Genomic DNA, 81,331 nt, shown 5'->3' with positions numbered 1-81,331 from the left:
CTCAGGAGAACCTTTCTTTAAATTTATTTATCTCAGTATGTTAAGATATTATGTATTGTTAGCTAGCAAAAGTTAGTTACCCTTGCAAAACCCTTTAAGGTGGTTATTGCGTCGGGGCTCACCTCTTCCCATACCGAACAGAGAAGTTAAGCCCGATTGCGCAGATGGTACTGCATTTATGTGGGAGAGTATGTCGCCGCCTTTCTTTTGAAAAGCCCTATCAGTAATGATAGGGCTTTTTTGTTATATATATATACCATCCAAAACGGACTAATACAACATAAAAACCACAAAAACCTAGCAGAAAGCGCTGGGTTTTGTCGTTTAATGTACTTATTGAGATAATATTTCTTATGAAAACTAGAATTGTGTGAGAGATAGTAGTGGAAAACCTTTTTATTTTTAGGCATACGGTTGCCTGTGAGTTGAAAAATAATAATTATTTACACTGGCTCATTTTACATCGTATTTAATGTCTTATATAAAACTTTTAAATCTGATTTAGCGCTTTAGCAAGTTGCATATTAGAACCAAACTTTACTATTATTTTGGTAAGTTGTCAAAAATTAGACATTTGCGCGTTGATGATAGACCATTCATTTACAATAACAGAAAACTTAATTACCAATTCTTAAATAGATAGAAGACTTTTCAAGATTTGAGTTTTGGTGTTTTGAGTTATTTAAGTAATTGTGATTAAATAGGAAAAACCTAACTTAAAAGTTGGTGTTTCTTGCATAGAAGTCGGGAATCACCAAGGTGAAAAAAAATTAGACCCCTTAAATGCATTAAAAAAGAAAAGCATAAGCTTTGCGTCTATCCTTTTTGTAATGTAAATTTATTTTAAATTGATGCTCTTTATTTATCTGTTTTTTAAAAAATTGCTCATCAACTAATCTATATAATTGCTTGTTGACTTATTTACTGTGTGGCTTTACTTTGTGGGCACGGAATGCAATTCCGTGCTATCGGGGTCAAAAGGAAATTAGACCGCTTAAATGAATTAATCACAATAAGGATAAACTTTTCGTTTATCCTTATTGTGATTAATATTTATTTTAGATTGATGTTCTATATGTTTTGATTTTTTTTAAAAACATTCATCAACTAATATTTTCAATTGCTAATTAACTGTGTGGCTGTGCTTTGGGGGCAGGGAATACAATTCCGCGGTATCGTAGTGGGTTGATCTCTGCGCCACCGGGTTATTATTTAGGTTTAAAGAAAAGACAAACCGTTAAGCTCTCCTTTTGTTGTTTATTTAACTAACTATTACACATTATCTGAATAAGCTGACATAACTCTTTAAAAAAAGCATTTCATCTTTTGATAAATCAGTGCTTATATCTTCAATTTTACTATTAGAGTTAAATGTGAATATAAGATTATTATTAGATTTATATAAAAATTCAACCTTTACAGATTTACTACTTTTTTCAGGACAATTAATAAATAAGTTCTTCTTATTAGAATTATTAAACTTTATTATTTCTCCTAAATCTGCCATGGAAAGCTCTTTTTCTAAATAATTTATTGTTGAGATAAACGCTGTACTGTTTTTAGAAAAAAGTCTAAAGTATTCCTGTTTAATATCATATCCATAACTAGTTTGAACTAGTATTATATCTACGTTGTTATCAGATTTCAGAAAATCACTATAACTTTTTTCTACTCTGTCATCATAAAAATTACTTATTGAATCAAATTGCTTTTGATTGTATAACTTAAAGCAATCCTGTTTTGTAATTTTGTTTTCTGACAAATCAGTTTTAATTGTTTTACAACTAAAGAAAAGAAAAGTCAAAAAAAAGTAACTAGTTATTGTTTTTATAGTAATCATAAATCTTTTTAATTACGTTTATAGTTTTATTTTTTCAAACTACCTGCTTAAATCTAATTGACCTGAAGCATAAGTATATTTTTGTCTTAAAGGAATCTTAACTCCCCTAGAATTACTAACTTTCCCTCTAACAATATTTTCAACGTTGTTTGCAGATTTTTCATTTTGTAATAATTTTTGCTGTGTTTCTTCTGTAGTATCTTTAAAACTAACATCCAATTCTAAATGCGAATTGGTCTCATTATCATATCAATAGCGTGTCCAAATTCATTACCTATAACAAACTCATTATCAGTATCCCTTGAGATAATTCAATTTGTATACTTGTGCCATTTCCATTTTCTCTATCAGCAACATTTGTTTTTTTCCATTTCTTTGTAATGTAGTTACCTCAGAGCCATTTTTAGTAAATGAAATTGTATGGTTTTTTTTTGAGTTCTTTAGCTGATTAAAATTATTTTTATGAGTTTTTGAATCTTTCATCAGAGCTATGTTTTTCTCTTTAAACTCTCTTTTAGCTTGTATAAATTCTTTTCCTGATTGACCTTCTTCCCTTGCGTATTTTACCCGCAGTCCATCAGGATCTAATAATTCGATAGGATTATTAAACAAATAAGCATATTGATTAACAACATTATATCTTTCCGCCAAAATAGTCAATATTCATACACCTTCCATTTGCGGGGTCGTAATTCCTTGCGCCATAATCATACATATTAAGCCCCAACTCATCTTGGAGCTCTTTACCGTTGTATTTATACTTGTAATTGCTACATCATAAAGCTAATTTATAACATTTTTTTATTTTTACTACTTTCAAGGTAAAAAGTTCTTATGAAAACTAGGCTTGCGTGAGGGATAGCAGTGGAAATCCTTTATATTTTGTAATCAAAAACAAAATATAAAGATTGCAACGAAGAGCCCGACCTGAAAGGACACGCCCAAAAAAATCGAATTAGTTGATTTTCTCAGTATAATATTTACAAATACGATTAACAGGACATTCTGAACATTGAGGATTAGTAGGGCGACAAATTTCTCTTCCTAGAAATGAAAAGGCCATTCCAATTTCATTCCACATTTCATAAGGTAATTTATCCATCAATTGCTTCTCGATTTTGTTTCCATCTTCATATTGCAATGTTAGTCCAATTCTAGGAGCAACTCTGATAACGTGTAGATCAACAATTATTCCTTCTGCTTTTTTTTGTAATTCTCGTATTATTACATTCGCCGATTTTCTGCCGATTCCCTTTATTGCAGTTAAGTCAGTTAAATTCGTGGGAATATTCTCATCAGTCTTTAGAGTTTTCGCTAATTCAACGATCCAATTCGTTTTGTTTACATAGTTTTTAACGGTGACTAAATACGGCATGATAGCTGCATTAGTGGCAGAGGAAAGCTCGGTAATATTTTTATATCTTTCAAAGAAAGGAAGCGAAATCGCATTTATATTGGCGTCTGAATCTTGTGCAGATAGCAAAACCATTAATAGCAATTGATACGTGTTTTGATAAGCTAATGGATGTTTTCTTCCCTTATACTTGTCCAAAAGTGGGTGTAAATCTTGTTTCCAGTTATCGAATAGCATAATAAGTAGTTATAAAAAAAGGAGTCCAACTTGTTAGTAGAACTCCTTTTTTTTAAAATATATTTTGATTATTTAGTCAAACCTCTTGAAATTACAATTCTTTGAATTTCAGAAGTTCCTTCATAAATCTGAGTAATTTTTGAATCACGCATCATTCGTTCTACATGATATTCACTTACATAACCGTTTCCACCGTGAATTTGTACTGCATCATTTGCAACTTCTAAAGCAATTTCAGAAGCATATAATTTTGCCATAGCGCCAGAATGAGCAATATCTTCACCTAAATCTTTTTCAGCAGCAGCTTTGTGAATTAACAATCTAGCACATGTAATTTTTACATGCATATCTGCTAATTTGAAAGCAATTGCTTGGTGCTGAATAATTGGCTTACCAAAAGTAACACGTTCTTGTGCATATTTAAGGGCTAATTCATAAGAACCTTGTGCAATTCCTAAAGCTTGAGAAGCAATTCCAATTCTTCCACCGTTTAAAGTAGACATTGCGAAACTAAATCCAAAACCATCTGCACCTATTCTATTCTCTTTTGGAACTTTCACATCAGTAAATAACAAAGTATGTGTGTCAGAACCACGAATTCCCATTTTCTTTTCTTTCGGGCCAATTTCAAAACCTGGCATCCCTTTCTCAACAATAAGAACATTAATACCCTTATGTGCTTTTGCAGCGTCAGTTTGTGCAATTACTAAGTAAGTTGAAGCTGTTCCTCCGTTTGTAATCCAGTTTTTTGTACCATTTAATAAATAATGGTCGCCCATATCTATTGCAGTAGTTCTTTGAGAAGTTGCGTCTGATCCTGCTTCTGGTTCAGACAAACAAAATGCTCCAATAACTTCCCCTTTTGCAAGAGGAGTCAAATATTTTATTTTTTGCTCTTCTGAGCCATATCTTTCTAATCCTGCACAAACTAATGAGTTATTAACCGACATAATTACAGCAGCAGAAGCATCAACTTTAGCAATTTCTTCCATTGCTAAAACATAAGAAATGCTGTCTAATCCTGCTCCACCGTATTTTGGGTCAACCATCATTCCCATAAAGCCTAGATCAGCCATCATTTTAACTTGATCAGTTGGAAATTTTGAATGTTCGTCTCTTTCAATAACTCCAGGTAATAATTCTGTTTGAGCAAAATCGCGTGCAGCCTGCTGAATCATTATTTGCTCTTCGGTTAATTTAAAATCCATATTATTTAAATATAATGTTTGCTAATTATTTATTTCAAGATACCAAAAGTAACTATTTATTAGCAAATTTTCAATAACTATTTGTAATTTTAACCCATGTTTAATGAAAAATACAAGGTTATTGGAGTTATGTCGGGTACATCTTTGGATGGAGTGGATTTAGCTTGCATAATATTCAACAAGTCAGATCATTGGTCATTTTTGATTGAAGAGTCGGAAACGATTGCGTATTCTTCTGAATGGCTGAACAAATTGAAAAATGCAATTGATTTTAGTCAGGAAGAATTGGTGCAATTAAATATTGACTATACGAAGTTACTTGCGAAAATTATCAATGAATTTATCGCAAAAAATAACGTGACTCAGATCGACTCGATTTGTAGTCACGGACACACCATTTTACACCAACCTCAAAACGGTTTTACCCTTCAAATCGGAAATCTTCCGTTGCTTCGAGAAATTGTAAATCATACGATTGTTTGTGATTTTAGAGTTCAAGATGTAAAATTGGGAGGTCAAGGTGCACCATTGGTTCCTATTGGCGATGAGCTTCTGTTTTCTAACTATGATTATTGTCTGAATTTAGGCGGCTTTTCTAATGTTTCGTTCAATGAAAACGGGAATCGAATCGCTTTTGATATTTCGCCTGTAAATACGGTTTTGAACTTTTATGCCAGTCAATTGGGATTTGATTATGATGATGAAGGGAAAATAGCGCGTTCCGGAAATTGCAATCAAGACCTTTTAAAACAATTGAATACTATAGAGTTTTACTCAAAACCTTATCCTAAATCCTTGGGAATGGAGTTTGTAAATGCATTGATTTTTCCAATGATCGAATCTTTTGAAATTCCTGTGGAAGATAAGTTGAATACGTTCATCGAACACATAGCTATTCAAATTAGTAAGGTTTGTACTAAACCAGATGCTGCGTTATTTATAACTGGAGGTGGCGTTTATAACAAATATTTAATCGAAAGAATTCAGCTTTATTTAAAAAGTACGAAAGTGATACTTCCTGATGATAAAACAATTCAGTTTAAGGAGGCCTTAATTTTTGGTTTTCTAGGTGTTTTACGTTTGCGAAATGAGATTAATGTCTTAGCCAGCGTAACAGGAGCCAAGGAAAACCACTCGTCTGGAGTAGTGTTTAACTAAATGTTATAAAATAATTAAAAAACAAACAATAGGCTATCGCCATAATTACAGATTATGTATATTTGTCGATTAGATAAAAAAATAACCAACAAATGAAAGATTTATTACAAAAATTCGAAAACAAAGAACCAGAGATAGTATTCAATTGGAAAGATTCTGAAACTGAAGCGGAAGGATGGGCTGTAATCAACTCATTAAGAGGTGGTGCTGCTGGTGGTGGAACGAGAATGCGTAAGGGATTAGATATGAATGAAGTGCTTTCTTTAGCTAAAACTATGGAAGTGAAGTTTTCAGTTGCTGGACCAGCAATTGGAGGAGCAAAATCTGGAATTAACTTTGATCCAAACGATCCAAGAAAAAAAGGTGTTTTGGAAAGATGGTTTAAAGCAGTTTCTCCTTTGTTAAAACATTATTATGGAACGGGTGGCGATTTAAATGTTGATGAAAGTCATGAAGTTATTCCTATGACTGAAAATTGTGGTATTTGGCATCCACAAGAAGGTGTTTTTAATGGTCATTTTAAGCCAACAGAAGCAGAAAAAATTAATAGAATTGGTCAATTGCGTCAAGGTGTAATTAAGGAAATTAAAAATCCTGATTTCTCACCAAGCGTAGATAGAAAATATACAGTTGCTGACATGATTACTGGTTATGGGGTTGCGCAAGCAGTTCGTCATTATTACGGAATCTATGGAGGCGATGTGCAAGGTAAGAAAGCAATTATTCAAGGTTTTGGAAACGTAGGTTCTGCGGCTGCATTTTACTTGTCTCAAATGGGGGCTAAAATTGTAGGTATCATTGACAGAGATGGTGGAGTTATGAATGAAAACGGTTTCTCTTTTGAAGAAATTAGAACCTTTTATTTAAACAAAGACGGAAATAAATTGGTTGCAGACAATATGATTCCATTTGAAGAAATCAACGAAAAAATTTGGTCAATGGGAGCTCAAGTATTTGCTCCTTGTGCTGCTTCAAGATTGGTAACTAAAAGTCAATTAGATGCTATGATTGCTTCGGGATTAGAAGTAATTTCTAGTGGGGCTAACGTTCCATTTGCAGATACAGCAATTTTCTTTGGACCTATTATGGAAGAAACAGATAAAAAAGTAAGTTTAATTCCAGACTTCGTAGCGAATTGTGGAATGGCAAGAGTATTTGCTTATTTCATGGAAAGCAGAGTTCAGTTTACAGATGAGTCGATTTTCTCTGACGTTTCTAACACCATCAAAAATGCACTTCAAAAAGCGCACGAATTAAATTCAGACAAAAAGAATATTAGTGCTGCAGCTTTTGAAATTGCTTTGAAACAATTAGTATAGTAAGTCATGATTGAGATAATTATTATTGCAGTCTTTATCTTAGGATATTTAGGGATTGCGTTTGAACACAGTGTTAAAATCGATAAATTAATTCCAGCATTGGGAATGATGGCGATTTTATGGGCTTTAATCGCTGTAAATAACCTGGAGGTTTTTGAAATCATTCCAGGTATTGGAAAAGAAGTACACAATATAGAAGGAGTTTTATTGCATCATTTAGGAAAAACAGCTGAGATATTGTTCTTCTTAATGGGAGCCATGACAATTGTAGAAATCATCGATTACTTTGATGGATTTTCAACGATTAAAACCTTTATAAAGACAAAAAGTAAGACAAAATTATTGTGGTTATTTACAACTTTAGCATTTGTATTATCTGCTATTATTGACAACTTAACAGCAACTATTGTTTTATTAACTATTCTTCAAAAGATTATTAAGGAAAAAGAAATGCGTCTTTGGTTCGCTGGTTTAGTTGTAATTGCTGCTAATGCTGGTGGTGCTTGGTCTCCTATTGGTGACGTAACTACAACTATGTTATGGATTGCTAACAAAGTTTCTCCAGCACAATTAATCATACATGTTTTATTGCCTTCAATTGTTTGTTATGCAATTCCAACTTATATTGCTTCAAGATTGAAACTTTTCAAAGGTTTTATTGATGCAGATATGACGGAAGAACCTACAAAATCGAAGCATAGTGCAACAATGTTTTACCTTGGATTGGCAGGGATTTTGTTCGTACCGGTATTCAAAACGGTTACACATTTACCGCCATATGTAGGAATGATGTTATCTTTAGCAATTGTTTGTGCTATTGCAGAGTTTTTAAGTAACAAGGAATTTAGTATTGCGGATTCATCGGCTGGTATGGGTGCAAACCCACCACATCTTAGTCCGGTTCATAGATCTTTATCTAAAATAGAAATGCCAAGTATATTATTTTTCCTTGGAATTTTAATGGCTGTTGCTGCTTTAGAGTCGTTAGGAATGTTATATGAATTTGCAGGTGTATTAGAAAAAGGAGTTCCTATGTTAGGAACAGAACACGAAACGACATTACTGTCAGATTTAGTAGTTTTATTGTTAGGTATTGGTTCGGCAGTCATTGACAACGTGCCTTTAGTCGCAGCGAGTATCGGAATGTTCTCCATGCCGTTAGATGCACCAGCTTGGCATTTTATTGCTTTTTCTGCAGGAACAGGAGGAAGTATCTTAGTAATTGGCTCAGCTGCTGGAGTAGTAGCAATGGGTATGGAAAAGATAGATTTCTTTTGGTATCTTAAAAAAATTGGTGGTTTAGCGTTAATAGGATTTTTAGCAGGAAGTGCAGTTTTCATCCTTCTTAGAGATTTCATCTTAAACGCACCACAGTAGACAATATTTAAAATTTATATACGTTTTTATTTAAAATAGTTATTTATGAGTTTATTTCTTCAAGCGGATAGTTTAGCAGTTGCTAATCAAGTTTTGGCAGACGCACAACCTACAGAACAAACTTTATCAATATGGAGTTTGCTAACAAGTGGTGGTGTGGGTGGAATCGCAATTATGATCGTTTTGTTCGTATTGCTTTTTGGTGCCTTTTTCTTGTATTTTGAACGTTTAATGGCGATTAATAAAGCATCGAAAATTGACAATAATTTCATGAATAATATTAAACTTCATATTATGTCTGGAAAAATCGATTCGGCTAAAATGTTATGTGCTCAAACCGATTCTCCAGTGGCAAGATTGATTGAAAAAGGGATTTCTCGTATCGGGAAACCTCTTGAAGATATCAACACGGCTATTGAAAATGCAGGTAATCTAGAACTTTATAAGTTAGAAAAGAATACAAGTATGTTGGCTACAATTTCGGGTGCCGGACCTATGGTTGGTTTCCTTGGAACAGTAGTTGGTATGATTCTTGCTTTCCATAAAATGGCAAGTGGAGGAGGACAAATCGAAGTTGGTGCATTAGCAGAAGGTATTTACACCGCTATGACCACAACTGTTGTTGGACTTGTAGTCGGAATTATCGCTTACGTTGGGTACAATCACTTAGTAGTGAAAACCAATAAAGTAGTGAACCAAATGGAAGCAAATGCGGTAGACTTTTTAGACTTATTAAACGAACCAGTATAATGAAGTTAGGAAAAACCAGAAATAAAGTTTCAACAGAATTCAACATGTCGTCAATGACCGATATTGTTTTCTTGTTGCTTATCTTTTTTATGATCACTTCCACCATGGTAACCACTAATGCGTTAGATTTAGTCTTGCCAAAAGCGAAAGGAAAAACAGATAGTAATAAAAACGTTACGGTAAATATCACAAAAGAGTTACAGTTCTTTATCGATAAAGACGCCATTGATGAAACGCAGTTAGAAGCCCAACTTTTAGCAATTCTACCACCGGTTGATAATGATGGAAGAGCTTTAATACTTCGTGCAGAACAAGGTGTGCCGATTGAAAAAGCCGTTTACGTAATGGATATTGCCAACCGAAATAAAATTAAAATAGTTTTAGCTGTTGATCCAAAATAGTTTTTCGAAGCTATTTCCAGCTATCCACTATATCTTTTTTAAAACCTACCAGGTTTTTGTAACCTGTTAGGTTTTAAAAAAGGATACCGTGCCTATCTGGGCTAGGGCAGTAGGTTTCAAAATGATTAGTAAGTTATTTAGTAGTTTAACTGCTTATAAAACATAAAAAATGAACTTTTTAGAAACACCCGAAGAAAAAAAATCATTTGGCATCACAACAGCTTTGTTTGTGGTGATGTTGATCTTGTTTACATTTCTAGGATTAACTTACATGGATCCGCCACCAGAAAATGGAATTGCGGTAAACTTCGGTAATTCAGACACCGGAAGTGGCGATGTGCAACCTATTGAACCACCAAAGGCGTCAGAAGAAATTCCACAAAGTCAACCCGAAGCAGCACAAGAACAAATCTTAACACAAGAAGCTGACGCGCCGATATCAGCTCCTAAAACGGAAAAACCAAAAAAGGATACCAAACCTACTCCAGAAACCAAACCATTAGAAACACCAAAGAAAACCGTAAACTCGGCTTTAGAGCGAATCAAAAACGCTAAGAAAGCTGAAGGTAGTGGACAAACCAGTCACGGAGATGATGCTTCAGGAAGTGGCGACAAAGGAAGTCCAGACGGAAGTTTATATGCCAACAGTTTTTACGGAAGTGGAACAGGCGATGGAACAGGAACCGGAAAAGGAACAGGTTGGGGATTAGCCGGTAGAAAATTAGCTGGTAATAGTAAAAAAGTACAAGATTGTAACGAATCAGGTAAAGTGGTAGTAAAAATTTGGGTTAATAACCAAGGAAACGTAATCCGTGCCGAAAGAGCTCAAGGAACAACAAATACCAATCCTTGTTTAGTAAACCCAGCTTTAGAAACAGCAAAGACCTTTAAATGGCAAGCTGACCCAAACGCACCAGACACGCAAATAGGGTTTGTAGTAGTTAATTTTCAAATTGGAGAATAATTTTATTGATTTTTATGTTAATACAGAAAGACCTAACAGATTTCAAAACCTGTTAGGTCTAATTATATAAAATCAATTATCATATTTAATAAAAATGCAAGAACTCCTAAAAAAGCCTCTCTAACCCCATAGGAATGAAAATCCAATGCTTGCATTGATTGTAATGGATAGCGGGAAAATGGATCACAAGAATGCCTAAAACATTCGTTTCAAATACAAATAAGATGAATTACAAAGAAACCACAGAATGGATGTTTAGTCAGTTGCCTATGTTTCAAATGCAAGGCGCTTCGGCTTATAAAGAAGATTTGACAAATGCGTTGTTGTTAGTAGGTCACCTGAAAAATCCTGAAAATAAATTCAAAACAATTCACGTTGCTGGTACCAATGGTAAAGGTTCTACGTCGTCTATGTTGGCATCTATTTTGCAAGAAAGTGGTTATAAAGTCGGTTTGTATACTTCGCCTCATTTAAAAGATTTTCGAGAGCGCGTTCGTATTAATGGCGAAATGATTTCTGAAGAATTTGTGGTAGATTTTGTGGCTCAAAACAAATCGTTTTTTGAAGCAAATGAGTTGAGTTTTTTTGAAATGACGGTTGGCTTAGCATTCGATTATTTTGCTAAAGAAGAAGTGGATGTTGCTATAATTGAAGTGGGAATGGGTGGAAGATTAGATGCTACCAATGTGATTAAGCCTTTGATTTCAGTAATTACCAACATTGGTTTTGATCATACGCAGTTTTTAGGCAATACATTAGAAGCAATCGCAGGAGAAAAAGCGGGAATTATTAAGCAAAATACACCAGTTGTAATTGGTGAATATACTGAGGAAACTAAGCAGGTTTTTGTCGCTAAAGCAGAAGAAAATAATGCTCCGATTTATTTTGCTCAAGAAACTCCAGATGTTACTTATGAATGTGGTTTGCTAGGCGATTACCAAGTGCACAATAAAAAAACAGTTTTATTAACGACAAATTTGTTAAAAGCGTCATTTGATATCACCGAAGAAAACATAAAAGCAGGATTTAAAAATGTAGTTTTAAATACTGGTTTATTGGGAAGATGGCAAGTTTTGAATGAAAAACCTTTTGTAGTTTGCGATACAGCACATAATTCACACGGTTTAAAAATTGTGTTGAACCAGATTCAAAAATATAAGTTTAAGAAGTTACATATTGTTTTAGGAGCGGTAAACGACAAAGATTTGGATAGTATTTTGCCTTTATTTCCAAAAAAAGCAATCTATTATTTCTGTAAACCAAATGTTCCCCGCGGATTAGATGCTAAATTTTTACAACAAAAAGCTTCCGATTTCGGCCTGCAAGGAAAAGTATATAATTCTGTTTCAGGCGCTTACAAAAAAGCAGTAGAGCAAGCTGATGAAAATGACTGTATTTATATTGGTGGCAGCACATTTGTTGTTGCAGAAATCGTATAAATTATTTTACAAAACGCTTGCATTTAAAAATAAACAGTGTATATTTGCACTCGCAATACGGAAGTAATGCAAGTATTAGAGCGATTAGCTCAGCTGGTTCAGAGCATCCCGATTCTATCGGGAGGGATGGGGAAAAAAACCTCAATAACCAAAACAAATATAACATAGGGCGATTAGCTCAGCTGGTTCAGAGCACCTCGTTTACACCGAGGGGGTCGGGGGTTCGAACCCCTCATCGCCCACAGAAAACTTCAACAGAAATGTTGGAGTTTTTTTTTGCTTTAAATTGAAAATTATTGATGTAAATTCTTGTTGATGCATTTTGTATAATAATACGTGCAGTAAATAATTGTTAGAAGATTCGCTCAGCTGTTTCAGGGCATCCCGATGCTGTCGGGAGGGTCGGGGGTTCGAACCCCTTCCCGACAGAATCGGGACAAGCAATCGCCCACAGAAAACTTCAACAGAAATGTTGCAGTTTTTTTTTGCTATAAATTGAAAATTAGCGTGGCTTATTCGTAGCTTTCTAATCCTTTCTACATGTTTAGAACTTCCAAGATCTTTCCGTACAAATAAAGATTGGTAATCTTTAACTGAATGCCTTACCGAAATTTTTTTTTGTGTCAATTTTAAATAAAATCATACTCTTCACGTTAATTCGATTTAAGTATTGCATTTTTTATTTTAAAAAGTTTCTGTAAAAGGGAAAAATTCTAAAGCACGCGTTATTGCTTTCGGAAAATTCTTTTCTCATTTAACGAGCAATATATTTACTTAGAAATTAGACTTCTCATTATGAAATAGAGTTTTTAAATTTCTAAAATGAAAAGTGGTGTTCTTTATATAGAACGAGAGGTTGATATTTTTTATTTTTAATAAAAGAAGCAAGCCACAAGAGGTTGTAAATTGGGTAAAAATGGCATATTCATTATTTCTTAGCATTAGAAAGGTTAATTTCTTTGCTGATATTAATTAAATTTTGCTAAATTTACTTTCTTAACGCAAATTTTTATTTGCGAATAACATTAAATTTCTTTTTTATGGCAATAAGTACCAAGATCAGCATTACTATTGGAGGCGAGACACTTACGCGCTTTTCAAAATTGGTTATTAATCAAAAAGTGCATACGCACCATACGTTTTCTGTGTTGCAACCTTTGCCAAAAGAATTTGTAAATCAAGCGATCGATAAAGCACAAAGTTACATTGGAGAGCCTATTAAAGTTGAGATATCAGCCTCAAGTCTTGCTACAACCGCACCTTTGATATTCAACGGAATAGTTACGGAAGCGCAAATGATTCGTACATCGGGTGCTGCTGGAGGAATTATAATCAATGGTTATAGTCCCACAATTGTCATGGAGGGAATGCCGAAAACGTTATCTTTTTCTGAGCAATCGCTTTCTGATATTGTAAAGAAAACCATCGCGAATTATGGCCAGAAGGAATTGCATCCTACTGTAAAAGTTGATAATGATAGTCCCATGCATTACACCGTACAATATCGAGAAAGTGATTTTGGCTTTTTAGCACGGTTAGCGCAAAAAAGAGGACAATGGTTCTATTATAATGGCGAAGAATTAATCTTTGGTCAGCCTACTTCGAATAACTTCACTTTAGAATACGGAAGATCTTTGCACAGCTTTAATATAGAAATGCGAACCAAGCCACTTGGGTTGGAATATGTTGGATACGAATCGAGCAGTGCAGAAACGCAACGCGCCAATTCCTCTGAAATAAATTACCAACCGGAAGGCTATGCAAAAGTAGCCTTTGAACGATCAAATAAATTGTTTCCAGAAACGGCAACAATGCTTTATACGCACGCCATTGAAGAAGGAAGTGCGAGAACTCATTTAGTAGATAGAGTTACAACGCAATTGCATTCTAGGACGTCTGATTTAATTACTGCAAAGGGTGATAGTGATGAAACGGGATTGCGAATTGGAGATGTTGTTTCAATTCAGGAGCCAGCTTTTTCATTGACAGGGAATTTAATCGATGGTTTACAAGAGCAAAACTTCGGAAGTTATATAATTACAGATATTACACACGTTTGTGATGAATCGGGCTCTTATCATAATAGCTTTCAGGCGGTTCCAGAGGATGTGCTAGCGCCTCCTTACGGGAATGTGCACAGTCATCCGACCGCAGATACTCAGACAGCGATTATAACCGATAATAATGATCCAGCAGGATTAGGAAGAGTTCAAGTTAAATTTGCTTGGCAAGAAGAAAATACGCCTTGGATTCGCATGACAAATCCACATGCAGGTTCTGGAAAAGGAATGTATTTTATTCCCGAAATTGGCGAAGAAGTATTAGTAGCTTTTGAAGCAGGAAATGCCGAAAAACCATTCGTATTAGGAACAATGTATAATGGAAATGAGAGTTCGAGTTATGCAACTTCAGGAAATGATAATAAAGTGATTCAAAGTAGAAGTGGGACAAAAATCATCATGAACGATGCAGAAGGCAGTATTTTTATCGAAGATCCTAGTGGAAATACTTGGATGATGGACGGAAAAGGTAACATTAATGTGAATGCACCAAATGATATGAATTTTACTGTAGGCAAAAACTTCAATTTGACTGTAGGTCAAAATATGACTAGCCAAATAGCTAATGACGAACAGAAATCAATCGGTAATAATAAAAATGAAATTATTTCGCAAACCTATATGCAAAGTTCAAATGATAAGAACGTTAGGGTTCTTAATAATAAAACTGATATTGTTGGTAATTCCTACAAGCAGATTTCAGGAGAGACAGATATACAGACTTCAAAAGGAGATTTGAAATTAAGAGGAACCTCTTTAGCCGTTTTTCAAGGTGGAAAAGATGTAAAAGTAAGTAAAGGATAATTTTAAACCAGAGATTATGCTAGACGATAAATCGCATTCAGAAAGACTGCAAGAAAAAAGAGAAGAGAAAAAACATAAAGAACAAGAGCAAACTCCAATTGAAAAAAGAGAGGTTGTTATGCACGGCGCCGCGTTAAAGTGTCCCCTTGCACAAGGTTTTGGAACACTTGTGGTGACTTCTAATGATATTCTTCTGCAGGATCAAAAATGGGCAACTGTGAATGATGATAGTAATATGGTCAATCTTCAGTTTAAAGGAACTTGCGGTCATTCAAAGTGGCCTGCTCAAAAAATACCACCACCGCCATGTATGAGTGTTATAAATTTAAGTCCGTGGCAAAAACTTGGGACTACTTTGGTTCAGGAACAAGAAGTGCTGGTGAAAGAATCTTTTATTAATTGCGAACCTGCTTTTAATACGGCAGTTGCAAAACCAATTCCTAAAGTAGAGAGTATCGCAATTAAAGATAATCCGGGGGTTTTGGATGTTTACTTTGCAAAATTCAACATAAATAGTAAAACTGAAAAAAAAGGAACTACTACCACTACTGTTAAGACTCTAGAATTAACAAAAGTACAAGAACGAGGATTGAGTTATAATATCGCATTAGTAATTGATACTAGTGGACTAGAAGGAAAAAAATTAAAAGTAAATATTAAAAGTGGCGACAAAAAAGTACTCTCAGAAGTTGATACTTCTGTCAAGTTTATCGATTTAAAAGATATTGATGCAGTTAAAGATCCAGCAAATTACAAAAATGTTGTCGCAAAAGACACTTTTGAAATTGAGGTTGGGAAATTTGCTTCTGATGCTACATTGTCAAATAAGGATGACTTTAAGAATAAAGCTATTTTAAAATTGATGTTAAATCAAAAACCGGGTAATTTGTCCTTTGACATGGCGAAGCTGATCTTAGATGATTCTAATGGCGAAGCTTTACTTTATGTGGAAGTAAATTGCACTGAACCAGATGTAGAGTATAATGGTGTCGCTGGAAGTTCAGGTAGTAAAAATTTATTTTTAAAAGGAGAAGGTAAATATTTTAAAATTAAGCATAAGGAGCAACCATGGATCAAGACAGCGAGAGAAGAAATGGAAAAAGGAGTTACAGAAGCTTCACACTGCAATACAATAATTAATGATTATCATCAGGTTAACAGAGAACATAAACCTTCTGGATGTGCAACTATTACGAATGCCTGGTGTGCTTCATTTATTGGTTGGTGTTTGAAGGAAAATGAATTTTCCGCACAGTTAGATCCTGGTGCTTATAGTTATGGGTATACTAATACAAGATATAGAAATAAAAAAGTTAAAAAAGATGGTAAAACTGTAACACTGCCAGACCACTTTGATGATCCGGTATGGTCACAAAAAACCAATAATAATCAGCTAGCATTAGGCGCAATTTGTGTTGTAAATAATAGAAAGCATGTGACTTTCGCGGTTGCAAAAAACAAAGAGGGCACTCATTTGTTTGGTCTTGGAGGAAATCAAGGAGATGCAGTTAAAATTAGTCCCTATAATACTATAAACTCAAGTGTTTATCCAATAGAATACACGATAAAAGATGAAGATTATGAATTACCAATTTATTATAGAGAGCTTAAGGCGGAGAGTGTTACTTAACATTCTCTTCATTCTTGCTCTTTTTTCAACAAAAACTTTTTCACAAGTTGTACAGATAGATTCGATTTCCGTTTTTAAAGAATGGGGAGATTGTAATGGAAAAAATGTGTTAAATGTTAAAGTAAACGCGCTATGTAATCCTGATGAGCCACCATTTGATGGTCATAAAACTATGATTGAAGTGCAACTGAAAAACAAAAAACATTTGTTAAATATAGCGTTTGACGATCCGGATTACCAAATGGAAATGATTGCTTTTAGTGAAAAAAATATCTGGTTCTATAATTTAAAAAAAGCGGAAGCGGTTTTTATTCCTTTTACGTATTGTAGCAATTCAGATTCGGATAAAAAACTTTCGTATATAGTTTTATATAAAGACAAAAAATATCTGTATCACATTTCTTTTAGATGTAATGAAGAGGAAGATTGTTTTTTAAACGAGGATCTAAATATGTCTTTAAAGGAATTGAATCCTAAAATAAGAGAGGCGCTTATAAAAAAAATTAAATCTAAATATAAATCAGTAATAGATTTTAATTAAATAATTCAGAAAAATGGCAACTAATAGCGAGCAGAGTACTGACACTTATAGCACAGATCCTAACCAAATTGTGTACGATGAAAAGGAACAAGTGGATTTTGAGGTGGAGTTGATATCTGTCTATTTTGCTGAACAAAAACCTAAACTAATTTGGGAAGCGAAAACAGAAGTGTATTCCGTTAAAAGTGGTGGAACCCCTGCAAACGTTAAGGCGCGTTTCGTAAATAAAAAAAGGAGAAATATCAGTACAGATTTGGAGGATGATGTTAAACTGGTGGCTGGACAGCAAGTTACTGTGAGGTGGGAAGAGGAAGTGCAAGAGAAAGGCCCAGATGGTAAGGGGAAGTTCATATATTTTAAATTACCAAAAGGGAAAATAAAGGGAAAAGTACTTATAGTTGCAAGTTGCAATGGAACAAATGGTAAACTTAGTATTGAAATTCACGAAAATAAGCTTACAAATGAAGAATTAATCTTCACTAATCCTGTGAAGTTTTTAATTGGTGACGTAGAAAAAACAAAGGTAGAATTTACAATTAATAATACTTTTATATATGCTCAAGAAATAAGTTTAAGGCCAAAAGCTGACGTTGATTTAAAAAGTATTTTAGAAAAACTTGAAAAAAGAGAGGATAAAAATGCATTTTTATATTTCAAAGCAAACATTACTGATACAGAAGATCAGATAAAATATTTCAATAATTCCAATGAGTTTCTAAATGAAAAAGATACACATTTTGAAGTTAAGAATTGTGATTGCGGTGAGAAGTATAAAGATTTAATTGAATGTACTAGGTATAATAAAGCTTTTGGACCTGTTTACTGGGGAGAATTACCGCTTAAAGATTATGATAAGTGGGATGAGCTAACAGCAGGTAATACCGTTTCAGCCGATGAAAAGAGTATATTAATTGCAATGTCGGAAAATGAGGGTAAGATGGATGCTGTTCAGTCTTATGATAGTGAAATCTTGACAGCGGGCGCAATGCAAAAAACTATAAATGCGACTGGATATGGCGAACTTCCAATTCAAATCTGGGAATTCAAAACCGAGTTTCCTGATAAGTACAAATGCTATTTAGAAAGTTGCAAATGGGAAATTGTAGAAGAAAAAACGGAACATAAAAATAGTGCGGGTGTCGTGACAAAAACGACCTATAAATATAAAGCTAAGTACGACGGATTAGAGGGTAAAGATCTTAAAAATAAAATTAGAGAAGGTTTTGAAGAAAGTAAGTATAACAAGAAAGTGGTTTGTCCGCCAATGGAGCCTATAATTAGCTTGATGAAAGATAATGATTATAAAGTAAAACAGATCAAGGACTTTATAAAAAGGTTGAATAGTGCTTTAGCTAAAAAACCAACAGGCTATTCTTATCCGATTTCAAGTTATATAACTTCTAATCTAGGAAAAGCTACGGTGTTAGATAATGATGTTAATAGACCGGGCCATGTAGCTAACTGCTTTGGAGCAGCGCTGGATTCGTTTTTTACTAAGAATTCTAAAGTTTCCAAAAATCCCTCAGAATGGGGCGTAAATTTCTCAACTTATGAAGGTCAAATATTAGAGATTTATGGTCCTTTACGGGGAGAAGGAAGTTATACTATGACTAATGCAACAAAACGTTACACAGATTTAAAATCTAAATTATAATGAAAAAAATAAGTCTTTTAATAGTAGGGTTTTTATTCTTTACTTCTATTATTTATGCACAAAATGAAACAAAATCTAAATTTGCTTATTGTAAAAAAATTGATAGCAACTATAAAATAGTGTTTTTAAAGAATGACGAAGGGTCAAAATTACTGGCTGAACCACGAATTGTTTTTAAGAATAAAACTATAGAAATTAAAGATTTTGATGAGGATAATTTTTCAAGTAAAAGCCTGAAGATATCCAAAAATAAAAAATATTTGGTTATGGACTACATCATAAAGGGTTACGTTCAGACAGAAAAAGATAGCATTCTTCACGAAAACTATTCTTGTATTATTTTAGATATAAGAAATGCAAATATTGTAATGCAACTGCAATCTGATTGTGATGGTCGCTGGAATAATAATGATTGGATTAGTGATGAGAAAACTCTATTTGTAGGAAATAAATAAACAAAAAGTTTCAACCTGAAGAACGATATGAAAAGTTATAAAAAATTGAGTTCTAAAAATTAAATTATATGCTGTATTCACCAGAAGATAATATTGTTGAGGTTAAGCCAAATCTGAAAAAAGAGTTGCAGTTTTATCGTTTAAAAATCGCAGAAAAAACAAATTCCAATGGTGTTATAATAAGAGAAGAAATCATAAAAAACCTACATCTCACAATTCGAAAGACAGTGAGTAATGGCTACGAATATCATGTTGAAGTATTTGACAGGTTGCATAGAAACCGAGAATTATCGCTTTCGGAAAAGGATTTAATTGATCAAATTGCCACGATTACTGATGATGTAAAAGTTATGGTAGATGAGAATTTGAACTTTGTCAAAATTGTAAACTATAATCTGATAAAACGAAAGGCTAAGGAAAAGATAAAAATGTTGTCAAAAAAGTATGTTGGAGTTAACGCAAGCAAGCTTTTTGATAAACTCGAACAATTTTATAAGAATGAAAATTTGCTCTATAAAGACCTGCAACGGTATGATAAATACGGATTGGTATTGATTAAGTTTTTAGGTTATTATAGATTCGGATTAAAGCAAAAATATAAAGTGAGATATACCAATTTCTTAAAAAATACGTGGCTGGAAATTAATGAAGATATTAAGATGAACCGCTTGAATAGAGCGATAGAAGAAGTGGAACTCACGCTAACTGGAGAAATAAACTTAGAGAACTTTAATAAGAAAATGTTTGAAAGAGAAATGAAAGTACAGAACATATATTTTGACGAAACGGAAGATAGGCCAAAACTCGATAAATATGAAGGTACATTTGTTTTTAATACGAAGACGGGAATGCTTAACAAAAGTGAAGTAATTATTGCTTTTTCATTTGGAAAAAATTATTCAAAAGATTTTCATTATCAATTGACAAGCGTTAAACACGACGAGATATAATAAAGATTTATTTTAGTTTAAATAAAGAAGTATGGCAAAAATAACGATTACAGATTCTGGACAAACGACAACTTTAAATGAAGCTAATATTCCAGAAACGCCTGATGATGGTTTGCAAAGAATCAGTACGGTTTACTTTGCCAAAAAAGTTGTGACACAGAACGGTAGTAACTTAGCATTTAGCAAAATTGACAGTCTCAATAATCAAGGACAAGATTTTGATCGTATCCTGGGCCAAACGGTTTATTTGATAATTGAAACGAGTAACATGCGTGCCTTAGAAATTGATGCGGTAGTGAAGCCATCAACGAATACCTTAACTGGGAATACCGATAGTTTAAGTTTGATGAAATTCAATCCACAAGGAGCAGCAGGAAGTGAATATGTTACATCGACTCTACTAACCGCAGAAGTTGGAAACTTTGATGCCCTTAATAACAGAGATGGTTCTCATGCACATTACACAAATTTAGAAACCAGTCATGCAGATAAGGCCATTATTAAGTTACAACTACGACCTTCGACAGCTGCTACTTTTAATACTTGGGCTACTAATTTAGGTACAAATACTGGTAATTTAGAAATAATTGTAGAACGTCACGATAAACAAGCATGTGCATTTAGAACAAGTACTGAAGAAATAAACGGAGCAGAAACATTTTTAAATTCGGATGCTGTTGGAAGATTTAGAGTTGTTAATAGAAATTTATATGAAGTATATGCCCGTGTTTTTTTAGCAAGAACTGGTAACAGAAATACATATACAGATGCACCGTACAACTTTTTGCCTTTAAACGGTGCTGTTCGAAAAAGAATCAGTAAAATAGACAATCCAAATTCTGACCAAGTGTGCTATTATTACTATGATCAACATGACAATGAAATGTTAATTGCTACCTGTGATAAAACGATTGTTATGGGCAGGAACAACGGACGCCAAATTGGAGCAGTTCCACCAAATGCTATTCGAAGAGAAAATGCACCAGCAGGCGGAAACGCGCAATTCAATCACATCTACCCTAATAGTATTGTAACTACTGGAAACCACAGGAATGGAGCAACAGCCCGTTCTTTTCCTGGAACAAATAGAATTGTGCGTTATGATGCATCTGGAACGGATGTGCCACTTATTCGAATGCCTAATAGTTTAAATATAAACAGAAATAATGTCATAATAGCTTACGGATTTTCAAACACGCAAAGAAGATTTTGTAAACCCGAATGCTTTGCAGGTTTTATCGGTGTTCTTGCTCAATATTGTCTTGCCGGTGTAAATTCGACAGGAATGTGTTTTGGCGATGCTACAAGTTATCCGAGTTTGGCACATCCAAATGGAGATAGTGTGGACACAAGTTATCTAGCAAATCAAGGCAATCAGCAAAATTTATTAAATGCTTTTGTAGATTGGAATTTTACTCAGGTTATTGCTGGTGCAACACAAAAAAAATGGTTGCTAAATGCACACAGCTATAAGGCAGATCACAATGATCATTTGCATTCAGGAGATTTTGATAGTACTTCAATTCATTCAATTATTTAAAAAATGAAACAAATATTTTCAGTGCTTTTACTACTCGTAATTTTTTCTTGCGGAAGAGCTATTGGTGAAAATTCCATTCAAAAACATCAAAAACATAAAAAAATTGTATTGCCTTATGGTGATAAAGATTTGCTTTATGCTTTTCCAAAAGAGTGGACCTCTGGAAAAAAAGCACAAGATTCGATTTACAATAAACTTCAATTTTTTGTTTTTGAAGATGAAAATGATAGCCTTAGAGAAAGCATAAATTTAAGTTATTTAGATGCGAAATTATATCTAGATACAAAATTTGTATTAAGTAATCAAAAAGAAAATATTGAATTTAAGACTTCAAAATTATTTTTTTCGAATAATTTTGAAGTCTTTTCAATAATTTACAAAGGTAAAATTGACTGTGGCAATTGCGAATTCCCAGAAAGTCAAATCCAAAATATGCTTGTAAGTATGTCTAATAATAAAATTATCGACAAGCTTTTAATTTCCTCGGTTGTTGGGAATGATTTAGGACAAAGTACACGTTATTTCTATATAGATACCGAAAAAACAATCCATCTTAAAGACTTTAACTCAGATGAAGAAGGCACAACATTTTTAGATTATTCAAAATATAAAATAAATAACAATGGAAAATTCATTCCGCAATAAGATAGCGTTATTTCAAAGAAGCATAAGTCTTGTGAATCAGAATTTACTTCAAGGGCAAACTTATACCATCAAAAATCAAATAATTTAATTGTAGTACTAAAAATATTTTTATACACTTTAACTTTTGGTTGGATAATTTTACTAAATTTACTTTCCTAACGCAAATTTTTATTTGCGAATAACATTAATATTTCTTTTTATGGCAATAAGTACCAAAATCAGCATTACTATTGGGGGCGAGACACTTACGCGCTTTTCAAAATTGGTCATCAATCAAAAAGTGCATACGCACCATACTTTTTCTGTATTGCAACCTTTGCCGAAAGAATTTGTGAATCAAGCGATCGATAAAGCACAAAGTTATATTGGAGAGCCTATTAAAGTTGAGATTTCTGCTTCAAGCCTTAGTACAACTGCACCTTTAATATTTAACGGAATTGTCACTGAAGCGCAAATGATTCGTACTTCGGGTGCGGCTGGAGGAATTATAATTAATGGTTACAGTCCCACAATTGTTATGGAGGGAATGCCGAAAACGTTATCTTTTTCAGATCAATCGTTAGGTGATATTGTCAAGAAAATTACTTCAAATTTTGGACAAAAGGAATTACAACCTACTGTCAAAGTAACTAATGATAGTCCAATGCATTACACGGTGCAATATCGCGAAAGCGATTTTGGCTTTTTAGCACGGTTAGCCCAAAAGAGAGGACAATGGTTCTATTATAATGGTGAAGAATTAATTTTTGGCCAACCCACTTCAAAGAATTTTACTTTAGAATATGGTCGCTCTTTGCATAGTTTCAATATTGAAATGCGAACTAAACCACTTGGATTGGAATATATTGGTTATGAATCAAGTAGTGCCGAAACACAAAAAGCAAATACTTCAGAAATAAATTACCAACCGGAAGGTTATGCAAAAGTAGCCTTTGAACGTTCCAATAAATTGTTTCCAGAAACGGCAACAATGCTTTATACGCACGCCATTGAAGAAGGAAGTGCCAGAACGCATTTAGTAGATAGAGTTACGACGCAATTGCATTCACGAGCTTCGGATTTAGTTACTGCTAAAGGAGATAGTGATGAAACGGGATTGCGAATTGGCGATATCGTTTCCATTCAAGAACCTGCTTTTTCGTTAACTGGAAATTTAATTGATGGATTACAAGAGCAAAACTTTGGAAGTTATATAATTACAGATATTACGCATGTTTGCGATGAATCGGGCTCATATCATAATAGTTTTCAGGCGGTTCCACAAGATGTTTTAGCGCCTCCTTACGGAAATGTTCACAGTCACCCAACTGCAGATACGCAAACCGCTGTGATTACAGATAATAATGATCCGGCAGGATTAGGAAGAGTTCAAGTAAAATTTGCGTGGCAAGAAGAAAATACGCCATGGATTCGTATGACAAATCCACATGCAGGAGCTGGAAAAGGAATGTATTTTATTCCAGAAATAGGAGAGGAAGTATTAGTAGCTTTTGAAGCCGGAAATGCAGAGAAACCATTCGTTTTAGGAACAATGTATAATGGAAGTGAGAGTTCGAGCTATGCAACTTCAGGAAATGATATTAAAATAATTCAGACTAGAAGTGGTCATATTATTAAATTTACAGAAGATGAAAGTATCGTCATCACGGATAAAAGTGGGAATGAAATACATTTTGATACTGTAGGAAGTAACATAAATGTCACAGCACCACAAACAATTAACTTGCAAGCCACAGATATCAATATCATGGCAAGCAATGATATTAATATCACGGCGGGAAATAATAAAACAATTAGTGTAGGTGCAAATCAAAATAGTTCGGTAGGGAATTCTAATAATGTGAGTATAGGTGGTAATAATGCTTTAAATGTGGGAGGTGAAATGGTGGAGATCATCATGGGTGATTTGAAATCCCACACTGAAAAACAACGAGTTATAAGTAGTGAAAAAGGATATGAGGCAAGTAGTAATGGTTCTATAAATAAGCATTCGCAAAAAGAGATTCAAAATAATAGTGGTGAAAAAGCAAAAGCACATTAGAAAATGACAAAAACAAGAATTGTTGGCGGAAAATTAATAGAAACTACTGGTGGTGATTATAATATCTACACCAAAGAAAGTATTGTTTATAGTGCTGCAACAACAATTACGGAAACTGGAGTTGAAGCTGGAGTAAGTTATGGAAATCCTGAAAAGTATTCACCTGCAACTATAGAATCAGAGGTTGAAGTTAAAATTTTAAAAGATACTTTTTTACCTTTAGGTATTTCAAATTACAAGGATAAAATTGAAAATAATACAATTAGATTTGAAGTTAATTGTAAAAAAGGAAACGCGGAAAACTTGTCATTTTTTATTAAACACAATGGTAATACCGTTTTTAATAGTAAAATCCAAAATCCATTAAATTCCGGTCAAAAAACTACTATCGAATGGGATGGATTTTCTAATTCAAAAATATACGACAGTACGCTTTTTACAAACGGTGAATTAATAGTTGAAATTACTGGTGCTTCTAACGAACCTAAAGATATTTTCAAATCAAAATACGATGAAGTAAGATGGGTAGACATAAAAATCGATAAAAATTCTAAAATAATTGATGTAACATTAAGAGTTGATATAAAAGATGGCGGAGCGAAAGGTATAAATGATTCAGATAAGGTTTCAAATAATGCTATTGATTATTACAGAATTAAACCATATGACAGACAAAATAAATCTTTTGACGAATTGAAGGATTTGGCTTTGTCAGGAATAGATACATATTGGAGTAGGACAAAATCAAACAACGCTAAAAATAAAAACGGAGGAGTTTTGATTAACGAAAATGTATATGAAGTTTTTGTTCAATCCATAAGTGATGAAAATGGTATGCCTGCACCGGAATTAACCTATTGGACAAATACAAAGTTAAGTTTCTTACAAGAGCTTTTCGGAGCAAGTCGTTCAAGAAACTGGATTCTTTCTAGAAAATTATTTTATATAGAAGGATATTATCATGAGAATGGATACGATCATTCTAATGACGATTGGCTTTTTATTGACTCTGATTATGCAATGAAAGAATTTGTTGAAACTGCTGCACATGAGTTGGGACACGAAATACTGAAAGAATATATTAGTTTTGGAAAATCAATTACTCACAAGGGTTCATCAACCGTTACTCAAAAGCCTAATGGTACGTACTCCTATGTTGATGATAAAGAAGGAGAAATAGATATAATGAAATATACAAAACTAAGTAATCACAGACCACCTAATTATTATGATAGAATAATTGCCGATGAAAAAGATGTCTTAGGATTACTATGGTGTTCTAAATTAAAAATAAAGTAATAATGAAAAAAATTATTGTAGTTATATTTTTTCAGCTTCTTTCTTGTTCATCTAAGAATTACATCATCCAAAATGAAATAAGAGGGACAGTTTTAAATATGAATAACAAGCCAATTAGTGATGTTGAAGTAACTTTTTATAACGATGGGAAAGATTTTGGATTTGTTCCATTTGCATTAAAAACTAATGAAAATGGAGTTTTTATAGTAGAGAGAATTAAAGTAAAAGGAGACTATAGAATTTCAAGGATGTTAAGCGATAAATTACCAAGTAAGATTATTTTTAAAAAAAGAGGTTTTATTTCGGATACTGTTAGTATTTCAGATTATTCTGATTTCAAAAGTGATAAAATTCTGATTAATCAATATCTGATGCAGTCTAAAAAATAAAAGATGTTTTTTTCACATCTTTTTATTATATAAACCGCGTTTTGTTATAAGTTTTTTATAATATGAATATACTAAAATAACATCAATAGAGTCAAAAACAAATCTGTAAAGTTAATTTAAGAATTGAAAAGTATATAAATTCATGACACAAGCCCGAAATCCCGAGATGATTTTAAGTTCAAATTATTTTGAAGTTGTAAACGAAATTAGAATTAAGAGTGCCGAGGTTTTAAATCAAGCAAAAGCGACTTATGATATAGTTTTAAAAGCAAAAACGAATCAAAAACAAGTTGAGGTTACTAGGTTGAAATTTGCAGTGAATGATAAAGCAATAGAAAATAAATTCCCAATGATTTCGAATTTTTATTTTGAAAGTATTTTTCCCTTAAAGTTCATTTTAATTGACGATGTGTTGAAATTGTCCAACTTTAAAGAAATTCAGAAATCGGTAGAAAAAACAGATAATATCTTAAAGGAAAAGTATAATGGTGACGGTTTAGAATATATAAGAGGGCAGTTTCTTGATCAAATTGAAACCGAAGAGAAAGCAGAACAATTTATAAGTTCATTGTCAATAATAAATTGTTTGAATTTATCTTTAAAGCGATTTTGTATAGAAAATGTAGTAGATTTTAACTGGAAGATTCCGACCGTTGGTAAATTAAAATTTGAACTAAAGGCTCAGCAAGTCGAGGATAATTCTATTCATTTTAGTGCAAATGAATTAAATAAAAGAGACTTTTTACAAAGTTTAAACCAATACCGCCTTCAAAATAAATATGAAAGTATTAAAGAGACAGAAGATACAATTCTTACTGCTGATTTTTTATCAAAAATTAAATATGAAGAAGGAACTTTAAATATAATAGAATTAAATTCAAAGCTTGAAATTAAGTTAAATGATTATTTTCAGTTTGAAGAAAATATAACCATAAAATCATTACTTTAGTCAATTATAAAAATTATGGCAACACTAACTGATGAAGAAAGGGACGCTAATGTAGTTGCTAAACAGCAAGAAACGGAGCAGAACGAAAAAGAAGAAAATGAACAAAAGCAAGCGGAAAAAAGTGAACACGAAGATAAATATTTCGTAGTTCATGGAGGAACATGTGTGTGTGATAAAGCAGAAGTTCCAACAACAGAAGCGGAAATTATTGTAACCAAAAACAAGAAATTACTCATAAATTCTGATGATAAAAAATTTGCTGCGACAGAAGAAGACACAACAATGAAGCCTTCTACTGCCACTTTTGGAAAATGTACCTTAAAACCTTCAAGCAGTGGTAATTTGCCTTGTGCGCCAGCATTTTTGCCTAAATGGGAAAAAGCTTATGATAAAAAAACAGTTGACGGTAAAAAAATATTGACTGAATTATCCACGCTTCAATGTACAATTGGAGGTAAAATATCTATTAAGAAACACGGACAAGAAGATAGTGTAGTTAAAGAGCATTCAGAAAATACAGATGAAGCGGAACTAGCATTAATTAATTCAGGTGTTGAAATTCCTAAAGATGAGCCTAAATATCCAAGTGTATCTAGCATTATATTAAAAGCCGTAAAAGAAAATGATAGCTTTAAACAAATTAGCTCAACAAATAGTTCAGCTGTTGAAAAAGCAATTATTCGCTTAAACGAAGAAGCGACTTTTATAGCAAATATTACAGAAGGAAATGTTAGCCTTACATCTTGGGTAATTTATGATGTTAAAAAAGGTAATTTAGGAGAAAAAATAATTATTAACGAGCAAATTGGTGCCAGTTTTCAAAACACATTTGCAAACTTAGGTACCTTTAGAATTGAAGGATACGGTAAGCCGAAAATGCAAGAATATGAAAATGGTATTTACAACAAAAATTATACAAGCTGTTCTATAGATGTTGAAGTTGTTCAGAATAAGTTTGAAAAACTGGTAATTAAAGACGGCGAAAAATTTAGTAGAGATAAAAAAGGCGAAACGAAATTTAGACAGGATTTTCCTGCTACCTTTCAAGCTCAATTTTTATTCGAGCCTACAGAAAAAGAGGTACGAAATTTAGTTATTTACGCTACAGATGCTTCGGGTAATGTCATTTCCAATGGCAAACAATCAGGTAGGGAATTTATGTTTACTCCAAAAAATTCAACCGCTGCTTATACTATTATTGCTACTTATACTAATGATAGAGAAGAAATCGTCACTAAGAAATTAAGTGGACAAACAGAAGCCACTCATGTTACTACTATTTCGCACGCTGCCGAGGTAATTAGACCAGAAACTCCTATGCAATTTAAAGTAACTGGAACACAATTTGGAAACACACTCACTTCAGCAGAAAGTGCAGTAATAAAGTGGAATTTAAATGGAAATTATGTTGGTACAGGTTCTTGTATTGATATTCCGGGTGTTCATTTTTTAAAAGAAGGAAAATACTTCGTAGAAGCTTATGTAACAAAAGCAAATGCATCGACAAGTGGCTCCAATAAAGATGGTGAAAAAGACGATTGGCATTTTGAAGTTAGTCACAATGATGTAGTGGATATTGTTTTCGTAGGGCAATCTAAAGTTGGTAAAAAAACACAAATCAAAGTGGATAAATTTTTAATGCCTCCTATTGAAGGTGAAAAAGTGGTATGGAACCTTTTTGGATTAACATTAGAAAACACAACTTATAAAAATCCAATAATAGATATTACTCCTTCCAAGGCTGGAATTGAAAGCGTTACTTGTAAAATTGGACATAGAAAAGGAGTAACAAAACCAATTGATATAAAGGAAGCGAAATTAAATGATGCCTATTTTGTAGACAATAATGGTATAAAAATACAAAATGCTAGTTGGGAACAAAAAGTTAATATTTATCTTAAAACAGAATTCCTTATAGGTGAAGAGATAAATATTCAGGTATTTGACCAAGATTATATGAGCGGTAACGATCCTGTATACTTTAAAAATATTAAAAAATTTGACGGGAATCTAATAAGTTTTAAATTAGATAAGTCAATTAAAGAAAAAACAGGAGATTGGGGTAGACTTTATTTTAAAGTAACAGCAGCGCATTTAACCTTAAAAAATGGTGACACTAGATTTCCAGCAGATAAATTAATTGTTGATGCGGTTTTAAATATAAAAAATGCTATAATTGGAGAAGAAAACGCTTCTAAAAAACACACTTTAGTAGATTATGACGATGTGAGTTGGTTTTACGCAAATACAACAGGTATAAAGGATGTTTCAAAAATAAAAATTGAGATTTGGCAAGCAGTTATAGGTCCAGATGATGATATGAAAGTATCATTAGAACCCATTTTATCAGACGATGGTGTTCTGAAAGCAAAAATAGATTGGAAAAAAATACCAAAAATAACTAAATCAAGAACAGTTTACATTCAAATTAAAAATCAAAATAACAAAGTATTATATGATGCTGACGGTTCGATGTCAGAAGCTGCTTTAATATTACAGTCTACCCCAACAGCAGTAAAAATGGTAGAGAATAAAGCTGCTGTTGTTGTGGGAACGCAGGCTGTGGAAGGTATAACAACCGGATGTGACTGTGAGAAAATAAATTTAATCTGGGGAAATAAAGTTAGCTGTGAATTTAGAAAAAAAGTATTAGAAATATCTAAAAGCATAGGTCTTCCACAAGAAAAAAATGAAGGTGCAAATTGGTTAATGGCAGTTATGGCATTGGAAACGGGAAGGACTTTTAGCCCAACAGTTGGAACATTTCAAAAACATAAGGATGATACAAAAAATGGTTACGTTGGATTAATTCAGATAGGAAAGGATGCCGCTATTGATTTGGGTGTTAAGAGATCTGATTTAATAAAACTTAATGCTTATAAACAATTAGAGTATGTTGAGAAATTTTTCAAACAACCAAGATTTAAGGATAAATTAAAGACTAAAACAGATTTGTACCTTGCAGTAAATTATCCAAATGCTTGTGGGCATGGTAAAGAAAAAGATTATGTAGTTTATAATAGTTCTAAAGCTGCGTATGATGATAATCCCATGTTTAAAAGAGAGAAAGATGAGTACTGGATTGATAAAAGAGGTAAAAAGCAATATTATAAAGGTAAAGAAGGGAGTTCTTATGTTTGGGAATTTGAAGAAGCAATCAATGAATTTTATAGTGAGGGATTGTCGGAAGAGATAAATTATTTTGAAATATGTCCAATTATATTAAATAATACAACTGATTTTGATATTGTGACGTACCATATTTTTAACAATGGGAAAATTGAAAAAAGATCTCCTAAATATATTAAGAAAGGATTTGAAAAAAAATACAAATACGTATATCATGATAAAGAAAATATTGAACACGCAATATGTGTTTTAGAATGGTATAATACTAAAGAAAAAGAAGTAGGTACTGTTTATAAAACAATTCCTACTCATAATGAGGTATTAAAAGATGAAACTGTAAAAGAAGGTAGTACCACAAGAAGAGTTAAGTATAAAAACGGCGATATTGCAGAATATGGCTCTCATCCAATAAAAGGATTAATTTGGAGGCTATATAAGGCTAAAAATGAAGAGATTGAGTTAATTAAAATGCCTGATGTATTAAATTATTCGAAAAATAATGTTTTAATAAAATATAAATTCTCAAACACCAAAAGGAGATATACAGGACCTAATGTATTTGCTGGATTTTTAGGAGCTATAGCTGAGTGTAGTTTTGATGACATAATTACTACAACTGGTAGTTGTTTTAAAGAGGGCTCTTGTTTTCCAAGTGCTGAACATGTAAATGGAAGAAGTGTTGATACAATTTATTTTAATGACATCAAAAAAGATCAAGCTTTTGTTGATGCAGTAATTAAATTTAAATTTACAGAAGTTTTGATTGGGAATAATACGTATTGCAAAAAAATCAAAAATGCAGAAGATGGTGGCATTCTTCACAACAGTCATTTGCATTCAGGAAATTTTAATGAATCAAGTATAATAAAATTAGAAAAATAATGAGAAATATAATATTATGTACCATTCTAGCAATATTGTTTTCTTGTAAAAAAGATAACCATCTACAAGTAGAAAATGATAATAAAGTAGAAAAAATAGTAAATAACAATGAGCTTAATATTCCTCTGGGAGATAGTTTAATATCAAAGTCAAATTTTGTTAATCAAATTAATAATAATAATTCAATAAAATCTCAAAGAGAATATTTATCGAAGATAAATTATGATTATGATAAATTTTGTTTGTTAACAAAAGATAGAATTTTAAGTAGTAAAAAAAATTTCACTTTTAGACTGAATAATAATATTAATAATAATAATACAAATGCAGATATTTTTAAGAGTATTTCTTTATGTATCTATAGTAATAATAGTTTAGTTGACTCTCTAGTAATATACAAACAAGAAAATTACGGAGAAGCTTTAGTAGCTAAAACGCAATATTTTTATTTAAACGCTAGTTTAAATCTATGGACTTTATCAATTACTGAAGAAGAAGAAGGAATTAAAGTAACTTCTTGGAATTATTACAAAATTGATGAGAAGGGTAAAATAAATTTATTAAAAGAAGATTTTATTCAGAAAAAAATTCTAGTAACTAATAGTAATTGGATTGGTAAGTATTTTTTCGAAAAAACAAATAGAGATGAATTAAAAACAAGTTTTGAAATCTTTATAAAAGATTTGAATTTAATTACTCTTAAATATATTTCTGATAGTGATCAGACTGAAAATTACATGAATTTAGTTGGTGATAAAGTTGCTGATAATAAAATTAGAATAGTGTTTAATAAAAAATATGGTAATATGGGAGTAATTTATATTGAGAATTATGAAGGTAATTACTTAATTTCTGGAACACCTATTTCTATAATAAATCCAGGAAATGATGAATTTCCGATAATAAAAATCAAATAGATTTTATGAAGTATTTACACTTTTTAAATTTTGTCATTTTTATTACATTTGGATTTAAATAAGAATTGTGATAAGGATAGCAGTGAAAAGCCTTTTTTACTTCAATACTAATTTTAATAAAAAGCAATGTAATGATTTTTTTGAATCGTAGGTTCGGGATGTAAAAAAAAAGATTTTATAATTTTTTTTATGTTGGTTCTAAAACGGAAAGTACTGGAACTAGTGTGTTAAATAAAATGTTTATTGAAGATAATCTTTTGATTAAAGGAAAAAGTAACGGTGGAACACATAACTATACAATAACAGAAGTTAGAAAAAATAATTAATGATTAAAATAATGAAAAGCTGTGTTCAACTCATAAGTGCAACAAACTTATTGTTTAGCGTTTCAATTGGACTAAGATAATTGAATTTTCTAATAGGTCTGTTATTAATTGATAATTCTACTTGTATAATTCTTTCATTAGTTACATTTCGTAAATCTGTTTTCTTTGGAAAAAACCTCCTAATTACACCAATTCTATTTTCTACAGTTCCTTTTTCTTGCGAGGTATATGGTGTTGTGAAATAGGTTTTTAGATTAAATTTCTTTGCGATTTCAGTATGTCCAGCAAACTCATTTCCGTTGTCAAAAGTGATTGATTTTAGATAACTCGAGTTGAATCTGGAGAGTCTTTCTATTATTTTTTGCGTAACTTCTAATGCTGTTTTTCCCTGCAATTTATCTATCATAGTAATTAATGTAATTCGGTCTGTAAGGACTAGTAATGCTGACTTGTGGTCTTTTCCCATCATTAGATCTGCTTCTAAATCCCCAATTCTTTTTCTTTGTTCAATAACTGCTGGTCTTTCAGTAATGTGTTGACGATTGAGAATTGCTCCTCGAGTGTCTTTTATATTTCCTCTTTTTTGTCTCCTTTTACCATGTTTCAATTCTTGATAAAATGTCTTAAAAAGTCTATTTTCTAACCTATTTGTATGTTTTGATTCCCATATCCACTTGTAAATTGTTTCATGGCTAACGGTATTTTTTCTTTCTAATTTCCAGCGCTTTGATAATAATTCTGGACTCCATTTATCCAGTGTCATTTTATCAAATATAGCTTGCTTTAAATCAGGGGTTAATGAAACCATTTTGTGTTTTTCCTTATGACGATTACGAGTTTTTCGCTCTGCATTTGAAGCACAGTATTCGCCAGAACCTCTTCCTCTTTTGGGTATGGATCTTTTTAATTCCCTACTAATTGTACTACGGTGTACATCTAGTTGGTCAGGTATCATTGTTTGATTAAAACCAGCTTGTAATAGAGCTTCGATTTGGTATCTTTGCTCAACGGTTAATTGTTTGTATTTTTTCATGCAAGACAAATTTAAGCTTTTGACCTTAAACACTTGGGGGATAACTCCAAGTGTTTTTAATTTATCTGTTGCACTTATAGCTTGAACTTACAATATACTAAATTCATAAAAAATAAAAATGAAAAAGTTAGTTGTTTGTTCAATCATACTCTTTATCACAGCGTCATGTGCTACGAGATTGATAACTCCGGCAGTTGAAGGAAATGTTTATGATATAAATAACAACCCCTTAACTGAGGTAAAAGTGTGTCTAAATGATGAATGTAAGGTAACAAATGAGGAAGGGTATTTTGTTTTTAAAATGAAAGTAAAAAAAGAATTTGCTATGATTGGTGGCGAAGCGCCTGCAGTAATTTATAACTTAAGAATATCCAAAAAAATGTATAACGACACTATCATTTATTATAAGAATCTATATGGAGGTTCAAATATTGACCAAGAAATTAAATATAAATCGATAATTTTAAAATCAAATAATTAACCTAATTTTTGCGCTTTTTATGAAGTATTTGCTGGTAATACGAACTCTTTGGAATTAGTGTGTTTTTTAAAATAAAAAAAGTTTTTTAATGAAAATATATTTAATTATTGTGATTTTTTTCGGCCTTATTTCTTGCTCTTCCTACAAGAAACATGTCATCCAGAATGAAATACAGGGGCTAATTTTAACTATCGATAACAATCCAATTGCCGATGTTGAAGTAACTTTTTATAATGACGGGAGAGATTTTGGATTTGTTCCTAGTGCATTAAAGACAAACGCAGATGGAGTATTTTTTGTAGCGCAAATTAGAACAAAAGGAAATTATAGAGTTTCAAGAATGATGAGCGATAGATTACCAACTAAAATTATTTTTAAAAAAGAAGGTTTTATTTCGGATACGATTAGCATTTCACATTACAAAGATTTAAAAACTGACCAAATTGTTATTAGGAAGCAATTAAGATGGTCTGATGGAAGTGTTTTTATCGGAGACCCAAGTGGGAAAACGTTGTTAAAAGTGTATTACGGGAAATAGTTATCTTAATGCGCCTAATGATTTTAAACTTATCGCAGGTGAAAATATCATTTATCGGATAGAAGGAAATGTTGTTTGGAAGAGCTAGATTTGCGTGATAAGTTCTGGAGATGAATTAAATTACGAAATAAAAACTTGGTATATTATTTGCAGTAAAATTAGGTTCTTAATATACAATTATGAGGTATTCGGACAATTATTACATTTTTAATATTTAAATTATTTGTAATCTTATGGTGTGTTAGAAACTATATTTTTCGTCTTTTTGTTATTGGTTTTTTCATTCCTAATTTAACTTGGATTTCTGGGTGTTTTTTTAACTTTGCGAGCGCTCTTTTATCAAGATATCAATCTATATCTTTTCGGTAGAATTATTTTTAATGTAGTATTTAGACTTTTTTTATAAAAATAGGAGCTTTATGAAGGCAAGAAATTATGTTCTTTTAGTGATAATAATTTTATTATTTTCTTGTAATAAAAATAATAAAACACCAAATTTAGAAATAGAAGCTTTGAGTCCATATCATTATGAATTTAAGGATAGTGATGGCAATTTAGATAATATCAATTATTATTTCTTAAAAGGGGATTTTCAAATTGATGAACATTTAAAGAAACACGTAAAAGATTTTATTTACAGTTACGGTAAAAGTCAAAAAGGAGTTTATGTTTTCAATTCGGTCTACATCTATAAAGAAACTGCTTTTCTAAATACAAATTATAAAGGTAATGAAGGTTCATTTGATGGCTCTAATAATGACTTAATAGCGTACGCTAGATTTGATAACAATCAATTGGATGTTTTTTATCTTTTAGATGAAGGAAATGTAATTTTTGACATAATAAAAAACAAAGAAGTCGATTTTGAATTTCAACAATAATTGTTTTACAAAAAATCACAATCATAATAGAAAAGACATGTAGCTCAGGATTAGCCACAAATGTTGGAAATAAATATTCCGGGATATAAGAATATAAGCAAAGTTTGCAAAACAAGAAATTTATCGTCGATAAACCAAAGTTACCAGTAATTGAGATTCATTGCATGAATCGCGAATTTGTTTGAAAACCTATTTACGATTCAATTATTGTTTTTAATGGTCAGTATCATTTTTTAAGTGAGATATGAGTAAATAACACAATCACTGATTCCATTAACAAGAAGTCGTTTTTATTATAGAATATCTAATGTTTTTTCTAAAGCCATGCCGCGAGATCCTTTTATCAACAGTAAACTATGTGATGGTTTGTGCGCTACGAAATATGTTGCAAACGAATTAAAATCTTCGAAAAACAAAATGTGAGCGCTTGCTATTTTATTGGCGTAAAAATCGTGGCCAATAAAAAATGTTTTAATAGTTTCTTCAATTTGTACTGATGCTACAATTTTTCGATGTTCTTCGATGCTTTCAATGCCTAGTTCAAACATGTCGCCTAGAATAGCTACTTTGTTAGCGTGGGCTAACTGGATAAAATTAGAAATTGCTGCCTGCATACTGCTTGGATTTGCATTGTAAGCATCTAATATAATTTCATTGTCATTTTTCTCAATCAATTGCGAACGGTTGTTCTCCGGAATATAGTTTTCAATTGCCTCTTTTATAGCTTCATCTGCGACTTCGAAGTAGGTGCCAATTGTAATTGCTGCATTGATATTATTAGCATTGTATATGCCTATTAGATTAGATTGTATTTGAAGTGCTTTGTATTCAATGCGAACCATCGGATTTGCTTCAACGTGATTAATTACAACATCAGCCGATTGAGTGGTTGAAAAAGTATACTTGTTCAGGTGTTCTGATTTTTCATTTTGAATAGCATCATCTAAATTGATAAATGCCAACTTATTGTTTTTTTGAAGGTAATCATACATTTCACTTTTACCTTTTATTACGCCTTCAGTTCCGCCAAAACCCTCTAAATGGGCTTTGCCAAAGTTTGTGATGTATCCATAATCGGGTTGAGCAATTGCGCAAAGCATCTCAATTTCCTTTTGATGATTCGCACCCATTTCTACAATCCCTATTTCTGTGTCTTTTGTAAAACGCAAAATAGTTAAGGGAACACCAATGTGGTTGTTTAAATTACCAATCGTCGCAATGGTGTTGTATCTTTTCGATAGTACAACGTTGATTAATTCTTTGGTAGTAGTTTTGCCATTACTTCCTGTTAAAGCAATAATTGGTAAGGCAAGATTTGTTCTATGATATTTCGCTAATTCTTGTAAATATCCCAGTGAATCGGCTACTAGAATTGTTCTGTCGTCAATATAAAAATCGGGATTATCGATAACTACATATTTTGCTCCTTTCTCTAATGCTTCTTTCGCGAATGTATTGGCGTCAAAATTGTCACCCTTTAGTGCTATAAAAAAACAATCTTCTTCAATTTTTCGGGTATCGGTGGAAACAGTAGAGCACTCTAAGAACAAGGAATGAATTGCTTTGATAGTCATTTGTGGAGGTGTTATAGTGAGAAACGAAGATAAAAAAAAGCCCTTTCGTAAAAAAGGGCTTCTTAAAGTATTTTGTAATAAAATTATTTATTAGGATTTCCTCTCGGAGATTTCTTGTTAGATTTTGGTCCAACTTTAGACATTGCACATCTGAATCCAATGTAATCAGTTGCCATATCTTGTGGGAAATATCTTCTAGAAGCTGGGTCTAACCAATAAGCTCTATCTCTCCAAGATCCACCTTTATAAACTCTAACGTTATCGTCAATTAAAGATGTTCTTTTGTCAGATTTATCAAACTGTTTAGAAATTTTCTTATCCATTCCTAATGAATCAGTAGTAGTAGAAATTTTATGTCTCGGAGATTCATACATTCTGAATTTCTCGTCATCGCCTTCATTTTCTTCTTCATCAGAACCACCGAATTTAAAGAAACGTGTAGATTGTCTATCTCCATCTCTATAGTTTCTGTTGTCAGAAGTAGAAAATTGAGTTCTTAAGTAAGTTTCATTTTCATCAACTGGAACTTGAGCAATTTGACCAGGGAAATTTCTTGCCATGATTCTACCATTACTTAAAGTATCGTATGTGATGTTATCTGCAGTTACAAATTCAACAATTCCGTCTTCACCAATTTTATTTTTAGTATAAACGTTACCTCTAAAGTAGTTAAAGTCATTTGCTTCGTCATCAACCATTGGTCTATAAACGTCTTGTACCCATTCTGCAACGTTACCAGCCATATCATATAAACCAAAGTCATTTGCAGTGTAGCTTTTTACTTTGTTAGTAATGTCAGCACCATCGTCAGACCATCCAGCGATTCCGCCGTAATCACCTTTACCTTGTTTGAAGTTAGCCAATTGGTCACCTCTTTGTTGTCTTTTTGAATTACGTGTATATTGACCATTCCAAGGATATTTCTTTTGTCCTTTGTAAATGTTGTACTCTCTGTTTCCTACTAATGCAAGAGCAGCATATTCCCATTCAGCTTCAGTTGGAAGTCTGTATTCTGGTAAAATTAAACCAGAACTTCTTTGAGCATATACATTTTGCGAAGAATCTGTAACTCTTTTGTTATTTCTTCCACCTTTTAATACTACATCTTCATTACCACCCATAGAAGTAGAAGGAGAAGTTAAATAAGCTTCAGTACTAAAATTAGCTTCAGCAGTTACGTCATTAATTTTAGCATCTTTCTTTAAGTAACCTTCGCGCTCTAGAATGTTTTCATTCACACGGTCAGTTCTCCATTTGCTAAACTCTGTTGCTTGAATCCAATTCACACCAACTACTGGGTAGTCTGCGTAACCTGGGTGTCTCAAGTAATTGTTAGTCATTGTCTCGTTGTATCCTAAACGGTTTCTCCATACCAAAGTATCAGGAATTGCTCCGTTGTAGATATTCTTGTAGTTTTCTTCTGTTGGAGGGAAAACTGTTTTTACCCAATATAAGTATTCAGAATACATTTTATTGGTTACTTCAGTCTCATCCATATAGAAAGATTGAATGTGTTGCTGGCTTGGAGTATTATTCCAATCATGCATAACATCGTCTTGAACTTTACCCATTGTAAACGTTCCACCTTCTACAGGTACCATTCCAGGAGGAGTTTCTTGTTGCTTATACTTCTCGTTAAACTGGAAACCACCTTTCTTGTCGTTAATTTTCCATCCTGTAGCTGATGAACCACCTTTAGTGCCTCCTTTTTTGCTACAGCCTGTAAAACCTAATGTTAGCGCTACTATAACTAACATTTTTAAAACCATAATTTTCTTAATTTTCATACTTTAGTAGGTAATAAATTCGTGTCGCAAGGTAATAATTAACTATTAATATGCAATACATTTTTAATTAATTGTTAAAAATAATTAATATTTTGTTAAAGTCCTCTTTTGTAGAACGAAATTAAGGTTATTTTATTATAAAAATTAGATTTAAATGAAATATTTTTTTCTCTTTGTAATATAATTTTTAAAACTGCGTTTTCATACTGATGAAAAAAATACTCCTTTATATATTGATTCTATTTGTTGGCAATTCGTTTGCCCAGCAGTCCGAAACAATTACTTTGAATTGGAACGAGCAAACCGAATATAATTTGGGTGATATTATTGTCAATATTCCACAGTTTCAGCAAGAAAACTTAGATTTTAAAGTTTCTGAGCGGTCTATTAATTTTAAAAAAGTAATTGAGATTCCTGCTTTGTTGCAAAAAGAGGCATTACAAATCGTAAACATATCTTACAAAGCTATAACTGAGGCTGATTTATTAGATTTAGATATAACAAAAATCCCTACTGGTGTTAGTCCGAAACTCGAAACGGTTAGCGCTAGAGGCCAGTATAAAGGTTTGTTGATTTTTAGTCCCATTATTAAGGAGAACGGCGCTTATAAAAAAGTAATTTCTTTGACTTATGCTCTTAATTCAAATATTACCTCAAATCGTTTCGCAAATCAGTCTACTCTGTCAGTTCCAGTCCTAACAAATTCTGTTTTAAGTTCTGGTAGTTGGCATCGATTTTATATCGAAAAATCAGGGGTTTATAAAATTTCTAAATCTTTTTTGCAAAGTATAGGGGTGAATGTTAATGTTGACCCGCGCTCTATAAAAATATATGGTAACGGTGGTAGAATGTTGCCGTTGTTAAATGATACGTTTTATCCCTATGACCTTGAGGAAAATGCAATTCAATTTATAGGTGAAGAAGATGGTGTTTTTGATAACGCTGATTATATTTTGTTCTATGCGGAAGGAGTTGATACTTGGAATACAGAAAGTGCGACGAGCGTGAATTTATTCGATGATAAGTCTTATTATTATGTAACTTCAAATGCAGGGAATGGTAAACGTATTTTAAATTCCACTGAACCAGGTGCTTCGCCAAGTGTAACCTTTTCTCAATTTGATGATGTAGTTTATTATGAAAAAGATCTAGTTAATGTTGGTAAAGTTGGAAGAAGATGGTTTGGAGAACGATTTAATATTGAGAATAACCAAACATTTAATTTTACCATTCCTAATTTAGACACTTCGGTACCAGTTGAGATAAAAATAAACACCGCGTCAAAATCTTTTGGGAATTCGTCATTTAGTTTTAAAGCAAATGGTTCTAGTTTAGGAACTCTTTCATTTACTTCAATTGTTTCCGGAAGCGGAACCGAAGGATATGAATCCGCATTAAATACTACTTTTTCAGCCACTTCACCAACGATCGCGATACGATTAGATTATAATAACGGTGGTGTTCCAAGTTCAATTGGCTATTTAGACTTTATCAGAATAAAATCGAAAAGAAACCTAATAGGTTACGGCAAGCAATTTTTATTTTTTAATGATGCCGAACAAACGAATATTGGTGTTGGAGCATATGCTTTAACTGGAGCAACTGAAATTTCTCAGGTTTGGGATGTTACTGATATTTACAACGTTTCTAGATATGAAAATACTTCTGGGGCTAATTTTAGCTTTAATGTAAGTCTAGGGAATGCTAAAAAATACGTTGCCTTGGATTTATCGGACGTTTATTTGCCAAAAAAGGAAGCAACTACCACAGTTGTCAATCAAAATATTAAAGGGACTATTTTTAAAGATACTTCAGGAAATTTTCAAGATATCGATTATTTGATATTTACGCCTAAATTCTTAATGAATCAAGCAGAAAAGTTAGCTAATTTCCACAGGATAAATTCGGGGTTATCCGTTAGGGTTATTGCTTTAGAAAATGTCTATCAAGAATTTTCATCGGGAAAACAAGATGTTGCGGCCATTCGTAATTTAATTAAATACGTGTATTGGAATGCTTCTTCGCCAGATAAACGTGTGAAATATGTGAATCTTTTTGGAGATGCTTCGTACGATTATAAAAATAGAATACCAAGTAATACAAATATAGTTCCTGTTTTTCATGGGTTTAACCCAAATGCTTACGAAACAAATAACAGTGCAAATTTTTCTTTGTACTCGAGCTTTATGTCGGATGATTTTTTCGGACTTATGGATGATGGCGAAGGAACAATGATCGGTTCAATTGATGGTATTGATATCGCAGTTGGAAGAATGTTAGTTGCATCAACTTCTCAAGCGGAAGATATGGTGAATAAAGTTTTTGAATATCACGATGAGAAATCATTCGGACGATGGAGAAATAATTACGTAATTTATTCAGATGATGCTGATAATTTAACGGATGCCACACTGCAAGTTGGACTAAATAATTTAGCAGATGTTTTAACGACCCAAAAGCCTTTTGTGAATGTTAAAAAAATTCATAGTGATGCTTATGTACAACAAGTTGCTGCTGGGGGAGAACGTTATCCGGAAGCTAAAAAAGATTTCTTGGACGCATTAGCTTTAGGTGGTTTGGTTTTTAATTATTACGGACACGGAAACGAAGAGTCTTTAGCTAGAGAGCGATTGTTTGAAAAGTTAGATGCACAAAATTTAACGAACAGATACAGATATCCATTATTTATTACAATAACATGTGAATTTACTCGTTTTGATGATCCGAATCGTTTTACGGGTGGCGAATATATGTATTGGAATAAAGCGGGAGGCGCCATTTCCTTAATAGCCACAACGCGACAAATTGGTGTAACAACAGGTTTGGTGATGAATAATATTTTTAGCGAGAATCTATACGCTTATGGTTCTAACGACTATCCCACTATTGCCGAAGCCTTGAGGATAACTAAATTAGCAACAGGTTCAGATAACAGAAGAGTTGTTTTCTATATTGGAGATCCTGCATTGAAATTGGCTATTCCAAAACCTAACGTTGTATTGATAAAAGTAAATGATGTGCCAGTTGCACAGCCTTTACCTGTTTTGCAAGCGCTGAGCGTAGTTAAAATTGCGGGCGAAGTGAGAGATGAAAATGATGTAGTGCTGTCTAATTATAATGGCGATTTAGCGGTTCAAATTTTTGATAAGGAGATCAATCGAAGAACTTTAGGAAATAACGGCGTTGTGGATGCAAGTGGTTTAGTTACTATGGATTTTACAACTTTGGGAGAAACTGTTTTTAGAGGAAATGCATCTGTGACAAACGGACAGTTTGAATTTAGCTTTGTAGTGCCACAAGATATCCGAATTCCTGTTGGAAATGGGAAAATTAGTTTCTATGCCAAACGAGATATTCCGAATTTAGAAAATCAAACGGGTTTTGATAAGACAATTCAAATTGGTGGTGTTAATGTAAATGCTACTAGCGATACGAATCCGCCGAGAGTAAAATTGCACATGAACGATGAAGGTTTTGTGTCCGGAGGCATCACAAATTGTTCTCCTATATTATTAGCTTTTCTGGAAGACGAAAACGGAATCAATACGGCAAGTGGAATTGGTCATGATATCGTCGCTATTTTAGATGGTGATGAAACGAAGCCTTATATTTTAAATGAATATTATGAAACTGAAAATGACGACTATACGAAAGGATTTGTCCGTTTTCCGTTTAGAGATTTAACACCAGGATTGCATACTATTTTGTTCAAAGCTTGGGATGTCTATAATAATTTAGTTACCGCAGAAATTCAGTTCAATGCTATTTGTTCTGATGAAGGTTTACGATTAGAAAAAGTATTAAATTACCCCAATCCGTTTGTAAGTTATACCGAATTTTGGTTTAATCACAACATGCCTCTTGAGCAATTAGATGTTCAGGTTCAAATCTTAACTATTTCAGGGAAATTAGTAAAAACAATCAATCAGCAAGTCCTTACAGAAGGATTTTTATGCAGAGAGATTTCTTGGGATGGTAGAGACGATTTTGGAGATAAAATTGGAAAAGGTGTTTATGTTTATAAATTAAAAGTAAGGTCAGTTACAACAGGAAAATCTACAGAAAAATACGAGAAACTTGTAATACTGTAATAAAATACTATATTTGTTAAATTAATTACTATGAATAAAATGAAAAAAATTGCTCTAGCAGTAACACTTTTAATAGTTGGTCAATACGTTAAAGCGCAAGATAATGATCGTGTAATTACTACTGGTGTGCCTTTTCTGCTAATTGCAGCTGATGCACGCTCTGCAGGTATGGCAGATATGGGAGTTGCAACTTCCGCTGATGCTTTTTCACAACAATATAATCCCTCAAAATACGCTTTTTCACTGCAACAGCAAGGTTTTTCAGTTAGTTATACCCCTTACTTAACAAGTATCGCAAATGATATTTCTTTAGGTCAAGTTACGTATTTTAACAGAATTAACGAACGTAGCGCATTCGCAGGTTCATTACGCTATTTTGGTTTAGGAGATATCGATTTAACTAATGAACAGGGACAGCCATTAAGTACGGTTAGTCCAAATGAATTGGCTATTGACGGGTCGTATTCGTTAAAATTAAGCGAACGTTTTGCAATGGGTATTGGTGCAAGATTTATTCGTTCCAGTTTAAAAATTGCTAATGAAACAGAAGATGCTTCGGCTGCGACCTCATTTGCGGTTGATGTTTCTGGATATTATCAATCAGAGGAAATAGCTTTTGACGATTTCAATGGAAGATGGAGAGCAGGCTTTAATTTTCAAAATTTAGGACCTAAAATTAATTACGATAAAGATCAATTAGAAAGCTCATCAAGCTTCTTGCCAGCTAATATGCGTTTAGGTGGAGGTTTTGATTTTATATTTGATGAATACAATAAAATTGGTGTAACCGCTGAAGTGACTAAATTATTAGTACCAACTCCTCAAGTAGGATATAATGGCAGTAGTTATACAGGTGTGGATATGAATGGAGATGGTGTGGTTGATGCTGATGATGCACTCCTAGCAAATTCCGAATACAGAAAAATCGGATGGACAGAAGGAATCTTCAAATCATTTAATGATGCACCAGATGGTTTTTCAGAAGAATTAAAAGAGTTTACATGGGCTTTGGGAGCAGAATATACTTATCAAGATTCGTTTGCAATGCGTTTAGGTTATTTTAATGAAAATGAAGCAAAAGGAGCTAGAAAATTCTTTTCTCTAGGGGCAGGGTTTAAATATAATGTGGTAAAAATTGATGTTTCCTACTTGTTTTCAGCATCAAAAGTTAAAAACCCGCTAGAAAACACACTTCGTTTTTCACTTACATTTAATTTTGGTGATAATTACGATGAGCTTTAAATGAAAATATAAATTAAATATACGTCCAAATTCTTCTTTTAGAATTTGGATTTTTTTTCCTTACATATGAAACAAATTACTATAAATACAGTCATTTCGGTATATTCGAAAGAAGATTTGTCTCCGATAGAAACGGATTTAATGGAACAAGCTTTTGAAGCTAGAAGTAAAGCCTATGCGCCTTATTCTAAATTCACTGTCGGTGTCGCTCTTTTATTAGATAACGGTGTTGTTGTTCAGGGATCTAATCAAGAAAACGCAGCCTATCCCTCAGGTTTGTGCGCTGAACGTGTGGCTATTTTTTATGCAGGAGCTAAATATCCCGATGCAAAAATGCTAAAAATGTTTATTACGGCTTCGCCAATGGATAGGGATTTAGTAGAGCCAATTCCACCCTGCGGTAGTTGTCGTCAGTCTATTGCGGAGTACGAATTTAAGCAAGATGTTCCAATAGAACTCTTTTTTATGGGAGCAAAAGGCCCAATTTACAAATCGGATTCCCTACAGAATATTTTGCCTTTAGTTTTTGATAAAAATAATCTGTAGCCCTTTCCAGGATTTATTTACCGAATTAACACAAAAAAACAAAAAATCATAGAATATAATTTTTTCAGTAAGGTTCTATGTAGTATTTTTGCTTTTCCTAAAATTGTGAATTGAAACTAATCAGTTCATAGTAATACTGAATTAATAAAAACGAACACAATGAAGCCAATAACCAAAGAAGTTTACCTTAAATGGTATGAAGACATGCTGTTTTGGAGAAAATTTGAAGACAAATTAGCAGCGGTTTATATCCAGCAAAAGGTCAGAGGTTTTTTGCATTTATATAACGGACAAGAAGCAGTTTTGGCTGGAGCTTTGCACGCTATGGATTTGTCAAAAGACAAAATGATTACTGCTTATCGTAATCACGTACAACCTATCGGAATGGGTGTAGATCCAAGAGAAGTGATGGCTGAATTGTACGGTAAAGTAACAGGTACTTCAAAAGGTATGGGTGGATCAATGCACATATTTTCAAAAGAACACCGCTTTTATGGTGGTCACGGTATCGTTGGTGCTCAAATTCCTGTAGGAGCTGGTATTGCTTTTGCAGATAAATATTTTGAAACTGGCGGTGTTACATTGACATATTTTGGTGATGGAGCTGCGCGTCAAGGTTCGCTGCATGAAGCATTCAACATGGCTATGTTATGGAAATTGCCAGTCGTATTTATTGTTGAAAATAATGGATATGCAATGGGAACTTCTGTAGAAAGAACAGCAAACCATACTGATATTTGGAAATTAGGTTTAGGATATGAAATGCCTTGTGGACCAGTTGATGGAATGAATCCAATCAAAGTAGCTGAAGCAATGCATGAAGCTATGGAAAGAGCACGTCGTGGAGATGGACCAACTTTCTTAGAAATGAAAACATACAGATACAGAGGACATTCAATGTCTGATGCGCAATTATACAGAACAAAAGACGAAGTAGAAGAGTACAAGAAAATTGACCCTATTACTCAAGTTTTAGATATTATAAAAGAAAACGACTACGCTACAGCTGAAGAAATTCAAACTATCGATAAAAGAGTAGCTGATTTAGTTGCTGAATGTGAAAAATTCGCAGATGAATCGCCATTCCCTGAAGTACAGCAATTGTATGATGTTGTTTACGAGCAAGAAAATTATCCATTCATTCCTCATAAATTATAAGAATATGGCACAGATTATAACAATGCCCCGTTTGAGTGATACAATGACGGAAGGAGTTGTAGCAACTTGGTTAAAAGCAGTGGGTGATACTATTAAAACAGGTGATATTTTAGCCGAAATCGAAACCGATAAGGCTACAATGGAATTTGAATCTTTTTATGATGGTGTTTTATTACATATCGGAATTGAAGAAGGAGGATCCGCACCAGTTGATTCATTATTAGCAATCGTTGGAACTGAAGGAGAAGATATTTCAGCGTTGTTAAATAAAAACACAGAAGAGAAAGTAACGGAATCGGAAGCAGCTTCAACAGAACCAAAATCGGAAGAAACTTCGAAAAGTGCTGCAATGCCTGCTGGTGTAAAAGTAGTTACAATGCCACGTTTAAGTGATACAATGTCTACTGGAACTGTTGCAACTTGGTTGAAACAAGTTGGAGATTCAGTAAACGAAGGTGATATTTTAGCCGAAATCGAAACCGATAAAGCTACGATGGAATTTGAGTCATTTAATTCAGGAACCTTATTGTATATAGGTGTTAAAGAAGGAGATTCAGCGCCAGTTGATGCAATTTTAGCAATTTTAGGACCTGCGGGAACTGATGTCGAAGCAATAGCGGCAAATTATAAATCAGGAGAAACAACTGAAACTTCAAAAGAAGAAGAGGTTAAAACTAAAGAGGCTGCTCCAGCCGAAAAAGTTTCAAATGCACCAGTGCAATCTTCTGGAGGTAGAGTTTTTGCTTCACCATTAGCTAAGAAAATTGCTGCAGATAAAGGAATTAACTTATCGCAAGTAAAAGGATCAGGCGAAAATGGAAGAATTGTAAAAAGCGATGTGGAGAATTTTACTCCATCAGCAGTTGCATCTCCAAGTCAAGCTGTTACTGATGCTACAAATAAAGTAGCGGCAGTGAAACCATTTGTACCTGCAGGTGAAGTGTTCCAAGAAGAAATTAAAAATTCGCAAATGCGTAAAACCATTGCGCGACGTTTGGCGGAATCTAAATTTACAGCACCTCATTATTATTTAACTATTGAGTTAGATATGGATAATGCAATTGCTTCAAGAAATACAATCAACGGATTACCAGAAACTAGAGTATCGTTCAATGATATGGTAATCAAAGCAAGTGCGATGGCATTGAAAAAACATCCACAAGTAAATTCGCAATGGAGAGAAGATGCTATGGTGATTAATCATCATGTAAACATCGGAGTTGCAGTAGCAGTTGAAGACGGTTTAATGGTTCCAGTATTGAAATTTGCAGACCAAATGAGCTTAACTCAAATAGGGGCAAACGTAAAAGATTTAGCAGGAAAAGCAAAATCGAAAAAAATTCAACCATCTGAAATGGAAGGAAGTACGTTTACTATTTCTAATTTAGGAATGTTCGGAATTCAATCGTTCACTTCAATTATCAATCAACCAAACTCTGCTATTTTATCTGTTGGTGCTATTGTTGAAAAACCAGTAGTTAAAAACAGTCAAATTGTAGTGGGTAACACAATGGTAGTTACTTTAGCTTGTGATCATAGAACAGTTGACGGAGCAACAGGAGCACAATTCCTACAAACGTTTAAAGCGTTTATGGAAAATCCTGTGACGATGTTAGCATAGTTTTAAAAAAATAAATATCTTTAAAGTCCCGAAATGTTTCGGGACTTTTTTATGTAATTTTTTTATGAGAGTAAAATTTATAATTTTCGTTTCGCTTTATTTTATTGTAGCTCACATTCAATGCAGTTCGGTCGAAAAATACAACAGTCATTTGGCTTCAAAAGTTAGTGTTTCTGATTTGCAAAAGGACGTCAATTATGTAGAGTACAAATTAAACAAGCTACATCCGTCATTAGATTGGTATATTTCAAAAGAGGCTTTAGCTACTAAATTTGACAGCTTACGCACAACAATTACAGAGCCCTTAACGCCTAATGAGTTTTATTTCAAGATTAGTCCTGTTGTTGCATCCGTAAAACAAGGACATATGGTCGTGATTCCTTTGGTTACCAAATTAGAAAAAAAGGAAATTAAAAAGCTTAATAAAAGCGAAAAAAATCCTTTGGCACAATTGACTTTCAAGTATTACAATGATGAGCTTTATTTAGATAAAAATTATACTAAGGATTCTTTATTGTTGCCGGGTTCAAAAATAATAAGTGTTGAAAACATCACTCCGCAAGAAATGAACTTGAAATATAAAAACACTTATAGTTCTGATGGATTAAATACTTCTTATTTATCACATGGCTTTGCATCAAAATTCACTTCTTATCTTCTTGGTGAAAAACAAATATCAGACAGTATTCATTTTGTTTTGCAATACAAAGACAGCATTTATGAACGTGTCCTAGCTAGAACCAAACCTGGAAAAAAGGTTGTTGATTCTTTAGCGAGCAAGAAAGATTCGATAGCTCCAGTGAAAATAGTATTGACAAAAGCGGAAAAAGCTAAGAAGAAAAATGATTTTAAAATAGAACGTAAAAAGAACAGATATTTTTTATATAATTCACTTTCGAAAGATTTTACTCGTAGCTTAAGTTATATCCCTAGTGATTCTACTATTGCAGTTTTAAAAATAAAAGGTTTCAAACATAGGCAACATAAGAAAGCTTATGACAGTATTTTTAATGAAATTGAGCAAAATAAAGTAAAAACATTAGTTTTAGATTTGCGAAATAACGGAGGAGGAAGTTTAGAGGAAATTCATAATTTATACAGCTATTTAACACCCGAACCTTTTGTATTTATTGATACCATAAAAGTGACAAACAGAACGGGTGTCGCAACAAATAGATTAAGAGCAATTCCTCTTGCCGGAAAAATAGTTTTATCACCATTTATTTTATACACTACAGTAAAAGGGATAGTCTCAGTTAAGAAAGGGAAAAATAACGAGTATTATCTCTTTAACAAACAAACTAAGTTAACCGTACCTAAAGCAAATCGATTCGATGGAAAACTATTTGTCCTTATAAATGGAGGAAGTTTTTCTGCATCTTGTGTTTTATCATCTAATTTAAAAAGTAACAATCGTGCTACATTTATTGGGGAAGAAACCGGCGGAACTTATAATGGAACAGTTGCGGGAACAATGCCTCTTCTAACTTTACCCAATTCGAAATTAAAAGTAAGAGTAGGATTACAAAAAATAGCAGCAATGGGTAAAACAGAAGAATTTGGAAGAGGAATTATGCCTGATGTTACTATTGTTGAAACACCAGAACAAATTATAGATAAATCAGATCCACATATTGAATGGATTTTGGCAAATCTAAAAAATATCGAATAAATTATTAGTCGAAATCGCAATACAGCATCAGATTTAGTTAAATTTTAAAATTATGAAAAAATTATTATTCTTAATCCCTTTTATCATCTTGTCTTGTAAGACTCAGGAAAAATTAGGTGAAACAAAAACTACAGGTTCAACGTATCAAGTTTCAGAAGAAAATGTCATCAAAACATTATCCTATTTAGCTTCGGATGAGTTAGAAGGTAGAGATTCTGGAAGTGAAGGAATCGAAAAAGCTTCGGTTTATTTAGAGAATATTTTGAAAGAAAACGGAATTAAACCTTATTTCAAAACTTATCGCGACACTTTGTCAAATTATGATAAAACATCATATAATGTTGTGGGTTATATGGAAGGAACAGATCCTGAACTTAAAAAAGAGTTTGTGATTATTGGGGCACATTATGATCATATTGGTAGAATTTCGGCGGTAAATGGAGATGATATTGCTAATGGCGCTAACGATAATGCATCCGGAACGACTGCGGTGACAGAAGTAGCAAAGTATTTTGCAAAATTCAAGAACAATAAACGAAGTATTCTTTTTGTGTTTTTTTCAGCCGAAGAAAAAGGCCTTTTAGGTTCAAAACATTTGGCAGAGAAGTTGAAACAACAAAATATGAACTTATATTTCATGTTTAATTTTGAAATGATTGGTGTTCCGATGAAAGATAAAGGAATGGATATGTATTTAACGGGTTTTGGTAGAAGTACTATGGCTGCGAAAATGAACGAATATGCAGGAGAGAAATTAGTCGGATATTTAGCCGTTGAAATGCGTTATATGTTATTTAGAGCTTCTGATAATTATCCGTTTTTTACTGAGTTTGATGTCCCAGCTCATACCGTTTCAACCTTCGATTTTGAGAATTTCGATTTCTATCATCAACCAGGAGATGAGTTTGAATTGATGGACACAAAACATATGACCAATGTGATTTCGAAAACAATTCTAGTATTGGAAAAAATGATAAATACCCCTAATAAAGAAATAAAATTAAATGAAAAATAAGAATATAATTATCACCGGAACATCACGTGGAATTGGATTGGAATTGGCTTTGAAATTTGCGAATGAAGGTCATCAAGTTTTAGCCATTTCTCGTAAAACATCTAAAATACTTATTGAAAATCCGAACGTTACGTGCTTGCCAATAGATGTTTCTATCACTGAAGAATTACAGCAAGTTGAAAAATTTGTAATAAACTCTTGGCAAAATACAGTTGATGTTGTCATTCATAACGCGGGTTCATTGGTAAACAAGCCTTTTGAACAAATTACTCCTGCGGATTTTGAGCAAGTCTATAAAGTTAATGTTTTCGCTGTGGCGGAATTGACTCGTATTTGTATTCCTTATTTATCGAAAGGAAGTCACGTAGTTACAATAAGTTCGATGGGAGGCGTTCAAGGAAGTTCAAAATTCCCAGGATTAGCAGCTTATTCATCAAGTAAAGGCGCTGTAATTACCTTGTCTGAATTATTAGCAGAAGAATATAAAGAACAACAAATCGCTTTCAATGTTTTAGCACTTGGAGCCGTAAATACAGAGATGCTACAAGAAGCTTTTCCAGGATATGAAGCACCACTTTCAGCTAAAGAAATGGCAGAATATATTTGGAATTTCGCCCTTACTGGAAATAAATTCTACAACGGAAAAGTATTGCAAGTTTCATCCTCAACTCCATAATTTTTTGTAAATTGTATTTTCAATAAATTATATAATCATGACTAAAGTAAACGCCATTCAGCTATTTGAAAACAACAAAGTAAGAACCGTTTGGGACGACGATCAAGAAAAATGGTTTGTTTCTATTATTGACGTTATTCAAATTTTAACAGATAGTGACCGACCAAGAAAATATTGGAGCGATCTAAAATCTAAATTAAAAAAGGAAGGAAGTCAGTTATCCGACAATATCGGACAACTGAAAATGCAATCTTCCGATGGTAAATTTTACCAAACAGATGTTGCTGACACTGAACAACTTTTTCGTTTAATTCAATCGATTCCTTCACCAAAAGTAGAACCTTTTAAATTGTGGTTGGCCCAAATTGCCTCTGAACGATTAGATGAATTGCAAGATCCTGAAATTACGATTGATAGAGCTTTAGCTCAATATTTGCAATTGGGTTATTCTGAAAGTTGGATCAATCAACGCTTAAAAAGTATTGAAATCCGAAAGGAATTAACAGACGAATGGAAAATTCGAGGTGTAAAGGAAGGGCAACAATTTGCTATATTAACGGATATAATTACGCAAGCTAGGTCTGGAAGATCGACTAAGGAATACAAGGTTTTGAAAGGTTTGAAAAAAGAGAATCTTGGGGATAATATGACGAATACCGAATTGATTTTAAAAATGCTTGCCGAAGCTTCAACAAAAGATATTTCACAAGCAATTAATCCTGAAAATTTCGATCAAAATAAAGAGGTTGCGAAACAAGGTGGAAACGTTGCCAATGTAGCACGAATAGAATTAGAAGCAAAAACAGGAAAAAAAGTGGTTACCAATGAAAATGCTAAAACGCTATTGAAAATTAATCAACCGGATGAAATAGCATAATGAGTAACGTTTTACAAAAATATTTACCCGAACACGCCGTTGAAAATTGTTTTGAGCTAATCAAAGCCAATCACGTGCATCTAAAAATCGTAAATGAACGTCAAACACGTCATGGCGATTATCGTAAGGATGCGCAAGGTTTTCATTTAATAACGGTTAATTCAAGTTTGAACAAATATCGTTTTCTCATTACGTTAATTCACGAAATTGCACATTTAGTAGCTTTTGAGAAATATGGTAGAATGATAAAACCGCATGGGGAAGAATGGAAAACCACTTTTCAACGGTTGATGGTTCCGTTTATTCGACCTGAAATATTTCCAAATCAATTATTACCTTTATTAGCGCGTCATTTTAGAAATCCAAAAGCTAGTAGTGATACCGACGCTAAGTTAGCCATTGCTTTAAAAGTGTTTGACGAGAAAGAGACCGATAAAAACTATATCTTTGAGATTCCGATGGGAAGTTCGTTTAGAATTCACAACGGAAAAATCTTTAAAAAAATCGCACTTCGTGTAAAGCGATATGAATGTATGGAAGTCAGTTCCGGACGCATGTATTTGTTTCAACCAAATGCAGAAGTGGAATTGCTACCGAATTAAATTTAAATAACATTGGGCGAAAGCCTCCTGGTAATTAACTTATAATGAATAAAAATTATTACGCAATATTAATGGCCGGTGGAGTAGGTTCTCGTTTTTGGCCCGTAAGTACAACCGAATTCCCGAAACAGTTTCACGATATGTTAGGAACCGGTGAAACCTTGATTCAAAAAACGTTTTCAAGACTTTCTCAAATTATTCCTAAAGAAAATATATTGATTCTTACAAACGAATTGTATAATGACATTGTTTTAGAGCAATTGCCATTGGTAAAACAAGAGCAAATTATTCTAGAACCTGTGATGCGAAATACTGCACCTTGTATTTTATACGCTTCTTTAAAAATCAAAAAGCAAAATCCGGACGCTATAATGGTTGTTGCACCTTCAGATCATTGGATTGAAGATGAAATGCAGTTTTGTGCAAATTTACAACACGCATTTGACTTTTGTGAACGAAATGATGACTTAATGACTTTAGGGATTCTTCCCACATTTGCTAATACCGGATATGGTTATATTGAGTTTGATAAATTAGATTCAAGACCAATTAAAAAAGTAAAGCAATTTCGTGAAAAACCTGATTATGCTACCGCTCGAAAATTTATTCAAAGTAGAAATTACCTTTGGAATGCAGGGATTTTTGTGTGGAGTGCAAAAAACGTTTTAGAAGCTTTTCAGGAATTTCAACCTGTAATGTTTGATCATTTTATGACAGGTTATGATGTTTATAACACTGATAAAGAAGATGCTTTTATCAGAGAGAATTATCCGTTAGCCGAAAACATCTCTGTGGATTATGCCATTTTAGAAAAAGCACAAAATGTATATGTTTTGCCAGCAACTTTCGATTGGAATGATCTTGGAACTTGGGGTTCTTTATATGATAAATTACCTAAGGATGAGCAAGAAAATGCGGTAATAAATGCTACAGTTTATTTAGAAAACGCAAATAATAACATCATTAGAACCGAAGGAAAAAAACTTGTGGTTATTGACGGATTAACAGATTATATCATTGTTGATAAAGACGATGTGCTGTTGATTTATCCAAAAAATAAAGAACAAGAAATAAAGAGTATTGTTTCTAAAATTAATAAATAATGGCAGAAAACACTCAAAATTCATTTAAAAAAGCTGCAATCGATATCAAGTTATTTGTTAAAGATACCTTTGATATTTTTCAGGATACTGATCATGAAGCCACCATTGAAGATATAAAATCTGGTGTAAACATGAGAGGTCAAAATGCGTGGATTTTGATTTTTTCTATTCTTGTAGCATCTGCAGGTTTAAACACCAGTTCTACTGCTGTAGTTATTGGAGCCATGTTGATTTCGCCACTAATGGGGCCAATTCTTGGGATGGGCTTGTCACTTGGAATTAATGATATCGATTTTTTAAAGAAGGCAATTAAGAACTTTGGAGTAATGGTTGTTCTAAGTCTTTTGACTTCGTTCTTATTTTTTAGTATTCCAATGTTCCAGCAGGAAACACCAGAATTATTAGCAAGAACTTTTCCAGATGTTAGAGATGTTATCATCGCGCTATCTGGAGGGTTAGCATTGATTATTGCTCTAAGCAGACGTAATAAATCAATAAACACCATTGCGGGTGTAGCCATTGCAACCGCTTTGATGCCGCCATTATGTACTGCGGGTTATGGATTAGCAACCGCCAAATGGGATTTCTTCGGAGGAGCGTTATTCTTATTCTCTATTAATACAATCTTCATTGCCACAGCGACTTTTATTGTAGTGCGGTTTTTGAAATTTCCTTATGAAGCTTATGCAAATTCACAACGAAGAAAAAGAATTTCTCAGATTATTTCTTTTTTGGCCTTGGCAATTTTAATTCCTAGTGTTTATATGTTTTATCAATTATATGTAAAGTCTGATTTCAATCAAAAAGCAGATATTTTAATTGACAAATTAAGAACTGAGAAGGGAATCTTAATTTTAGATGTGCATAAGAATTACAACAAAAAGACCATTAATTTCGCCGTTGTAGGGACTAGTATTTCACAAACAGATATTAAAAAGTTTCAATCTCAGATGAAGTCTTTTGGTTATGATGGTATAAAATTTAAAGTGCTTCAAGATGCTGGAAACCTTGAAGCCATTTCAAAAATTAATGAAATTGAAAATTCATTTCTTTCGAACCAGCAATTGTTGGTAAAAAAAGATCAGTTGTTATTAGACAAGGATAAAGAAATTTTTAATTTGAAAAATCAACTGCACCAAAAAGGCCAAACGCTATTTCCTTTCAATCAAATTGCAGAGGAAATCAAGGCTTTGAATTCAGATGTTGAAAAAGTAGCTTATTCGAAAATAATTACAACAAATTTTTCTAAGACAGATACCATTCCGACTTTCGAAATAATTTGGAAAAGTAATATTCCTTCGAAAACGCAGACTACTGAAAATCTCAAGCTACAAAATTGGCTTCGAAAAAAGTTAAAGGACGAAAGTATACTTGTTGTTAAGTAACGTCGTCTTCTATATACATTTTTCTAACGCGTTTGAATAATTCAGAAGAATAAACAAAATCAGTTACGGCTTCGTTGTCTGTTTTGAAAATTTCTTTGTTAGAACCTTCCCATTCTAATAAACCATTTTTCAAGAACACAATCTTCTCGCCAATTTCCATTACAGAGTTCATATCGTGGGTGTTAATAACCGTGGTGATGTTGTACTCTTCCGTAATTTCACGAATAAGATTGTCAATAACAATAGCAGTCTTTGGATCTAATCCAGAGTTAGGTTCGTCGCAAAATAAATACTTAGGATGGTTAACAATAGCGCGAGCAATCGCTACACGTTTCTGCATTCCACCCGAAATTTCAGACGGACGCTTAGTATTTGCATTGATTAACTGAACACGATTAATTACAAAATCAACGCGCTCTTTAATTTCTTTAGGTGTTTTATTAGAAAACATTTTTAATGGAAAACCAATATTTTCTTCCACTGTCATACTATCAAATAAAGCACTCCCTTGGAAAACCATTCCTATTTCAGTTCTTAATTCTCTCTTTTCGTCATTTGACAATTCCGAATAGATTCGGCCGTCAAACGAAATAGTTCCACCATCTGGCGTATGAATTCCTAATAGTGTTTTTAGAAAAACTGTTTTTCCAGAACCACTTTGTCCTATTATTAAGCTGGTTTGTCCTGGCTCAAAATGTGTTGAAATTCCTTTTAAAACCGTTTGTTCACCAAACTTTTTTATGATATTTTTTACTTCGATCATTGGCTTAATAAAAGTTGCGTTAATATAAAGTTTATAAGAATAATCACAACTGACGTCCATACGAAGGCAACCGTACTGGCTTGACCCACTTCTAGCGCGCCACCTTTCATATAAAATCCGTGAAAAGATGGTATTGTTGCTAATAGAATTGCAAATACAAAAGTTTTAATAAAAGCGTAGGCAATATGAAAAGGCACAAAATCGGTTTGAATCCCCATTGTAAATTCGCCACCACTTGTAAAACCACCATAAACAGCGGCCATCCAGCCACCTAAAACGCCTAAAAACATACTCAGGCCAATTACAAAAGGATACAATAATAATGCAATTAATTTCGGAAAAACCAAATAATTAACCGCATTCACACCCATAACTTCTAGAGCATCAATTTGCTCCGTTACGCGCATTGTTCCAATACTTGATGTAATGAAAGACCCCATTTTTCCGGCCATAATTATTGAAATAAAGGTAGGTGCAAATTCTAAAACTACCGATTGTCTAGTGGCAAAACCGATTAAAAACTTTGGAATTAGCGGATTAGTCAAGTTTAGTGCAGTTTGAATCGCTACAACACCACCCACGAAAAATGAAATAAAAGCAACGATTCCAAGCGAACCAATGATTAAGTCATCAATTTCCTTGAATATAAGTTGCTTCATCACCGACCATTTGGTAGGCTTGTTGAAAATCTCTTTCAACATAATAAAATATTTCCCTATTTGTGATAGGTATCGTATTAACATCATAGTTTTAAAATATCCTCAAAAATACTAAGAACTTATGAGTTTTGCGTTATGTCTTGTAATTTTTTTGGGCGTTTCCTTTCAGGCCTTGCTGTCCACTCTATCTTTTTATTTTTAATAGGTTTTGGAAACCTATCAAAAATAAAAAGGATGCCGTTTCCATCACTAACGCAGCTCTGTGATAAATTAGAGTATCTGCAAAAAAACAAACTGATTTTGTAATTATAAATCTGAGACAGTTTTCGATATTTCAAGACTGTAATGTTTCGTGACAGTTAAATTGTTTCCCTGATATTTTGACGTTTTCAATTATAAAATCAAGGTTTTTTTATGACTTGTTATCATTTATAGAAACTTTTATAATTGCATCATTATAGTGGTGTTATTTTAGGATGCGCAAGCTTTCCTAGTTATTGTGGTAATAAGCATGATGTTGGAATTGAAAACGTCAAAATTTCTTAAACTATTTCACTCTTTTATTATTAATATCCTTGTATATAATTTTATATTCAATTGTACTTGGGATATAAATTTTGTTTGATTGTAAATCTTCTTTTCGGCACTTAAAAATTGGCAGATATATCTCTTGACTGTTTTGGATAGGAATAATCTCTAGGGAGAAAAATTCCTTATTACTATCTATTGTAATTTCATGATTCATAAGTTCTGATCTTTCATAGTACCATTCATAGTACTTCTTGTAGTGTGGACTAATAATTTGTCCATCAAATTGCCCATCATCTTCATCATAATAAACAGGTATTTCTATGTTGATGTCAATTGAGTCTAAATTGGTTCTAATATATTTAGTTTGACCAATTGAAAACATTTTTTTATTTGGAAATAACTCTTGAAGAGCTACTCTCATAAATTTCCAATCATCTCTTGATTTTTTCTCAATGTGTGCATGCCCACCAAATACAACAATTTTAGCGTTTTTGTCTAACTCATAAATTTTCGCAATATTCAAAGCTTGAATACTATCCCTACATGTTGCACTTGGTATCATTTCTTTAATTTCTTTGCATTGATCGGCTTCTTCATAAGCAACCAATTTAAAACCTAAACTCATTGCATAATTTATCATTAATGAACAATTAGGTTCTGCTAAATAGTATCCTGAAAGTTTTTCATTATTAATAAAAATATCTTCTGCAGTATTTGGAGGAGGTAGAGTTTCTAAAGCCAAATAGTCATACCCTTTTCTTTTTAAGTCCTTTAAAATATACATGAAATTAAATCGAGTATGAGGAAATACATGAAATTCATTAAACATCACTACATCATTTGTGTCTGCTATAATGTTGATTTTTTGTGATAAATTTTGGGTTTTGCTTGCTGAAATTTTAATTTTCCTTCGCTTATTTATCGATTGTATGATTTTATCAAAACTTCCTTCATTTGTATGTAAATCTACTAAAACTGAACCGTAAAGCGAATTTGTATTATAATACTGTAAATCTATTCGCTTTATTAAATCAATCTGTGCCCTATAATCTTTTTCAAAATAAACATCTAATACATTAATAACTTTACCTGGTCTTTCTTTAAATTCTTCGATAAAATTTGTAAAACCTATAAATAATTTTTTATCAGTAATATAATTTTCATTTAAAATTTTATTTGACGTTATTACTAATCTAACATATTTATCAGTTTTAATCTCATAGAAAATCTCTGTAATTTTATATTTTTTGTTTTTTGAGGAATAGCTAACTATGTAATTTTTTTCAAAGGTTATGCCTCCAAATTCTGCTTTAAACTGTTTTATGTTATTTTTTAAATAAAATTTATCTGAAATAAAATGTTTATTTACAATAGATAAATCTATTGCAATAGAACCATCTACAGTTTTAATACTTTCAGAAAAAGCATAATCTTTGTCGTTTTTATTTTTGTACCAGTTAGCACTTTTTGCGAAAGTAATTTCATTATTAGCTTTGTACAAAATCCCTTTGGATTTTGAATATGCAGTTGTTAATTTCTCGCCGTTATAATTATATTTATAAATGAAAGCATCGTTGATTTGCGCATAAATAAAATTGCAAGATGCTATCAGTGTAAGTAAAATGATGCTTCTTAAATTATTCATATTTTCTTTTATTTTAATTTTGCTATAATTTGATTTATAAATTATTGTCTGTCTCTTAAAATATTTTAAACTTAATATAGTAATCTTTGTTTTAGTCTAATTTTCCTTTAATATGAAGGGTTTTTCTTCTCATTTATTATCAATTTTAATTGTTAGTCAAGAGAAATTTTGCTTTACCAAATTAGAGCAGATTTTTACTTAGTCTTGTCGTATATACAGACATTTAAATGCTTTAGTAATTAATGCATAATTAGAATTTAAATTGGATCATTGTGTGAATTATAGTAATTGATTTTATAGTTTGATTTAGGTAAAAAAATGTAATTCTTATGTAAATCTGAAACTAGAGACTTAAATACACAAATGTTCTTTGTTGATTCAGAAATCGCGAAAACTTCAACAAAAAAAGCTTCTTTTGGAGGAGTTAGTTTGATTTTTTCAACATTTACAGCGTTTGCTGAGTAATACCAATAATCGATAACGTCACTGTTAGGGTGAACTAAGTATGCGTCATAAGTTCCATCATTAACCTTGTTAAAATTTTTTTTGCTTCGAATTAATTTTGGCTCTTTTAATTGAACAGAATCTGTTATTATGTTTTGTAGTGAGTTTTCACTTCCATAATTACTAATTAAAGAAACTTGATTTATCGCGATTATGTTTTTCTCAGGTAATATTTTTTGTAAATAATATCCCATCGGTGTAAAGTTGTTGGTTTTTGTTTTATTTATATGTGAATGACCTCCAAAAACAATAATTTTTGCAGACTTGTCATAGTGATAAATTTTAGCAATATTATTTGCTTGTGTAGAGTCACGGCATTGCTGACTACTTAAATCGTTGTTTTTGCATAGATCGGAAGATGAGTCATAACCACACAGTACGTAATTATTTAAATATGCAAAATGTGTTAATAAGCCATATGTAGGCTGTCTATTGTAATAACCGTCAATTTGGTCTTGGCTTATGTTGAAATTTAGATCGTTGTCCTTACTAATATAGCTTTCGGCTGCAAAATATTTAAATCCTTTGCTTTTTAGCGCGTTTAAAAAAAGAGCAACACAATATCTTGATGACTCAAATAAATGGTGATCATTTATCATCACTATATCTACGGAGTCAATCGAGTTGCAATAATCATTAATGCTTTCGAAATTAAAATCGGACATCTTATAATCTTCTTTCCAAAGAATAGCTCTGTTTTTAAATTTCTTATTTATAATTTCAGTCGCTGATCTATAATTCCCTATCTTATTAAAGTTATCTATCAGTAAGGTAATTTCTTTACTATTCTTTTCATTCGACAAAGAATCAATAGATACGTTTTTTAAAAATAAAGTATTAATTAAGTATTCATTATTTTCTAGAAATTGATTGGCAAAGAAATTTTTGTTGTTTTTTAAAAATTCATCAGAATTTAAAATAAAATAATTTAAATAAACGGCTAGACCTCCATTGTTATGACCTTTTTTCCGCGTAAAACGAATAGTTTTGCCTTTGTTTATTATGAGCCTTTCAGTAATTAAATTATTTTTATAATTATATTCCAAATCTATATATTTATAATTTTCTAAGTTATAATCTTGTATTATACCTTTTGTAAACTTTAATTCTTTAATTTTATTATTGTTTTTTAATTCATTAAAAAACAATAAAGTATCAGTTATACTATAAACGTTAATCTCATTTTTTTCTTTTATTATTCCATATAGAAAATCTACCCCTAATCCTTTATAAAAAATGGGAGAGGGCTTGTCAATTATTTCAAATTCATTTCTGTCAATTTTATGCCAATAATTTAATTCATCATTTGAATAATATATATATTTTTCAATATTGTAAAAAGTTTTCAAATTACTTTTGCTATTACACGAGTAAATGGAGAACAGTAAAGATATAATCAAAAAAAATAAAGGATTGACGGAAAGAAACATCTTTAAGGATGATTGCTTTATTTTATTTTTTCCTCCTTTTGTAAATTTTTCAAATTTTCTCATTAGATTATTTTAGTGCAACCATTTGCTTTTTTGTAAACAGAAATTGTTAGTTTATAAAATCAAATATACAAACTAATTCTTTAGTTGCAACTAATTTATTAGTTTGTGTTCGAAACTCTTTTGAAATGAAGAAAATTATGCAAAGCAAACGCGCTAAATTACGTGTGTTTATTGAGGAGAAGGTCGAAGATGTATCTTGTTGAAAAAACATTTTATTCTAAAATTGTATCCGATCGCAGAAGAGTTCAGTACTAAATGTCCATGTATTATGGACTATATATACTTAACCAACTGAATACAACACATTAGCTATTCAATTAGGTAATAATTCAATTTCATCAAAAGATATGTTTAATGCCGCGTTATCAATATTTAAAAATGTTAGTGAGTCTGCAACTGGTAAAAATTAGGGATAACTTGGATGAGATTGAATTTGGAATACAAATTCTTCTTTATCAATTGTTATGTTTTCTTTTTCCAAATGATAATGTATGGAATTAAAATTTTCTGACATGTTTTTCAAACTATTCTTTCAAGTTTTTTTGTAAAAAACTATCTAATTCTTCAGGCGTTAAGTTTTCGGAGACTATCACACCTTCTGGGTTAATTAAAAATGTAGTTGGCACCGACTGTATATTTAATTTAAAGACAATATCACCTAAAAAACCCTTTTCTTCAATGATATTGATCCAATTTAAATTATCTTTTTTTACAGCCATTTTCCACTTATCTTTATCTTCATCAATTGAGAATCCTAAAATTTCAAAGTTTGATGATTTATATTTTTCATAAATAATTTTCAACTCTGGAAAAGACTTTCTACATGGAGTACACCAACTAGCCCAAAAATCTAATAAGTACCATTTCCCTTTTAAGCTTTCAGTATTAAATAAATTATTATCCACATCTAACAGGGCAAAGTCACTGATTTTATCATTTAACTTTAGTAGTTGCTTTGCATAAATATATTTTTTGATGTTATTAATTATTGCTTCATCTTGATTTTTAATGTTTAATAAAGCAAATAATCTTTCGGTTGCCTTTTTATCAATTTTATATTCTAAACATAAATTAGACAATAAATAACCTGAATATAAGTTATCTGGATTTCTACAAATAATAGCTTCTGATTCACTTATAATTTTATTTATGTCAGACTTGTTTTCAAATATAATTTGATTATATTTATTTTGAAGTTTTGAAGTTTTTGACCCTATAATTTTGTCTACAGTTATCTTTTTAAGTTTGAAATTCTTGTAAACAGTGTCTTTTACATTTACAGTAATTCTAATATTTGATTGGTCTAAAATTAAATCTTTACCCATCATACAAATTTCATTTTTTATTGAAAAACTACAAATGGCTTGATTCTTTTTTAAGAAACCTTTAAAATAAAACTTATTGTTTTTAACGAGGCAACTGTCTTTATTGGAATCATAATGTATAAATAAATAACCGTCGTAATTAATTTTACCAGATAATTCAAAATTATTAATTTGCGAATTCATTAGTTTAAATAAAAATAGAAATAGAAATACAATTTGTTTTTGATTCATTAGTTTCTTTATATGTTTAACAATTCTTTTCAATAAAAGGATGCCGTTCCCATCAATAATACAACCTGCGATAAATAGAAAATTAGTTATTTAATCTCTTTGAATTCAATCCCAATATTATAAATATTTTTTCTATTTATTAGGTATTCTTTTTTCTTCCATTTAGCATCTTCTGCTTGATATAAATATCTAAAATAAGGTAAAAATTTATTGTTTTTAGATACTCCAATTTGGTCTATACCAGGTGCAAAATAATAACCTAGTTCTTCATATTCCTCAATTGTTAGGTTTTTAATAACAACAAAAAAGCCGTCTTTTGTAAACTCAAATTCCTCGTCTTCATTTAATTCCAAAACTGCATAATTCTCATCTACATCACATTTAATTACAAAATATTCTTCAAACTTTTTATCTTTTGGAATGCCTATAACAGAATCTACCGTATATAAGTTAATTTTAAAAGGACTATATTTTGCGTTTTTTCTCTTAGATCTTTTGTTAGATTGTAAGGTTTCAATTACTTTATAATCATTAGTGGGAACTAGAATCTTTTTTATAATTTTTGTTTTTGTGCTATCTTGATTTGGAAAAAAAACAGCTATTTCAACATTTTGACTAATAGAACTTGATTTGCCAAAATTTTTAGGCAAACTATTACTGATGTTTTTTGTTGGAAAGAGTTGTAATGTTTTGCTTTTCTTTCTTTTGGACTTAAGTTCAACTTCATTTAGCGTATATTTTCTCTCATTTAGAAATAAAGTATCTCTCAAATTCCATTTGGTAAACCTTTTAGTTTCAAAATTTAAGTGTCTAATCGTTATCTCTTTATCAAAATCAATGTTGTTAATTGTAACTAAACCAATACTGTCCGAAATATATTTTGGAGAATTGTCAATTATTAAAATTGCATCGCTAACCGAACTGCCAGAATCACTAAAAATCAACACTTTTTTAGATTGAGCATTTATATTTATTAAATTCAACCATAAAAAAAAATGAATAAATAATGATTTCATATTTTTGATTTAATTTAAAACAACTTCTTTTTCATCTTCTTTCTTTTGGCATGTTTAAATCTTCGCCTTCGCAATCTACAAAGCCATTGTCTTGCAGTGGCTTTAAACCTATTTCAATCCTCGCTTTATTAGTAGCTTCCTTGGTTTGGAGACAGGGTTTGCCAAATTCTGAACCATAAAAAACACGTCTCGTCTTTTTATTTTTACTATTTACCCAATAATATTTGTCCAAAATGCTTGCGAAAAAAGAGGGTTCTATATTGTTTTTCTTTACTTCATTAAAAAATAAATTGAAATACTGCTCTTCATTAACCAATCTGTGTGGGTTATGTAGTAAAACTGCAGGAACTGCCATCAATACACATTCGCGATCAAGATTTTTTTCACCAACTAGTTCTTCTGTAGGAAACCCATATGATTTAACGAAATTTGCAACTTTAGCAAAATTCAGCGAATCTATAGCTGGCATAACCTCTCTTTTATTAAATTTTAAATTGAAATCTCTTATTCCTTGATCGAAGCCGTATATCTGGCAAAGTTCAAATGCTAAACTATCTTGAATATCATTTTTTTCAAAATTATGGTTAATTGTAGTATAAGTCAATTCTGATTTAGATTTGCAACCTAATAGACCTAATAAAATAATGGAAACAAATAATTTCATGGTATTGTAAATATAAATTAAAAGACTTTAGGTGAAATTTGTCAACTTGGTTTAAATAATTTTCTCTTTCATCTTCTTCCAACGATACTTCCTAACAAACTTAGCTTGTTCTGGCGTAACTAACATTGTTTTGTTAGCTTTTTTTGCTTTCCAAAACCCTTTTAAATAGTCAATAAATAATAAAGGTTTCCCTTTTCGCATCGCTAATTTAAGCGAAGCAACGCTTGTGATAAAAAAACCATAACCTAAAGCGTAAAAAGCTTCCCCTTGTTTGAAACGAGCTGCTTGATTGTAACTTGCGCCAGTTGGTTTTAGGTGTTTTACGTGTAAACTTTCAATAGTAACTACTTTCCAATTATAGAATTTGCAAAGTAATTCATCAAGGGTGTCCCAACCCATTTGAGCTTTCAAACCACCAATTTGTTTGAAGGCTTCTTTACGATAAGCCTTTAACGCACCGCGAATATGATCTTTATCCGTTAAATTTTCGAGCACAAATTCGCCATTTTTTTCGATATAACAAAATCCACCAACCATTCCAATCGTTTCGTCAGATTGAAATTCTTTGATAATGGTTTCAAAATAGTGGTTTGGAAAAATCAAATCGGCATCGACTTTAACTATAATATCGTAATTATCATCAATATTTTTTTCGCCTTCGTGAAATGCTTGAATTACTTTACTTCCTGGTAAATGAATAGCTTCTGATTTTTTGTTCACTAAAGATATAAACGGGTGCTTTTCGGCGAAAGCCAAAACGATTTCAGGAGTTTTATCAGTAGAACTATCATTCACTACAATAACTTTCGAAGGTAAAACAGTTTGCTCGACCAACGATTGCAAAGTCAGAGCCATAAACGCTTCTTCGTTATAAGCAGGAATGATGATGTAATATTTCATTAGATAAAATCTCTTTTCTATATTATTTTATCTTTTTTCTCTTATGGCGTAAACCAAATAATACCTTGGTGTGAAAAATCGCAATATAGGTCTAAATCCGATTTTTTTAACCGGATGTGTAAATTTAACGTGATCTATAATTTTGAAGCCTGTTTTTTCTAACAACCAATCTAATTGCCAATCTTCAAATTCGTGATAATGACGATCCCACATATCGGTTTTACTTCTATAAGCTGGTGAAAACCACAAACGCAACGGAATCGAAATTAAGATTTTATCCGCTTTTACATTTTCCAATACTGTAAAAGGATTTAGTAAATGTTCAAAAATTTCAAATGCCGTAAAAACTTCATAATTTTCAATTTGTAAAGCCGTTTGATTTACATCAATATCTTCACCTTTGGTGTTAATTACTTTGTAATCATTCGCTTCCATTATTTTTGAAAAAGGATTTGGAACGCCTAAATCAAAAATAGTTTCAGAAGTTTTGATGTGCTTTTTTAGAAAATCTAATGTAATATTGAAGCGTTTACTCGGATATGTTTTTTCGTACATTAGGAAAGTTTATGGTTTGTTGTTAATTGTTAGTGGTCTTGCAAAATTAACAATAAACCACTAACAATTAACAATAAACTGAAATTTTACATCTGGTAAACAATAGCATTGATGTTCATTCCTGCTCCAACGGATGCAAAAAGAATCACATCGCCTTTGTTTAAACTTTGACCTTCAATTTCGTTATTAACAATTAAGTCATATAAAGTAGGTACGGTTGCCACACTTGAGTTGCCTAATTTATGAATACTCATTGGCATAATTCCAGCCGGAGTTTCCATTTTGTATAATTTGTAAAAACGATTCACAATAGCTTCGTCCATTTTTTCATTCGCCTGATGTATTAAAATTTTCTTTACATCAGTTATAGCAATGCCGCTTTTTTCTAAACAACAAGCCATTGCTTTTGGAACGTTTAATAAAGCGAATTCATATATTTTTCTTCCGTGCATTTTGATGTAGCGAATGTCTTCTTGTTTTTCTTTGTTAAAAGAGTTTCCAAAGAATAAGTATTTGGCTTCATCAAAAGAATAGGTCGCACTTTCGTGAGCTAAAATTCCTCCAGCTTCATCAGTTGCTTCGATAACTGTTGCACCAGCTCCGTCTGAATAAATCATACTATCGCGGTCGTGAATATCAACCACACGAGATAAGGTTTCAGAACCAATTACTAAGCATTTTTTAGCCATTCCGGCTTTTATAAACGCTTGTGCTTGAATTACGCCTTCAATCCATCCAGGACATCCAAATAAAACGTCATAAGCAACACATTTCGGGTTTTTAATTTGAAGTAAATATTTCACCCGAGTAGCTAAACTTGGAACGGTATCTGATTGTATGGAATTGCTTTTTATGTCGCCATAATTGTGAGCAAATATAATATAGTCTAATGTTTCAGGGTCAACTCCTGATTTTTCGATTGCTTTTGTAGCAGCAATAAAAGCCATGTCAGAATTCACCATGTCTGGAGAGGCATAGCGTCTTTCTAAAATCCCAGTGATTTCTACAAATTTTTCTGCTATAACTTCATTAGTCATATTGAAAATAGAGCCGTCTTCATTTAAGAAGTGATGTTGGCCGAAATCAGAATTGGTCACCTTTATTGTTGGAATATAGCTCCCTGAACCCGTTATTTTAATTTGCATTATAAAGATATTAATTTGCTAAATTAATGAAAATATTTCAACGATACATCAAAAAATAGTATGCATGCATAATATTGTCAAATAATTAAGATACTATTGGTAAAAATAGAGAAAATTCAAAAATAATTGTTTTAATGAAACTTAATTTGCATTATCGTTGCCATACTTAAGGCTTGTGTTTTCATCTGTTCCGCGTATTTACCTTCAAAATAGCTGTCAATCGTTGAGCTAAGATGTTCTAACCAAATAGTGTAGTGTTCTTTTGTAAACTTAGATTTTTCATGCACTTCTTTGTGAACGCTAAACATATTCGTAAAATAACCACCTCTTAAAAAAAGTGATTGCTCCCAGAATGTAGCTAAAGTTTCGAAATGTTCTTCCAAATGTTGATCAATTGCAGTAACTTTTGTAAAGAAAAAATTTATACCATCATCCGCTAAAAGTTTTACATAAAACTCGCGCATCAGTAATAAAATATCTTCTCTGGTTTCTATATCTTTCATGGTTCAACTTTAATTCGTCAAATTTACGACTTTCATTTTTGAATTACTTGACTTTTATCAGGTTTCAAAAAAAATCCCAAATTCACATATTGGAATTTGGGATTTTTAATTATTTAATCTTGTACTAAGTGAAATTTACTTCGTACTTTATATTACATATAAGCTTCGATTGGAGCACAAGAACATATTAAATTTCTATCGCCATACGCTTCATCAACACGGCGAACAGTAGGCCAGAACTTATTGTCAGCAACATATTCTAATGGGAAAGCAGCTTGTTCTCTTGTGTAAGGGAAAACCCATTCGTCATTAGTTACCATTGCTAATGTATGTGGCGCATTTCTCAATACGTTATTTTGTTCGTCTTTAGATGAAATTTCAATTTCTTTACGAATTGCAATCATCGCATCACAAAAACGATCTAATTCTGCTAAATCTTCTGATTCTGTTGGTTCAATCATTAAAGTTCCAGCAACAGGGAAAGATACCGTTGGTGCATGGAAACCATAATCCATTAAACGTTTTGCAATATCAGTTACTTTAATTCCGTTTTCTTCAAAAGCTCTACAATCTAAGATCATTTCGTGAGCCGCTCTTCCCATTTCTCCAGAATATAAAATTGGATAATGTTCTTCTAAGCGCGCTTTCATGTAGTTAGCATTTAAGATTGCATATTTTGTTGCATCTGTTACGCCTTCTGCACCTAACATAGTGATGTAGCCGTAAGAAATTAAGCAAACTAAAGCTGATCCATAAGGTGCTGATGAAATAGCAGTAATTGCTTGGTCACCACCAACTTGGATAATTGGATTTGAAGGTAAAAACGGAACTAATTTTTCGTTTACACAAATCGGTCCAACACCTGGTCCACCACCTCCATGAGGAATAGCGAACGTTTTGTGTAAGTTTAAGTGACAAACGTCAGCACCAATTGTAGCAGGATTTGTTAATCCAACTTGCGCATTCATATTTGCACCATCCATATAAACTAAACCTCCATTTTCATGGATAAGGTCTGTAATTTCAACAATAGCACTTTCAAAAACACCATGTGTTGAAGGATAAGTTACCATTAGAGCTGATAAGTTATCTTTATGTTGAATCGCCTTAGCTCTTAAATCTTCAACATCGATATTACCATTTTCCATAGTTTTTGTCACGATGATTTCCATTCCTGCCATTGCAGCAGAGGCTGGATTTGTTCCGTGAGCAGAAGCTGGAATCAAACAAATATTTCTATGCGTGTCTCCTTTTGATAAGTGATAAGCGCGAATTGCCATTAAACCTGCATATTCTCCTTGTGCGCCAGAATTTGGCTGTAAAGTTGTACCTGCAAAACCAGTGATTACATTTAATTGATGCTCTAATTTCTTAAGCATAATTTGATAACCTTCTGCTTGTTCAATAGGAGCAAATGGATGAATATTGTTCCAGTTCGCCATTGATAAAGGCAACATTTCAGCTGCAGCGTTCAATTTCATAGTACAAGAACCTAAAGAAATCATCGAGTGATTTAACGATAAATCTTTGCGTTCTAATTTTTTGATGTAACGCATCAATTGCGATTCCGATTGGTTTTTGTTAAATACATCATGCTGTAAGAATTGTGAAGTTCTTACAATGCTTTCTGGAATCATTGAATCTGTAAGTAGTTGATTTACTGTGAAAATTTCTTTTCCAGTAGCCTCAGCAAAAATAGCAATGATTTGGTTGATGTCATTTAAAGAAGTCGTTTCGTTAAAAGAAATCGAAATTGTTTCAGCATCTGCATAGAAGAAGTTTACTTCGTGTTTCTCAGCAATCGTTTTTACTTTAGCAGCATCTGCTTTTACTAAAATCGTATCAAAGAAAGAAGAATTTGTTTGGTAAACGCCTAATTTATTTAAAGCATCTGCAGTCGTTACAGCCGAAGCATGAACTTTATCTGCGATGAATTGTAATCCTTTTGGTCCGTGATAAACGGCATACATTCCAGCCATAACAGCCAATAAAACTTGAGCTGTACAAATGTTAGACGTTGCTTTTTCACGTTTGATGTGTTGCTCACGAGTTTGTAATGCCATTCTCAAAGCACGATTACCATTGGTGTCGATAGTAACACCGATAATTCGTCCTGGCATAGAACGTTTGTATTCTTCTTTAGTTGCGAAATAACCCGCGTGTGGTCCGCCATAACCCATTGGAATACCAAAACGTTGTGTAGTTCCTACTACAACATCCGCTCCGATTTCTCCAGGAGAAGTTAATTTAACTAAAGATAAAATATCAGCAGCAACTGCTACTTTAATTTCGTTTTCTTTTGCTTTTCCAATAAAACCAGCGAAGTCATAAACTTGACCGTATTTCCCTGGATATTGTAAAATAGCACCGAAGAATTCGTTTGAGAAATCAAATGTTTCGTGATTTCCAATTACTAATTCTACACCAATAGGAGTGGAGCGCGTTTGTAAAACCGATAACGTTTGAGGTAAAATTTCTTCCGAAACGAAGAACTTATTTACTTTGTTTTTCTTTTGATCACGCGTACGCACATCAAATAACAAAGCCATTGCTTCCGCTGCTGCAGTTCCTTCATCTAATAAGGAAGCATTAGCAATTTCCATTCCTGTTAATTCAATAACCGTAGTTTGGAAATTTAAAATCGCTTCTAAACGACCTTGGGCAATTTCAGCTTGGTAAGGTGTATAAGCCGTGTACCATCCTGGGTTTTCAAAAATATTTCTTTGAATAACCGCCGGAACGATAGCTGGGTGATATCCTAAACCGATATACGATTTAAATACTTTGTTTTTCTTTCCTAATTCTTGAATATGGTTTAAGTATTCATATTCAGTCATTGGAGCATCCAAATCTAATTCGTTTTTTAAACGAATATTGTCTGGCACAGTTTGAAAAATTAATTCATCTAATGACTCAATACCAATAGTTTTAAACATATGATTTAAGTCCGACTCACGTGGACCTAAATGTCTTAAAGCGAATGCATCTGTTCTCATTTTACAAAAAAGTGTATAAGTGTTTGTATGTGTTGTTATTCGCCGACAAAAGTAATTATTAATCTTCTAATATGCTTCTAATAAAATGGTAATTTTTATGATTTTATCAACTTAATCAGCGTGTTATTAACAGATTGTTTATTTTTGTGGAATGAATGTAATGAAGAAAATCATCGATTTTTATATAAATAGCAGTCTGCACGTGGCTTTATCTACCTTTTCTTTGGTATTGATGACGGACTTTTTTTTCAATATTAGCAATGGTTATTCGGTAGCATTCTTCGCTTTTTTTGGTACAGTTGTAGGTTATAATTTTGTAAAATACGATGCATTAGCAAGGTTAAACAAATTAAATATCAAAAAAGAATTAAAAGGCATAGTCGTTTTAAGCTTTTTTTCATTTTTAGCTTGTATTTACTTTTTTTGGCAATTGAGTAGGGTAACAAAAAGTACTGCTTTTGTGTTTTTAGGATTAACGTTATTATATACGTTACCGTTCTTTCCGAACAAAAAAAATGCTAGAAATTGGAAAGGAATAAAGATTTATATCGTTGCAATTACATGGGTAGGCGTAACTGTGATTTTACCGTTATTTGAAGCTAAGTTTCCTTTTTCAAAAGATGTTTTCTTAATGGCTTTGCAAAGATTTTTGCTTATTTTTCCGATGATTTTAGTCTTTGATATTGTAGATGTGTACAAAGATGATGTGCATTTGCAAACTGTTCCGCAACAAATAGGAGTGAAGAAAACTAAATCATTGGGGTATTTATTATTACTAGCACTGCTGTCTTTAGAATTTTTCTACACTGATAATCATCATTTCTTACCACTGTTTTTTAAACTTTTGGTATGCATAACAATTGCGTTATTTCTCTTTTTCGCGAATGAAAATCGATCTCGATATTACGCTTCCCTTTGGTTAGAAAGCGTGCCGATATTGTGGTGGTTGGTTTTGGTAGGATCTGAATCTTTTTAGAATAGTTTCAGTAATTTCAGAGCTAAGTTCTTGATGTTAATAATTACTATGCTTCGTCTTTCGTTGTTTTAATTAAACTTATTCCTGTTAAGAAGAATACAAATCCTAAAACGCCATAGATTATTAATGTTCTAATATCTTGATTACTTCCAGATGTCATTGAAAAAAGGTAAGCAGTATATATTAGTCCACCTATTCCAAGAGCGGTAAGGATTGTTCCGAAAATTCTTTTAAGATTCATAATTTGTTTTATTTATTAATCAAAAATAGTCTAGTTACTCCTTTAATTTATTATATGATTTTAATAGAATGTTTCAAATTTCCCATTAATTTTCAATTCTAAAATCACTGGTATTATAGATATTATAGCTTCATCCCGTTTTAAAAAAATAATCCTGACTAATTTTACACTAGTCAGGATTATAGAGTTTATTCAGTAATTACAATTTGTTGCTCAACTTGATTTTGACTGGCTTTTCGTTTTCCTCTAAAGAAAAAGTAGAGGTTTAAGAATAACATTATTCCAAGATAGATGGAGAAACCTCCGATTTTATAGCTTAATTCTTCAATTAAAGATTGATAAGTGTTTTTGTATACGCTCATTTCTAAAATTCGTAAAGCAAATCCTAAATTTAATAAATAGAATCCGGTTTCAAATAGCTTATTAGTGGCGTTCGCAATTTCCTCTCGTCCTTTAAATATGTCAAGCATAAAAACTTTACTATTTCTAAAAAGTGTTTTTGAAACATAATAAGTAAGTAGTATTACAATAGGAAGATAAATTGCATAGCCGATTAAAATTTTTGAAGTTTCCATAATAAGTTTGTTTAGATTAATTTTTTAATATAATTCGTTAATAATATAATGTTGATATAATGCATAATTGCAATTGTGATGATTATGATGGCTGATTTTGAAGTTATAACCTCAATTAGTTGTGTGATATTTTCAATCCTTTTCCACGAAATAATTGTCATAGCGCAATAGCCAACGTTTAATAAATAATAGCCCACCAATAATAATTGATTTATTTTTTGACATAAATCTTCGTGATTTGGAATCAGTTGCGAAACGTAGATATTTCCGTTTTCATAGCATATTTTTCCAACTCTTATGATAATGATAGTTGTGATGATCAGATAAAAAGCATAGCCAATTATGTTGAGGTTCATGATAATAAGTCTTTAAACGTTTTATCTAAATCCGAAAATTCAAACTCAAAACCATTTTCTTCTAATCTTTTAGGAATAACATTTCTGCTTTTTAAAACCAATTCTGTTTCGGTTTGAATGATTGTAGCACCAATAGTTAGTAGCGTTTCTGAAATAGGAATTCCGAATGGGATACCAATTGCTTTTTGAAGTTTCTTCGTGAATTCTTCATTTCGAATTGGATTTGGAGATACGATATTAATGTTACCAGAAATTTCTTTTTCAATTACGAATGCAATCGCTCGTGCAAAGTCTTTTTCATGAATCCAACTAATGAATTGTTTTCCACTTCCATTTTTTCCTCCAAAACCAAGTTGTGTTAATTTCTTTAAGGGAATAAACGCACCGCCACTTTTACCTAAAACAATAGAAGTTCGTAAAGCTGTTTTCATGGTATTTGGAGTTTTAGTTTCGTAAAATATTTTCTCCCATTCTTTTGCCACATTCATAGAGAAATTATCGCCGATCTCTCCAGTATATTCATCCATTCTTTTATCTTCGGAATGACGATAAATAGTGGCCGTTGATGAGTTAATAAAATGTTTCGGAGCATTTTTACATTGCAAAACCGCTTGGTTTAGAATTCTAGTACTATCGATTCTTGATGAAATTATTTCTGCCTTGTTTTTTTCGGTGTAACGGCAATCGACAGATTTACCAGCAAGATTTATTACAACGTTTGAATTTTCTAATTCCTTTTCCCAACCTGAGAATGTTTTAGCATCCCAATTAACATATCTGATGTTGTTTGTTGTTGAAGCTTTTCCTCTTGTTAGTATTACGATTTCATTGAATTCTTTTTCAAAATAATTTACTAAAACGTTTCCTAAAAAACCTGTTCCTGCTGAGATTATTAACTTTTTCATCTTATGTGTTATTTTAAACTTTCAAAATTAATTGAAAGTTTTGATTAAATTTTTTTAATTTAGTTTTCTTTTGTTCTCAACGCTAACCTTAGAACCTTTTGCAAGAATTACCGAGCAAGGTGTTGCATTTTGTAAGTTAGCAAATTCAATTCCGTATAAAGCGTTGAAATCAACATCAACTATTACTTCTTTAACCTCGTATTGTTCCCATCGTGGATGTTTTACTTCGTATTCAAAAGTCGTATCGTCATTATATTTACTATAACCAAAATAGTGTTCACATATAAATTCGGCTTCAGAATTTTCTTCAATTTGAAGTATTTCGTTGTTACATTGCAACTTAATGGAATTCCATTTTTTATCCATTTTCCATTCATATGCAATTTCAATACTTGTGTCGGTTCTTTCAAGTGAATGTTTCATAGGAAGTGTTTGATAATGTTCTTTGTAAATGGTGTTCGCCACAAATGTTAGTGAATGTTTTGGAACTATTTCTTTGATAAATACAACGCCACGTTTCCATTGGTTATTTTCAAAACGCTTTACATAAAAACGAAGATTCACTTCTTCAAAATTAACGTGGAAAGGTATTTTTAAACCTAGTAGTTTAGTCTCTTTAAATAGAAATCCAACTAAACTCACGTAACATTTTTCGTTATAAAAATCTATTTCTGTGCCTTGTGGAACGTATTTATTTAAAATTGAAGGATCAACTTCGTAATTTATCAGGGCTAAATTTTTCCAATAGGCATTTAAGAAGCTACGTGTTTTTGAAAATTGATAAAGTATTACTGTAAAATATACCGCGAGAGAAATAGGTATGATTATGAATATTGCTGTTGTTAATGTTTTAAGAATCGCTATTTTTTCAACAGCGTCGTACCAAAACTGAGCAGTAAATAATAGAAGTAGGTAACTTACTGTGAAATAGAAGTAATTTTTAATCCTGGTGTCCTCTTCGGATTTAAATAACCACACAAACCCTGTGAATAATTGAAACACCGGCAGAATAGCTAGTGCAATTAGCATCGTAAACAAATAGAAAGAATCATCAAATAGTGATATAACACCTGATAGTAGAAGTAGCGATAAAATTGTTAGGTTTATAAAGTTTAGAATTTTCATGATTATTTTTGTTGTTAAACTTTCAGAAATAAATGAAAGTTTTGATTAAATTTTTTTTAGATTGTTTTTGTTAAACTACTTCATAATTTTGACTACCAATTTTGCTAACCAATTGTCTTTGTATTCTGTGATTTTGTCTAAAACGTTATCTGCTTTCAACACGAAGTCATATAGCTTACTGGTTTGTTCCACAAAATGCTTTTCTTCTGCTGTTTGATCAGATTTGATGGATGAAACTTCTTTTAAAACTTTTAAGGCTGGTTTTATTTCTCTTTTACTTCTTTCTCTCGAAATTTTCACCGCTAATTCGTCTAAATCTTTTTCTGCTGTAAAAAACTCTCTTCTTTCTCCAGCTTTATATTCTTTGTAAATAATTCCCCAATCCATCAAAGCTCTTAAATTCATAGAAGCATTTCCACGAGAAATTTGCAATTCTTCCATAATATCTTCCATAGAAATAGGTTCGTAAGAAACCATCAACAAAGCGTGGATCTGAGCCATAGTTTTGTTAATTCCCCATTGAGAACCCAATGCTCCCCAGGTTTGTACGAATTTATTTTTTGCTTCTTTGAATTCCATTTTCGAAATTATTTCAGTTTGATGAGACAAAGATATATAAAAGTTTTTAAACTTTCAAAAATAAATGAAAGTTATTTTTTAAAAATCGCCCGAAGCATTTCTACTTCGGGTAATTTTATAATTTATTATTTGACAGAGACCAATAAATCATCTCTTTGACGGTTGTTATTTCAATAAAATCAAGTTTTTTCAATAATTTGATCGATTGAAAATTGTCTATTAAGCAATTAGCGGTTATTTCATTGATAAAATCAAAAGTGAGTGCCCATTGAATAATATGTTTCGAAGCTTCCTCAGCATAACCATTTCCCCGTTCTTCTGCTATGATTCCATATCCTATATCTAAACTTTGAGTTTCGCTTTGGTAGCCTTTAAAACCCAAATCACCAATTATTTCGTTGGTATTTTTTTTTATAATAAGCCAAGATTCAAAACCTGTAGCATAATTATTTTTTGATAAATTTTTTCGAATTCTTGGAATGGTGTCTAAAACATCTTCATCAGGCCAACTTTTACCTTTGATATAACCTTTATTATATAGTAAGTCGAAATTCCCTAATAAAATGTTTTCGCATATTTCTATCGAATAAGGGATCAGAAGCAATCGCTCTGTCTCTAATTTTTGGATTTTCAGTGCTTCTAGTTTCAAAATATTGATTTACAATTTATAAATTTTGGTCAAATTTCACCGCCTTTATTCCTATAACAATCCTGCACGTTTCAGCAATGCTTCAACTTTTGGTTCTTGACCTCTGAATTTTTTGTATAATTCCATTGGTAATTCGGTTCCGCCTTTTGAAAGTACATTTTCTTTGAATTTGGTTGCCACGTCTTTATTGAAAATTCCTTTTTCTTGGAAGTAAGCAAAAGCATCAGCATCTAAAACTTCAGCCCATTTGTAACTGTAATATCCTGAAGAATATCCTCCTTGGAAAATATGAGAAAAAGAAGTGCTCATACAATTTTCAGCCACATCTGGATATAGATTAGCAAACGCCATAGCTTGTTTTTCAAATTCTTTTACATCAGTAATTTCTTGAACTTTAGCGTGATAACTCAAATCTAAAATCCCGAAACTCAATTGACGCAACGTTGCCATCCCTTCTAAAAAACTCGCGCTTTCTTTGATTTTCTCCACATAATGTTGGGGAATAACTTCGTGAGTTTCATAGTGTTTTGCGAATAAAGCCAATGCTTCCGGTTCGTAACACCAGTTTTCCATTACTTGACTAGGTAATTCCACAAAATCCCAATAAACAGATGTTCCAGATAAACTTGGATAAATAGTGTCGGCTAACATGCCGTGTAAAGCGTGTCCAAATTCGTGAAATAATGTAGTTACTTCATTGAAAGTCAATAACGAAGGTTTGGTTTCTGATGGAGGTGTAAAATTACAAACAATAGAAACGTGTGGTCTTTCGTTCACACCTTCTTTCACATATTGTGGTTTGTAAGAAGTCATCCAAGCGCCATTTCTTTTGCCTTTTCTCGGGAAGAAGTCTGCATAAAAAACCGCTACAAAATTATTATTTTCATCTGTTACTTCGTATGTCGTAACATCTTGATGGTATTTGTCAAGATCAAAAACTTCTTTGAATTTAATTCCAAATAATTTTTCAGCGATTATAAAGGCTCCGTTTAAAACGTTTTCTAATTTGAAATACGGTTTTAAAAGTTCATCATCTAAATTGAATAATTTCTGTTTTAACTTTTCAGCATAAAAAGAACCATCCCATTTCTGCAATTGTTCAATGCCATCTATTTCCTTCGCAAAAGCGGCTAATTCTGAAAATTCTTTCAAAGCTGCAGGTTTGGCTTTTTCCAATAGATCATTCAAAAACGACTTCACTTTTTCTGGATCTTGAGCCATTCGTTCTTCTAAAACAAAATGCGAATGCGAGGCATAACCTAATAAATTAGCTCTTTTATGACGTAAAGCGACAATGTTTTTTACATTCAGTTGATTGTCAAATTCATTGTTTTGGAATGATTTTCTTCCGGCTGCTATTGCAATTTCTTTACGCAATTCTCGATTTTCAACATAAGTCACAAAAGGCAAATAACTTGGAAAATCTAAAGTAAAAATCCAACCTTCTAAGTCTTTTGATTTGGCTAAAGATCTTGCTATTTCTTTGGTTCCATCAGGCAAACCTTTTAGATCTGCTTCATTTGTAATGTGCAACTGATAATTATTGGTTTCTGCTAAAACATTTTCACCATAAGTCAATTTTAGTTTGGCTAATTCCGTATCAATTTCTCGTAATTTGAGTTTGTCTTCTTCAGAAAGTAAAGCACCATTTCTTGAGAAACCTTTGAATTTTTTATCTAGTAATGTGGCTTGTTCGGTAGTTAAAGTCAAGTGCTCTTTTTGATCATGAACAGCTTTTACTCTTTTAAATAAATCTTCGTTTAAAGCAATATCATTACTGAAGGCTGTTAACAAAGGAGAAACTTCTTGTGCTATTTTTTGCATTTCATCAGAAGTTTCAGCCGAATTCAGATTGAAGAATATCGATGAAAGGCGGTCCAGTTGTTCGCCCGCATAATCTAAAGCTTCAATTGTATTTTGAAACGTAGGCGTTTCCGTATTGTTAGCGATGCTATCGATTTCGGTATGAGCGAGTTCAATGGTTTTAATAAACGCCTCTTTATATTCTGAAAGATTAATCTTACTAAAAGGGGCAGTGTTATGTTTTGTTGTGAATTTTTTTAAGAAAAGTTTCATAAAAATTTGTTTTTATCGATAAAGTGTATAGATTTGTCGATGTAATGATGTAATAAACGCCTTTTTGCCCCAAACAGAGAGACTAAGATTTTTTATAGTTGTCACTTAATTGTGAACGAAAACCCCCAATTAGTGATAATTCGGGGTTTTTCTGTTTTTATTGTAATGCTTCCGAAGCTTTTAAAACAGCTTGCTTCAAGCCTTCTTTGTAAGCGATTATTTTGTCTAAAACGATTTTGTTATGACTACCAATGATTTGCGCAGCTAAAATCCCAGCATTTTTCGCTCCGTTTAAAGCTACGGTTGCTACTGGAACGCCACCAGGCATTTGTAAAATCGAAAGGACAGAATCCCAGCCATCAATAGAATTGCTAGATTTTACTGGAACGCCAATCACAGGAAGAGGCGACATAGATGCAACCATCCCAGGTAAATGAGCAGCGCCACCAGCACCAGCAATTACTACAGAAACTCCACGAATATGTGCGTTTTTACTAAAATCAAATAATTTTTCAGGTGTTCTATGTGCAGAAACAATATCTACTTCCGTTTCGATTCCAAATTCTTTTAAAATATCGATGGCTTCTTGCATTACCGGCATATCCGAAATGCTTCCCATTATAATTGCTACTTTCATATAAGCTCTATTTAGTTCTAACGATTTATTTTTCTAACTGCAATTCCGTTATAAACAATTGTAGTGTATTTTTCAACAGGCGCACTTGAGAAGAGCACTGACTTTTCTCTCTCGACATAGTTTTTTTTAATAAATATCACAGCATTACAACATTTCTTTTTAGCTATAGACTTTACCTCTTCAATCATCTCAGCGTCAGTGGAGGAATATTTTCCCATAATTTCAATCAATCCTATTTTTTCGTATTCAAAATCTGTTGTTTCTCCTTCAAAAAACAATTCTACATTTTCAGGAATTGTGTCGCAAGGGTAAGTTTTTAAAGGTGTAAAGGTTTTGTCAACTTCATATCCTACAGAACATGAATAGAAAAACAGTGTCAGAGTAGTGATTGAAATTTGTATTAATGTTTTTTTCATTTTTTAGTTTCTTTGTAAAGTATTGTGTTTATTGTTATTTAAAAATGTTTCATTTTTAAAGTTGCTTTTGATTAAGTAATGGTAAAGGATAAATTATTTAGAGATTCGTGTCTTGTGTTTATGATCTTTTTAAGATGCTTCGTCATTAGGATTACTTCTATCTACCCTAAAATACAGAATGAAAAGTGCAACGGAAAATGATATTATCTAATTTGAACTTATTTTTTAACACTAATCACTCGAATACTATTCTTCACTTCTTCTGCGATTCTTCTCGCTTCCGTCATATTTTCATTGACAATGGTAACGTGACCCATTTTTCTAAAAGGTCTAGTTTCTCTTTTGCCGTAAATATGAGGAGTTACACCATCAATTGCCATTATTTTTTCGATATTCTCATAAACTACCTGTCCAGAATAGCCTTCTTCACCTACTAAATTTACCATAATTCCTGCAACTTTGCTATCGGTGTTTCCTAAAGGAAGATTTAAAATCGCACGCAAGTGATTTTCGAATTGCGAAGTATAACTAGCTTCAATCGTATGATGTCCAGAATTATGTGGTCTTGGTGCTACTTCATTGACTAAAATCTCATCACTTTCTGTTTGAAACATTTCAACTGCTAACAAACCTACGTGATTAAAAGCTTCCGAAACTTGCAAAGCGATCTCAGTTGCTTTTTCCGCTACTTTTTCGTCAATTCGAGCAGGGCAAAGTACATATTCTACTTGGTTGGCTTCTGGGTGAAATTCCATTTCCACAACAGGATACGTTTTCACTTCTCCCGAAACAGAACGAGCAACTATTACAGCTAATTCGTTTTTAAACGGAATCATATCTTCAGCAATACATTCCACATCAGGAAGTTTTACTAAATCTAATGCAGAACGGCAAACTTTAACACCGTTTCCGTCGTACCCAAATTGAGCACATTTCCACACAAATGGGAATTCTAATTCATCAGTTTTAAGCGCATTCAGTAAATCATTCAAATCAACAAAACGCAAATGTTTTGATGTTGGAATAGCATTTGCAACGTAATAATCTTTCTGTTTTCCTTTATTTTGAATTAAGCGCAAGGTCTTTGGGGAAGGAAAAACTGCTAATCCTTCTGCTTCTAATTTATCTAAAGCCTCAAGGTTTACGTTTTCAATTTCGATAGTTAGTAAATCAACCATTTTTCCAAATTGATAAACTGTGTCATAATCCATTAAACTTCCTTTGTAAAAAGCATTACAGCCAAAGCGTGCTGGCGCTTCATCACTTGGATCTAATACTAAAGTTTGAATATCGAATTTTCTAGTATCGGCAACAATCATTTTGCCTAATTGACCGCCACCTAAAATTCCCAGTTTAAAATCAGAAGAAAAATAATTCATTTCGTTGTAGTTATTTTTACGAGACTTAAGCTGTCGCTTCGCATAAGCCTTTTTTGTTGTGTTTAGGCAAAGATAAACATTTGAGATTTTGTCACAATAGTTTTAAATAATCTTTTGATTTTTGATAATTATCTACTAAAGTAAATGTGTTAAAGTTTTTTTTAGGATTAAATAATTTCATAACTTGCCGTTAACTAATCGATAAAACAATAAAATATTATGATAAAAAGACTACTTATTCTGACAATTTTTGTGCCATTATTTGGAATGTCACAATTTATCGAAAATTTTGATGGAGACACTGAAATTCCTTCCGGATGGACGGTTTTAAACGGAGGAGATGCTAATACATGGAATATTATTGATTTCACACCTTCCGCCTCCCTTTCTGCTCATAGTGGAGCTAACACGGTGTCTATTGGTTATGATGCAGTGTCGCATTCTGATTATTTAGTTACTCCTCCCATAGTAGTCACGGCAGGTGTTTCAGACTACCTAGTTTTTTGGGCAAGAAGCAGAGATATTAATTATCCAGAACAAATTAGCGTTATGCTTTCAACTACAACGCCAACAGACGGTGCTTTTACAAATACAATTGCAGCTACAGTAGCGCCAGCAGGAGGTGCTTCTTTTTATAAATACCAGTATGATTTATCTGCTTATATTGGTCAAACTATTTATATTGGTTTTTACTCGCAAACGACAGATCAGTTCTATTTTGATCTTGATGATGTGCAGATTAAAGGTGTTCCTTCTTGTATTGAGCCTTTTTTTCCTGAATTTTCTGGTATAACAACGCAGAGCGCAATACTTTCATGGACGTCTGCTTCGTCTAGTTTTGAGGTAGAATATGGTCCTTTAGGTTTTGTTTTAGGCTCTGGGACTACTGTTTCATCAATAACAAGTACTACAACAACTTTGAATGGTTTGGCTTCAAATTCAACCTATGACTATTATGTTAGAACAAATTGTGATGCATCGGGTTTTAGCGATTGGGTTGGACCAGTTTCTTTCACAACCGCTTGTGAAGCACTTACTGCTTTTCCTTTTGAGGAAGGTTTTGAGAACGGATCTATTCCTGATTGCTGGAGTCAATCTAGTACTATTGGTTCCTTGCCTTGGACATTTGTTACAGCAAACACGGATAATTCTTTAACACCTAGAACTGGATCTTATATGGCTGAATTTAGCAACGATGATCCTGCTACTAAAACAAAATTAATTACTCCTGCATTAGATTTAACTGTAATTGCAAATCCTCAATTGGAATTCTATTATGCAAATTTAAATTGGTTTGGCGATGTGGATGAATTGAGAATTTTTTATAAAACCAGCTATTCAGGTGTTTGGGTACAGATAGGAGCGGACTACACCGAAGAGCAAACAACTTGGACAAAAGTTACCTTATCTTTACCTAATCCATCAGCAACTTATTATATAGGTTTTGAAGCAACTTCAAAATGGGCCAGAGGTTTAGATTTAGATGATATTACTGTTTCTGCAACTTTATCTACTGCTGATTTTGATTCACAAGCTTTACGAGTTTATCCTAACCCTACTAAGGATTTATTAAACATTAGTTACAATGATGCCATTAAGTCTGTTGAAGTAATTAATCTCTTAGGGCAGAAAGTGATGACTGTAAATGTAAATGCTAATGAGACAGCAATTGATTTAACTAGTTTAAATGCTGGAACCTACATTGCTAAAATTATTACATATGATGACGCTGTTAAAACAGTTAAAGTTATCAAACAGTAAATTATTTATTGGTATAAATTAAAACGGCAATACTAAGTTATTGCCGTTTTTTTTTATTTTAATTTCTTCAAAATATTTCGAGCACAAGTCTGGTATGCTGCTGAATGGTTATAAGCATCTTGCGAAATAATCGGTTTTAATTCTTCATAAATCCAATCGTATTTCTTCCCAAAAACAAAAAGTGCT

Annotated in this window: 71 protein-coding genes, 1 tRNA gene and 1 rRNA gene (1 of these 73 cut by a window edge); 40 read left to right on the top strand and 33 right to left on the bottom strand. The window is 32.3% G+C overall.

The window, feature by feature from the left end; all coding sequences use genetic code 11:
• The first annotated feature begins 95 nt into the window (after positions 1 to 95).
• Positions 96 to 205 (top strand): 5S ribosomal RNA (gene rrf / locus ACFSX9_RS01475).
• 1,074 nt (positions 206 to 1,279) lie between these two features.
• Here the strand turns inward: rrf and ACFSX9_RS01470 are convergent.
• From ACFSX9_RS01470 to ACFSX9_RS01445, 6 genes are all read right to left on the bottom strand, one after another.
• The gene (locus ACFSX9_RS01470; RefSeq protein ID WP_379803484.1) at positions 1,280 to 1,840 is read right to left on the bottom strand and encodes a hypothetical protein; all 561 of its coding nucleotides are present in this window, start codon (positions 1,838 to 1,840) and stop codon (positions 1,280 to 1,282) included.
• 39 nt (positions 1,841 to 1,879) lie between these two features.
• Positions 1,880 to 2,059 (bottom strand): hypothetical protein, encoded by a 180-nt coding sequence (locus ACFSX9_RS01465; RefSeq protein WP_379803482.1) that lies wholly within the window; start codon positions 2,057 to 2,059, stop codon positions 1,880 to 1,882.
• Between the two features lie 72 nt (positions 2,060 to 2,131).
• Positions 2,132 to 2,491 (bottom strand): hypothetical protein, encoded by a 360-nt coding sequence (locus ACFSX9_RS01460; RefSeq protein ID WP_379803480.1) that lies wholly within the window; start codon positions 2,489 to 2,491, stop codon positions 2,132 to 2,134.
• Positions 2,475 to 2,555 carry a hypothetical protein gene (locus tag ACFSX9_RS01455; RefSeq protein ID WP_379803491.1) on the bottom strand — a complete coding sequence of 27 codons (81 nt, stop codon included), beginning with the start codon at positions 2,553 to 2,555 and terminating at the stop codon, positions 2,475 to 2,477. The genes ACFSX9_RS01460 and ACFSX9_RS01455 overlap by 17 nt, the downstream gene beginning before the upstream one ends.
• A gap of 240 nt (positions 2,556 to 2,795) precedes the next feature.
• A complete protein-coding gene (locus ACFSX9_RS01450) occupies positions 2,796 to 3,431 on the bottom strand; it encodes an endonuclease III domain-containing protein (protein WP_379803477.1) in 636 nt (211 codons plus the stop codon).
• Between the two features lie 68 nt (positions 3,432 to 3,499).
• A complete protein-coding gene (locus ACFSX9_RS01445; protein WP_379803474.1) occupies positions 3,500 to 4,639 on the bottom strand; it encodes an acyl-CoA dehydrogenase family protein in 1,140 nt (379 codons plus the stop codon).
• A 96-nt stretch (positions 4,640 to 4,735) separates the two neighbouring features.
• Between ACFSX9_RS01445 and ACFSX9_RS01440 the strand changes: the two genes are divergently transcribed.
• From ACFSX9_RS01440 to ACFSX9_RS01335, 22 genes are all read left to right on the top strand, one after another.
• Positions 4,736 to 5,797, top strand: coding sequence for an anhydro-N-acetylmuramic acid kinase (locus ACFSX9_RS01440; RefSeq protein WP_379803472.1), 1,062 nt, complete (start codon positions 4,736 to 4,738; stop codon positions 5,795 to 5,797).
• 92 nt (positions 5,798 to 5,889) lie between these two features.
• On the top strand, positions 5,890 to 7,116 hold the full coding sequence (locus tag ACFSX9_RS01435; protein ID WP_379803470.1) for a Glu/Leu/Phe/Val dehydrogenase dimerization domain-containing protein: 1,227 nt from the start codon (positions 5,890 to 5,892) through the stop codon (positions 7,114 to 7,116).
• Positions 7,117 to 7,125: 9 nt separating this feature from the next.
• Positions 7,126 to 8,493, top strand: coding sequence for a sodium:proton antiporter NhaD (gene nhaD / locus ACFSX9_RS01430; RefSeq protein ID WP_379803489.1), 1,368 nt, complete (start codon positions 7,126 to 7,128; stop codon positions 8,491 to 8,493).
• A gap of 45 nt (positions 8,494 to 8,538) precedes the next feature.
• Positions 8,539 to 9,243, top strand: a complete 705-nt coding sequence (locus ACFSX9_RS01425; protein ID WP_379803467.1) for a MotA/TolQ/ExbB proton channel family protein — start codon at positions 8,539 to 8,541, stop codon at positions 9,241 to 9,243.
• Positions 9,243 to 9,644, top strand: coding sequence for an ExbD/TolR family protein (locus ACFSX9_RS01420; RefSeq protein WP_379803464.1), 402 nt, complete (start codon positions 9,243 to 9,245; stop codon positions 9,642 to 9,644). The genes ACFSX9_RS01425 and ACFSX9_RS01420 overlap by 1 nt, the downstream gene beginning before the upstream one ends.
• Before the next feature lie 169 nt (positions 9,645 to 9,813).
• Positions 9,814 to 10,608 carry an energy transducer TonB family protein gene (locus ACFSX9_RS01415; RefSeq protein ID WP_379803461.1) on the top strand — a complete coding sequence of 265 codons (795 nt, stop codon included), beginning with the start codon at positions 9,814 to 9,816 and terminating at the stop codon, positions 10,606 to 10,608.
• Positions 10,609 to 10,832: 224 nt separating this feature from the next.
• Positions 10,833 to 12,047 (top strand): bifunctional folylpolyglutamate synthase/dihydrofolate synthase, encoded by a 1,215-nt coding sequence (locus tag ACFSX9_RS01410; protein WP_379803458.1) that lies wholly within the window; start codon positions 10,833 to 10,835, stop codon positions 12,045 to 12,047.
• 167 nt (positions 12,048 to 12,214) lie between these two features.
• Positions 12,215 to 12,289, top strand: a tRNA-Val gene (locus tag ACFSX9_RS01405).
• A 798-nt stretch (positions 12,290 to 13,087) separates the two neighbouring features.
• Positions 13,088 to 14,911, top strand: coding sequence for a type VI secretion system Vgr family protein (locus tag ACFSX9_RS01400; RefSeq protein ID WP_379803455.1), 1,824 nt, complete (start codon positions 13,088 to 13,090; stop codon positions 14,909 to 14,911).
• Between the two features lie 16 nt (positions 14,912 to 14,927).
• Positions 14,928 to 16,541, top strand: coding sequence for a PAAR-like protein (locus tag ACFSX9_RS01395; RefSeq protein ID WP_379803449.1), 1,614 nt, complete (start codon positions 14,928 to 14,930; stop codon positions 16,539 to 16,541).
• Positions 16,492 to 17,082: a hypothetical protein gene (locus ACFSX9_RS01390; protein ID WP_379803446.1), complete on the top strand. Its 591-nt coding sequence runs from the start codon at positions 16,492 to 16,494 to the stop codon at positions 17,080 to 17,082. Before ACFSX9_RS01395 ends, ACFSX9_RS01390 begins: the two co-directional genes overlap by 50 nt.
• Positions 17,083 to 17,095: 13 nt before the next feature.
• Complete coding sequence (locus ACFSX9_RS01385) at positions 17,096 to 18,736, top strand: hypothetical protein (protein WP_379803443.1); 1,641 nt, start codon at positions 17,096 to 17,098, stop codon at positions 18,734 to 18,736.
• Positions 18,736 to 19,191, top strand: a complete 456-nt coding sequence (locus ACFSX9_RS01380; RefSeq protein ID WP_379803441.1) for a hypothetical protein — start codon at positions 18,736 to 18,738, stop codon at positions 19,189 to 19,191. The genes ACFSX9_RS01385 and ACFSX9_RS01380 overlap by 1 nt, the downstream gene beginning before the upstream one ends.
• Before the next feature lie 68 nt (positions 19,192 to 19,259).
• Entirely contained in the window at positions 19,260 to 20,141 is an 882-nt protein-coding gene (locus ACFSX9_RS01375; RefSeq protein WP_379803439.1) for a hypothetical protein, read from the top strand.
• Positions 20,142 to 20,172: 31 nt separating this feature from the next.
• The gene (locus ACFSX9_RS01370; protein WP_379803437.1) at positions 20,173 to 21,681 is read left to right on the top strand and encodes a hypothetical protein; all 1,509 of its coding nucleotides are present in this window, start codon (positions 20,173 to 20,175) and stop codon (positions 21,679 to 21,681) included.
• Positions 21,682 to 21,684: 3 nt separating this feature from the next.
• Positions 21,685 to 22,326 carry a hypothetical protein gene (locus tag ACFSX9_RS01365; RefSeq protein ID WP_379803435.1) on the top strand — a complete coding sequence of 214 codons (642 nt, stop codon included), beginning with the start codon at positions 21,685 to 21,687 and terminating at the stop codon, positions 22,324 to 22,326.
• A gap of 199 nt (positions 22,327 to 22,525) precedes the next feature.
• Positions 22,526 to 24,367 carry a type VI secretion system Vgr family protein gene (locus tag ACFSX9_RS01360; RefSeq protein WP_379803432.1) on the top strand — a complete coding sequence of 614 codons (1,842 nt, stop codon included), beginning with the start codon at positions 22,526 to 22,528 and terminating at the stop codon, positions 24,365 to 24,367.
• A gap of 3 nt (positions 24,368 to 24,370) precedes the next feature.
• Positions 24,371 to 25,666, top strand: a complete 1,296-nt coding sequence (locus ACFSX9_RS01355) for a hypothetical protein (RefSeq protein WP_379803429.1) — start codon at positions 24,371 to 24,373, stop codon at positions 25,664 to 25,666.
• Between the two features lie 2 nt (positions 25,667 to 25,668).
• The gene (locus ACFSX9_RS01350; RefSeq protein WP_379803426.1) at positions 25,669 to 26,055 is read left to right on the top strand and encodes a hypothetical protein; all 387 of its coding nucleotides are present in this window, start codon (positions 25,669 to 25,671) and stop codon (positions 26,053 to 26,055) included.
• Between the two features lie 142 nt (positions 26,056 to 26,197).
• Positions 26,198 to 27,004, top strand: a complete 807-nt coding sequence (locus tag ACFSX9_RS01345; protein ID WP_379803423.1) for a hypothetical protein — start codon at positions 26,198 to 26,200, stop codon at positions 27,002 to 27,004.
• A gap of 15 nt (positions 27,005 to 27,019) precedes the next feature.
• Entirely contained in the window at positions 27,020 to 31,015 is a 3,996-nt protein-coding gene (locus ACFSX9_RS01340; protein WP_379803420.1) for a DUF4280 domain-containing protein, read from the top strand.
• Positions 31,015 to 31,932 carry a hypothetical protein gene (locus ACFSX9_RS01335; protein WP_379803417.1) on the top strand — a complete coding sequence of 306 codons (918 nt, stop codon included), beginning with the start codon at positions 31,015 to 31,017 and terminating at the stop codon, positions 31,930 to 31,932. The genes ACFSX9_RS01340 and ACFSX9_RS01335 overlap by 1 nt, the downstream gene beginning before the upstream one ends.
• A gap of 351 nt (positions 31,933 to 32,283) precedes the next feature.
• Here the strand turns inward: ACFSX9_RS01335 and ACFSX9_RS01330 are convergent, their stop codons facing one another.
• Complete coding sequence (locus tag ACFSX9_RS01330; protein ID WP_379803414.1) at positions 32,284 to 33,291, bottom strand: IS30 family transposase; 1,008 nt, start codon at positions 33,289 to 33,291, stop codon at positions 32,284 to 32,286.
• A gap of 118 nt (positions 33,292 to 33,409) precedes the next feature.
• On the opposite strand from ACFSX9_RS01330, the gene ACFSX9_RS01325 reads away from it, so the two are divergent.
• The 3 genes from ACFSX9_RS01325 (at position 33,410) to ACFSX9_RS01315 (ending at position 35,191) form a co-directional block, all read left to right on the top strand.
• Complete coding sequence (locus tag ACFSX9_RS01325; protein WP_379803411.1) at positions 33,410 to 33,772, top strand: hypothetical protein; 363 nt, start codon at positions 33,410 to 33,412, stop codon at positions 33,770 to 33,772.
• 88 nt (positions 33,773 to 33,860) lie between these two features.
• Positions 33,861 to 34,310, top strand: coding sequence for an Ig-like domain-containing protein (locus tag ACFSX9_RS01320; RefSeq protein WP_379803408.1), 450 nt, complete (start codon positions 33,861 to 33,863; stop codon positions 34,308 to 34,310).
• 419 nt (positions 34,311 to 34,729) lie between these two features.
• On the top strand, positions 34,730 to 35,191 hold the full coding sequence (locus ACFSX9_RS01315) for a hypothetical protein (RefSeq protein ID WP_379803406.1): 462 nt from the start codon (positions 34,730 to 34,732) through the stop codon (positions 35,189 to 35,191).
• Between the two features lie 293 nt (positions 35,192 to 35,484).
• Here ACFSX9_RS01315 and ACFSX9_RS01310 read toward each other — a convergent pair whose 3' ends face one another.
• Together ACFSX9_RS01310 and gldJ are read right to left on the bottom strand one after the other, a co-directional pair.
• Positions 35,485 to 36,765, bottom strand: coding sequence for a UDP-N-acetylmuramoyl-tripeptide--D-alanyl-D-alanine ligase (locus tag ACFSX9_RS01310; protein WP_379803403.1), 1,281 nt, complete (start codon positions 36,763 to 36,765; stop codon positions 35,485 to 35,487).
• Between the two features lie 83 nt (positions 36,766 to 36,848).
• The gene (gene gldJ, locus ACFSX9_RS01305; protein WP_379803400.1) at positions 36,849 to 38,552 is read right to left on the bottom strand and encodes a gliding motility lipoprotein GldJ; all 1,704 of its coding nucleotides are present in this window, start codon (positions 38,550 to 38,552) and stop codon (positions 36,849 to 36,851) included.
• A 209-nt stretch (positions 38,553 to 38,761) separates the two neighbouring features.
• On the opposite strand from gldJ, the gene porU reads away from it, so the two are divergent.
• The 12 genes from porU to ACFSX9_RS01245 all read left to right on the top strand — a co-directional run bounded on the left by porU (position 38,762) and on the right by ACFSX9_RS01245 (position 54,540).
• A complete protein-coding gene (gene porU, locus ACFSX9_RS01300; protein WP_379803398.1) occupies positions 38,762 to 42,643 on the top strand; it encodes a type IX secretion system sortase PorU in 3,882 nt (1,293 codons plus the stop codon).
• Between the two features lie 39 nt (positions 42,644 to 42,682).
• Entirely contained in the window at positions 42,683 to 43,885 is a 1,203-nt protein-coding gene (gene porV / locus ACFSX9_RS01295; RefSeq protein WP_379803487.1) for a type IX secretion system outer membrane channel protein PorV, read from the top strand.
• A gap of 66 nt (positions 43,886 to 43,951) precedes the next feature.
• Entirely contained in the window at positions 43,952 to 44,431 is a 480-nt protein-coding gene (locus ACFSX9_RS01290; protein ID WP_379803394.1) for a cytidine deaminase, read from the top strand.
• 159 nt (positions 44,432 to 44,590) lie between these two features.
• Positions 44,591 to 45,589, top strand: a complete 999-nt coding sequence (pdhA, locus tag ACFSX9_RS01285) for a pyruvate dehydrogenase (acetyl-transferring) E1 component subunit alpha (protein WP_379803392.1) — start codon at positions 44,591 to 44,593, stop codon at positions 45,587 to 45,589.
• A 4-nt stretch (positions 45,590 to 45,593) separates the two neighbouring features.
• A complete protein-coding gene (locus ACFSX9_RS01280) occupies positions 45,594 to 47,210 on the top strand; it encodes a 2-oxo acid dehydrogenase subunit E2 (RefSeq protein WP_379803390.1) in 1,617 nt (538 codons plus the stop codon).
• A 64-nt stretch (positions 47,211 to 47,274) separates the two neighbouring features.
• Positions 47,275 to 48,882, top strand: coding sequence for a S41 family peptidase (locus tag ACFSX9_RS01275; protein WP_379803388.1), 1,608 nt, complete (start codon positions 47,275 to 47,277; stop codon positions 48,880 to 48,882).
• 52 nt (positions 48,883 to 48,934) lie between these two features.
• Positions 48,935 to 49,897, top strand: a complete 963-nt coding sequence (locus tag ACFSX9_RS01270) for a M28 family metallopeptidase (RefSeq protein ID WP_379803386.1) — start codon at positions 48,935 to 48,937, stop codon at positions 49,895 to 49,897.
• A complete protein-coding gene (locus ACFSX9_RS01265; protein ID WP_379803384.1) occupies positions 49,887 to 50,573 on the top strand; it encodes an SDR family NAD(P)-dependent oxidoreductase in 687 nt (228 codons plus the stop codon). Before ACFSX9_RS01270 ends, ACFSX9_RS01265 begins: the two co-directional genes overlap by 11 nt.
• 37 nt (positions 50,574 to 50,610) lie before the next feature.
• Positions 50,611 to 51,450, top strand: coding sequence for a BRO family protein (locus tag ACFSX9_RS01260; protein WP_379803381.1), 840 nt, complete (start codon positions 50,611 to 50,613; stop codon positions 51,448 to 51,450).
• Complete coding sequence (locus ACFSX9_RS01255) at positions 51,450 to 52,052, top strand: SprT-like domain-containing protein (protein ID WP_379803379.1); 603 nt, start codon at positions 51,450 to 51,452, stop codon at positions 52,050 to 52,052. The genes ACFSX9_RS01260 and ACFSX9_RS01255 overlap by 1 nt, the downstream gene beginning before the upstream one ends.
• A 44-nt stretch (positions 52,053 to 52,096) precedes the next feature.
• Positions 52,097 to 53,155 carry a mannose-1-phosphate guanylyltransferase gene (locus ACFSX9_RS01250; RefSeq protein WP_379803377.1) on the top strand — a complete coding sequence of 353 codons (1,059 nt, stop codon included), beginning with the start codon at positions 52,097 to 52,099 and terminating at the stop codon, positions 53,153 to 53,155.
• Entirely contained in the window at positions 53,155 to 54,540 is a 1,386-nt protein-coding gene (locus ACFSX9_RS01245; protein WP_379803374.1) for a TIGR00341 family protein, read from the top strand. Before ACFSX9_RS01250 ends, ACFSX9_RS01245 begins: the two co-directional genes overlap by 1 nt.
• On the opposite strand, the gene ACFSX9_RS01240 is transcribed toward ACFSX9_RS01245, so the two are convergent.
• The 12 genes from ACFSX9_RS01240 to gcvP form a co-directional block, all read right to left on the bottom strand.
• Complete coding sequence (locus tag ACFSX9_RS01240) at positions 54,533 to 55,303, bottom strand: ABC transporter ATP-binding protein (RefSeq protein WP_379803371.1); 771 nt, start codon at positions 55,301 to 55,303, stop codon at positions 54,533 to 54,535. The genes ACFSX9_RS01245 and ACFSX9_RS01240 overlap by 8 nt on opposite strands.
• Positions 55,300 to 56,049, bottom strand: coding sequence for an MlaE family ABC transporter permease (locus tag ACFSX9_RS01235; protein ID WP_379803369.1), 750 nt, complete (start codon positions 56,047 to 56,049; stop codon positions 55,300 to 55,302). Before ACFSX9_RS01235 ends, ACFSX9_RS01240 begins: the two co-directional genes overlap by 4 nt.
• A gap of 460 nt (positions 56,050 to 56,509) precedes the next feature.
• A complete protein-coding gene (locus ACFSX9_RS01230) occupies positions 56,510 to 58,138 on the bottom strand; it encodes a hypothetical protein (RefSeq protein ID WP_379803366.1) in 1,629 nt (542 codons plus the stop codon).
• Positions 58,139 to 58,395: 257 nt separating this feature from the next.
• Positions 58,396 to 59,991 (bottom strand): hypothetical protein, encoded by a 1,596-nt coding sequence (locus ACFSX9_RS01225; RefSeq protein ID WP_379803363.1) that lies wholly within the window; start codon positions 59,989 to 59,991, stop codon positions 58,396 to 58,398.
• Positions 59,992 to 60,659: 668 nt separating this feature from the next.
• On the bottom strand, positions 60,660 to 61,463 hold the full coding sequence (locus ACFSX9_RS01220) for a TlpA family protein disulfide reductase (protein WP_379803361.1): 804 nt from the start codon (positions 61,461 to 61,463) through the stop codon (positions 60,660 to 60,662).
• Positions 61,464 to 61,777: 314 nt separating this feature from the next.
• Positions 61,778 to 62,707, bottom strand: a complete 930-nt coding sequence (locus ACFSX9_RS01215; RefSeq protein WP_379803359.1) for a hypothetical protein — start codon at positions 62,705 to 62,707, stop codon at positions 61,778 to 61,780.
• Between the two features lie 31 nt (positions 62,708 to 62,738).
• Positions 62,739 to 63,371, bottom strand: coding sequence for a hypothetical protein (locus tag ACFSX9_RS01210; protein ID WP_379803357.1), 633 nt, complete (start codon positions 63,369 to 63,371; stop codon positions 62,739 to 62,741).
• Between the two features lie 51 nt (positions 63,372 to 63,422).
• Positions 63,423 to 64,271, bottom strand: coding sequence for a glycosyltransferase (locus tag ACFSX9_RS01205; protein ID WP_379803355.1), 849 nt, complete (start codon positions 64,269 to 64,271; stop codon positions 63,423 to 63,425).
• Positions 64,272 to 64,298: 27 nt separating this feature from the next.
• Positions 64,299 to 64,826 carry a methyltransferase gene (locus tag ACFSX9_RS01200; RefSeq protein WP_379803353.1) on the bottom strand — a complete coding sequence of 176 codons (528 nt, stop codon included), beginning with the start codon at positions 64,824 to 64,826 and terminating at the stop codon, positions 64,299 to 64,301.
• Between the two features lie 86 nt (positions 64,827 to 64,912).
• Positions 64,913 to 65,971 carry a 3-oxoacyl-ACP synthase III family protein gene (locus tag ACFSX9_RS01195; RefSeq protein WP_379803351.1) on the bottom strand — a complete coding sequence of 353 codons (1,059 nt, stop codon included), beginning with the start codon at positions 65,969 to 65,971 and terminating at the stop codon, positions 64,913 to 64,915.
• 131 nt (positions 65,972 to 66,102) lie between these two features.
• A complete protein-coding gene (locus ACFSX9_RS01190) occupies positions 66,103 to 66,474 on the bottom strand; it encodes a group III truncated hemoglobin (RefSeq protein WP_379803348.1) in 372 nt (123 codons plus the stop codon).
• 152 nt (positions 66,475 to 66,626) lie between these two features.
• Positions 66,627 to 69,470 (bottom strand): aminomethyl-transferring glycine dehydrogenase, encoded by a 2,844-nt coding sequence (gcvP, locus tag ACFSX9_RS01185; RefSeq protein ID WP_379803346.1) that lies wholly within the window; start codon positions 69,468 to 69,470, stop codon positions 66,627 to 66,629.
• Between the two features lie 160 nt (positions 69,471 to 69,630).
• On the opposite strand from gcvP, the gene ACFSX9_RS01180 reads away from it, so the two are divergent.
• Positions 69,631 to 70,446: a UbiA prenyltransferase family protein gene (locus ACFSX9_RS01180; RefSeq protein ID WP_379803344.1), complete on the top strand. Its 816-nt coding sequence runs from the start codon at positions 69,631 to 69,633 to the stop codon at positions 70,444 to 70,446.
• Positions 70,447 to 70,492: 46 nt separating this feature from the next.
• Here ACFSX9_RS01180 and ACFSX9_RS01175 read toward each other — a convergent pair whose 3' ends face one another.
• The 11 genes from ACFSX9_RS01175 to ACFSX9_RS01125 all read right to left on the bottom strand — a co-directional run bounded on the left by ACFSX9_RS01175 (position 70,493) and on the right by ACFSX9_RS01125 (position 79,384).
• Entirely contained in the window at positions 70,493 to 70,687 is a 195-nt protein-coding gene (locus ACFSX9_RS01175; protein ID WP_322549267.1) for a hypothetical protein, read from the bottom strand.
• A 188-nt stretch (positions 70,688 to 70,875) separates the two neighbouring features.
• Positions 70,876 to 71,262, bottom strand: coding sequence for a hypothetical protein (locus tag ACFSX9_RS01170; protein ID WP_379803342.1), 387 nt, complete (start codon positions 71,260 to 71,262; stop codon positions 70,876 to 70,878).
• Positions 71,263 to 71,273: 11 nt separating this feature from the next.
• Positions 71,274 to 71,618 (bottom strand): hypothetical protein, encoded by a 345-nt coding sequence (locus tag ACFSX9_RS01165; protein WP_379803340.1) that lies wholly within the window; start codon positions 71,616 to 71,618, stop codon positions 71,274 to 71,276.
• A complete protein-coding gene (locus ACFSX9_RS01160) occupies positions 71,615 to 72,523 on the bottom strand; it encodes a TIGR01777 family oxidoreductase (protein ID WP_379803338.1) in 909 nt (302 codons plus the stop codon). The genes ACFSX9_RS01165 and ACFSX9_RS01160 overlap by 4 nt, the downstream gene beginning before the upstream one ends.
• 54 nt (positions 72,524 to 72,577) lie before the next feature.
• Positions 72,578 to 73,648, bottom strand: coding sequence for a YqjF family protein (locus tag ACFSX9_RS01155; protein ID WP_379803336.1), 1,071 nt, complete (start codon positions 73,646 to 73,648; stop codon positions 72,578 to 72,580).
• 75 nt (positions 73,649 to 73,723) lie between these two features.
• Entirely contained in the window at positions 73,724 to 74,227 is a 504-nt protein-coding gene (locus ACFSX9_RS01150) for a GbsR/MarR family transcriptional regulator (protein WP_379803334.1), read from the bottom strand.
• A 115-nt stretch (positions 74,228 to 74,342) separates the two neighbouring features.
• A complete protein-coding gene (locus ACFSX9_RS01145) occupies positions 74,343 to 74,876 on the bottom strand; it encodes a GNAT family N-acetyltransferase (RefSeq protein WP_379803330.1) in 534 nt (177 codons plus the stop codon).
• Between the two features lie 51 nt (positions 74,877 to 74,927).
• Positions 74,928 to 76,952 carry a M3 family metallopeptidase gene (locus tag ACFSX9_RS01140; RefSeq protein WP_379803328.1) on the bottom strand — a complete coding sequence of 675 codons (2,025 nt, stop codon included), beginning with the start codon at positions 76,950 to 76,952 and terminating at the stop codon, positions 74,928 to 74,930.
• 157 nt (positions 76,953 to 77,109) lie between these two features.
• Positions 77,110 to 77,589: a 5-(carboxyamino)imidazole ribonucleotide mutase gene (purE, locus tag ACFSX9_RS01135; protein WP_379803326.1), complete on the bottom strand. Its 480-nt coding sequence runs from the start codon at positions 77,587 to 77,589 to the stop codon at positions 77,110 to 77,112.
• 17 nt (positions 77,590 to 77,606) lie between these two features.
• Positions 77,607 to 78,005, bottom strand: a complete 399-nt coding sequence (locus ACFSX9_RS01130) for a hypothetical protein (RefSeq protein WP_379803324.1) — start codon at positions 78,003 to 78,005, stop codon at positions 77,607 to 77,609.
• Positions 78,006 to 78,223: 218 nt separating this feature from the next.
• Positions 78,224 to 79,384, bottom strand: a complete 1,161-nt coding sequence (locus ACFSX9_RS01125) for a 5-(carboxyamino)imidazole ribonucleotide synthase (protein ID WP_379803319.1) — start codon at positions 79,382 to 79,384, stop codon at positions 78,224 to 78,226.
• A gap of 219 nt (positions 79,385 to 79,603) precedes the next feature.
• On the opposite strand from ACFSX9_RS01125, the gene ACFSX9_RS01120 reads away from it, so the two are divergent.
• Positions 79,604 to 81,145 carry a choice-of-anchor J domain-containing protein gene (locus ACFSX9_RS01120; RefSeq protein WP_379803317.1) on the top strand — a complete coding sequence of 514 codons (1,542 nt, stop codon included), beginning with the start codon at positions 79,604 to 79,606 and terminating at the stop codon, positions 81,143 to 81,145.
• 53 nt (positions 81,146 to 81,198) lie between these two features.
• Here the strand turns inward: ACFSX9_RS01120 and ACFSX9_RS01115 are convergent, their stop codons facing one another.
• A protein-coding gene (locus tag ACFSX9_RS01115; protein ID WP_379803314.1) for a hypothetical protein crosses the window boundary here: on the bottom strand, positions 81,199 to 81,331 show its end. It continues 413 nt past the right edge of the window; the window shows 133 of its 546 coding nt (coding positions 414-546); the start codon falls outside the window, past its right edge — the gene reads right to left on this strand; the stop codon is at positions 81,199 to 81,201.

The organism is Flavobacterium ardleyense, from assembly GCF_042686085.1.
GTDB lineage: Bacteria > Bacteroidota > Bacteroidia > Flavobacteriales > Flavobacteriaceae > Flavobacterium > Flavobacterium ardleyense.
This window is presented reverse-complemented; position numbering and strand designations above follow the sequence as displayed.

Excerpts from the sequence above, each read along its gene's own strand:
- ACFSX9_RS01470 (WP_379803484.1), bottom strand. The coding sequence starts at position 1,840 with ATGATTACTATAAAAACAATAACTAGTTACTTTTTTTTGACTTTTCTT.
- ACFSX9_RS01455 (WP_379803491.1), bottom strand. The coding sequence starts at position 2,555 with ATGTATGATTATGGCGCAAGGAATTACGACCCCGCAAATGGAAGGTGT.
- ACFSX9_RS01450 (WP_379803477.1), bottom strand. The coding sequence starts at position 3,431 with ATGCTATTCGATAACTGGAAACAAGATTTACACCCACTTTTGGACAAG.
- ACFSX9_RS01445 (WP_379803474.1), bottom strand. The coding sequence starts at position 4,639 with ATGGATTTTAAATTAACCGAAGAGCAAATAATGATTCAGCAGGCTGCA.
- ACFSX9_RS01440 (WP_379803472.1), top strand. The coding sequence starts at position 4,736 with ATGTTTAATGAAAAATACAAGGTTATTGGAGTTATGTCGGGTACATCT.
- ACFSX9_RS01435 (WP_379803470.1), top strand. The coding sequence starts at position 5,890 with ATGAAAGATTTATTACAAAAATTCGAAAACAAAGAACCAGAGATAGTA.
- ACFSX9_RS01425 (WP_379803467.1), top strand. The coding sequence starts at position 8,539 with ATGAGTTTATTTCTTCAAGCGGATAGTTTAGCAGTTGCTAATCAAGTT.
- ACFSX9_RS01420 (WP_379803464.1), top strand. The coding sequence starts at position 9,243 with ATGAAGTTAGGAAAAACCAGAAATAAAGTTTCAACAGAATTCAACATG.
- ACFSX9_RS01415 (WP_379803461.1), top strand. The coding sequence starts at position 9,814 with ATGAACTTTTTAGAAACACCCGAAGAAAAAAAATCATTTGGCATCACA.
- ACFSX9_RS01410 (WP_379803458.1), top strand. The coding sequence starts at position 10,833 with ATGAATTACAAAGAAACCACAGAATGGATGTTTAGTCAGTTGCCTATG.
- ACFSX9_RS01400 (WP_379803455.1), top strand. The coding sequence starts at position 13,088 with ATGGCAATAAGTACCAAGATCAGCATTACTATTGGAGGCGAGACACTT.
- ACFSX9_RS01395 (WP_379803449.1), top strand. The coding sequence starts at position 14,928 with ATGCTAGACGATAAATCGCATTCAGAAAGACTGCAAGAAAAAAGAGAA.
- ACFSX9_RS01390 (WP_379803446.1), top strand. The coding sequence starts at position 16,492 with ATGAATTACCAATTTATTATAGAGAGCTTAAGGCGGAGAGTGTTACTT.
- ACFSX9_RS01385 (WP_379803443.1), top strand. The coding sequence starts at position 17,096 with ATGGCAACTAATAGCGAGCAGAGTACTGACACTTATAGCACAGATCCT.
- ACFSX9_RS01380 (WP_379803441.1), top strand. The coding sequence starts at position 18,736 with ATGAAAAAAATAAGTCTTTTAATAGTAGGGTTTTTATTCTTTACTTCT.
- ACFSX9_RS01375 (WP_379803439.1), top strand. The coding sequence starts at position 19,260 with ATGCTGTATTCACCAGAAGATAATATTGTTGAGGTTAAGCCAAATCTG.
- ACFSX9_RS01370 (WP_379803437.1), top strand. The coding sequence starts at position 20,173 with ATGGCAAAAATAACGATTACAGATTCTGGACAAACGACAACTTTAAAT.
- ACFSX9_RS01365 (WP_379803435.1), top strand. The coding sequence starts at position 21,685 with ATGAAACAAATATTTTCAGTGCTTTTACTACTCGTAATTTTTTCTTGC.
- ACFSX9_RS01360 (WP_379803432.1), top strand. The coding sequence starts at position 22,526 with ATGGCAATAAGTACCAAAATCAGCATTACTATTGGGGGCGAGACACTT.
- ACFSX9_RS01355 (WP_379803429.1), top strand. The coding sequence starts at position 24,371 with ATGACAAAAACAAGAATTGTTGGCGGAAAATTAATAGAAACTACTGGT.
- ACFSX9_RS01350 (WP_379803426.1), top strand. The coding sequence starts at position 25,669 with ATGAAAAAAATTATTGTAGTTATATTTTTTCAGCTTCTTTCTTGTTCA.
- ACFSX9_RS01345 (WP_379803423.1), top strand. The coding sequence starts at position 26,198 with ATGACACAAGCCCGAAATCCCGAGATGATTTTAAGTTCAAATTATTTT.
- ACFSX9_RS01340 (WP_379803420.1), top strand. The coding sequence starts at position 27,020 with ATGGCAACACTAACTGATGAAGAAAGGGACGCTAATGTAGTTGCTAAA.
- ACFSX9_RS01335 (WP_379803417.1), top strand. The coding sequence starts at position 31,015 with ATGAGAAATATAATATTATGTACCATTCTAGCAATATTGTTTTCTTGT.
- ACFSX9_RS01330 (WP_379803414.1), bottom strand. The coding sequence starts at position 33,291 with ATGAAAAAATACAAACAATTAACCGTTGAGCAAAGATACCAAATCGAA.
- ACFSX9_RS01325 (WP_379803411.1), top strand. The coding sequence starts at position 33,410 with ATGAAAAAGTTAGTTGTTTGTTCAATCATACTCTTTATCACAGCGTCA.
- ACFSX9_RS01320 (WP_379803408.1), top strand. The coding sequence starts at position 33,861 with ATGAAAATATATTTAATTATTGTGATTTTTTTCGGCCTTATTTCTTGC.
- ACFSX9_RS01315 (WP_379803406.1), top strand. The coding sequence starts at position 34,730 with ATGAAGGCAAGAAATTATGTTCTTTTAGTGATAATAATTTTATTATTT.
- ACFSX9_RS01310 (WP_379803403.1), bottom strand. The coding sequence starts at position 36,765 with ATGACTATCAAAGCAATTCATTCCTTGTTCTTAGAGTGCTCTACTGTT.
- gldJ (WP_379803400.1), bottom strand. The coding sequence starts at position 38,552 with ATGAAAATTAAGAAAATTATGGTTTTAAAAATGTTAGTTATAGTAGCG.
- porU (WP_379803398.1), top strand. The coding sequence starts at position 38,762 with ATGAAAAAAATACTCCTTTATATATTGATTCTATTTGTTGGCAATTCG.
- porV (WP_379803487.1), top strand. The coding sequence starts at position 42,683 with ATGAAAAAAATTGCTCTAGCAGTAACACTTTTAATAGTTGGTCAATAC.
- ACFSX9_RS01290 (WP_379803394.1), top strand. The coding sequence starts at position 43,952 with ATGAAACAAATTACTATAAATACAGTCATTTCGGTATATTCGAAAGAA.
- pdhA (WP_379803392.1), top strand. The coding sequence starts at position 44,591 with ATGAAGCCAATAACCAAAGAAGTTTACCTTAAATGGTATGAAGACATG.
- ACFSX9_RS01280 (WP_379803390.1), top strand. The coding sequence starts at position 45,594 with ATGGCACAGATTATAACAATGCCCCGTTTGAGTGATACAATGACGGAA.
- ACFSX9_RS01275 (WP_379803388.1), top strand. The coding sequence starts at position 47,275 with ATGAGAGTAAAATTTATAATTTTCGTTTCGCTTTATTTTATTGTAGCT.
- ACFSX9_RS01270 (WP_379803386.1), top strand. The coding sequence starts at position 48,935 with ATGAAAAAATTATTATTCTTAATCCCTTTTATCATCTTGTCTTGTAAG.
- ACFSX9_RS01265 (WP_379803384.1), top strand. The coding sequence starts at position 49,887 with ATGAAAAATAAGAATATAATTATCACCGGAACATCACGTGGAATTGGA.
- ACFSX9_RS01260 (WP_379803381.1), top strand. The coding sequence starts at position 50,611 with ATGACTAAAGTAAACGCCATTCAGCTATTTGAAAACAACAAAGTAAGA.
- ACFSX9_RS01255 (WP_379803379.1), top strand. The coding sequence starts at position 51,450 with ATGAGTAACGTTTTACAAAAATATTTACCCGAACACGCCGTTGAAAAT.
- ACFSX9_RS01250 (WP_379803377.1), top strand. The coding sequence starts at position 52,097 with ATGAATAAAAATTATTACGCAATATTAATGGCCGGTGGAGTAGGTTCT.
- ACFSX9_RS01245 (WP_379803374.1), top strand. The coding sequence starts at position 53,155 with ATGGCAGAAAACACTCAAAATTCATTTAAAAAAGCTGCAATCGATATC.
- ACFSX9_RS01240 (WP_379803371.1), bottom strand. The coding sequence starts at position 55,303 with ATGATCGAAGTAAAAAATATCATAAAAAAGTTTGGTGAACAAACGGTT.
- ACFSX9_RS01235 (WP_379803369.1), bottom strand. The coding sequence starts at position 56,049 with ATGATGTTAATACGATACCTATCACAAATAGGGAAATATTTTATTATG.
- ACFSX9_RS01230 (WP_379803366.1), bottom strand. The coding sequence starts at position 58,138 with ATGAATAATTTAAGAAGCATCATTTTACTTACACTGATAGCATCTTGC.
- ACFSX9_RS01220 (WP_379803361.1), bottom strand. The coding sequence starts at position 61,463 with ATGATGGGTAAAGATTTAATTTTAGACCAATCAAATATTAGAATTACT.
- ACFSX9_RS01215 (WP_379803359.1), bottom strand. The coding sequence starts at position 62,707 with ATGAAATCATTATTTATTCATTTTTTTTTATGGTTGAATTTAATAAAT.
- ACFSX9_RS01210 (WP_379803357.1), bottom strand. The coding sequence starts at position 63,371 with ATGAAATTATTTGTTTCCATTATTTTATTAGGTCTATTAGGTTGCAAA.
- ACFSX9_RS01205 (WP_379803355.1), bottom strand. The coding sequence starts at position 64,271 with ATGAAATATTACATCATCATTCCTGCTTATAACGAAGAAGCGTTTATG.
- ACFSX9_RS01200 (WP_379803353.1), bottom strand. The coding sequence starts at position 64,826 with ATGTACGAAAAAACATATCCGAGTAAACGCTTCAATATTACATTAGAT.
- ACFSX9_RS01195 (WP_379803351.1), bottom strand. The coding sequence starts at position 65,971 with ATGCAAATTAAAATAACGGGTTCAGGGAGCTATATTCCAACAATAAAG.
- ACFSX9_RS01190 (WP_379803348.1), bottom strand. The coding sequence starts at position 66,474 with ATGAAAGATATAGAAACCAGAGAAGATATTTTATTACTGATGCGCGAG.
- gcvP (WP_379803346.1), bottom strand. The coding sequence starts at position 69,470 with ATGAGAACAGATGCATTCGCTTTAAGACATTTAGGTCCACGTGAGTCG.
- ACFSX9_RS01180 (WP_379803344.1), top strand. The coding sequence starts at position 69,631 with ATGAAGAAAATCATCGATTTTTATATAAATAGCAGTCTGCACGTGGCT.
- ACFSX9_RS01175 (WP_322549267.1), bottom strand. The coding sequence starts at position 70,687 with ATGAATCTTAAAAGAATTTTCGGAACAATCCTTACCGCTCTTGGAATA.
- ACFSX9_RS01170 (WP_379803342.1), bottom strand. The coding sequence starts at position 71,262 with ATGGAAACTTCAAAAATTTTAATCGGCTATGCAATTTATCTTCCTATT.
- ACFSX9_RS01165 (WP_379803340.1), bottom strand. The coding sequence starts at position 71,618 with ATGAACCTCAACATAATTGGCTATGCTTTTTATCTGATCATCACAACT.
- ACFSX9_RS01160 (WP_379803338.1), bottom strand. The coding sequence starts at position 72,523 with ATGAAAAAGTTAATAATCTCAGCAGGAACAGGTTTTTTAGGAAACGTT.
- ACFSX9_RS01155 (WP_379803336.1), bottom strand. The coding sequence starts at position 73,648 with ATGAAAATTCTAAACTTTATAAACCTAACAATTTTATCGCTACTTCTA.
- ACFSX9_RS01150 (WP_379803334.1), bottom strand. The coding sequence starts at position 74,227 with ATGGAATTCAAAGAAGCAAAAAATAAATTCGTACAAACCTGGGGAGCA.
- ACFSX9_RS01140 (WP_379803328.1), bottom strand. The coding sequence starts at position 76,952 with ATGAAACTTTTCTTAAAAAAATTCACAACAAAACATAACACTGCCCCT.
- purE (WP_379803326.1), bottom strand. The coding sequence starts at position 77,589 with ATGAAAGTAGCAATTATAATGGGAAGCATTTCGGATATGCCGGTAATG.
- ACFSX9_RS01130 (WP_379803324.1), bottom strand. The coding sequence starts at position 78,005 with ATGAAAAAAACATTAATACAAATTTCAATCACTACTCTGACACTGTTT.
- ACFSX9_RS01125 (WP_379803319.1), bottom strand. The coding sequence starts at position 79,384 with ATGAATTATTTTTCTTCTGATTTTAAACTGGGAATTTTAGGTGGCGGT.
- ACFSX9_RS01120 (WP_379803317.1), top strand. The coding sequence starts at position 79,604 with ATGATAAAAAGACTACTTATTCTGACAATTTTTGTGCCATTATTTGGA.